At 71.7% G+C, this 113,420-nt stretch carries 99 protein-coding genes and 1 pseudogene (2 of these 100 cut by a window edge); 43 read left to right on the plus strand and 57 right to left on the minus strand.

Annotated features, from left to right (window positions below; translation table 11 throughout):
• A protein-coding gene (locus H5965_RS18560; RefSeq protein WP_310971260.1) for a pentapeptide repeat-containing protein crosses the window boundary here: on the minus strand, positions 1-391 show its 5' portion. The gene continues 584 nt to the left of window position 1, outside the view; 391 of the gene's 975 nt are visible here — the first part of the coding sequence; it begins with the start codon at positions 389-391; its stop codon lies beyond the left edge, outside the window.
• A 201-nt stretch (positions 392-592) separates the two neighbouring features.
• Here H5965_RS18560 and H5965_RS18565 point away from each other — a divergent pair, with 201 nt between their 5' ends.
• Positions 593-793 carry a hypothetical protein gene (locus tag H5965_RS18565; protein ID WP_310971261.1) on the plus strand — a complete coding sequence of 67 codons (201 nt, stop codon included), beginning with the start codon at positions 593-595 and terminating at the stop codon, positions 791-793.
• Here the strand turns inward: H5965_RS18565 and H5965_RS18570 are convergent.
• Both H5965_RS18570 and H5965_RS18575 read right to left on the minus strand, forming a co-directional pair.
• Complete coding sequence (locus tag H5965_RS18570; RefSeq protein WP_310971262.1) at positions 756-1,502, minus strand: phosphatase PAP2 family protein; 747 nt, start codon at positions 1,500-1,502, stop codon at positions 756-758. The genes H5965_RS18565 and H5965_RS18570 overlap by 38 nt on opposite strands.
• Positions 1,499-2,164, minus strand: a complete 666-nt coding sequence (locus tag H5965_RS18575) for a dienelactone hydrolase family protein (RefSeq protein WP_396136916.1) — start codon at positions 2,162-2,164, stop codon at positions 1,499-1,501. The genes H5965_RS18570 and H5965_RS18575 overlap by 4 nt, the downstream gene beginning before the upstream one ends.
• Before the next feature lie 77 nt (positions 2,165-2,241).
• Between H5965_RS18575 and H5965_RS18580 the strand changes: the two genes are divergently transcribed.
• Positions 2,242-3,594, plus strand: a complete 1,353-nt coding sequence (locus H5965_RS18580; protein ID WP_310971264.1) for a TrpB-like pyridoxal phosphate-dependent enzyme — start codon at positions 2,242-2,244, stop codon at positions 3,592-3,594.
• Here the strand turns inward: H5965_RS18580 and H5965_RS18585 are convergent.
• Positions 3,591-4,865: a diguanylate cyclase gene (locus H5965_RS18585; protein WP_310971265.1), complete on the minus strand. Its 1,275-nt coding sequence runs from the start codon at positions 4,863-4,865 to the stop codon at positions 3,591-3,593. The genes H5965_RS18580 and H5965_RS18585 overlap by 4 nt on opposite strands.
• A gap of 210 nt (positions 4,866-5,075) precedes the next feature.
• On the opposite strand from H5965_RS18585, the gene H5965_RS18590 reads away from it, so the two are divergent.
• Entirely contained in the window at positions 5,076-5,354 is a 279-nt protein-coding gene (locus H5965_RS18590) for a hypothetical protein (RefSeq protein WP_310971266.1), read from the plus strand.
• Between the two features lie 238 nt (positions 5,355-5,592).
• Here the strand turns inward: H5965_RS18590 and H5965_RS18595 are convergent, their stop codons facing one another.
• The 3 genes from H5965_RS18595 to araD form a co-directional block, all read right to left on the minus strand.
• Positions 5,593-6,783 (minus strand): MFS transporter, encoded by a 1,191-nt coding sequence (locus tag H5965_RS18595; protein ID WP_310971267.1) that lies wholly within the window; start codon positions 6,781-6,783, stop codon positions 5,593-5,595.
• Between the two features lie 51 nt (positions 6,784-6,834).
• The gene (locus H5965_RS18600) at positions 6,835-8,619 is read right to left on the minus strand and encodes a VanW family protein (protein ID WP_310971268.1); all 1,785 of its coding nucleotides are present in this window, start codon (positions 8,617-8,619) and stop codon (positions 6,835-6,837) included.
• Between the two features lie 119 nt (positions 8,620-8,738).
• Positions 8,739-10,451 (minus strand): L-arabinonate dehydratase, encoded by a 1,713-nt coding sequence (gene araD / locus H5965_RS18605; protein ID WP_310971269.1) that lies wholly within the window; start codon positions 10,449-10,451, stop codon positions 8,739-8,741.
• 75 nt (positions 10,452-10,526) lie between these two features.
• Here araD and H5965_RS18610 point away from each other — a divergent pair, with 75 nt between their 5' ends.
• The 3 genes from H5965_RS18610 to H5965_RS18620 are packed head-to-tail and all read left to right on the plus strand — an operon-like array spanning position 10,527 to position 12,676.
• Positions 10,527-11,180: a GntR family transcriptional regulator gene (locus H5965_RS18610; RefSeq protein WP_310971270.1), complete on the plus strand. Its 654-nt coding sequence runs from the start codon at positions 10,527-10,529 to the stop codon at positions 11,178-11,180.
• Positions 11,177-11,680, plus strand: a complete 504-nt coding sequence (locus tag H5965_RS18615; protein ID WP_310971271.1) for a YfcE family phosphodiesterase — start codon at positions 11,177-11,179, stop codon at positions 11,678-11,680. Before H5965_RS18610 ends, H5965_RS18615 begins: the two co-directional genes overlap by 4 nt.
• Positions 11,681-11,689: 9 nt before the next feature.
• Positions 11,690-12,676, plus strand: coding sequence for a PHP domain-containing protein (locus tag H5965_RS18620; RefSeq protein ID WP_310971272.1), 987 nt, complete (start codon positions 11,690-11,692; stop codon positions 12,674-12,676).
• A gap of 51 nt (positions 12,677-12,727) precedes the next feature.
• Here the strand turns inward: H5965_RS18620 and H5965_RS18625 are convergent, their stop codons facing one another.
• Both H5965_RS18625 and H5965_RS18630 read right to left on the minus strand, forming a co-directional pair.
• Positions 12,728-13,564, minus strand: a complete 837-nt coding sequence (locus H5965_RS18625) for a chitosanase (protein WP_310971273.1) — start codon at positions 13,562-13,564, stop codon at positions 12,728-12,730.
• Between the two features lie 173 nt (positions 13,565-13,737).
• On the minus strand, positions 13,738-14,328 hold the full coding sequence (locus H5965_RS18630; RefSeq protein WP_310971274.1) for a TetR family transcriptional regulator: 591 nt from the start codon (positions 14,326-14,328) through the stop codon (positions 13,738-13,740).
• Positions 14,329-14,394: 66 nt separating this feature from the next.
• On the opposite strand from H5965_RS18630, the gene H5965_RS18635 reads away from it, so the two are divergent.
• A complete protein-coding gene (locus H5965_RS18635) occupies positions 14,395-15,873 on the plus strand; it encodes an NAD(P)/FAD-dependent oxidoreductase (RefSeq protein ID WP_310971275.1) in 1,479 nt (492 codons plus the stop codon).
• Here H5965_RS18635 and H5965_RS18640 read toward each other — a convergent pair.
• The 3 genes from H5965_RS18640 to H5965_RS18650 form a co-directional block, all read right to left on the minus strand.
• On the minus strand, positions 15,846-16,754 hold the full coding sequence (locus H5965_RS18640; protein ID WP_310971276.1) for a hypothetical protein: 909 nt from the start codon (positions 16,752-16,754) through the stop codon (positions 15,846-15,848). The genes H5965_RS18635 and H5965_RS18640 overlap by 28 nt on opposite strands.
• Positions 16,755-16,830: 76 nt before the next feature.
• Positions 16,831-18,918 (minus strand): M4 family metallopeptidase, encoded by a 2,088-nt coding sequence (locus tag H5965_RS18645; RefSeq protein ID WP_310971277.1) that lies wholly within the window; start codon positions 18,916-18,918, stop codon positions 16,831-16,833.
• A gap of 127 nt (positions 18,919-19,045) precedes the next feature.
• On the minus strand, positions 19,046-20,206 hold the full coding sequence (locus H5965_RS18650; RefSeq protein ID WP_310971278.1) for a saccharopine dehydrogenase NADP-binding domain-containing protein: 1,161 nt from the start codon (positions 20,204-20,206) through the stop codon (positions 19,046-19,048).
• 111 nt (positions 20,207-20,317) lie between these two features.
• Here H5965_RS18650 and H5965_RS18655 point away from each other — a divergent pair, with 111 nt between their 5' ends.
• From H5965_RS18655 to H5965_RS18670, 4 genes are all read left to right on the plus strand, one after another.
• The gene (locus H5965_RS18655; RefSeq protein WP_310971279.1) at positions 20,318-21,481 is read left to right on the plus strand and encodes a lactate 2-monooxygenase; all 1,164 of its coding nucleotides are present in this window, start codon (positions 20,318-20,320) and stop codon (positions 21,479-21,481) included.
• A gap of 118 nt (positions 21,482-21,599) precedes the next feature.
• Positions 21,600-21,845, plus strand: a complete 246-nt coding sequence (locus tag H5965_RS18660; protein ID WP_310971280.1) for a hypothetical protein — start codon at positions 21,600-21,602, stop codon at positions 21,843-21,845.
• A gap of 117 nt (positions 21,846-21,962) precedes the next feature.
• A complete protein-coding gene (gene hrpA / locus H5965_RS18665) occupies positions 21,963-25,847 on the plus strand; it encodes an ATP-dependent RNA helicase HrpA (RefSeq protein ID WP_310971281.1) in 3,885 nt (1,294 codons plus the stop codon).
• A gap of 123 nt (positions 25,848-25,970) precedes the next feature.
• The gene (locus tag H5965_RS18670; RefSeq protein WP_310971282.1) at positions 25,971-27,680 is read left to right on the plus strand and encodes a sialidase family protein; all 1,710 of its coding nucleotides are present in this window, start codon (positions 25,971-25,973) and stop codon (positions 27,678-27,680) included.
• A 48-nt stretch (positions 27,681-27,728) separates the two neighbouring features.
• Here the strand turns inward: H5965_RS18670 and H5965_RS18675 are convergent, their stop codons facing one another.
• Positions 27,729-29,417: a bifunctional 3'-5' exonuclease/DNA polymerase gene (locus H5965_RS18675; RefSeq protein ID WP_310971283.1), complete on the minus strand. Its 1,689-nt coding sequence runs from the start codon at positions 29,415-29,417 to the stop codon at positions 27,729-27,731.
• 205 nt (positions 29,418-29,622) lie between these two features.
• Between H5965_RS18675 and H5965_RS18680 the strand changes: the two genes are divergently transcribed.
• Positions 29,623-31,257 carry an acyl-CoA synthetase gene (locus H5965_RS18680; RefSeq protein WP_310971284.1) on the plus strand — a complete coding sequence of 545 codons (1,635 nt, stop codon included), beginning with the start codon at positions 29,623-29,625 and terminating at the stop codon, positions 31,255-31,257.
• A gap of 56 nt (positions 31,258-31,313) precedes the next feature.
• On the opposite strand, the gene H5965_RS18685 is transcribed toward H5965_RS18680, so the two are convergent.
• Positions 31,314-31,610, minus strand: coding sequence for a nuclear transport factor 2 family protein (locus tag H5965_RS18685; protein WP_310971285.1), 297 nt, complete (start codon positions 31,608-31,610; stop codon positions 31,314-31,316).
• 75 nt (positions 31,611-31,685) lie between these two features.
• Between H5965_RS18685 and H5965_RS18690 the strand changes: the two genes are divergently transcribed.
• A complete protein-coding gene (locus H5965_RS18690) occupies positions 31,686-34,619 on the plus strand; it encodes a LuxR C-terminal-related transcriptional regulator (protein ID WP_310971286.1) in 2,934 nt (977 codons plus the stop codon).
• A 2-nt stretch (positions 34,620-34,621) separates the two neighbouring features.
• Here the strand turns inward: H5965_RS18690 and H5965_RS18695 are convergent, their stop codons facing one another.
• The gene (locus tag H5965_RS18695; RefSeq protein WP_310971287.1) at positions 34,622-35,551 is read right to left on the minus strand and encodes a hypothetical protein; all 930 of its coding nucleotides are present in this window, start codon (positions 35,549-35,551) and stop codon (positions 34,622-34,624) included.
• 381 nt (positions 35,552-35,932) lie between these two features.
• Between H5965_RS18695 and H5965_RS18700 the strand changes: the two genes are divergently transcribed.
• From H5965_RS18700 to H5965_RS18715, 4 genes are read left to right on the plus strand one after another with little or no spacing between them, the layout of a single operon-like run.
• Positions 35,933-36,685, plus strand: a complete 753-nt coding sequence (locus tag H5965_RS18700; RefSeq protein ID WP_310971288.1) for an SDR family oxidoreductase — start codon at positions 35,933-35,935, stop codon at positions 36,683-36,685.
• The gene (locus tag H5965_RS18705; RefSeq protein ID WP_310971289.1) at positions 36,682-37,740 is read left to right on the plus strand and encodes a phosphotransferase family protein; all 1,059 of its coding nucleotides are present in this window, start codon (positions 36,682-36,684) and stop codon (positions 37,738-37,740) included. The genes H5965_RS18700 and H5965_RS18705 overlap by 4 nt, the downstream gene beginning before the upstream one ends.
• A complete protein-coding gene (locus H5965_RS18710; protein ID WP_310971290.1) occupies positions 37,740-38,396 on the plus strand; it encodes a histidine phosphatase family protein in 657 nt (218 codons plus the stop codon). Before H5965_RS18705 ends, H5965_RS18710 begins: the two co-directional genes overlap by 1 nt.
• Before the next feature lie 9 nt (positions 38,397-38,405).
• Positions 38,406-39,323, plus strand: a complete 918-nt coding sequence (locus H5965_RS18715; RefSeq protein ID WP_310971291.1) for an SMP-30/gluconolactonase/LRE family protein — start codon at positions 38,406-38,408, stop codon at positions 39,321-39,323.
• 24 nt (positions 39,324-39,347) lie between these two features.
• Here H5965_RS18715 and H5965_RS18720 read toward each other — a convergent pair whose 3' ends face one another.
• Genes H5965_RS18720 through H5965_RS18740 form a run of 5 tightly spaced genes read right to left on the minus strand, consistent with a single transcriptional unit; the run spans position 39,348 to position 43,378 of the window.
• Entirely contained in the window at positions 39,348-39,575 is a 228-nt protein-coding gene (locus H5965_RS18720) for a hypothetical protein (RefSeq protein ID WP_396136913.1), read from the minus strand.
• 30 nt (positions 39,576-39,605) lie between these two features.
• Entirely contained in the window at positions 39,606-40,433 is an 828-nt protein-coding gene (locus H5965_RS18725; protein WP_310971292.1) for an enoyl-CoA hydratase family protein, read from the minus strand.
• Positions 40,430-41,122 (minus strand): SDR family NAD(P)-dependent oxidoreductase, encoded by a 693-nt coding sequence (locus H5965_RS18730; RefSeq protein WP_310971293.1) that lies wholly within the window; start codon positions 41,120-41,122, stop codon positions 40,430-40,432. The genes H5965_RS18725 and H5965_RS18730 overlap by 4 nt, the downstream gene beginning before the upstream one ends.
• Positions 41,119-42,633 carry a benzoate-CoA ligase family protein gene (locus H5965_RS18735; protein ID WP_310971294.1) on the minus strand — a complete coding sequence of 505 codons (1,515 nt, stop codon included), beginning with the start codon at positions 42,631-42,633 and terminating at the stop codon, positions 41,119-41,121. The genes H5965_RS18730 and H5965_RS18735 overlap by 4 nt, the downstream gene beginning before the upstream one ends.
• A complete protein-coding gene (locus tag H5965_RS18740; protein ID WP_310971295.1) occupies positions 42,626-43,378 on the minus strand; it encodes a creatininase family protein in 753 nt (250 codons plus the stop codon). The genes H5965_RS18735 and H5965_RS18740 overlap by 8 nt, the downstream gene beginning before the upstream one ends.
• Positions 43,379-43,426: 48 nt before the next feature.
• Between H5965_RS18740 and H5965_RS18745 the strand changes: the two genes are divergently transcribed.
• The 5 genes from H5965_RS18745 to H5965_RS18765 all read left to right on the plus strand — a co-directional run bounded on the left by H5965_RS18745 (position 43,427) and on the right by H5965_RS18765 (position 48,297).
• Positions 43,427-44,242 (plus strand): PaaX family transcriptional regulator C-terminal domain-containing protein, encoded by an 816-nt coding sequence (locus H5965_RS18745; RefSeq protein WP_310971296.1) that lies wholly within the window; start codon positions 43,427-43,429, stop codon positions 44,240-44,242.
• Entirely contained in the window at positions 44,239-45,033 is a 795-nt protein-coding gene (locus H5965_RS18750) for a tryptophan 2,3-dioxygenase family protein (protein WP_310971297.1), read from the plus strand. Before H5965_RS18745 ends, H5965_RS18750 begins: the two co-directional genes overlap by 4 nt.
• A complete protein-coding gene (locus H5965_RS18755; protein ID WP_310971298.1) occupies positions 45,030-46,223 on the plus strand; it encodes a kynureninase in 1,194 nt (397 codons plus the stop codon). Before H5965_RS18750 ends, H5965_RS18755 begins: the two co-directional genes overlap by 4 nt.
• A gap of 194 nt (positions 46,224-46,417) precedes the next feature.
• Positions 46,418-47,491 carry a Glu/Leu/Phe/Val dehydrogenase dimerization domain-containing protein gene (locus tag H5965_RS18760; RefSeq protein ID WP_310971299.1) on the plus strand — a complete coding sequence of 358 codons (1,074 nt, stop codon included), beginning with the start codon at positions 46,418-46,420 and terminating at the stop codon, positions 47,489-47,491.
• On the plus strand, positions 47,488-48,297 hold the full coding sequence (locus H5965_RS18765; RefSeq protein ID WP_310971300.1) for a serine hydrolase: 810 nt from the start codon (positions 47,488-47,490) through the stop codon (positions 48,295-48,297). Before H5965_RS18760 ends, H5965_RS18765 begins: the two co-directional genes overlap by 4 nt.
• A gap of 188 nt (positions 48,298-48,485) precedes the next feature.
• On the opposite strand, the gene H5965_RS18770 is transcribed toward H5965_RS18765, so the two are convergent.
• Positions 48,486-49,430 carry a LysR substrate-binding domain-containing protein gene (locus H5965_RS18770; RefSeq protein WP_310971301.1) on the minus strand — a complete coding sequence of 315 codons (945 nt, stop codon included), beginning with the start codon at positions 49,428-49,430 and terminating at the stop codon, positions 48,486-48,488.
• A gap of 84 nt (positions 49,431-49,514) precedes the next feature.
• Between H5965_RS18770 and H5965_RS18775 the strand changes: the two genes are divergently transcribed.
• Positions 49,515-50,447 carry an MBL fold metallo-hydrolase gene (locus H5965_RS18775; RefSeq protein WP_310971302.1) on the plus strand — a complete coding sequence of 311 codons (933 nt, stop codon included), beginning with the start codon at positions 49,515-49,517 and terminating at the stop codon, positions 50,445-50,447.
• Here H5965_RS18775 and H5965_RS18780 read toward each other — a convergent pair.
• The 5 genes from H5965_RS18780 to H5965_RS18800 form a co-directional block, all read right to left on the minus strand.
• Entirely contained in the window at positions 50,437-51,546 is a 1,110-nt protein-coding gene (locus H5965_RS18780; protein ID WP_310971303.1) for a glycosyltransferase 87 family protein, read from the minus strand. The genes H5965_RS18775 and H5965_RS18780 overlap by 11 nt on opposite strands.
• A gap of 101 nt (positions 51,547-51,647) precedes the next feature.
• Positions 51,648-52,313 carry a response regulator transcription factor gene (locus tag H5965_RS18785; RefSeq protein WP_310971304.1) on the minus strand — a complete coding sequence of 222 codons (666 nt, stop codon included), beginning with the start codon at positions 52,311-52,313 and terminating at the stop codon, positions 51,648-51,650.
• Positions 52,310-53,521 carry a histidine kinase gene (locus H5965_RS18790; protein ID WP_310971305.1) on the minus strand — a complete coding sequence of 404 codons (1,212 nt, stop codon included), beginning with the start codon at positions 53,519-53,521 and terminating at the stop codon, positions 52,310-52,312. The genes H5965_RS18785 and H5965_RS18790 overlap by 4 nt, the downstream gene beginning before the upstream one ends.
• Positions 53,522-53,623: 102 nt before the next feature.
• The gene (locus H5965_RS18795) at positions 53,624-53,809 is read right to left on the minus strand and encodes a DUF5302 domain-containing protein (protein ID WP_310971306.1); all 186 of its coding nucleotides are present in this window, start codon (positions 53,807-53,809) and stop codon (positions 53,624-53,626) included.
• Positions 53,810-53,891: 82 nt separating this feature from the next.
• Positions 53,892-54,848: a winged helix-turn-helix transcriptional regulator gene (locus tag H5965_RS18800; protein ID WP_310971307.1), complete on the minus strand. Its 957-nt coding sequence runs from the start codon at positions 54,846-54,848 to the stop codon at positions 53,892-53,894.
• 126 nt (positions 54,849-54,974) lie between these two features.
• Between H5965_RS18800 and H5965_RS18805 the strand changes: the two genes are divergently transcribed.
• The 5 genes from H5965_RS18805 to H5965_RS18825 are packed head-to-tail and all read left to right on the plus strand — an operon-like array spanning position 54,975 to position 60,828.
• Positions 54,975-56,447 (plus strand): carotenoid oxygenase family protein, encoded by a 1,473-nt coding sequence (locus tag H5965_RS18805; protein ID WP_310971308.1) that lies wholly within the window; start codon positions 54,975-54,977, stop codon positions 56,445-56,447.
• On the plus strand, positions 56,444-58,132 hold the full coding sequence (locus H5965_RS18810) for a class I adenylate-forming enzyme family protein (protein WP_310971309.1): 1,689 nt from the start codon (positions 56,444-56,446) through the stop codon (positions 58,130-58,132). Before H5965_RS18805 ends, H5965_RS18810 begins: the two co-directional genes overlap by 4 nt.
• Before the next feature lie 4 nt (positions 58,133-58,136).
• Positions 58,137-59,324, plus strand: a complete 1,188-nt coding sequence (locus tag H5965_RS18815) for an acetyl-CoA acetyltransferase (protein WP_310971310.1) — start codon at positions 58,137-58,139, stop codon at positions 59,322-59,324.
• A complete protein-coding gene (locus tag H5965_RS18820) occupies positions 59,321-60,304 on the plus strand; it encodes an LLM class F420-dependent oxidoreductase (RefSeq protein WP_310971311.1) in 984 nt (327 codons plus the stop codon). The genes H5965_RS18815 and H5965_RS18820 overlap by 4 nt, the downstream gene beginning before the upstream one ends.
• Before the next feature lie 2 nt (positions 60,305-60,306).
• Entirely contained in the window at positions 60,307-60,828 is a 522-nt protein-coding gene (locus tag H5965_RS18825; protein WP_310971312.1) for a pyridoxamine 5'-phosphate oxidase family protein, read from the plus strand.
• Here the strand turns inward: H5965_RS18825 and H5965_RS18830 are convergent.
• A complete protein-coding gene (locus tag H5965_RS18830) occupies positions 60,818-61,663 on the minus strand; it encodes an SGNH/GDSL hydrolase family protein (protein WP_310971378.1) in 846 nt (281 codons plus the stop codon). The two genes, H5965_RS18825 and H5965_RS18830, sit on opposite strands and share 11 nt — an antisense overlap.
• A 102-nt stretch (positions 61,664-61,765) precedes the next feature.
• Between H5965_RS18830 and H5965_RS18835 the strand changes: the two genes are divergently transcribed.
• Positions 61,766-62,989: a helix-turn-helix domain-containing protein gene (locus tag H5965_RS18835; protein WP_310971313.1), complete on the plus strand. Its 1,224-nt coding sequence runs from the start codon at positions 61,766-61,768 to the stop codon at positions 62,987-62,989.
• A gap of 227 nt (positions 62,990-63,216) precedes the next feature.
• Here the strand turns inward: H5965_RS18835 and H5965_RS18840 are convergent, their stop codons facing one another.
• Positions 63,217-63,651, minus strand: coding sequence for a hypothetical protein (locus H5965_RS18840; protein ID WP_310971314.1), 435 nt, complete (start codon positions 63,649-63,651; stop codon positions 63,217-63,219).
• 73 nt (positions 63,652-63,724) lie between these two features.
• Entirely contained in the window at positions 63,725-64,594 is an 870-nt protein-coding gene (locus tag H5965_RS18845) for an alpha/beta hydrolase (RefSeq protein ID WP_310971315.1), read from the minus strand.
• A gap of 67 nt (positions 64,595-64,661) precedes the next feature.
• Here H5965_RS18845 and H5965_RS18850 point away from each other — a divergent pair, with 67 nt between their 5' ends.
• Positions 64,662-65,393, plus strand: coding sequence for a TetR family transcriptional regulator (locus H5965_RS18850; RefSeq protein ID WP_310971316.1), 732 nt, complete (start codon positions 64,662-64,664; stop codon positions 65,391-65,393).
• Positions 65,394-65,501: 108 nt separating this feature from the next.
• Here the strand turns inward: H5965_RS18850 and H5965_RS18855 are convergent, their stop codons facing one another.
• The 4 genes from H5965_RS18855 to H5965_RS18870 all read right to left on the minus strand — a co-directional run bounded on the left by H5965_RS18855 (position 65,502) and on the right by H5965_RS18870 (position 70,067).
• Positions 65,502-66,167: a TetR/AcrR family transcriptional regulator gene (locus H5965_RS18855; protein WP_310971317.1), complete on the minus strand. Its 666-nt coding sequence runs from the start codon at positions 66,165-66,167 to the stop codon at positions 65,502-65,504.
• Between the two features lie 80 nt (positions 66,168-66,247).
• The gene (locus tag H5965_RS18860) at positions 66,248-67,939 is read right to left on the minus strand and encodes an NAD(P)/FAD-dependent oxidoreductase (protein WP_310971318.1); all 1,692 of its coding nucleotides are present in this window, start codon (positions 67,937-67,939) and stop codon (positions 66,248-66,250) included.
• Positions 67,936-68,679: a carbon-nitrogen hydrolase family protein gene (locus tag H5965_RS18865; protein WP_310971319.1), complete on the minus strand. Its 744-nt coding sequence runs from the start codon at positions 68,677-68,679 to the stop codon at positions 67,936-67,938. The genes H5965_RS18860 and H5965_RS18865 overlap by 4 nt, the downstream gene beginning before the upstream one ends.
• A complete protein-coding gene (locus tag H5965_RS18870) occupies positions 68,676-70,067 on the minus strand; it encodes an amino acid permease (RefSeq protein ID WP_310971320.1) in 1,392 nt (463 codons plus the stop codon). Before H5965_RS18870 ends, H5965_RS18865 begins: the two co-directional genes overlap by 4 nt.
• A 224-nt stretch (positions 70,068-70,291) precedes the next feature.
• Between H5965_RS18870 and H5965_RS18875 the strand changes: the two genes are divergently transcribed.
• Positions 70,292-71,095, plus strand: a complete 804-nt coding sequence (locus H5965_RS18875; RefSeq protein ID WP_310971379.1) for an SCO6745 family protein — start codon at positions 70,292-70,294, stop codon at positions 71,093-71,095.
• Positions 71,096-71,226: 131 nt separating this feature from the next.
• Here H5965_RS18875 and H5965_RS18880 read toward each other — a convergent pair whose 3' ends face one another.
• The 6 genes from H5965_RS18880 to H5965_RS18905 form a co-directional block, all read right to left on the minus strand.
• Positions 71,227-72,510: a HAMP domain-containing sensor histidine kinase gene (locus tag H5965_RS18880; RefSeq protein WP_310971321.1), complete on the minus strand. Its 1,284-nt coding sequence runs from the start codon at positions 72,508-72,510 to the stop codon at positions 71,227-71,229.
• 2 nt (positions 72,511-72,512) lie between these two features.
• Positions 72,513-73,223, minus strand: a complete 711-nt coding sequence (locus H5965_RS18885; protein WP_310971322.1) for a response regulator transcription factor — start codon at positions 73,221-73,223, stop codon at positions 72,513-72,515.
• A 47-nt stretch (positions 73,224-73,270) separates the two neighbouring features.
• Positions 73,271-73,933, minus strand: coding sequence for a helix-turn-helix domain-containing protein (locus H5965_RS18890; RefSeq protein ID WP_310971323.1), 663 nt, complete (start codon positions 73,931-73,933; stop codon positions 73,271-73,273).
• A gap of 262 nt (positions 73,934-74,195) precedes the next feature.
• Positions 74,196-75,008, minus strand: coding sequence for a sugar phosphate isomerase/epimerase family protein (locus H5965_RS18895; protein WP_310971324.1), 813 nt, complete (start codon positions 75,006-75,008; stop codon positions 74,196-74,198).
• The gene (locus H5965_RS18900) at positions 75,008-76,141 is read right to left on the minus strand and encodes a DUF993 family protein (RefSeq protein WP_310971325.1); all 1,134 of its coding nucleotides are present in this window, start codon (positions 76,139-76,141) and stop codon (positions 75,008-75,010) included. The genes H5965_RS18895 and H5965_RS18900 overlap by 1 nt, the downstream gene beginning before the upstream one ends.
• Before the next feature lie 82 nt (positions 76,142-76,223).
• The gene (locus H5965_RS18905) at positions 76,224-77,264 is read right to left on the minus strand and encodes a LacI family DNA-binding transcriptional regulator (protein ID WP_310971326.1); all 1,041 of its coding nucleotides are present in this window, start codon (positions 77,262-77,264) and stop codon (positions 76,224-76,226) included.
• Positions 77,265-77,481: 217 nt separating this feature from the next.
• Here H5965_RS18905 and H5965_RS18910 point away from each other — a divergent pair, with 217 nt between their 5' ends.
• From H5965_RS18910 to lpdA, 4 genes are all read left to right on the plus strand, one after another.
• Positions 77,482-77,886 (plus strand): nitroreductase family deazaflavin-dependent oxidoreductase, encoded by a 405-nt coding sequence (locus H5965_RS18910; RefSeq protein ID WP_310971327.1) that lies wholly within the window; start codon positions 77,482-77,484, stop codon positions 77,884-77,886.
• Positions 77,887-77,965: 79 nt separating this feature from the next.
• Entirely contained in the window at positions 77,966-78,727 is a 762-nt protein-coding gene (locus tag H5965_RS18915) for a lysophospholipid acyltransferase family protein (RefSeq protein WP_396136914.1), read from the plus strand.
• A gap of 31 nt (positions 78,728-78,758) precedes the next feature.
• On the plus strand, positions 78,759-79,622 hold the full coding sequence (locus H5965_RS18920) for an alpha/beta hydrolase (RefSeq protein WP_310971329.1): 864 nt from the start codon (positions 78,759-78,761) through the stop codon (positions 79,620-79,622).
• A 72-nt stretch (positions 79,623-79,694) separates the two neighbouring features.
• Positions 79,695-81,086, plus strand: a complete 1,392-nt coding sequence (lpdA, locus tag H5965_RS18925; protein WP_310971330.1) for a dihydrolipoyl dehydrogenase — start codon at positions 79,695-79,697, stop codon at positions 81,084-81,086.
• Here lpdA and H5965_RS18930 read toward each other — a convergent pair.
• The gene (locus tag H5965_RS18930; protein ID WP_310971331.1) at positions 81,076-81,522 is read right to left on the minus strand and encodes a GNAT family N-acetyltransferase; all 447 of its coding nucleotides are present in this window, start codon (positions 81,520-81,522) and stop codon (positions 81,076-81,078) included. The genes lpdA and H5965_RS18930 overlap by 11 nt on opposite strands.
• Positions 81,523-81,731: 209 nt before the next feature.
• On the opposite strand from H5965_RS18930, the gene H5965_RS18935 reads away from it, so the two are divergent.
• From H5965_RS18935 to H5965_RS18945, 3 genes are all read left to right on the plus strand, one after another.
• The gene (locus H5965_RS18935; RefSeq protein ID WP_310971332.1) at positions 81,732-82,628 is read left to right on the plus strand and encodes an NADP-dependent oxidoreductase; all 897 of its coding nucleotides are present in this window, start codon (positions 81,732-81,734) and stop codon (positions 82,626-82,628) included.
• Between the two features lie 136 nt (positions 82,629-82,764).
• Positions 82,765-84,672, plus strand: a complete 1,908-nt coding sequence (locus H5965_RS18940) for a S8 family serine peptidase (RefSeq protein ID WP_310971333.1) — start codon at positions 82,765-82,767, stop codon at positions 84,670-84,672.
• 56 nt (positions 84,673-84,728) lie between these two features.
• Positions 84,729-85,463 (plus strand): SDR family oxidoreductase, encoded by a 735-nt coding sequence (locus tag H5965_RS18945; protein WP_310971334.1) that lies wholly within the window; start codon positions 84,729-84,731, stop codon positions 85,461-85,463.
• On the opposite strand, the gene H5965_RS18950 is transcribed toward H5965_RS18945, so the two are convergent.
• The gene (locus H5965_RS18950; RefSeq protein ID WP_310971335.1) at positions 85,460-86,467 is read right to left on the minus strand and encodes an SDR family oxidoreductase; all 1,008 of its coding nucleotides are present in this window, start codon (positions 86,465-86,467) and stop codon (positions 85,460-85,462) included. The genes H5965_RS18945 and H5965_RS18950 overlap by 4 nt on opposite strands.
• Before the next feature lie 70 nt (positions 86,468-86,537).
• Between H5965_RS18950 and H5965_RS18955 the strand changes: the two genes are divergently transcribed.
• Positions 86,538-87,416 (plus strand): LysR family transcriptional regulator, encoded by an 879-nt coding sequence (locus H5965_RS18955; RefSeq protein WP_310971336.1) that lies wholly within the window; start codon positions 86,538-86,540, stop codon positions 87,414-87,416.
• 133 nt (positions 87,417-87,549) lie between these two features.
• Positions 87,550-88,428, plus strand: a complete 879-nt coding sequence (locus H5965_RS18960) for a bile acid:sodium symporter family protein (protein WP_310971337.1) — start codon at positions 87,550-87,552, stop codon at positions 88,426-88,428.
• A gap of 111 nt (positions 88,429-88,539) precedes the next feature.
• On the opposite strand, the gene H5965_RS18965 is transcribed toward H5965_RS18960, so the two are convergent.
• A complete protein-coding gene (locus H5965_RS18965) occupies positions 88,540-89,985 on the minus strand; it encodes an ABC transporter substrate-binding protein (RefSeq protein ID WP_310971338.1) in 1,446 nt (481 codons plus the stop codon).
• A gap of 104 nt (positions 89,986-90,089) precedes the next feature.
• Between H5965_RS18965 and H5965_RS18970 the strand changes: the two genes are divergently transcribed.
• The gene (locus H5965_RS18970; RefSeq protein ID WP_310971339.1) at positions 90,090-91,424 is read left to right on the plus strand and encodes a hypothetical protein; all 1,335 of its coding nucleotides are present in this window, start codon (positions 90,090-90,092) and stop codon (positions 91,422-91,424) included.
• A gap of 66 nt (positions 91,425-91,490) precedes the next feature.
• Here the strand turns inward: H5965_RS18970 and H5965_RS46160 are convergent.
• The 8 genes and pseudogenes from H5965_RS46160 to H5965_RS19010 form a co-directional block, all read right to left on the minus strand.
• A pseudogene (locus tag H5965_RS46160) lies at positions 91,491-91,685 on the minus strand (hypothetical protein); the annotation flags it as partial.
• 205 nt (positions 91,686-91,890) lie between these two features.
• Complete coding sequence (locus tag H5965_RS18980; RefSeq protein WP_310971341.1) at positions 91,891-93,462, minus strand: glycoside hydrolase family 13 protein; 1,572 nt, start codon at positions 93,460-93,462, stop codon at positions 91,891-91,893.
• Between the two features lie 34 nt (positions 93,463-93,496).
• Positions 93,497-94,366: a carbohydrate ABC transporter permease gene (locus tag H5965_RS18985; protein ID WP_310971342.1), complete on the minus strand. Its 870-nt coding sequence runs from the start codon at positions 94,364-94,366 to the stop codon at positions 93,497-93,499.
• Positions 94,363-95,331: a sugar ABC transporter permease gene (locus tag H5965_RS18990; RefSeq protein WP_310971343.1), complete on the minus strand. Its 969-nt coding sequence runs from the start codon at positions 95,329-95,331 to the stop codon at positions 94,363-94,365. Before H5965_RS18990 ends, H5965_RS18985 begins: the two co-directional genes overlap by 4 nt.
• On the minus strand, positions 95,309-96,685 hold the full coding sequence (locus H5965_RS18995) for an extracellular solute-binding protein (protein WP_310971344.1): 1,377 nt from the start codon (positions 96,683-96,685) through the stop codon (positions 95,309-95,311). Before H5965_RS18995 ends, H5965_RS18990 begins: the two co-directional genes overlap by 23 nt.
• 315 nt (positions 96,686-97,000) lie before the next feature.
• Positions 97,001-98,008 carry a LacI family DNA-binding transcriptional regulator gene (locus tag H5965_RS19000; RefSeq protein ID WP_310971345.1) on the minus strand — a complete coding sequence of 336 codons (1,008 nt, stop codon included), beginning with the start codon at positions 98,006-98,008 and terminating at the stop codon, positions 97,001-97,003.
• 77 nt (positions 98,009-98,085) lie between these two features.
• Positions 98,086-100,266: a discoidin domain-containing protein gene (locus tag H5965_RS19005; RefSeq protein WP_310971346.1), complete on the minus strand. Its 2,181-nt coding sequence runs from the start codon at positions 100,264-100,266 to the stop codon at positions 98,086-98,088.
• A 6-nt stretch (positions 100,267-100,272) separates the two neighbouring features.
• A complete protein-coding gene (locus tag H5965_RS19010) occupies positions 100,273-102,516 on the minus strand; it encodes a discoidin domain-containing protein (RefSeq protein WP_310971347.1) in 2,244 nt (747 codons plus the stop codon).
• 198 nt (positions 102,517-102,714) lie between these two features.
• Between H5965_RS19010 and H5965_RS19015 the strand changes: the two genes are divergently transcribed.
• Positions 102,715-103,497, plus strand: coding sequence for a methyltransferase domain-containing protein (locus H5965_RS19015; protein WP_310971348.1), 783 nt, complete (start codon positions 102,715-102,717; stop codon positions 103,495-103,497).
• Between the two features lie 31 nt (positions 103,498-103,528).
• Here the strand turns inward: H5965_RS19015 and H5965_RS19020 are convergent, their stop codons facing one another.
• The 5 genes from H5965_RS19020 to H5965_RS19040 all read right to left on the minus strand — a co-directional run bounded on the left by H5965_RS19020 (position 103,529) and on the right by H5965_RS19040 (position 110,226).
• Positions 103,529-105,265, minus strand: coding sequence for a choline/carnitine O-acyltransferase (locus H5965_RS19020; RefSeq protein ID WP_310971349.1), 1,737 nt, complete (start codon positions 105,263-105,265; stop codon positions 103,529-103,531).
• Positions 105,262-106,071, minus strand: coding sequence for a class I SAM-dependent methyltransferase (locus tag H5965_RS19025; protein ID WP_310971350.1), 810 nt, complete (start codon positions 106,069-106,071; stop codon positions 105,262-105,264). The genes H5965_RS19020 and H5965_RS19025 overlap by 4 nt, the downstream gene beginning before the upstream one ends.
• Before the next feature lie 11 nt (positions 106,072-106,082).
• Positions 106,083-106,937, minus strand: a complete 855-nt coding sequence (locus tag H5965_RS19030; RefSeq protein WP_310971351.1) for an arpA protein — start codon at positions 106,935-106,937, stop codon at positions 106,083-106,085.
• A 90-nt stretch (positions 106,938-107,027) separates the two neighbouring features.
• On the minus strand, positions 107,028-107,552 hold the full coding sequence (locus tag H5965_RS19035) for a DUF4232 domain-containing protein (protein ID WP_310971352.1): 525 nt from the start codon (positions 107,550-107,552) through the stop codon (positions 107,028-107,030).
• 76 nt (positions 107,553-107,628) lie between these two features.
• A complete protein-coding gene (locus H5965_RS19040; protein WP_310971353.1) occupies positions 107,629-110,226 on the minus strand; it encodes a bifunctional FO biosynthesis protein CofGH in 2,598 nt (865 codons plus the stop codon).
• Between the two features lie 153 nt (positions 110,227-110,379).
• Here H5965_RS19040 and H5965_RS19045 point away from each other — a divergent pair, with 153 nt between their 5' ends.
• Positions 110,380-111,921: a transposase gene (locus H5965_RS19045; RefSeq protein WP_310971354.1), complete on the plus strand. Its 1,542-nt coding sequence runs from the start codon at positions 110,380-110,382 to the stop codon at positions 111,919-111,921.
• Here H5965_RS19045 and H5965_RS19050 read toward each other — a convergent pair.
• On the minus strand, positions 111,906-112,664 hold the full coding sequence (locus tag H5965_RS19050) for an SDR family oxidoreductase (protein ID WP_310971355.1): 759 nt from the start codon (positions 112,662-112,664) through the stop codon (positions 111,906-111,908). The genes H5965_RS19045 and H5965_RS19050 overlap by 16 nt on opposite strands.
• Positions 112,661-113,420, minus strand: the 3' portion of a protein-coding gene (locus tag H5965_RS19055; RefSeq protein WP_310971356.1) for an alpha/beta fold hydrolase. It continues 23 nt past the right edge of the window; the window shows 760 of its 783 coding nt (coding positions 24-783); its start codon lies off the right edge, out of view — the gene reads right to left on this strand; its stop codon occupies positions 112,661-112,663. Before H5965_RS19055 ends, H5965_RS19050 begins: the two co-directional genes overlap by 4 nt.

Consider the following 113,420-nt stretch of genomic DNA (forward strand, 5'->3'; position numbering starts at 1 on the left):
GGCGCTGCTCGAGCCATTCGTCGGCCAGGCTGGCCATGGCGTAGATCCCGGCGAGCCGGACGGTCGGCTTCTCGTGGCCGATCTGCGCGCACGCACTGGCGAAGCGCTCGTTGAGCACCTTGACGCGCTCACGAGCCTCGGCGATCTCCCCGATTCGCTGCTTGCGGTAGGCGACGACCAGCGCCACCACCCCGCCGACCCCGGCCACCACCGACAAGGCGATCTTGACGACGTTCAGCCGCGTGTCCGCACTCGGCGCGGCGGGCAATCCCAGCGCCAGCCACAGGAGCCCGGCCGCGACGGCGAACACGCCGAGCCCGATGCAGACCACCGCGACGAGGTGCCGTTTGATGGACCACAGTCCGGTGGTCGGTGCGTTCGTCGAAGCCACGGCGAGATCCTAGAGCGCGTCCGGAGCCGGCGTGGGTGTTTCCGGGCGGCGGGGCAGGGTCAGCGTGAACACCGCGCCCCCGTTGTTGTGCGCGCCCGGGCCCGCGACGCCGGACTGGATGCTGTTCACCAGGAACGCCCCTGAGCAACCTCGCCACGATGATCGGGGCAGTGCCGTGGCGGGCGGCGTTGACGAGCAGCGGTGAACTTCGCCGTGCGCGGCCCCGTCACCCCGGAACAGGTGGCCGCCGCCCGGCACGCGCTCGGCTGCGGCGACCTGGCCGAAATCCGGCGTCCGACCCGGGAACCCCTGACGTTCAGACGCTTCTGGGACAACCTCACCGGCGCGTGGCACCGCACCACGGTCACGGTTCCCGTTGCCACCGAACGGAAGTTCTGCTGAGGCGCCCCCACAGCTTCGCGGCCAGAACGGCGACAGTCAGCAGCGCGATGCTGCCGGCGACGTCCAGGACGTAGTGGTTCCCGGTGGCGAAGACGTCCGCCACCATGAGCGCCGGGAACAGCCACGCCAGCAGCGCCAGGCGGGGATGCGTGCCCCGCAGCGCGATCCACACGGCATACGCGCACCACAGCGACCAGCCGACGTGCATGCTCGGCATCGCCGTGTGGTGGGTGGGCCTCGTCCAGCTCTCCACGGCCAGGAAGTCGTACCTGGCCACGACGTCGACCGCCCCGGGCAGGGCGAACCGCGGTGGCGACATCGGCACTGCCCAGTAGACCGGCAGCACGAGCGCCATCATCGCGACCATCGTCCGGCGGACGTGGCGGTAGACGCCGGCGTGCCGGACGAACACCCACAGCAGCACACCGGCGACCACCAGGTAGTACAGCCGGTACAGGTACACCGCCAGGTGCGCGAGGACCGGCTGCCCGGCGAGCCAGCTGTTCACGCTCAGTTCGATGTCGAGGTGCGCCGAGTGTTCGATGGCCTGCAGCGCCTGCGCGTTGGCTTCGGCGGCCGCGAAATCCTTGCCCACGGCGGCGTCGAGACGCGCGAAGAGCAGGAAACACAGCACCAGGAAGGTCAGCTCGACGAGTACTCCGGGGCGCTCGCCGGTGCCCCGGAGGAGCGCCGCGGACCCTGCCTTCACGCCGGCAGGGTCCGCCGCAGGAATTCGGTGGTCAGCTCCCAGGCCCGGGCCGCCGCTTCGGGGTGGTGGAACATCGGCGCCACGTTGTTGTGGAAGGCGTGCCCGGCGTCCTCCTGCACGTGGATTTCCGCCCCCGGGTGCGCGGCGACGGCCGCCTCCACCACGGCCACATCGGACCGCGGGATGTACGGGTCCTGCCCGCCGAAGTGGAACTGGATCGGGCACTCGACCCGGGACAGCCCGTCGATCTGGGCCGCGACCGTGGAGCCGTAGAACGAGACCGCCACGTCCGGATCGCCCTCGACCGCCGCCGCAAACGCCAGCGAACCGCCCAGGCAGAAGCCCAGGACGCCGACGCCGCCGGCCACCGACGGCAGCGAACGGAGGTGGGCGACCGTGGCCAGGACGTCCGCCACCGCGAGCGCCGGGTCGAGGGAGCTTGCAACCTTCATCGAGGCCGCGACCCCGGCTTCGTCGTGCGTCGAGGACCAGCCCGGCGCCGTCCGCCAGAACAGTTCCGGGACCGCCACCACGTATCCCGCGGCGGCCAGGTCCGCCGCGACCGAACGCAGGTAGTCGTCGAGGCCGAAGATCTCCTGGACCAGCACCAGGCCGGGCCCGCGGCCGGACGGGGGGTGCCAGATCGGGAGGTCGGCGAGCATCGGGTTCGTCACCCGATCACCGTACTGGTTCCGCGGCCGGGAGCGTCCTAAGTTGGGGTGCCGACCAAGGAGGCGTGATGGCTGAGCAGACCAAATACGTCCTGGACGAAGCCGATCTCCCGACCCAGTGGTACAACGTCATCCCCGACCTGCCCGAGCCGCCGCCACCGCCGCTGCACCCCGGCACGCGCGAGCCCGTCGGCCCGGACGACCTCGCGCCGCTGTTCCCGCAGGCGCTCATCGCCCAGGAAGTGACGACGGATCGCTATGTCGACATCCCTGAGGAGGTCCGGGAGGTCTACCGGCTCTGGCGCCCGTCGCCGCTGTTCCGGGCGCGCCGGCTGGAGAAGGCGCTGGGCACGCCCGCGCGGATCTACTACAAGTACGAGGGGGTCAGCCCGGTCGGGTCGCACAAGCCGAACACCGCGGTGCCGCAGGCGTTCTACAACGCGGCCGAGGGCGTCACGCGGCTGACCACCGAGACCGGCGCCGGCCAGTGGGGGAGCGCGCTCGCCTTCGCGTGCGCCCAGTACGGGCTGGAGTGCGAGGTCTGGCAGGTCCGCGCGTCCTACGACCAGAAGCCCTACCGCAAGCTGATGATGGAGACGTTCGGCGCGACCGTCCACCCGAGCCCGTCCGAGCTGACCGAGTCCGGCCGCGCGATCCTCAAGCAGCACCCAGATTCCACGGGCAGTCTCGGGATCGCGATCAGCGAAGCCGTCGAGCAGGCGGCGCAGGACCCGAACGCGCGGTACGCGCTGGGCAGCGTGCTCAACCACGTGCTGCTGCACCAGACGGTGATCGGCGAGGAGGCCCTCAAGCAGTTCGAGCTGGCCGGCGACACCCCGGACGTCCTGGTCGGCTGCACCGGCGGCGGGTCCAACTTCGGCGGGCTCGCTTTCCCGTTCCTGCGCGAGAAACTGGCGGGCCGGATGAACCCGGTGATCCGCGCGGTCGAGCCGGCCGCGTGCCCCTCGCTGACGCGCGGGAAGTACGCCTACGACTTCGGCGACACGGCCGGGCTCACGCCGTTGCTCAAAATGCACACGCTCGGCCACGAGTTCATCCCGGACCCGATCCACGCGGGCGGGCTGAGGTACCACGGGATGTCCCCGCTGATCTCGCACATCTACGAGCTCGGCCTGATCGAGGCGATCGCCATCGGCCAGCAGGAGTGCTTCGCGGCGGGGGTCCGGTTCGCTCGCTCGGAGGGCATCATCCCGGCACCGGAGCCGACGCACGCGCTGGCGGCGTGCATCCAGGAAGCATTGCGCTGCAAGGAAAGCGGTGAAGAGAAGGTGATCCTGACGGCGTTGTGCGGTCACGCCCACCTGGATTTGCCGGCGTATGGGGCGTACCTCGCCGGAAACATGGTGGACGACGAGCTGTCCGACGCGGTCCTCGAGGAATCCCTGGCGACGCTGCCTTAGCGGGCGTCCGGGATCTCCGGGCGGGTGAGCTCGGTGCGGGCGGTCGCCAGGACCACGCGGTCGCGGCCGCCCGCCTTCGCCTCGAACACCGCGTCGTCGGCGGCCTGGAGGAGGATCGTGTACTCCGTGGCCGTTTCCGGGTACACCGCCGCGCCGATCGAAGCCGTCAGGCCGCTGATCACCTCGGGCTTGCCCGGGCGGATCACCGGGACCGGGACCTCGATCCGGGCGATCGCCCGGCGGATGCGGTCCGCGACCGACGCGATCTCCGCACTGGTCGTGCCCGGCAGGAGGACCACGAACTCGTCGCCGCCGAAGCGGCCCACGTAGTCGCCGCCGCGGACCGAACCCTGGATGGCTGCCGCGACGGCGCGCAGGACCTCGTCGCCCGCCAGATGACCGTTGCCGTCGTCGATGGCCTTGAAGTGGTCGATGTCGATCATCAGCACGCCGGCCGTCGAGGACAGCTCCGCCGCGCGGGCGAGTTCGTTGCGGGCCAGCTGCACCCAGAACTCCGGCGCGAGCAGCGCCGTCTTGGAGTCGGTGCGCGCGGCCGCCTGGAACTGGGGGAGCAACAGGCCGATGTGGAGCGCCACCGGTGTCACCATGAGCACCGGCAGCAGCCACGGCCGGACCGTCATCACCAGCGCGATCCCGCAGCCGACCCCCACCGCGGCCAGCACGATCAGCACGTCGGACGGGTTGCCGAACGCCTGCCGCGGCGGCTTGCCCGGGTTGCTCATCAGGATCGCGAGGATCACGAGCACGTAGTTCAGGCCGAAGTAGACGATCCCGGACGTCAGCAGCGCGAGCATCCCGCCGAAGCCGTCCAGGTAGGGGACGTAGGGCGCCACGTGCCCGGTGCCGGCCCACAACACCGCCCCCGCGGCGGCGCAAGCGAGGATCACGGTCGCGCCGGAGAACACTTTCCGGTGAATCACGCCGCGCCGTTTGTAGACCCGGAACCAGGAATGGGCATAGCTCACGACGATGACCAAGGTGGCCAACGGCGGCGGCAGCAGGAGCAGCCCGGCGAAGATCCAGATCGACTGCAGGTGCATGTGCGGCCGGCCGTCGGCGGCCAGCTCCCGGATGCGCTCGATGCGTTGCGCCGCTTCGAGGTGCACGACTTCACCGGCGAGGATCAGTCCACACCAGAGCAACGATTGGGTGGTGATCGGCACCAGTGCGGCCGTCGAGACGACCGCGATCAGCGCCAGGGCGTCGACGATGAGGACGTAGCCGAACACCGGAGTGGCCAGCTTCCACATCGCCCACGTTCGGAAACCTGATCGTGGACGTTCTGAGCTGGGCTTTCGCCCTGGGGACCCGGACAATCCCACGAAACGCCCTTCTGCTCAGGATGAAACTCTTCGCAGAATTCGTCACTGTAATCGAATGAACGCGGTGTGTCACTAGGCTGGTCGGGCTACCGTCCGGTCACTCACCGTGCAAGATCCCTCACGGAACTGGAGAAAATCATGTCGCACTTCCTGCCCAACGCCAACATCGTCCCGTCCCGCCGCCGCGCGCAGCGGCCGACCGACTGGACGCGACAGCTCCCCACCGACTGGACCCGCGCGATCCCCACGGACTGGACCCCGCGGCAGCTGCCGACCGACTGGACCGCCCGCGAACTGCCCACCGACTGGACGGTCCGCGAGCTCCCGACGGATTGGACCCGGCCCGGCGTCTCGCCAGCCGAGTGCCCCACCGACTGGACCCCGCGCCGCATCCCCACGGACTGGACGCGGGCCTGACCAGTACCCGGTGGCCGGCCGGCCTCCGCGCCGGTCACCGGGGGTCCGGTTGTGCACGCCGCTCGGTCGGGCCGCGCCTGCTCGGGCCTTGCCGCGGGGGCGCTGAAGGTCTGCCCGGTCGAGTCGCGCCATTCGCGCCTGCCCCGGTCTTGCGGCGGCGTCACCGGGAATCCGATTGCGCCCGCCGCCGCAGCTGGGCCGTGCCGCCATCGCGCCTGCCCAGCCCTTGCAACCCCCGTCACCGGGGATCCGCCCGCCGCCACAGTCGGGCCGCGCCCAGTGCCGCCAGCACTCCTACCGCGCCCGCCCCCGCCACCACCCCGTGCGGGGCCCACCGCTCGGCCGCCAGCCCCGCGAGCACCACACCGAGCCCCTGCGACACCCGCAACGCCGTCAACGCGAACCCGAACGCCTGGGCGCGCTGCCCCTCCGGCGTGAGCTGCACGAACGTCGTGTTCGCGATCAAGTTGTACGAACTGGCCACTCCGCACAGCGTGAACAGCGCCAACGTGGCCAACAGGTCCGGCCGCAGCGCGCACCCCACCAAAGCCGCGCACGCCAGGACCGCGAGCGGCCCCAGCAGTGGCCCCCGGCGCGCCTGCGGGATGCGGGACAACGCCGCCATCCCCAGCACGTTCCCCAGCGCGAACGCCCCCAGCAGCAGGCCGACCACCACCGCGCCGCCGCCGAGCTCGGCGGCGTACGGTGCCGCGATCGCCTCGCCCGCTATGTAGATCCCCGACACGCAGCCCAGCGCCACCAGGGCGAGGCGCCGGCGGTCGCCCGCCACCACCGTCCAGCCCGTGCGGATGTGGCGCCACCAGCGCGCGCCCGTCGAGCCCGGGGGCCTCGGGGCCACGCCGGCGACCAGGAACAGGGCCGACACCGCGAAGGTCGCCGCGTCCGTCAGGAGGGCGCCGCTCGTGCCCAGGCCCGCCACGAGGAGGCCGCCGAGGGCGAAGCCGGCGACCTGGCCCGCCTGGACCAGCATCATCAGCAGGCCCATCCCCGGCACGAACGTCTCGCCCGGCAGCACCTGCGGCAGCAGCGCCGCCCGCGCGGAGCTCCAGACCGGGTTGAACAGCTGGACGCCGACCAGCAGCGCCGCCACCGCCGGGAGCGGGAGGCCGGGCACCGCCATCACGGCCACCGCGAGCGCCCGCAGGAGGTCCGCCAGGACCATCACCGTGCGCGGCGGGTAGCGGTCGGCGAGCCCGGACAGCAGCGGCCCGCCGACCAGGTCCGGCAGGAACGTCAGCGCGTAAGTCAGCGCCGCCCAGCCCGGCGAGTTCGTCCGGTCGTACACCAGGATCGACAGCGCGACCCGGGCCAGCTGGTCACCGGTGACCGACACCAGCTGGGCGGAGAACAGCGCCCGGAACTCGGTCACGGCGAGGACGTCCCGGAACCCGACCGCGCGCCCGCTCATGGGCACTCAGGGTACCGCCGCGAACGCCCAGCGTGAACGTCCGTTAGGAGGTCACTGCCCCTCGCCGCAGACGATTTTCGGTTGCGGGTTGTAGTGGACGGTCCGGGTCGAGCGGCTGACCTCGCGGCCGGTGGCGGCGTCCTTGAGCACGCGGGTGTTGCTGGTGGTGAACCCCGGCGCGCCGTTCGAGGCGTGGCAGTTCTCGGCCGGCCCCGGCTTGGTCGGCGGGTCGCTCTGGTTGGTCTGGGCGCCTTCGATCGACTCGACGGTGTAGCGCTTGGTGCCCCACAGCTTCACGGTGATCGACGACGGCGTCCAGATCGTCTGGATCGCGATGCCGGTCGGCGCGTCGTTGGTGAACTTGAGGTCGATGACGCTGGAGCCGTTGGGGTTCTGGAACACCGTCGCCTCGCGCGCGGCGGGGTAGCGGCTGATGTAGTAGCTGTGTTCCTTGTGCCCCGCGTCCTTCAGGCCCGCGAAGTAGGACGCGTTGTACAGCGTGGTCGCGAACTGGGAGATGCCGCCGCCGACCTCGCGGCCGGGCGCGCCGTCCTTGATCACGCCCGCCTCGACGTACCCCTGGGCCGTGCCGCGCGGGCCGGTGAACCCGTTGAGGCTGAACGTTTCCCCGGGCTTGACGATCGCGCCGTTCACCTTCTGGGCGACGGTCCGGATGTTGACCCCGGAGTCGGCCGCGAACTTCTGGGTGGTGAACTCGCCGACGACCTCCTTGATGCCGAGCTGGTTCGCCTGCTCGGTGGTCACCTTCGCCGGGCTGTCCTTGTAGACGGCGGCCACCTCGCGGCCGTCGGTCTTCTTCAGCACGTCGGGCAGCGGCTTGAGGCTGGGGTCCCAGTCGACGGTCCGGCCGTCGGTGGAGGGGTCGACCGTGGGCTTGCCGCCCTCGAAGACGACGGTCGCGTCCTTGCCCTCCTTCTCGGTGGACTTCAGCTGCGGCCCGGCGGCTTCGGCGATCTTCGCGTTGTCGATCTTCGGCGTCAGGCCGCCGCCCTCGGCGGGCTCGAAGCCGATCGCCGCGGCGATCGCCTCCGGCTTCACGGTCGCGTTCTTGCCTTCGCCCTTGACCACCAGCGGGCCGGAGACGGCCGGCCGCGCGAACCCGTCGAGCGCCGCCTGGACGCCTTCGGGCGTGGTGCGCACCGGCGTGCTGGTCACCGGCAGCGCCAGGGTCTCCCCGCTCGCCCACTCTTCGACGACGGCGGCGGTCGCGGCCGGGACGTCGAGCTTCTGCCCGGCCTTCGGCGGGACGGCGACCGGTTCGGCACCCTCGAACTTCACGGTGCCCTCGACCGGGTCGCGGTCGACCTGACCGCGCAGCGCCTCCAGCGCGGCGGTGAGCTTCGCCTGGTCGGAGTGGCTCACCACGCCGACCTCGCGGCTGGAGAACAGCGACGCCAGGCGCGTGAAGGGGTTCAGCGGCTGCTCACCGGCCTGGTCGAGGGTCTGCGGCCAGTCGAGCTTCAGCCCGGCGAGCGTCGGCGACAGCGTGCCCTGGTATTCGCCCGCGGTGACGGCGAGCGGGCGCGTCAGCCGCGGCTCGATCTTCCCGCGCAGTTCCTGTTCGGCCGCTTCCCGGCCCATGCCGCCGACGTCGACGCCGGCCACGGTCACCCCGCGCGGGACGCTGCCCTGGCTGATCAGGATGTCGATCCCGTAGATCGCGACCAGCACGCCGAAGACGCCGCCCGCGATCAGGCCGGCCTTGCGAAACGAGCGCTTCGCGGTGGCGGGACCCGGTTCCGGCTCGGGCCGGACGACGGGCAGGACGTCGGTCTGCTCGCCGTGCGAGTCGGGCCAGTGCGGTTCGTGCGGCAACTCTCCACCCCTTCGACGCGGCACCGGGTTGCGACGGTGACGGGACCAGCGTACGGGGCACCCGGACAAGCCGTACGACTCGCCCTTATGGGGGATGAATCGGTCACGGATCAGTGAATTCACCGGGCGTCGGGTTCGGGATTGCGGCCCGCCCGCGCGAGGAAATCGAAGTCGCAGCCTTCGTCGGCCTGCGTGATGTGTTCGGAGTAGAGCGCGCCGTAGCCGCGTTCGAACCGCGGGGCCGGGGCGGTCCATTCGGCACGCCGCCGCTCCAGTTCCGCATCGGACACCTCGAGCCGCAGCGTCCGTGAGGGAACGTCCAAGGTGATCAGGTCGCCGTCGCGGACCAGGGCGAGCGGGCCGCCGACGTGCGATTCGGGCGCCACGTGCAGCACGCAGGCGCCGTAGCTCGTCCCGCTCATCCGCGCGTCGGAGATCCGGACCATGTCCCGGACGCCCTGTTCGAGCAGGTGGGCGGGGATCGGCAGCATCCCGTACTCGGGCATGCCGGGGCCGCCGAGCGGGCCGGAACCGCGCAGCACCAGCACCGAGTCCGCGGTGATCGCCGGGTCGTCGATCCGCTTCTTGAGGTCGGGATAGTTCTCGAAGACGACGGCCGGGCCGGTGTGCGTCAGCAGGTGCTTCCCGGCCGCGATGTGCTTGATGACCGCGCCCGAGGGCGCCAGGTTGCCGTGCAGCACCGCGACCCCGCCCTCGGCGGCGACCGGGTTGTCCCGCGTCCGGATGACGTCGTCGTCGTGGACGCGCGCGCTCGCGAGGTTCTCGCCGAGCGTCCGGCCGGTGACGGTGAGCCGGTCCGGGTGCAGCAGATCGGTGAGCCGCGACAACAGCCCGGGCAGGCCGCCGGCGTAGTAGAAATCCTCCATCAGCCAGTCGCCGCCGGGCCGGATGTTCGCCAGCACCGGCACGCGCCGGGCGATCGCGTCGAAGTCGGCCAGCGAGACCCCGATCCCGCTGCGGCCGGCCATCGCGATCAGGTGAATCACGGCGTTGGTCGAGCCGCCGAGCGCGAGCACGGTGGTGATCGCGTCGGCGTACGCGCGCTTGTCGAGCACCTGGGTGATGGTCAGGTCCTCCCAGACCATGCCGACGATCCGCGCGCCGCTGGCCGCGGCCATCCGGTGGTGCGCCGAGTCGACGGCGGGGATCGACGCCGCGCCCGGCAGCGTCACGCCGAGCACTTCGGCGGCCGAGGTCATGGTGGACGCCGTCCCCATCGTCATGCAGTGGCCCGGCGAGCGGGCCAGCCCGCGCTCCAGTTCGGACATTTCGGCGTCGCCGATCAGCCCGGCGCGCTTGTCGTCCCAGTACTTCCACATGTCGGTGCCGCTGCCGAGGACCTCGTTGCGCCAGTGCCCGCGCAGCATCGGCCCGGCCGGGACGAAGATGGCCGGCAGCCCGGCGCTGGCCGCGCCCATCAGCAGCGCCGGCGTGGTCTTGTCGCAGCCGCCCATCAGGACGGCGCCGTCGATCGGGTAGGACCGGAGGATTTCCTCGGTCTCCATGGCCAGCAGGTTGCGGTAGAGCATGGGGGTCGGCTTCTGGTAGGTCTCCGACAGCGTGGCGACCGGGAACTCCAGCGGGAAGCCGCCGGCCTGCCAGACACCGCGTTTGACCTGCTCGGCGCGTTCGCGCAGGTGCATGTGACACGGGTTGATGTCCGACCAGGTGTTGAGGATGCCGATGACGGGTTTGCCGAGGTGCTCTTCCGGGTTGTAGCCGAGCTGGCGGCTGCGGGCGCGGTGGCTGAAGTTGCGCAGTTCGTCGCCGCCGAACCACCGGTGGCTGCGGAGTTCCTCGGGTTTCTTCATGCGATCCAGTATGGCATCTGATATACGATCGAGGCGCCTGGTTGAATTGGGGTTCACAGATCGAGGGAGCGCGCCATGACCGGGACGTTCAGCCTGCCCGCCTCCCGGACCGAAGTGGTCCTGGAGGAGATCCGCCGCGGCATCCTGACCCGGGAACTCGTCCCCGGGCAACCGCTCGTCGAGGCGGAGCTGGCCGCGCGGCTCGGCGTGTCGAAGACCCCGGTGCGCGAGGCGCTCAAGGTGCTGTCCAACTCCGGGCTGGTGACGTTCAGCCCGTACAAGGGCGCGTCGGTGATCACGGTCGACGCCGAGCTCGCGAAGTCCGTCTACGACGTGCGGATGGTGCTCGAACCGGAGGCCGTCCGGCGGACCGTCGAGCGGCACGACCCCGAGCTGCTGGAAGACGCGGCCGAGGCGCTGAAGGAGGCGTCGACGGCCATCGCGGACAAGGACCAGGCCGCGCTGAGCCTGCTGAACCGCCGCTTCCACCGCGCCCTCTACTCCGGCTGCGGCAACCCGCTGCTGGTCAGCATCCTGGATGACCTCAAGGACCGCGCGGCGCTGATCAGCGTCGTCGGCTGGGAGGCCAACCCGAGCTGGAAGAAGGAGTGGACCGAGCACAAGGCGGTCCTCGCGGCGGCGAAGAAGGGCGACGCCGAGGGTGCGGCCGCGCTGCTGCGCGACCACATCGGCGGGTTCCTGGACCGGGTGCTCAAGGCCATCGGATGAAACTGCTGCTGATCTCGGACACCCACCTGCCGGCCCGGGCCCGCGAGCTGCCGCCGCAGGTGTGGGCCGAGGTCGCGGCCGCCGACGTCGTCGTGCACGCGGGCGACTGGGTCGAAGTCGCCCTGCTGGACGAGCTGGCGGAGCGCAGCAAGCGGCTGATCGGCGTGTACGGCAACAACGACGGCCCGGCGCTGCGGGCCCGGCTGCCGGAGATCGCGCGGGCGGAGCTGGCCGGCGTCCGCCTGGCGGTGATCCACGAGACGGGCGCGAAGCAGGGCCGTGAGCAGCGGTGCGACGCGCAGTTCCCGGACACCGACGTGCTGGTCTTCGGCCACAGCCACATCCCGTGGGACACGGTGACGCCCTCCGGGATGCGCCTGCTCAACCCGGGTTCGCCGACCGATCGCCGTCGCCAGCCGTACTGCACGTACCAGACCGCCGTGGTGCGCGAGGGTGCTTTGGCGGACGTCGAGCTGCATCAACTGCCCCGGAGGGGGTAGACAGGTCCCATGGATCCGGCATGGGCGTTGCGGGAGATCGCGTTCCAGCTCGAACGCGCGGGTGAGCCGACCTACCGCGTCCGGGCGTTCCGCAACGCGGCGGCGACGGTCGACAAGACCGGCGCCGAGAAGCTGGCGCAGCTGGCGGAGAACGGCACGCTGACGTCGTTGCCGGGGATCGGCAAGGCCACGGCGGGGGTCATCGAGGACGCGCTGGCCGGCCGTGATCCGGCGTACCGGGGGAAGATCGTCGAGAAGGAACTGCCGAGCGGAGAACCCCTGCGGTCGGCGTTGCGCGGCGACTGCCACACCCATTCCGACTGGTCGGACGGCGGCAGTTCGATCGGCGAGATGGCGGTGGCGGGCCGCGACCTCGGCCACGAGTACATGGTGCTGACGGATCATTCGCCGCGCCTGGCGGTGGCGAACGGGCTGTCCCCGGACCGGCTGCGGACGCAGATGCAGATCGTCGCGAAGGCCAACGAGCTGATGGCCCCGTTCCGCCTGCTGCACGGGATCGAGGTCGACATCCTCGACGACGGCTCGCTGGACCAGGAAGAAGAACTGCTGGGGCAGCTGGACTTCGTGGTGGCGAGCGTCCATTCGAAGCTGCGGATGCCGGCGCGGGACATGACGCGCCGGATGGTGGCGGCGGTCCGCAACCCGCACGTCCGGGTGCTGGGGCACTGCACGGGCCGGCTGGTGGTGGGGCGCGGGCGCCCGGAGTCGGAGTTCGACGCGGAGAAGGTGTTCACGGCGTGCCGCGAGAACGGGGTCGCGGTGGAGATCAATTCCCGCCCGGAGCGGCTGGACCCGCCGATGCGGCTGCTGCGGCTGGCCGCGGAGCTCGGCTGTGAATTCACGATCGACAGCGACGCCCACGCGCCGGGGCAGCTGGACTGGCTGGGGTACGGGTGCGAGCGCGCGATCAAGGCGGGGATCGGGCCGGAGCGCATCCTGAACACCCGCACGGCGGAGGAACTTCTGGTCCGGTAGCCCGGCTTGCCTCGAGCGCTTCCGGTGCGCCCGAGGCAAGCCGGACCCGGCTCAGTTGATCGTGTACGAGTCGCCGTACACCTTCCACTTCAGGGGCGTGTGCAGGTCGAAGTTGCCCTCGTTCAGGAACTTCAGCTGCTCGGTGTCCACCCGGGACGTGTCCGCGTGCGCCTCTTCCTGCTTCATGATCACCTTGCGGGCGTCGAAGAACGCCTTGAGGTACGTCGTTTCGTTGCCGCCCTGGGCCGGGGTCTTCGCCTTCTTCATCGCGGCCTTGCGGATGCCGCCGAAACTGTCGGAACTGTCGCCGGGGCCGTGCATCACGATCGCGTCGTAGTACGCGAACTGGCCGAGGTTGCTCAAGCCGTCGGCCTTGCCCTGGTTCACCGACGGGTTGAAGTAGACGCGGTCGCGCTCGTTGTTCTGGGCCGTCTGGAACGCCGTGGTCGCCGCGGCCTGCTTCCAGGCGCTCTCGAACGCCGAACCCAGACCCGCGTGGGAGTCCGTTCCGTTCACCTTGCGCAGCGCCGGAAGGTACTTCGCGAGGGGGTTGTCCGGCACCGAATTCGTGTACGCCTCGACGAGTTCGAGCATGTCACCGGTGCCGGAACAGAAGCCGATGATGCCCGCGGTGTACCCACGGCCGTCGCCGATGTCTTCGATGTACTTGTACTGCGCCTTCCAGTCCAGCGACGAGTTTTCCGCACTGGAGACCAGCTTCATCGCGATCTCCTTCTTCGCCGGCGCCGAAAGGTCGCCGGCGGCGAGCACCGACGCGCTCACCGGCGCCGGAGCGGCCGAGGAGAACGCGGGCGTGGTGATCACGAGGGCCGCGACGGACGCGGCGCCGAGCGTGCCGATGAGGACCGGCCGCAACTTCTTGCTCATGGGGAGGGGACCCTTTCCGCGGGGTGCGCCGTCGGATCACGGCGGTACGGGTGAGGCGGGTGGAGCTGCGGCGTAGCGACACGGTAGCGAAGAGTCAGCGAGCTCCACAAGAGGTGGAATCCGTTCATGTTCGTGAACGGTCCAGACCATCGCGCAGGGTCCGCAAAGGACGGTCAGCGCGCCCCGGCGAACAGGCGGATGACGTCCGGCAGCACGGACACCGGGATCGTGGGGTCGATCGCCCGCTGGACGCCGAGGCCGATGCCCAGGCTGAGCAACGCCGTCGCGGCATCGTCGGCCGACATCGGGAGCGTGATCCCGAACCGCTCGGCGTACCCGGTGAGCAGGCCGGCGATGGTGTCGCGGATGGCCTTGTCGCGCGCGGCCAGCTCGGCGCGCACGTGCGGGTCCCGCCGCGCGTTCGTCGCGAACTCGACTTCCAGGGCGGTCCAGGCCTCGTCGCCGATGCTGCGCTCGGCCCACGTCTGGAACGCCGCGAGCAGCCCCTCGACGCCCTCGGCGCCGGCCAGCGCTTCGGCGACCAGGGCGACCTGCTCGTCGTGGATCCGGTCGAGCACCGTCAGGCAGAGCTCGTCCTTGTTGCGGAAGTTCGAGTACACCGCGCCCTTCGAGTACCCGGCCTCGTCGGCGACCTTCTCCAGCGACGTCACCGAGTAGCCGTCGCGCAGGAAGAGCAGCTTGGCGGTCTCGATCAGCTGCTCGCGGGTGCGCGCCTGGCTTTCCGCGCGGGTGAGTCGGGCCATGCCGCAACTCTAGCCAACCTCGGAATCGGGGTACCGATGGTTTTCAGATACTGTTAGTCTCCGAAAATGGAACAACGTCACTTCGCGGTCCTCGTCGTCGGTGCCGGGGCGTCGGGGCTGGGGGCCGCCATCCGTCTCGCCCAGGCCGGCGTCGGCGACCTCGCCGTGCTGGAGAAGGCGGACGCGCTCGGCGGGACCTGGCGCGACAACACCTACCCCGGCTGTGCCTGCGACGTCCCGTCCGCGCTGTACTCGTACTCCTTCGCGCCCAATCCCGAGTGGACGCGCGCGTTCGCCGGCCAGGCGGAAATCCGCGCCTACCTGCAGGACACGGCGGCGCGCTTCGGCGTCACCGGGAAGATCCGCTACGGCGTCGAGGTGACGCGCGCCCAGTGGAACGCCCGGGAGTCCCGTTGGGAGCTGGAGACGTCGAAGGGGCCCTACACCGCCCGGATCCTGGTCGCCGGCACCGGTCCCTGGCACGAACCGCTGGTCCCGGACCTGCCCGGGCTGGCCGGGTTTCCGGGCGAGGTCTTCCACTCGGCGCGCTGGAACCACGGCTACGACCTGACCGGCAAGCGGGTCGCGGTGATCGGCACCGGCGCGTCGGCGGTCCAGTTCGTCCCGCAGATCGTGCCCCGGGTGGGCCGGCTGCACCTGTTCCAGCGCACCGCGCAGTGGGTGCTGCCGAAGCCGGACCACGCGGTCCCGGGCGTCGAGCGGTTCCTCCTGCGGCGGTTCCCGGCCCTGCAGCGGGCCCTGCGCGGCGCCGAATACGGCCTGATGGAGACGCTCGGGTTCGGTTTCCGGCACCCGTGGCTGCTGCGGCAGGTGCAGAAGATCGGGCTCGCCCACCTGCGGCTCGCCGTGCGGGATCCGGCGCTGCGCCGGGCGTTGACGCCGGACTACACGCTCGGCTGCAAGCGCCTGCTGATGTCGAACACGTACTACCGGTCGCTGAGCCAGTCCCATGTGGACGTCCATCCGACGGCGGTGCGCTCGGTTTCCGGCAGCACGGTCACCGGCGCGGACGGCTCGGCGGCGGAGGTCGACGCGATCATCTTCGGCACCGGCTTCCACATCCTCGACATGCCGATCTCGGCACGGGTGTTCGACGCCGACGGCCGCAGCCTCGACGACCACTGGAAAGGCAGCCCGCAGGCGTACGCGGGGACGTCCGTGGCCGGGTTCCCCAACCTGTACCTGCTGCTGGGCCCGAGCCTCGGCACCGGGCACTCATCGGCGTTCACGATCGTCGAGGCCCAGTTGCGGCACACGGTCGCGGCGGTGACCCGGACGCTGCGTGCGGAGGGGACGTCGCTGGCGGTCCGCCCGGAGGCGCAGGCGGCGTTCAACGCGCAGGTCCAGGCGGCCTTGCCGGGCACGGTGTACCAGTCCGGCGGCTGTTCGAGCTACTACACGGATGTGAACGGCCGCAATAGTTTCAGCTGGCCGTTCTCCACCGGGCGGCTGCGGGCGCAGGTGGGAGAGTTCCGGGAAGCCGACTACGAGCTCGGTCAGTCCCACTCCCAGCACATCCCGTAGACGCCCGGCTGCGCGTCCAGCACCGCGATGTGGCTGGTCCCGCTCGGGCCGACCGGCAGTTCCGGCCCGGAAGCCGCCTCCCCGGCGTAGCGGTAGCACCGGACCGGCACCGCCGCCGGGTCGAAGCACGCCTGCAGGACGAGCTGGCGGGCCGGGGCGCGCACGCCGAACTGCAGGTAGTTCGTCTCCGGTGGCTCCCCGTCGTAGGCGAACTCGAAGTCGAACACGTACGTCTCGCCCGCCCGCAGCGGGTAGTCGAAGCGCAGTTCGCACGCCACCAGTTCGGACGCCGCGTCCCGGCGGACGCGGCCCGGGCGGCAGCAGTGCGCCGAGCGCAGCACCGGCCGGCGGCCCCCGCCGGTCTGCGGCCGGAAGAACGACACCCAGCGGTCGACGCCGTCCGCGCGGCTGGTCACCACCAGCTCCGTGCGCACCGACCGCTCGGTGCGGTCCGCACCCAGCGTCGCCCGCTGGTGCACCGAGACGAGCGCGAGCCGGGCGTTGCCGTCGAGGTCGATGCCGTCGCAGGCCGCCAGGTCGGTCGGCGCGGAGCCGAGCGCGCTGGCCAGGCTGACCCCGCCGGGCCACGGCTGCGCACGGCGCTCCCGCGGCCGCGTCACCAGGCTGGTCAGCGCGTCCGCGGGCAGGCCGAGGCAGCTTTCGGCGACGGTCACCGCGTGCAGCGAACGCCGGCCCTCCGGGTGACGGCGCCCCCGCCGCCAGTAGCTGAGCGTGGCCAGGCTGACCTGGGCGCCGCGGATCGCCATCCGCCGCTGCAGGGCCTCCAGGCTCAGGCCGCGCTGCCGGATCGCCTGGTCGAAGGCCGCGGCGAACGGTCCTTCCCGGACCGTCGCGGCGACCTCCGCGGGAATCGCCTCCATCCGGGTAAGCATGAGTACCGGATGCCCGCGGCGCAACGAGGGCCTGCCACCAAAGTAGGTGGCAGGCCCCGCGGGGTCAGCTCAGGGTGACCCCGGTGTCGTCCACGGCGAACGACGTCTGCAGCGACTGGTCTTCCGTCCCGGCGAACTTCAGCGTGACCGTCTGGCCGGCGTACGAAGACAGGTCGAGCGTCTTCTGGACGTACGCCGAGTTGCGGTCGAGGTTCGAGTACGTCGCCAGCGTCGCCGAGCCCGCGGACACGACGAGCTTGTCGTAGACGACGTTCTCGGTCTCCGCCGTCCACACGCGCAGCCAGAACGTCAGGCTCGCCTTGCAGCCGGCCGGGATGGTGACGGCCTGCGTGAGCGTGTCCGTGTGAGCCGAGCCCCGGCCACCGAGCCAGGAGTCGTAGCTGCCCGAGCGCGCCGGCGCCTGGCTGCCCCACTGGCCGATGGTCGTGTCCGGGTCCGTCCAGGACGCCTTGCCGGACTCGAAGCCCGGGTTCTGCACCAGCTGCCCGCTGCACCCGCCCGGAGGAGTGGTGGTGGTCGGCGGCGTGGTCGGGGTCGTCGACGTGGTCGGCGGGGTGCCGGTGCACGTCGGGTCGCCGGACTGCGCCGGGACGCTCACCGCGTTCCAGGCCGCCTTGACCGCGTCGAACTCGGCGCAGCTGTTCGGGTACAGGTTCTTCGCGGCCTGCAGCGTCCACGTCCGGTAGCGCAGGTACGAACTGCCGGACGTCTTCAGCTGCACCGCGCCGTGCATGATGTTGATCGCCTTGCGGATGCCGATGCCCGCCACCGTGCTGTTGTTGCATGTGGAGCTCGTCGGCTGCCCGTTCGTCGGGTTGCTGCCCTCGGCGAGCAGGTAGAACCAGTGGTCGCCGGGGCCTGCCGCCTTGTGCACCTCCGCGTTCGGCGTCGAGCTGGAGTAGCAGTTCGGGTCGCCGACCTTCGACGGGTCGTACATGTACCGGATCGCGCCGGTGCCGACCAGGTTGACCTCCTCACCGATCGCGTAGTCCGGCGGGTCGTACTGGGACGGCTCGTTCGCGTAGAACTCCGTCGCGGTGCCGAAGGTGTCGGCGATGAACTCCTGGGTGCCGCCGCCGGAGAAGCCGCCGGACCCGGAGTAGTCGTCGATGCCGTGGCCCATCTCGTGGCCGAGGATGTCCAGCGAGCCGACCCACTCACCGCTCGGGTTGTGGCCGAGGTTCACGTACGCCGGCCGGGAGTTGTAGTAGTACGCGTTCTCGTCGTCGAGGCCGACGCGGATCTTCCAGGCGCCGCCGTTGCCGGTGAAGCCGTTGCGGCCCACCCACTCCGAAAGCATCTTCTTCTCGGTCTGCGCGACGAACAACGCGTCCGCGCAGCCGGTTTCGATGTTCGTGCCGCTGCCGTTGCCCCAGCTGTCGTCCGGTCCGGTGAGGACCGAGTCGCTGCTGTAGTTGCGGCAATCCAGGTTCGGCGTGTTCGGGTCGGCCATCGAATACGTGCTGCCGGACTTCGTCGTGTTCAACGGCAGCGACGGGCCGTTCCACTTGCCGGTACCGGTGCCCGCGGCCAGGTGCTGGACCGTCCGCAGGACGCGCCCGTCCGCGGCGTCGACGTAGACGCTCAGGCTGCTCGGTTCGCCGTGCTCGTCGGTGCCTTCGACGTTGCTTTCGTAGGCGAGCCGTCCGGTGCCCTCGGCGACCACGACGAGCTTCCCGCCCGGCAGGCTCTTGGGCCCCCGGACCTGCCGGCGCGCCACGGCTTCGGCCTGCGCGGCGGTCAGTTTCGCGCCGTGCACGTCGAGGTCGCCGAGAGCCTGCTGCTGCGCGACGGAGGTGGTCTTCACCGTGCCGGCGGCGTCGGTGGCGATGACCAGGTCACCGCCGATCACGGGCAGGCCGTCGTAGGTGCGGTCGTAGACGACGTACGACAGCCCGGCCGCCGACCGGACGTCCCGCTGGACGAACCGGTCGTGCTTTCCCGCGTGCAGTGCGGCGGGGCGGGCGGCGACCAGGCCGGCGGCGGCGCCGGTCGCGTTGGCCTGGGCCTGCGCGGCGGACGGCGGAGGAACGGGGGCGGGCTGCGCGGGCGCGGCGACGGCGATGCCGACCACCACCATGCCCGCCGCCGTCGCGCCGCCGAGCGCGGCGAACCGTTGGGGCAATCTCATGACGCTCCTTGGAAAACGCGAAGGGGAAAGGGGAGAACCCGATCGACGCTAACCGCGGAACAGGACCGTCAGAAGATTCATCACAGCGCCGGAATTTCACGCTGCCGCACTGTGAAAAGCGTGAAAGTCAGAGAACCGTGAAGCCGATGCCCGCCTTGGTGAGCCGGTCCACCAGCGCGCCGCCCATCGCGGTCGCCGTGGTCACCTGGCCCGCGGTCTCCGGGAGGTCGTCGGTCGCCAGGCAGAGGGCCGACTCCGCCAGCATCTTCGCCGTCTCGTCGTAGCCCGGGTCGCCGCCCGACACCTCCGTCACCACCCGCGAACCGCCGCCCTCGCCGAAGAACCGCACCGAGAACCACGACCGCGCGCGCCGCTCGGGGCTCGGGCCGTGGCCCGGGGCCAGCAGCCGGGACAGCGCCCGGCGGGCCGGCGGGAGCTGCGCCGCGGCGAGCAGGGCGCCGGCCCCGGCCACGCCGCCCGCCAGGACCGGCAGGTGCTTCACCGCGGCGAAGTGCCGGTACGTGAAGTCCGGGCCGTAGCGCTCGGACGCGGCCGCGGAGCGCCGGACGACTTCGGCGTCGATCGTCGGCAGCGGGACCGCCCACCAGCCCGGGTCGGGGACCCGGTGCGGGCGGCCGAGCGGGGCGCGGGCGAACCGGCCGGCCGGCCGCGGTTCGGCCGCCGCCCGCTCGCGGGCCACCCGGGCGCCGGCCGGCAGGCGGGACATGATGGTCAGCGCGCTCAGGAACGTGCCGCCCGAGGGCATCCCGCCCGCCCGGACGTAACCGGCGAGCTGCAGCGGCACGCTTTCGGGAAGCTGCTGCACGGTGAACCACGCGCCGAGGTCGTGCGGGATCGAGTCGAACCCGCACGCGTGCACCAGCCGTGCCCCGGTCTCACGGGCGCGCCGGTCGTGCGCCAGGTACATCCGGTCGACGAACTCGGGCTCGCCGGTCAGGTCGACGTAGTCGGTGCCCGCCTCGGCGCACGCCGCCACCAGCGGCTCGCCGTGCGTCAGGTACGGGCCGACGGTCGTGATCACCACCTTCGCCGAGGAGGCGACCTCCGTCAGCGACGCCCGGTCGCCGGAGTCGGCGACGAGCAGGTCGAGGGCGGCGAACCGGTCGTCGATCTCGCTGAGCAGCGCCCGGACGGCTTCGAGCTTGCCGCGGTTGCGCCCGGCCAGGGCCCAGCGCAGGTCCGCGGGCGCGTGCCGGGCCAGGTACTCGGCGGTCAGCCCGCCGGTGAACCCGGTGGCGCCGAACAGGACCACGTCGTACGCGCGCATGTCTGCTCCTTCGCTGGGACGTCGGCGCGCTCAGGTTACCCGCCGGTCACATCCCGGCGCCGGGTGAACTACCGGCGGGTACAGTGCCCCCTCGAACGCGAGGAGGCAACCGTGACCGAACGCTTCGGCAGCTATCAGAACGAGATCTACCTGCAGGGACTCGGTGGTCAGCTGCCGCCGTGCTCGACCGACGCGACGAAGCTCGAAGCGTCGGCGCGCGAGCTCATGGCGCCCGGGCCGTTCTCCTACGTCGCGGGCGCGGCCGGCTCCGGCGCCACCGCCCGCGCCAACCGCGAGGCCTTCGACCGCTGGCGCGTCGTGCCCCGGATGCTGACCGGCGCCACCGACCGCGACCTGGCCACGACCGTGCTCGGCACCCGGCTGCCCGCCCCGGTGGCCGTCGCGCCGGTCGGCGTCCAGTCGATCGTCCACCCGGACGCCGAGCGCGCGACCGCGCGCGCCGCCGCGTCGGTCGGGCTGCCGTTCACCCTCTCGACGGCCTCGTCGACCGGCATCGAGGACGTCGCCGCGGCCAACGGCGACGGCCCGCGCTGGTTCCAGCTGTACTGGCCCGGCGACAACGACGTCTGCGCGAGCCTGCTGACCCGGGCGAAGAACGCCGGCTACACGGCGCTGGTCGTCACCCTCGACACGTGGACGCTGGCCTGGCGACCGTCCGATCTGGACCAGGCGTACCTGCCGTTCCTCAAGGGGGAGGGCTGCGCCGTCCCGTTCACCGACCCGGTGTTCCGCGGCCTGCTGGAGAAGACGCCGGAAGAGGACCTGAACATGGCGATCCTGCGCTGGATCGGCATGCTCACCGGCACCGACCGGACGTGGGACCAGCTGCCGTTCCTGCGCGAGCACTGGGACGGCCCGATCGTCCTCAAGGGCATCCAGCACGTCGCCGACGCCCGCCGCGCGGCCGAAGCGGGCATGGACGGCATCGTGGTCTCGAACCACGGCGGCCGCCAGGTCGACGGCGCGATCGGCGCGCTGGAGGCGCTCCCGGGCATCGTCGCGGCGGTCGGCGACCGGCTGGAGGTGCTGTTCGACTCGGGCGTCCGCACCGGCGCCGACGTCCTCAAGGCGATCGCGCTGGGCGCCCGGGCGGTGCTGGTCGGCCGCCCGTGGGTGTACGGGCTGGCCCACGCGGGTGAGGACGGTGTCCGGCACGTCCTGCGCAGCCTCCTGGCGGACTTCGACCTGACCATGGGGCTGTCCGGCCACCGCACCCTCGCCGACCTGGGCCCGGACTCGCTGCAGCGGACATGAGGTAACGAATCGGGAATTCCGGAGACAGCCGGGACCGGGGCCGCTACATTTCTGCCTCACCACGGCCGCTCGGGGACGGACCGGTGGTTCCATCAGTCCTTTCACGAGGGGGTTTCCCATGTCTTCGATCATGATGCGGATCGGCGTGCTGTGCGCGGTGCTCGGGTTCGGCACCATCGTCCTCGAGCAGTTCGACTACGAGTTCCGGATCCTGTCCTGGGCCAGCGACATGCAGCCGTTCTTCGGCATCATCCTCGGCCTGGTCGGTCTCGCGCTGATCGGCGGCTCGGTGGCGCTGAGCCGGGCCAAGGCCGCGCCGCAGGCGCCGGTCCAGCCGCCGCAGCAGCCCGGCCAGCCCGGCTGACGCATCGCCCGTGAGGCCCCCTCGCCGCCGGTGAGGGGGCCTTTCGCGTGCGCCCCGTCACGCGGCGGGGATATTCGGGAGCCCGGTTCGTCACGCACGGCTATCCTTGGACCAAGAATGTCCGAGCCATCCCCCTTCGCCGCGCTGCGTGCGCGCCTGCCCGAGCTCATGCCGCGTGACGAGCAACGGCTGCGCCGCCGGCTCGAAGGCGCCCGCAAAGCCCGCAACCGCGACTCCGTCCTCGCCCAGATCGCCGCCGACGTCGAGAAGGCCGAGCTGCGCGTCCAGTCGCGGCGCGAGAGCGTGCCCAAGATCGAATATCCCGAAGAGCTGCCGGTCAGCAAGCTCAAGGACGAGATCGCCGCCGCCATCGACAAGCACCAGGTCGTGATCGTCGCGGGCGAGACCGGCTCGGGCAAGACCACCCAGCTGCCGAAGATCTGCCTGGAGCTCGGCCGCGGCATCCGCGGCCAGATCGGGCACACCCAGCCGCGGCGGCTGGCCGCGCGCACGGTCGCCGACCGGATCGCGAGCGAGCTCCACACCGAGCTCGGCGACGCCGTCGGCTACAAGGTCCGGTTCACCGACCAGTCCGGGCAGGACACGCTGGTCAAGCTGATGACCGACGGCATCCTGCTCGCCGAGATCCAGACCGACCGCTCGCTGCGCCAGTACGACACGCTGATCATCGACGAGGCCCACGAGCGCAGCCTCAACATCGACTTCATCCTCGGCTACCTCAAGCAGCTGCTGCCGCGCCGCCCGGACCTCAAGGTCATCATCACCTCGGCGACGATCGACCCGGAGCGCTTCTCGAAGCACTTCGACGACGCGCCGATCGTCGAGGTCTCCGGCCGGACGTACCCGGTCGAGGTGCGCTACCGGCCGCTCGTCGACCCGGACGACCCCGAGGGCGACGACGAGCGCGACCAGACGCAGGGCATCCTCGACGCCGTCGAGGAGCTGTGCGCCGAAGGCCCCGGCGACATCCTGGTGTTCCTCTCCGGCGAACGCGAGATCCGCGACACCGCGGACGTCCTCAACCGGGCCAACCTTCGCAACACCGAGGTCCTCCCGCTGTACGCGCGGCTGTCGTCGGCCGAGCAGCAGCGCATCTTCCAGTCCCACACCGGGCGCCGGGTGGTGCTCGCGACGAACGTCGCCGAGACGTCGCTGACCGTGCCGGGCATCAAGTACGTCGTCGACCCGGGCACCGCGCGGATCTCCCGCTACAGCCACCGCACCAAGGTGCAGCGGCTGCCGATCGAACCGGTGTCGCAGGCGTCGGCGAACCAGCGCAAGGGCCGCTGCGGCCGCACGTCGGACGGCATCTGCATCCGGCTCTACTCCGAAGAGGACTTCGAGAGCCGGCCCGAGTTCACCGATCCCGAGATCCTGCGGACCAACCTCGCGTCGGTCATCCTGCAGATGACGTCGCTGGGGCTCGGGGACATCGCCGCGTTCCCGTTCGTCGAACCGCCGGACCGCCGCCAGGTCAGCGACGGCATCGGCCTGCTGCAGGAGCTGGGCGCGTTTTCGAGCACCGGGTCCGACCGCAGCCTGACCGACATCGGCCGCAAGCTCGCGCAGCTGCCGGTCGACCCGCGGATGGGCCGGATGGTCCTGGAGGCGGCGAAGAACGGCTGCGTCCGCGAGGTGATGATCATCGCCGCCGCGCTGTCCATTCAGGACCCCCGCGAGCGGCCGGCCGAGAAGCAGCAGGCGGCCGACGCCCAGCACGCCCGGTTCGCCGACCCGACGTCGGACTTCCTGGCCTACCTGAACCTCTGGGAGTACGTCGCCGAGCAGCAGAAGGCGTTGTCCGGCAACCAGTTCCGCCGGATGTGCCGCACTGAGTACCTGAACTACCTGCGGCTGCGCGAGTGGCAGGACATCTTCAGCCAGCTGCGCCAGCTGGCCAAGCCGCTCGGGATCTCGCTGAACACGAACACGGCCCCGGCCGACCCGCAGCGCGTGCACACGTCGCTGATCGCCGGGCTGCTGTCGCACATCGGGCTCAAGGACCCGGCCAAGGGCGACTACCTGGGCGCGCGCGGCGCCCGCTTCGGCGTCTTCCCGGGTTCGGCGTTGTTCAAGAAGCAGCCGCGCTGGGTGATGTCGGCGGAGCTGGTCGAGACGTCCCGGCTGTGGGCGCGGGTCAACGCGCGCATCGAACCCGAGTGGGTCGAGCCGCTGGCGCAGCACGTCGTGAAGCGGTCCTATTCCGAGCCGCACTGGGAACGCAAGCAGGGTGCCGTGATCGCGACGGAGAAGGTGACTCTGTACGGCGTCCCGCTGATCGCCGACCGCCGCGTCAACTACGGCCGGATCGACCCCGAGATGTCACGGGCGCTGTTCATCCGGCACGCGCTGGTGGAGGGGGACTGGCAGACGCGCCACCACTTCTTCGCCGAGAACCGCGCGCTGCTGGAAGAGGTCGAGGACCTCGAAAACCGGGCGCGGCGGCGGGACATCCTGGTCGACGACCAGACGCTCTACGAGTTCTACGACGCCCGCGTCCCGGCGGACGTCGTCTCGGTGCGCCACTTCGACAGCTGGTGGAAGAAGGCGCGCCACGAGCAGCCGGACCTGCTTTCGTTCGAGAAGTCCATGCTCATCAACGAGACGGCGGGCGGCGTCCGCGAGGGCGACTACCCGGACTCGTGGACGCAGGGCACGCAGGTCTTCAAGCTGACCTACCAGTTCGAGCCGGGCGCGGACGCCGACGGCGTCACCGTGCACGTCCCGCTGCCGGTGCTCAACCAGGTGACGCCGGACGGGTTCGACTGGCAGGTGCCGGGCCTGCGGGCGGAACTGGTCACGCAGCTGATCAAGTCGCTGCCGAAGGCGTTGCGCCGCAACTTCGTCCCCGCGCCGGACACGGCTCGGGACGTCCTTTCGCGAGTGTCCCCTTCGGACGGTCCGCTGCTGGAGGTGCTCGGCCGCGAACTGCGTTCTCTGCGGGGCATCACGGTGCCGTATGCGGACTGGGACCTGGCTTCGGTGCCGGAGCACCTGAAGATGACGTTCCGGGTGGTGGACGAGCGGGGCAAGCGCGTCGCCGAGGGCAAGGACGTCGCGGAACTGCAGCGGCGGCTGGCGCCGAAGGTGCGTGAGACGATCTCCAAGGCGGCCAACACGCTGGAGAAGGCCGGGCTGACGAAGCCGTCGTTCGGGGCGCTGCCGCACGTGTTCGAGTCGAAGCAGCGCGGCCACGACGTCAAGGCGTACCCGGCGCTGGTGGACGAGGGTGCTTCGGTGGCCGTGCGGCTGCTGGACACCCCGGCCGAGCAGGAACACGCGATGTGGGCGGGCACCCGGCGGATGCTGCGGCTGAACCTGAGCTCGCCGATGAAGTTCATCACGCGGTCGCTGTCCAATTCGTCGAAGCTGGTGCTGAACCGGAACCCGCACGGCAGTGTCGCGGCGTTGCTCGAGGACTGCGTCGACTGCGCGGTGGACGCCCTGATGGCCGCGGGCGGCGGCCCGGTGTTCGACGAGACCGGCTTCAAGGTCCTGCTGGAGAAGGTCCGCGCGGGCCTGCACCCGCAGGTGCTCGGCGTGCTGACGGACGTGGAGAAGATCCTCCGCGCGGCGAACGACGTCGAGGTGGCCCTGCCGTCGGCGCGGGGTCCCGCCGAGTCGCTGGCCGACATCCGCGCCCAGCTGGCCGGCCTGGTGTACCCGGGGTTCGTGACGGCGACCGGCGCCGGGCGGCTCCGGCACGTCGTCCGGTACCTGCAGGGGATTTCGCGACGGCTGGAGAAACTCCCGACCGAGCCGACGCGCGACCTGCAGCGGACCGCGGACATCGCCTGGATCCAGGGCGAGTACGCCGACGCGGTGGCATCGCTGCCGCCGGGGACGTCGTCACCGGCGCTGAACGAGGTGCGGTGGATGATCGAAGAGCTGCGGGTGTCGTTCTTCGCCCAGACGTTGGGCACGGCGCACCCGGTGTCGCTCAAGCGGATCACGAAAGCGATCGACGACGCTCTGGCCTAGTCGATCTTCGTTCCGGGCCAACGAAACCCGGAATGTCCGGCTTCGAACTTCCGTCGGTTGACCGCGTTCCCCGGCGGGACAAGCCTGAAGCGGCCGGAGACCCTCCTGGGAAAGGACTTTCCGATGTCCTCGGGTGTTTCGTCCGTCAAGCGAAGAATCGTCGTCGCCTGCCTCGCGCTCCTTGCGCCGGTCGTCTTCGCGCCGGCCGCGCACGCTGCCGCCGAGCCACCGCACAACGTCCCGAATCCGCTGCTCAAGGAGCAGTTCGCCGAAGGGGAAGAGGACGAGGGCGGCGACGACCCCGCGCTGTCCGCCCTCTGCCAGACCTACCTCGGCAAGCCGAACCCGTACCGGCCGCTCGCGCCGAACACCGACGTCATCGACGGGGACACGATCGTGCCGACCGGCAGCCAGACCGGCTGCAGCACGGCGCAGAACGAGACCACCGTCGCCGTCAACCCGGAGAACCCGCGCAACATCGTCGCCGGGTCGAACGACTACCGGCTGTACAACACCCGCGAGGCCCGCAACGACTCGGGCGGCTTCGCCTACACGTCGTTCGACGGCGGCCGGACCTGGGCGAACGTCCAGCTGCCGCACCTGGACTACCCGACCGGGGCGCCCGCCCCACTGTCCTACATGGACGCCGCCGGTGACCCGGCCATCGCGTTCGGGCCGCACAACACGGTGTACTACGCGACGCTGGTGTTCAGCCGGGCCGAGGTGCCGGACGACCAGCAGCTCGCCAGCGGCATCGCGGTGTCGGTGTCCCACGACGGCGGCCGCAGCTTCGGCGACCCGGCGATCCTGCACCTCGACGGCGTCACCCCGGCGGGCACGCCGACGCCGGCGCGGATCTTCAACGACAAGGAGTGGATCGCCGCGGACCCGGTGTCCGGCGACGTCTACGTGACGTGGACGCAGTTCACCTACGACGCGTCCGGCGCGTTCGTCGAATCGCCGATCGTGCTGTCGAAGTCCCGCGACTTCGGCCGGACCTGGTCGCCGCTCCGCCGGATTTCGCCGTCGCTGACCGGGTTCCGCGGCGGGATCACGCCGTTCGGCAGCGGCTCGAACCCGGTGGTGACCCGCGACGGGACGCTCCAGGTGGCGTACGAGACGTCGGTCTGCGCGACGGCGGCGTGCGACCAGCCGGCCGACCACGACGCGGTGGTGGTGGCGACCTCCCGCGACGGCGGCCGGACGTTCCGGCACACCGAAGTGGGGCTCGACTTCGACTTCCCGGTGGACGAAGACGTCGCCAACAACGCGCTGACCGGCGAGAACTTCCGCGTCAACAGCTTCCCGCAGCTGACGTACGACCGCGTGACGGACCACCTGTGGGTGACGTGGGCCGACGACCGCAACGGAACGTACCGAGACGGCGAGTCGGTGAAGACGAACGGAGACGCGTTCCTGAGCGGGTCCGACGGCCGGCACGGCTGGTCGAAGCCGGTGAAGATCGGCTCGGCAGCCGACGAGGTGTTCCCGGCGGTGGCGGCGTTCGGCGGCCGCGTCGCGGTGACGACGTACACGCGCGCGTACGACCCGAACGGCATCGGCCTGGACTACGCGTACGCGACCGGCTGGGGCGACGGCTTGTCCCCGCTGCGCAGGATCACGACGCAGACGGCGAACCCGCAGGTCCAGTTCGTGTCGACGGGAGCGGAGACGGGCAAGGAGCTGCAGGGCGTGTTCATCGGCGACTACACGGCGGTGGCGGTCGGCGCGGACTTCCGGCTGCACCCGGTGTGGACCGACTTCCGCGGCAACCCGGGCCGGACACTGCCGAACCAGGACGTCGTGACGCAAACGCTGCCCATGCTCCCGTAGCCCGCGTACCCCAGCGGACGACACGCGTACCTGTACGGACGACACGCGTCACTTTGCGTCGGCGTAGGTGTCTACCGCGGCCGTCTGCATGGGGAAGCGGACCGGGCAAGCCGGGCCGAACAGCATTGTCGCCGCCTCCGTCACCGAGTCCTCGATGGAGCGGGCGACGGAGGCGGCCAGCTCGGCCGGGGTGTGGACGATCACCTCGTCGTGCTGGAAGAAGACCAGGTGGGCGGGCTCCGGGAGGCGGGTGCGGAGGGTCGCCAGCATCACCGCCGTCATGTCCGCCGCGCTCGCCTGGACCACGAAGTTGCGCGTGAACCGGCCCCAGCCCCTCGAAGCCCGCCGGGCCTTCAGTTCCCCGGCTTCGTCCGAAGCCAGGCCGCCCGTCAACGCGCGCCACGCCGCCGAGGGCGCCGGCGAAGTGCGCCCCAACCGGGACCGGACCCGCTCGCCGCGTTCGCCCGCCTGTGCCGCACGCTCCACATAGGACACCGCGTCCGGGAACCGCTGCCGCAGCAAACCCAGCAAGGGGCCCGCCTCGCCGGACGTGCCGCCGTACATCGCCGACAGCATCGCGATCTTCGCCCGCGCCCGGTCGTCGCGGTCGTCGTTCGCGGCCGGGACCCAGCGCGCGCCCGAGAACAGCGCCTCGCCCAGGCGCGCGTACAGGTCCGTCGCCGCCGCGACGTCGGCCAGCCGGCGGTCGCCCGACAGCGCCGTGAGGACCCGGGGCTCCAGCTGGGCCGCGTCCGCCACCACCAGCTTCCAGCCCGGGTCCGCGCGCACGCACGTCCGCAGCACCTTCGGGATCTGCAGCGCCCCGCCGCCGCGGCTGGCCCAGCGCCCGGACACCACGCCGCCGACGACGTAGTGCGGCCGGAACCGGCCATCCGTGACCCACTCTTCGAGCCACGCCCACCCGTTCGCCGCGAACAGCCGCGACAGCTCCTTGTACTCCAGCAACGGCCCGACCGCGGGGTGGTCGATCCCCTTCAGCAGGTACTTCCGCGCCGCCGGCACCTCGATGCCCTCGCGGGCCAGCGCGCGGACCACGCTCGGCGGCGAATCCGGGTTCACCGGCCGCCCGCCGAACGCCTCGCTGATCTTCGCCGCCAGCTCGACCAGCGCCTTCGGCCGCTGCCCGGCGGGCACCCGCGGCCCCAGCCGCGCCGCCAGCAGCTCCTCGTGCACGTCGGCGCGCCACGGCAGGCCGTCGGCCGACATCTCCGCCGCGGCCAGCGCGCTCGCCGACTCCGCGGCCAGCAGCAGCCGCATCCGGTCCGGGTGCTCGACCGCCGCCACCCGCCGCTCCTGCTCGGCGAGCACGCGCCGGACCGCCGTGACGACCGTCACGCCCTCGGGCAACGTCGGCACGCGCGTCTCGAACAGCGTCGGCTGCGCCAGCTCGACGGCGGACTGCTCGGACGGCGGCTCCTCACCGTTCGCCCTGGCCCAGGCCGCGCGCAGGCTCCGCGACTGCGTCTCCGCGCCCTCGTACGCCAGCAGCAGCCCCTCGGCCAGCTCGAGGTCGTAGCAGCGGCGCACCCGCAGCCCGGCCGCCATCAGCCCCGGGTACGTCCGCTCCACCGAGGGGAACACCCACCGCGGCGCCAGGGACGCCTCCAGCTCCCGCGCCAGCGCCACGAAACCGGCCTCGTCCAGGCCATCCTTCGTCGATGACGGCGTGTGCACGCTGAAGCTCCCGTCCTCCTCTCGTCCCGCAATGACCTGCACCCGGACATCATGCCGATCACCACCGACATTTTTCGGGGGTGCGGGTGGCGGAGCCCCCGCCTCGGGGCGAAGCCCCGGATGCCATTGACAGTTTCCGCTCGCTCGCGGGCTGGTGCGTTCGGCCTACCCTTGGTTTACTCTCCGGTAGCTCCCATACCGCCGGTACGGCGTTAGCTCTCTTCCCCGCAGCAACGGAGGTGCCTGGATGAGCCTGGTCGCGCTCGCCACCACGGTGGCGGACAAGGTGACCGAGACGGTGCGCAGCGTCGACGTGATGCGGCGGGCGGGCCTGGTCCCCTTCCCCAGGGTCGACGAAGGCGTCCGTTCGCTGGTCGCGTTGCGGAAGTTCGGCCCGTTCGCCGGCGCCAACCACATCTCCGCCCGCCGCGACCCGGCCGCCGTCGGCATCGTCGACGAACTCGGCCCGCTCACCTACAAGCAGCTCGACGACCAATCGAACGCCCTGGCCAGGGCCTGGTCCGAGCGTGGCATCCGGCCCGGCCAGGTCGTCGCCGCCCTCTGCCGGGACCACCGCGGCCTGGTCATCACGATGGCCGCGTCGGGCAAGCTCGGCGTCCGCCTGCTGCTGATGAACACCGGGTTCGCGAAGCCGCAGCTGGCCGACGTCGCCCAGCGCGAAGGCGTCACCGCGCTCGTCTACGACCAGGAGTTCACCGGCCTGCTCGACGCGATCCCCGACGGGGTCGACCGCTACCTCGCCTGGGTCGACCCGGGCTCGGACCTGACCGACCGGACCGTCCCGGTGCTCGACGAGATCATCGCCAGCACCGACGACCGGCCGTGGCCCGCGCCGGCCAAGCCGGGCGGGTTCGTGCTGCTGACCAGCGGCACCACCGGCACGCCGAAGGGCGCGCCGCGGCCGCACACCTCCGCGCTGGCCTCGGCGCAGTTCCTCGACCGGATCCCGCTGCGGGCCAACGAGGCCACCTACATGGGCGCGCCGCTGTTCCACGGCACCGGCCTCTCGCAGTTCATCCTGTCCTTCGCGCTCGGCTCGAAGGTCGTCATGCGCCGCAAGTTCAACCCCGAAGAGGCGTTGCGCGGCGTCGCCGAGCACAAGTGCACCGCGCTCGTGCTGGTGCCGACCATGCTGCAGCGCATCGTCGACCTGCCGAAGGACGTCCGGCAGAAGTACGACACGTCCGCGCTGCGGATCATCTTCGTCGCCGGCTCGGCGCTCTCGCCGGACCTGGGCAACCGGGCCAACGAGGCGTTCGGCCCGGTCGTGCACAACCTCTACGGCTCGACCGAGGTCGCGGTGGCCACGGTCGCGACGCCGGAGGACTGGGCGAAGGCCCCGGGCACGGTCGGCCGCGCGCCGGTCGGCTGCAAGGTGGCGCTGTACGACGAAAAGGGCGTCCGGATCACCGAGCCGCACGTGACCGGCCGCGTGTTCGTCGGCAGCGGGCTCAGCTTCGGCGGCTACACCGACGGCCGCCACAAGGAGATCATCGACGGCCTGCTCTCCAGCGGCGACGTCGGCCACTTCGACGAGGACGGCCTGCTGTTCATCGACGGCCGCGACGACGAAATGATCGTCTCCGGCGGCGAGAACGTGTTCCCGATCGAGGTGGAGAACCTGCTGGTCGAGCGCGAGGACGTGATCGAGGCGGCGGTGATCGGCGTCGAGGACCCGGAGTTCGGGCAGCGGCTGAAGGCGTTCGTCGTGCGAGCCGAAGGCGCGTCGCTGGACGCCGACGAGATCCGCGACTACGTCAAGGCGAACCTGGCCCGCTACAAGGTGCCGCGGGACGTCGAGTTCCTGGACGAGCTGCCGCGCAACGCGACCGGAAAGGTCCTCCGCACCAAGCTGCAGTGACAACCGAGGCTTCGCCTCGGGCCGGGGGCTTCGCCACCCGGACCCCCGCAAAGCGGTCATGACCCGCGTTGCACGTTGACGATCCGCCAGCGCCCGTCCCGGCGCTCGGCGACCACCGTGCAGGCGACGCCGTCGCGGTGCCCGGTCGCGACGCCGACCGACGGCGTCACCTGCAGGCGCGTCCAGCGGAACGCGCCCGCGGGGACGCGGCCGGGCCAGCCGGCCTTGCCGAGCACGCGCCCGGCCGGGCCGTCGCCGCGGAAGCCGTCGGCGAGCAGCGGCGCCAAGGCCTCGGTGTCGCCGTCCGCGTCGGCGTCCCGCCAGCGGGCCAGCAGTTCCTCGAACGTCTCCACGATCCGAAGGTCGCAGGCGCGCCCGTGCGCAACATCGGCCACCTGGCCGAGATCCGCTGGCAGACTGGCCGGGTCATGACTGCGACGAAACTCCTCCCGGCGGGCACGGTCACGATCCTCTGCGCCGGCGACGCCGCCCCGGCCGTCTTCACGACCCCGGCCGAGGCGCTCGCGGCGCTGACCGGCGGCCCGGCGGCGGTGCACACCGGCGACGTGCTGATCCGCGACGACGGCACGCCCACCGGCCCGGCCGTGCGCCGCTGCGAACAGCTGCGCGCGCTGGCGGACGAGGGCCGGATCCTGGTGTCGGCCCGCGCCGCGGCGGGTCTCGGGGACGCCGTGCCGCTGCACGACCTCGGCGTCCACCGCCTGCCGGACCTCACCGCGCCCGAGCGCGTCTTCGAGCTCGGCGGGACACCCGGGCCGCTGCGCTCGCTCGACGCCGTCCCGAACAACCTCCCGGTGCAGCTGACCGGGTTCGTCGGCCGCGACACCGAGGTCGCCGAAGTCCAGCGGCTGCTCGCCGGGACGCGCCTGGTGACCCTCTCCGGCCCCGGCGGCAGCGGCAAGACGCGGCTGGCCGCGCAGGTCGCGGCCGGTGGCGAGTGGCCCGACGGCGTCTGGTGGGTGGAGCTCGACGCCGTCACCGACGTCGCCGAGCGGGTCGCCGCGACGCTCGGCGTCCCGGTGGAACCCCAGGTCGGGGCGGCCCGCTCGGTCTCGACGGACCTGCGCGACCGGCGGGTGCTGCTCTGCCTCGACAACTGCGAGCACGTCCTCGACGGCGCCGCCGAGGTCGCGGTCGAGCTGCTGCAGTCCTGCCCCGAGGTCGCGGTGCTGACGACCAGCCGGGAGCCGCTGGACGTGCCGGGGGAGACGGTGTGGCGGGTGCCGCCGCTGGCCGTCGAGGACGCCGTCGCGCTGTTCGTCGAGCGCGCGGGCGCGGTCCGGCCGCTGTTCACCTTGGACGCCTCCAGCGCGGCCGCCGTCCGCTCGATCTGCACCCGGCTCGACGGCATCCCCCTGGCCGTCGAACTGGCCGCGGCGTGGCTGGGAACGCTGACCCCGCACCAGATCGACGCCGGCCTCGACAACCGGTTCGCTTTGCTGACGCGTGGCCCGCGCGGGGTGCCGGCGCGGCAGCGGACCCTCGAAGGCTCGATCGCGTGGAGCCACGACCAGCTCGACGCGCAAGACCGGGCGGTGTTCCGGCGGCTCGCGGTGTTCGCCGGTGGGTTCACCTTGGCCGCGGCGGGCGGCCCGGCGGTGCTGCCCGCGCTCGGCCGGCTCGTCGACAAGTCCTTGGTCCTGGCCGAAGACGGCCGCTACCGGCTGCTGGAAACGCTTCGCGAGTACGCGGCCGCCCGGCTGGCCGAGGCGGGGGAGACCGACGCCGTCCGCGACCGCCACCTCGACCACTACCTGGCCCTGGCCGAAGCCGCCGAGCCCGACCTCGACCGCGACAAGGACGCCTGGCGGGCCCGGGTGGAGCCCGAGCGCGACAACCTGCGCGCGGCGCTGGAATGGGGTCTGGCCCAGGAAGATCCCGCGCGGGGCCGCCGGCTCGCGGCCGCCGTCGCGTGGTTGTGGAACCTGCACGGCCGCGGCCACGAGGGCCTGGCGTACCTCAGGCGCGCGGTGGCGCGCTGCCCGGACGCCCGGACGCCGGTGCAGGCCCGGCTGCTGACCGGGATGGGCCTGGTGGCGGACACGACCGCCCCGTTCGACCTCGAAGCGGCGCGGCAGGGCCTGGACCTGGCCACCGAACTCGGCGAAGCGGACCTGCGCGCGCGGTGCCTCGCCCTGACGGCGCTCGGTCACCTGTACACGGATTTGGACACCGCCTGGGACCTCGCCGTCGAAGCCGGGCGGGAGACCGACGGGTTCGCGCGGGACAGTGCGTTGATGCTGCGCGGAATTATCCGGACCATCCGCGACCGCCACGACGAAGCGGCGCCTCTGCTCGCCGAGGCGGCTCAGGGGCTCCTCCGGCGCGGCGACCGCGGGCTCGCCTCGACCGTCCTCAGTGTGCAGTCGGCGAGCGCGCTGGCGGCGGCGGACCTACCGCGGGCGCGTTCGCTTGCGCTGCAAGCCGTCGACGTCGCCGCACCGCTGCGGGACTTCCACCGCGTCAACACGACGTTGTGCTGCTTGGCAAGGGTGCACTGCGCGGCGGGGGACGTCGACGCGGGCTTCCGGGTGATGGAGCCGTTCCTGCGGCTGCTCGAGACGGCGGGCGACGTCTTCGTGCCGGGGATGGCGAATGTGCTGGGGCAGCTGCATTGGCGGCAGGGCGGGTTCGAGGAGGCGTTGCGCTGGTTCGAGCGCGAAGCCGTGCCCGGGACGTACATGGCGGCGCAAGGGCTGCCGGAACGCGGGGCGCTTCTGCGTCGGCTCGGCCGGCTCGACGAGGCCGCGGAGGTCCTGGACACGGCCGTCGAGCTCGCTCGGCGCTGGTCGCTGCCGTCGCCGTTGGCGGACGCCCTGGACGAGCAGGGGCACCTGGCAGAGCCGGCGCAGGCAGCCGAGCTGCACTACGAAGCGCTGAGCCTCCGCCTCGACCACGGCCTCCGGCTGGGTGTCCTGGCCAGCCTGGACGCGCTGACCGAGTTGTTCGCGCGCAGTGGCCGGGAGGCCGACGCCGCGCGGGTGTTCGTGTCGGCTTCGCAGGCCCGGGCCGAGCTGGGCGTCCCGCGGCGTCCGTTCGAGCAGGCGGAGCTGGACGTGTTCGGGACGGCTTCGTCGCCGATGGGCCTCGACGACGTGGTGGCGTTCGTCCGCCGGACCCGGGGCTCGCGCGGCCGCCCGTCGAGCGGCTGGGGAAGTCTGACGCCGACGGAGCTCGAGGTGGTGAAGCTGGCGGCGGAGGGGTGCACCAACCCGGAGATCGGAGCGCGGCTGTTCATGAGCCGCGGCACGGTGAAGACCCATCTGGCGCATGTGTACGCGAAGCTGGGCATCGCGAACCGCACGGAATTGGCCACCCTCGCGGCGGCCCGCCTGGGCTGAAGTCAGTCCCAGTCGATGCCGAAGACCCCCGGCCCGAAGTCGAACGTCACCGCGTGCACGCCGTCCGCCCCGTCCAGCTTCAACGCCCGCCGTGCCAACGTCCCGTCCGCTCCGTTGCGCGAGTACTGCCAGCAACGCTCCGGCGCCGTTCCCCGCGCGAAGCGGACCTCCAGCAAGTACTCGCGCACCGGGCGGCGGAACTCGCGGTAGTGCGTGTTGCGGCACTCCGGGTACGGCGGGCCGCTGTTGGTCAGCGTGTACTCGATCAGGTGGGTCTCGCCGCGGTTGATCGGCTGGTCGAAGAGGAGTTCCGTGACGAGGAGGCCGTGGGCCTCGTCGATCTCCGCGCGGCCGATCCGGCAGTTGCGCACCGCGTGCAGCTCCGGGACGCCCGCGGCCGGGTCGTCCTGGGTGTACACCAGCAGCCAGCGGTCCTGGCCGTCCGCGGCCGACTGGAACACCGCGCGGGCCGTCACCGCGCGCTGGCCGCCGTCCTCGGCGATCTCGCACAGGTCGTGCAGGCCGACCATCTTCAGCGGCTGCTGGCGGTCGAGCGCGTGCGGCGCGCCCACCTTCTCCAGCAACGGCTGCAACACCTCGCGCGGGAACGACAACGGCTCGCCGCCGGCCTGGCGCTTGCCGGCGCCGCCGCGGGGGCGGGGCGGGGGCAGCAGCCCGAGCAGGGAACCGGCGGGGACGTCGAGGATTTCTTCCAGCGTGCGCACCGCCGAAAGCGAACTCTGCCGCTCCGGCTGTCTCTTGCCCGATTGCCAATAACTGAGGGCCGTCACGCTGACGACGACACCGCGGGCTCGCAGCCGCGCCTGGATCCGGTCGAGCGAGAGCCCGCTGGTGGCGATGGCCGCGCGCAGCCGGATGGCGAATTCGGTGCGCCCGTTCTCCTGGCCGTCACCCACCGTGCTGCCCGCCATCGCTGAAATCCCGACCCGCCCCATGCCGTCCCCCGACGATCCCCGACACGGAGCACGTTAGCAGTTTTCCACGCGGTCTCCGCCCCCCTCTTCGGCCGTGCCGCCGGGGCCGCCACTCGGGCGAACGGGCTAGTACTGGCAACTGTGAACCATTGCCCCGGCCTGGGCCGACGCGCTTGTATGACTTGCCTGCGCCGGTGGCACCGCCTCCCCCTCACGGCCCACCCGGGCGCAGGTGTGACCGGCCGCGCGAGCGGTTCCGGCTCCGGTTCACCCGGCCGAGTTGTGCGACCGGCCGAGGTGACCGCGCGATGACCGGTGGCCCGGCGACGCCCCCAGCGCCGGGCCACCGGTCTTGTTACCAGCGGGTAGGCTCCCCTCATGGTCCTCCGGCAGAACATCCTCATCACCGGCGCGAGCAGCGGGCTGGGCGAAGGCATGGCCCGCCAGTTCGCGGCGAAGGGGCGCAACCTCGCGCTGTGCGCCCGGCGCACCGAACGGCTCGAGAAGCTGGCCGCCGAGCTGACCGCGGCGCACCCGGGGATCACGGTCGTCACGCGCACCCTCGACGTCACCGACCACGAACGCGTGTTCGCCGTCTTCGAGGAGTTCCGCGCCGACCTCGGGTCCCTCGACCGGGTGATTGTGAACGCCGGGCTCGGGAAGGGGCAGCGGGTCGGCACCGGGCGGTTCGACGCCAACCGCCAGACCCTCGAGGTCAACTTCGTCGCGGCTGCCGCCCAGATCGAGGCCGCCGCGGGGATCTTCCGTGAGCAGGGCGCCGGCCACCTCGCCGTCATCTCCTCGTTCAGCGCCCTTCGCCCGTTCCCGGGCAAGCTGACCGCGTACGCCGCGTCGAAGGCCGGGATCTCGGCGTTCGTCGACGGCACCCGGATCGAGCTGAAGCGCCAGGGCATCGCCGTCACCGACGTGCGGCCCGGCTACATCGAATCGGAGATGAACGACCGGATCGGCCGGAACCCGTTGCTGGCCAAGGCCGACACCGGCGCCCGAGCGCTGGCCAAGGCGATCGAGGCCGAGCGCGCCCGGGCCTACGTCCCGGCGTGGCCGTGGGTGCCGCTGAGCGTCGTCATGCGCGTGGTGCCGGCCGCGCTGCTGCGGAAGTTCTCGTGAACGCCCCGGTCGAGGTCCGCGCGGAGGACGCCTTCGACGCGGGCGCGGTGCACGCCTGGCTGAGCGCGAAGGTCGAGGGCCTCGGCGACGAGCCGCCGCACGTCCGGCAGTTCCCCGGCGGCGCGTCCAACCTGACGTACCTGCTGACGTACCCGGACCGGGAGCTGATCCTGCGCCGCCCGCCCGCCGGGCACAAAGCGGCCTCGGCGCACGACATGCGGCGTGAGTACCGCGTCCAGCACGCGCTGAAGCCGGTGTTCCCGTACGTGCCGCGGATGGTGGCGTTCGGCGACGACCCGGCCGTGCTCGGCGGCGACTTCTACGTCATGGAGAAGCTGGACGGCCTGATCCTGCGCGGCGACCTGCCGCCGGGGATGACGCTGACGCCGGAGCAGGCGCGCGAGCTGTCCGGCAAGGTCGTCGACCGGCTGGTCGACCTGCACGCCGTCGACGTGGGGAAGGCCGGTCTCGCCGACCTCGGCAAGGGCGCCGGGTACGTCGAGCGGCAGATCCGCGGCTGGTCGGAGCGGTACGTCGCGGCGCGCACGGACAACGTCGGCGACTTCGCCGAAGTGCGCGCGTGGCTGGCCGCGAACCAGCCCGGTGAGGTCAAGATCTGCTTGATCCACAACGACTACCGGCTCGACAACCTGGTCTTGGACGGCCCGGCGACGCTGAACATCACCGGCGTCCTCGACTGGGAGATGGCCACCCTCGGCGACCCGCTGATGGAGCTGGGCAGCATGCTGGCCTACTGGGTCCAGGCCGGCGACGACGGCGTCATGCACACGAGCCGCCGCCAGCCGACCCACCTGCCCGGCATGTTCACCCGCGAGGAGTTCGTCGCGCGCTACGCCGAGAAGACCGGGCTGGCGGTCGGCGACTGGCGGTTCTACGAGGTCTACGGCCTGTTCCGGCTCGCCGCGGTGCTGCAGCAGCTGTACCGCCGGTATCACGACGGCGCCACCCGCAACCCGGCGTTCAAGGACTTCTGGCAGTTCGTCAACTACCTCGACTGGCGCTGCCGCGAGATCATCGCGAAGGGGAGCGTGTAGTGGGCGCGATCTACCTGGTCCGGCACGGGCAGGCGTCCTTCGGTGCGGCGGACTACGACGCGCTGTCCCCGCGCGGCTTCGAACAGTCCACTGTGGTCGGTGCGGAACTGCTGCGGCGCGGGGTGGTCTTCAGCCAGGTCCGGTCCGGCTCGCTGGCCCGGCAGCGCGACACCGCGGCGACGGCGCTGAAGGTGCTCGGCAGCGACGTCCCGGTGGTCGAGGACCCGCGCTGGAACGAGTACGACCACGTCGACATCGCGCTGCACCACGCCGGCGGGGCGCCGCAGGAGGATTCGCGGGCCTACCAGGGCGTCCTGGACGCGGCCCTGACGGCGTGGACGTCGGCGGGTGCCGACGGCCCGTGCGCCGAGACCTGGCCCGCGTTCCTCGCCCGGTGCCGGGAAGCGCTGGCCGACCTGGTGGCGTCGCTGGGCAAGGGCGAGCACGCGGTCGTGTTCACCTCCGGCGGCGTGATCGCGACGATCTGCGGTGCCCTGCTGGGGACGCCCGAAGCCGGGCTGCTCAAGCTCAACCGCGTGACGGTCAACGGCGGGATCACCAAGCTGGTGTCCGGCCGCGGCGGTGTCACGATGCTGTCCTTCAACGAGCACCCGCACTTCGAGGCGGACGCGGCCTCGTTGCTCACCTATCGCTAGGAGGCACCGATGCGGTTCGGCGAGGTCACGCTGCACCCGGTGAACGGCCACGGCCCGGAGGACGTCGTCGTCGACGCCGAGGGCCGGATCTACACCGGCGTCGACGACGGCCGGATCCTGCGCCTGTCGCCGGACGGCCGGCGCATCGACGTCGTCGCCGACACCGGCGGCCGCCCGCTCGGGCTGGAGCTGTACGGCGAAGACGAGCTGCTGGTCTGCGACGCGCGGGCCGGCCTGCTGGTGGTCCCGCTGGCGGGCGGTTCGCCCTCGGTGCTGGCCACTTCGGCGCTGGGCCTGGACTTCGTGTTCTGCAACAACGCGGCGGTGGCGTCCGACGGGACGATCTACTTCACGGATTCCTCCCGCCGCTTCGGCATCGACAACTGGCGCGACGACCTGATCGAGCAGACGGCGGGCGGCCGCCTGCTGCGCCGCGCCCCGGACGGCGCGATCGACCTGCTGCTCGACGGCCTCCAGTTCGCGAACGGCGTCGCGCTGGCCCCGGACGAGTCGTTCGTGGCGGTGGCGGAGACCGGCGCGTTCCGCGTGTCCCGGGTGTGGCTGGACGACGGCCGGTCCGACGTCCTCGTCGACGGCCTGTGGGGCTTCCCGGACAACATCTCGACGGGCACGGACGGGCTGATCTGGATCACCCAGGCGTCCCCGAAGGTGGCGGCGCTGGACGTGGTGCGCCGGCTGCCGGCGTTCCTGCGGGCGGGGGTCCGCCGGTTGCCGACGTCGCTGCAGCCCAGCCCGGGGCGGGAGGTGGGTGTCCTGGGGGTCGCACCGGACGGGAAGGTCGTGCGGGAGCTGCGCGGCGAGATCGACGGGTTCCACATGCTGGTGGGCGTCCGCGAGTGGCAGGGGCAGCTCTACTTCGGGTCGTTGGAGGAGTCGGCGATCGCGGTGACGCCGGCCGTCGGGTGACGCTGGGCAACGTTCGGATCGGGGTCACCACGGGACGGTTTCGCCGTGCCGGTCCAGGAACCGCAGCCCGGGCCCCTTCGCGGACTCGAGGACGTCGACGACCGCCGGGACGCTTTCCGCGGGGTCCAGCGGGGCGTCCGGGCCGCCGAAGCGGGTCCGGTTGTGGCCGGGATCGATGAGCAGCTTGGTGTGCGAGCACGGGTTCGCCGCACTGACGGCCGAGGCGATCGCGCGGCGGGCCGGCGTCGCCAAGCAGACGAGCTGCTCAGGCCTTGAGCGGGCTCAGCGGCCCGTCCAGCGCGGCTCCCGCCCCGCGGTCCAGGCCGCGTAGAACTCCTTGTGGTCCTTCGCCGTCATCAGCAACGCCTGGGTGATCGCCTCCAGCTCGATCGCAGAACCCAGGTCCATGTCCAGCTCGCGGGTCAGCAGCACCTTCGTCGTCGCGTAAGCGAGCGCCGGGCCGTCGGCCAGCCGCCGCGCCAACGCCGAAGCCTCCGAAGCCAGCGACGCGTCGGGGACCACCTGCGAAGCCAACCCGATCTCCGAAGCCCGCGATGCCGTCACCTTGTCGCCCAGCATCAGCAGCTCCGTCGCGCGGCCCAGGCCGACCAGGCGTGGCAAGAGGTACGCCGACCCCATGTCCGCCCCGGCCAAGCCCACCTTCGTGAACAGGAACGCGAACTTCGCCGACTCCGCCAGCAGCCGGAAGTCGCTCGCCAGCGCGATCACCGAGCCCGCGCCCGCCGCCACTCCGTTCACCGCCGCGATCACCGGGATCGGGCATTCGCGCAGGGCCTTCACCACCGCGCCCGTCATGCGGGTGAACTCCAGCAGCTCCGCCGTCTCGAATTTCTGCAGCTCGCCGATGATCTCCTCGACGTCACCGCCCGAACAGAACCCGCGGCCTTCGCCCGTGATCACCAGCACCCGGACGTCCTCGTGCTGCGGGAGCTCGATGACCAGGTCCCGCAGGTCCGCGTACACGTCGAACGTCAGCGCGTTGAGCTTCGAAGGACGCGTGAACGTCACCGTGGCCACCCCGTCGGACACGGCGAAGGCGAAGTGCTCCCACTCACGGGTCAGCGGGGCAGTGGCACGGAACGGGCTCATGACTGGATTCCTCCGCCGTCGAGTACGAGGGTCTGGCCGTTGATCGCGGCGGCTTCCGGGGCCGCCAGGAAGGACACCGCGAACGCCACTTCGGCCGGCTCCAGCAGCCGGCCCAGCGGGGACGCCGCCGCCAGTGCCGCTTCCGCGTCCGAAGTGGACCGTCCAGAGCGGGCGACGATCCGCTCCACCGAGGTCGCCGTCATGTCGGTGCGGACGAACGCCGGGCACACCGCGTTCGCCGTGACGCCGGTGCCGGTCAGCTCCGCCGCCACCGCGCGCATGAGGCCCACCGCCGCGTGCTTCGACGCCGTGTACCCCGCCGTGTAGCGGTAGCCGACGTGCGAAGCCGTCGACGCCACCGTGACGATCCGGCCGCGGTCGCGCGACCGCATCCCGGCCAGCACCGCGCGCGTGCAAAGGAACGCTCCTGTTGCGTTCACCTCGAACTGCGACTGCCAGTCGGCCAGCGAAGTCCGGGCAACCGGCGCGCTGGAGGAAATGCCGGCGTTGTTGACCAGCACGTCCACCGGGCCTGCCGAAGCGAAGTACTCGGCCACGGCTTCCTCGGAGGTGACGTCGCAGTCCGCGCGGCCGGGCGCCAGCACGGTGTCCCCGGCCGCCCGGAACCGGTCGGCGATCGCCGCACCGATGCCGCGGGTGCCGCCGGTGACCACGACCAGGCGGCTCACGGGCGGGCCGCCAGCGCGCGCCGGTCGAGCTTCCCGTTGGCGGTGCGGGGGAGTTCCGGCATGAAGACCACCTCGCGGGGGTACTTGTGCTTGGCCAGGTGGGCTTTCGCGTGGTTCTTGAGCTCGTCGGCCGACACCGGGGACCGCACCACGACGTACGCGCGCGGGACGACCAGGCCGTCGGCCTCGTGCCCGACCACCGCGCAGTCGACCACGGCGGCGTGCCCGAGCAGGCAGTCCTCGATTTCGCCGGGCGCGACGAACACGCCACCGACCTTGAGCAGCGCGTCGGCCCGGCCGTGGTGGCGGAAGTACCCGTCCGGATCGCGGCTGAAGAGGTCGCCGGAGGTGAGCGCGTCGCCGTCGAACGTCCGCGCCGACTTCTCCGGATCGCCATAGTACTCCAAGGCGATCGTCGGTCCGGTCACCCGCAGCGGCCCGATTTCCCCGTCCGGCAACGGTTCCCCGAGTTCGTCGACGACCTGCGCGGTGTACCCCGGCACCTCAGTGCCCAGCGTGCCGGCGCGAGCTCGTCCGGGCCGGTTCGACAGGTAGATGTGGTACGCCTCGGACGAGCCGATCCCGTCCACCACCGGCACGCCGAAGGCCGCGTCCCACCTGCGGTGCAGCTCCGGCGGCAGCGCCTCGCCCGCCGACGTCGCCATCCGCAGGCAGCTCAGGTCCTGCTCCGAAGCCGCCGGGTGGGCGACCATCGCGCTCATCATCGTCGGCACGTTGACCAGGACCGTCGGCCGATGGCGGGCGATCAGCTCGAACACCAGGTCCGCGGTGCTGCGCTCGGGAAACGCGATACCGGCGGCGCCGACGCCGAACGGGAACAGCGCCACCAGATCACGCGCGTAGCCGAAGAACAGCTTCGGCACGGCCAGGACCTTGTCGTCCTCCCGCAGGCCGAGCACCTGGACGGCGTACCGTTCGAAGCTCTCCAGCGGGCTGCGCAGGGGGTGCACGCACGCCTTGGGCGCGCCGGTGCTGCCGGTGGTGAACTTCCAGATCCCGACGTCGTCCACAGTGGTCGGTGCCGCTTCGAGGGTGTCCGGCGCCGCGTCGACGAGTGTCCGGAAAGGACGTTCGCCGGGGCGCAGCTCCGCCGAGGGGACGCCGGTCACCAGGAGGTTCCGGGCCCCCGCTTCGCGCAGTGCGGGCAGCGTGACGGCGTCCGCGAGCACCACCACGGCCTCGGTGTAGCCGAGGTGGTACGCGTAGTCCTTGGGTTGCAGGAACGGGTAGACCTCGGCGGTCACCGCGCCGATCTTCTGCGCGCCGTACCAGGCCGCGACGAACTCGTCGCCGTCGCTCAGCGCCAACAGCACCCGCTGTCCACGGCGGACACCGGCGTCGAGCAGCACGTTCCCGACGCGGTTCGCCAATGCCGCCAGCGCCGCGTAGCTGATCGAACGGTCCCCGACGTACAGCGCGGTCCGGTCACCCCGGCCGGAAGCCACATGCCGGTCGAGGAAGTGCGTGGCGAGGTTGAACGGCTCACTCACGGGCCAGCTCCCGGATCGCTTCCACCAGCAGGTCGGTCAACGTCGAAAAGGTCTCCGCGCCCTCTTCCGCGGTCGCCTCGGCGGGCCGGCCGCAGTAGGCGTCCGACATCCCCATGGCGAGGAAGCCCCCGTCTTCGGGCGCCGAAGCAAGGCTCACGGGTACGTGCGGCAGCGTCCGCATCAGCGCCTGGTCCACCAGCTCGGGCCGGTCGGCGAGCACCAGCGACGTCTCGTACCGCCCGGCGTGGCACTCGCCGGACCGGAACTCGTCGGTCAGCCGCTCCGCGTGCCGCCGCCGGACCAGGTCGAGCAGGGCGGCACGTCCGTCGTAGGCGAAGTTCAGCGTCTCCACCGCGCGCCGCAGGGTGACCAGGTGCGCGGGCTCGAAGTGGTTGTTGACCAGCAGGATCCGCCGCAGGCGCCGGCCGATCAGCGAAGCCCCGATGTCCACGAGCAGCGAGTGCAGCGTCTCCTCGCCGATGTGGATGCCGCCGGCGAACCCGGCCGCGAACCGCGTCACGCCGTAGGGGATTTCGGGCAGGACCAGGACGTGCACTTCGGAATCGGCGGCCAGGCGGGAAGCCGCGCGCTCGCACATCCCGCGCGAGATCAGCGGGTCCGTGCCCAGCGGCGCGTGCGGGCCGTGCGGCTCGATCGCGCCCAGCGGAAGCAGCAGCACCGGGACGCGGTCGTCGTCCGGCAGCGCCGCCACCTGCGGCGAGGTGAGGTCCGCGAAGTACGTCACGCAAATCAAGCTACACCGCAGCGACCTGGGGTGTATAGAGTTGCGCCCGTGACTGCCGATGCCTTCGAAACCGGCCCTCAGGAGCTGGTCGTGACGTTGCTGGGCAGCTACGTCCACCCGCGCGAGACCCGCCGGGTGTGGTCGGGCGGCCTGGTCGCGGTGCTCGCCGAGCTGGGCTTCTCCGACGGCGCCGCCCGGATCGCGCTCACCCGCCTGGTGCGCCGCGGCCTGCTGCGGCGTCACCGCGAAGGCCGCACCGTGCACTACTCGCTGACCCGGCGCACCATCGCGCTGCTCGCCGACGGTGACCAGCGGATCTTCTCCCTCGGCCGCCGCGAGCGCGCCGCGGGCGAGTGGACCGTGCTGTGGCAGAGCATCCCGGAGAGCCGCCGCCAGGCCAGGGAACGCCTGGTCCGGCGGCTGCGGTTCCTCGGGTTCGGGCCGTACTCCGACGGCACCTGGATCGCCCCGCACGACCGCGAGGCCGAGGTCGTCGCCCTGCTCGGCGAACTCGACGTCACCGAGCACGCCGGGCTGCTGCTCGGCCGCCCGTCGGCCGCCCTCGACGTCCGCCGGTTCGCCGGCCGGGCCTGGGACCTCGACGACCTGGCCGCGCGGTACGCCGCGTTCGTCGGCCAGTTCGGCGGGTACGCGGGGAAGGAGATCTCCGACGCCGAGGCCTTCGAGGTGCGCACCCGCCTGGTGCACACCTTCCGCATGTTCCCGTCGCTCGACCCGGAACTGCCCGCCGGCCTGGTGCCGGCCCCGGACCGCCGGGCCGCGGCGGTCGAGCTGTTCCACGATCTGTACACCGCGCTCGCGCAGCCCGCGCAGCGCCATTTCGACGAGGTGACCAAGGGATGACCGAACCCAGCCAAGCGACCCAGGAAGCCCTGAGCTACACCTCGTACCTCGGGCTCGACGAAGTGCTGAACGCGCAGCGCCTGCGTTCCGACGAGCACGACGAGCTGTTGTTCATCGTGATCCACCAGGTGTACGAGCTGTGGTTCAAGCAGATCCTGCACGAAGCCGCCTTCCTCCAGGCGAACCTGGAAAAGGGCAACACCGCGCACGCCATCCGGACCCTGCGCCGGATCCTCACCATCCTCAAGGTCGCCGTCGCGCAGATCGACGTGCTGGAAACCATGACGCCCAGCCAGTTCACCAGTTTCCGCGCCCGTTTGGACGCTTCGAGCGGCTTCCAGTCGGCCCAGTTCCGCGAGCTGGAGGCGGTGCTCGGCCGTCGCGACGAGCGTGTGTTCGCGCACTACCCCGAGGACGGCGAGCAGCGGAAACGCATTGCCGAAGCGATGGCGCGACCGTCCTTGTTCGACTCTTTTCTCGCGTACCTCAAGGTTTCTGGCTATGCGGTCGAGTGTGACCGAGACGTCACTCGACCGGTGGAGCCGTCCCCGGCCCTGCAGGCGATATTGCTGGACGTGTACAGCGACGACGGGGGACCCTCGGTCGTCGCCGAATGTCTGGTGGATCTCGACGAAGGGATGCAGGAGTGGCGCTACCGGCACGTGAAGATGGTCGAACGCACCATCGGCGACAAGACCGGGACGGGAGGATCATCCGGCGCGACTTACCTGCGTACCACGCTTTTCCAGCCGATGTTCCCGGATCTCTGGGCCGTACGGAGCCGACTGTGACCACTTTGGACGACCTGCGCGCGGACGCCAACAGCCTCGCCGCGCACTACACCCGGTTCGCGGTGGCCGACCGCCTCCTGCTCTCCGGGCACTCGCACCAGGCCTGGCCGGACGTCGCCGAGGAGGGGCTCCTGGAGTCCTTCGCGGACGCCGCCTGGGACGCCGACGGCAAATGGGAGCGTGCCTTCGCGAAGGCGGACCAGCTGCGCGCGGGCTTCCGCCTGCTGCTCGGCGACCCGCACGGCGAGTACGCGCTCGGCGCGAGCACCCACGACCTGGTGCTGCGCTTCCTCTCGGCGATGGAGCTGCCGCGGCGGCCGCGCCTGGTCACCACCGACGGCGAGTTCCACACCCTCCGCCGTCAGCTCGCCCGCCTCGAAGAGGAGGGCGTCGAGGTGGTGCGGGTGCCGCTCGAGCCGGTGGCGACGCTCGCCGAGCGGGTCGCCGGCGAGGTCGACGGCAACACCGCCGCCGTGCTCGTCTCGGCCGTGCTGTTCGAGACGTCGAGGCTGGTCCCCGGCCTGGCGCACCTCGCCGACGTCTGCCGCGGCCGGTCGATCGAGCTCGTCGTCGACGCCTACCACGCGCTCGGCGTCGTCCCGTTCGCGCTGCACGACCTCGGGCTCACCAACGCCTGGGTGCTCGGCGGCGGCTACAAGTACCTGCAGCTGGGCGAGGGCAACTGCTTCCTGCGGCTGCCCGCGCACGCCCAGGAGCTGCGGCCGGTGATCACCGGCTGGTACGCCGAGTTCGGAGCCCTCGCCGACGAGCGCCACCCCGGCCGGGTGCCCTACGCCACCGGCGGCGACCGGTTCGCCGGCGCCACCTACGACCCGGCCAGCCACTACCGCGGCGTCCGGGTCCAGCGGTTCTTCGCCGAGCACGGGCTCACCCCGGAGTTCCTGCGGGAGGTGTCCCAGCACCAGGTGGGCCTGCTCGCGGAGGTGTTCGACAAGCTCGGGTTGCCGGAGGACGTCGTCACCCGCGACCGCGAGACGCCGCTCGGGATGCTCGGCGGGTTCCTCGCGCTGCGCTGCGCCGACGCCGCCGGGCTGCAGACGGCACTGGCCGCGCACGGCGTGCGCACCGACAGCCGCGGCTCCCACCTGCGCTTCGGCCCGGCGCCGTACCTCTCCGACACCCAGCTGGAGACGGCGATGGGCACGCTCGCCACGGTGGTGCGCGGCTGAGCCAGGGGCCCCTGTTTTCCGTGCTACCGGTCCGTATGGCGGGACCTGCACTGGTCCGGCGGACGGTGAAGATCTAGGTTGGTGCCGGGACCCGGCCGAGTGGCGGACGACCTCCGCCCGGCGCCGGTTCCCGGCCACCCTCACGCGCGTCCCGGCCACGAAACCGGGCGCGGATGACAAAGGAGTCACCACCCGTGACCGAAGGAGTGTTCGCCCGGGGCACCGGGCACGAACAGGTCGTGTACTGCCACGACCAGGCCAGCGGCCTCCAGGCCATCATCGGCATCTACTCCACCGCGCTCGGCCCCGCCTTGGGCGGGACGCGCTTCCACCCCTACGCCACCGAAGCCGACGCGCTCGACGACGTCCTCGCGCTGTCCAAGGGCATGGCGTACAAGAACGCGCTGGCCGGGCTCGACCTCGGCGGCGGCAAGGCCGTCATCATCGGCGACCCGAAGACGCTCAAGTCCGAAGCGCTGCTGCGCGCGTACGGGCGTTTCGTGCAGTCACTGGGCGGCCGCTACATCACGGCGTGCGACGTGGGCACGTACGTGCAGGACATGGACGTCGTGGCCCGCGAGTGCCGGTACGTCACCGGCCGCTCGCCCGAGGACGGCGGCGCGGGCGACTCGTCCGTGCTCACCGCGTTCGGCGTCTTCCAGGGCATGCGGGCCTCGGCCGAGCACGTCTGGGGCAGCCCGGACCTGGCCGGCAAGCGCGTCGGCGTCGCGGGGGTCGGCAAGGTCGGCCACATCCTCGTCGGGCACCTCGTCGAGGCGGGCGCGCAGGTGACGATCACCGACGTCTACGCCCCGGCGATTTCCCGCACGCTCGAGATCTACCCGTCCGTGCAGGTGGCGTCCGATGTGGACACCCTGCTGCGCGCCGAGCTGGACGTCTTCGCGCCGTGTGCGCTGGGCGGTGTCCTGAACGACGAAACGGTGCCGATGCTCGGCGCCCGCATCGTCTGCGGCGCGGCGAACAACCAGCTCGCGCACGCGGGCATCGACAAGCAGCTCGCCGACCGCGGCGTCCTGTACGCTCCGGACTACCTGGTGAACGCGGGCGGCGTGATCCAGGTCGACGACGAGCGCCACGGCTTCGACTTCGAGCGCGCCAAGCGCAAGACGACGGCCATCTTCGACACGACGAAGGCGGTGTTCGCACTGGCCGAGACGGACGGCGTGCCCCCGGCCACGGCGGCCGACCGCCTCGCCGAGCGCCGGATGGCCGAAGTCGGGCGGCTGCGGTCCATCCTGACCGTGTGAGTCTTTCCGGGTTCTTCGAGGCGGCGGGCGTGCGGGGCTTCCTGCACGCCCGCCGCCTCGGTTCGTCCGAATCGGTGGGCGTGGACGCCGACTCGCCGGTGGTGCTGGCATCGGTGGTGAAGGTGCCCCTGGCGTACGAATTCGCCCGGCAGGTCGCGGCCGGGCTGCTGGATCCGGCCGACCGGGTGCAGGCGTCGGCGGCGGACCGCCTGGGCGGCACGGGATCGGCGGGGTTCGCCGACGACGTTTCCTACAGCCTGCGGGACGCGGCGCTGCTGGCGCTGACGGTGTCCGACAACACGGCCGCGGACCTGCTGTTCGACCGCGTCGGGGTGGAGAACGTCCGGTCGCTGCTGACGGAGCTGGGCTTGACGCGCACGAAGGTGATCGGCGCGCCACGGGACGTGCTGCGCACGATCATCGAAGACACTTCGGCGGGCCGCCCGCTGCGGGCGCTGGATCCACTGCGGACGTCCGCGACCACGCCGCGCGAGATGACGGCGCTGCTGGCGGCGATCTGGGCGGACGAGGTGGGTGCGCCGGTCCGCGAGTGGATGTCCGCGCAGGTCAGCTGGCACCGGCTGACCGCGGGGTTCCCGCCGGAGGTCGCGGTGGCGGGCAAGACGGGCACGATGCCGGGAATCCGCAACGAAATCGGCGTCGCAACCTATCCGGACGGCGCCGCGTACGCGGTCGCGGTGTTCACGACGGGCGGCGCGGAGACACTGCGGCGCCCGGACATCGACCGCGCGATCGGCGACGCGGCCCGGGCGGCGGTCGATCAGCTGCGTTCGAGGTTCGCCTGAAAAGGTTCTTTCAGGGGCATGTTCCGCCATTTTACTTCGAGTGTGTCGGCGGACGTCCTTTTCATGCAATCTCCTCGCTCGGTGTGCACCTGTTCGGCTGCAGGCAATCCCAGAGGTAATTGCGAACGAGGGTTTGTTCAGGGAGGCGTCGCAAACCGGCGTGGCCGTGGAACCTGGGCCGCGGTCGATCAGCTGCGCTCGTAGAACACGTCCCACGGCCGGGCGGCCTGCGGCTCCGGCGCCGGCCGCGAGACGCCGTCGTGCTGGAGGACTTCGGCCGCGACCTCGGCCAGCTTCGCCGCCTGCGGGTGCGGGGTGGTCGAGGGCCACGCGAAGGCCATCCGGGTCCGCAGCACCTCGCCTTCGAGCGGCCGCCACACCACTCGCGGCTCCTTGCGGGCGCCGGGTTCGAACGCCACGCCGTGCCCGGCCAGGACCAGGCCGAGCACGAATTCAGGGTTGCGGGCGTGCCGGATCGCGGCCGGGCGGAAGCCGTGGTCCCAGCACGTGCGCAGCAGCGTGTCGTAGCTTCCCGGCGCGGCCGCGCGCGGGGCGTGGACCAGGCCTTCCCCGGCCAGGTCGGCGAGGGTCAGCCGGGCGCGGAGGGCGAGCGGCGAGTCGCGGGGGAGCAGCACGCCCAGCGGGGTGTCGACGACCGGGCCGAGCTCGAGCCCGGCCGCGTCCACCGGCAGCTGCAGGAGGCCGGCGTCGAGTGCGCGGTCGGCGAGCAGCCGGGCCTGTTCGGCGGTGGTGAGTTCCTGCAGGTCCAGCCGGACGGCCGGACACTGCTCGGCGAACTTCGTCAGGATCGCGGCCAGCACCCGGCCGGGCAGGTCCGGGGGTACGCCCGCGCGCAGGCTGTCCAGCTCCCCGCGTTCGGCCTTCGCGACGAGCGCCGTCATGCGGTCCCACCGGGAGAGCAGGTCCCGGGCTTCGGCACGCAGCACCTCGCCGGCTTCGGTGAGGGTGACGCGGCGGCCGCGCTCGAACAGCCTCGCGCCCAGCTCCGTTTCGAGCCGCCTGATGCGCTGGCTCAACGGCGGCTGCGCCATCCCGAGCCGTTCGGCGGCCCGTCCGAAGTGGAGTTCTTCGGCGACGACGAGGAAGTACCGCAGCGAGCGAAGGTGGTCCACGCTGCGACGATAGCCGTTCGCGTATCAACAGGGCGGTGTCGTGATCTTGGACAGCGCCGGGTGCTTCGTGGTCGGGTGTCCGTCATGGACACAGGAATCAGCAGGCGCGGGCTGTTCGGCGCGGGCGCCGCGGCGGCGGCCGTCCTCGCGGGCGCTCCGGCGGCCGCCCGCGCGGCATCGGCTGCCACGATGACGTTGCGCTGGTGGGGGAACAACGGCTGGGAGATCCGCATCGGCCCGAAGACGGTCCTCATCGACCCGTGGCTGACCAGGTTCAAGACGGGCACGTACACCACGGCGGGCGCGGATCCTCGGACGCCGCTCTCGGTGAACCGGGCCCTGATCGACGGCTACCTCGACCGCGGTTTCCTTCGGGCCGACCACATCCTGGTGACGCACGGCCACTACGACCACCTGACGGACGTCCCGTACCTGGCAAAACGCACCGGAGCGACGGTCATCGGCACCGAGACGCATTTGAGTCTCATGGCCGCGTTGGGCGCTCCGGAGGACCAGCTGTCGATCGCGACGGGCGGCGAGGACCTGACGTTCGACGGCTACTCGATCCGGGTGCTGCGGTCCCTGCATTCGGCCACGGGAACCCGCGCCCAGGTGGCGTTCCCGGGCACCCGGCCCCTGTCCCGCCGTGATCGGCCGCGGGTGATCTCCGACCTGCTGGAGGGCGGCACGCTGGCGTACCTGGTGTCCGGCGGTGGGGCGAGCGTGCTGGACTTCGGCGGTTCGAACTACGTGGAGTCCGAGCTGGCGGGGCTGCGTCCGGACGTGGTCCTGCTCCCGCCGGGCGGGGCGAAGGTCCGGGAGTACGTCCCGAGGCTGCTGCGGACGGTGGGTCATCCGCGCTGGGTGGCGGCAACGCACTGGGACGACTTCGACCTGCCGCTGGGCCAGGCTCACGATCCGAACGGCGGGCTCGAGACGCTGCGGAAGGCGGTAGCGGCGGCGAGCCCGCGCAGCGAGTTCGTGGTCCTGGACCACCTCGGCGAGTTCACACCGTAGTCGGGGCCCGGCGGAGGGCGCGCACGACGAGCGCCACGCCCGCGACGACGGCGACCAGCAGGTAGGCGTTGCCGATGATCGCCTGCCCGGTGGTCCAGGCCCGTTCCCGGCCTTGGCCGCCGGGCACCACCGCCACGGTCCAGCCGGTGAACACCACCGCGACGAGCAGCGCGGACCACCGGCGGCCGGCGGCGAGCAGGTACCCGAGCGCGGGCGCGATCCACACCCAGTGGTGCGTCCAGGAAATCGGGCTCACCAGCAGCCCGCACCCGGCGGTGACCAGCAACGCCCCGCCGTCGTCGCCCACCCGGTGCCGCCATCGGACGACGATCGCCGCACCCACCACGAGCAGGACCGTGACCGCGAGCGGCCACGCCTGCCCGGGAAGCGTCCGCGCCGCGAAGCCGGCCCACGACTGGTTACCCACCCAGCCCTTCATCTGCGCGAAGTGGTCGTTGAACAGGGCGGACGTCCAATACCGTGCCGAATCGCCGGGCAGCAGCACGGCGCCGAGCGCGGTGGCCCCGCCGAAGGTGCCGAGAGCGCGGAGCGCGTCCGCCCGGCGGCCGGTCAGCAGCAGGTGCCCGACGAAGATCAGCGGGACCAGCTTGACCGCGGCCGCGAGACCGATGAGGACGCCGCCCGCCGAGCCACGCCGGCGCAGCACATCGGTGACCACGAGCGCCATCAGCACCAGGTTGAGCTGGCCCAGCCCGACGGTCTGCCACACCGGCTGGAGGGCGAACGCGGCGGCCGGTGCCGCCGCCCCCGGTGCGTACGGGCGCAGGGCCAGCACCAGTGCGGGTGCCGCGGTCATCGCGACCAGGCCCCAGCAGCACGGCACGGGCAGCGCCGCGAACGGCGTGAACAGCAGCGCCGCGAACGGCGGGTAGGTGAACGGCAGCTCCGGCGCCCAGCCGGGCAGCGCCGACAGGTGCCCGTAGAGGGGTTCCCCGCGCAGCACGGCGATCCCGCCGGCGCGGTACACCGCGGAATCCACGCCGAGCGGGCGGCCGAGCACCCACCACAACACCGCGACGAGCGCAAAGGCCGCCGTCACCGTCAACGCCACGATCACCGTGCGCCGCTCGATCCCCATGGCGCCACGATGATCGGTCTCGCGCGCCCGGTCGTCGTGCCGGGGTGCCGTCTTCCGGTGGTACCCGGGTAGGGCCGCCGCGCCCGGGTGCTACCCCGGTACTACCGGCCGGGCACCACGATGCCCGCTTCGTAGGCGGCCACGACCGCCTGCGCCCGGTCGCGCGCGCCGAGCTTGCCGAACACCCGGCTGACGTGGGTCTTCGCGGTCTGCTCGGCGATCACCAGCGCGTCGGCGATCTCCGTGTTGGACAGTCCTTTCGCGACCAGGCGGAGGACTTCGGTCTCCCGCTCGGTCAGGCCCGCGATCCCGGAGCCGCCCCGGGAGCCGGTCTCGGCGGACCGGCCGCGGGCGGCGAACTCGCCGATGAGCCTGCGCGTGACCGAAGGCGCGAACAGGGCATTGCCCGCCGCGACCACCCGCACCGCGACGACCAGGTCGTCCAGCGGCGCGTCCTTGAGCAGGAACCCGCTGGCGCCCGCGCGAAGGGCACCGTAGACGTACTCGTCGATGTCGAAGGTCGTCAGCATCAGCACGCGGACGTCACCGCTCGAACCGAGGATGCGGCGGGCCGCTTCCAGACCGTCCATGCCGGGCATCCGGACGTCCATCAGCACGACGTCCGGGGAGAGCTCCGCGCAGCGCGTCACGGCTTCGACCCCGTCCGCGGCCTCGCCCGCCACCCGGATGTCGTCCTGGGCGTCGAGGACGGCGCGGAAACTCTGCCGGACCATGGTCTGGTCATCGGCGACGAGCACGGAAATCACACGTCCTCCTGGTGGTCCAGCGGCAGGTCCGCGACGACCTCGAACCCGCCGTCGGCCGTGGGTCCGGCCACCAGCGTGCCACCGAGCATCGCGGTCCGCTCCCGCATGCCGAGCAGCCCGTGCCCGGTGGTCCCCGCCGCCCGGGCGGGACCACCCGGGGTGTTGCGCACCGCCGCGTGCACGGAACCGGCGCCGACCCGCAGTTCCAGCTCGATCGCCGCCCCCGGCGCGTGCCGGACCGCGTTGCTCAACGCCTCCTGCACGATCCGGTAGGCGGACAACGCGACGCCCGCCGGGAGCGCGTCGAAGTCACCGTGCACCCGCACGGTGCAGACGGCCCCGAGCGCACGCACCCGCTCCACCAGCTCGGCCACCCGGCTGGCACCGGGCTGCGGCGCCACCGGCCCGGCGGTGCTTTCGGTCCGCAGCACGCCGAGCAGCCGGCGCATCTCGACCATGCCTTCCCGCGCGGTCCCGGTCAGCTCGGCGAACTCGGTGCGCAGGTCGTCCGGCAGGCCGGGGAAGCGGTAGCGCGCGGAATCGGCGCGCAGCGCGAGCACGGACATGTGGTGGGCGACCACGTCGTGGAGCTCCCGGGCGATGCGCGCGCGTTCCTCGAGGACGGCGGCCCTCGTCTCCTCCGCCGCCCGCCGCCGCTGCTGCTCGGCGCTTTCCCGTTCGGCGACCCGCCGCTGCCGCACCGCGTTGCCGCCGAGCAGCAGCGCGGTCATCAAGGCCACCAGCAACGCCAGGTCCCGCCAGTCGCCGACCCAGACGGCCATCGCGGCGGCCGACACCACGCCGACCACGACCAGGACGGCCTGCGCGTGGGCCGCCGCGACCAGGAACCAGACCAGCGCGGCCGTCAGCGCCAGACCCGGTGACCACGGCCAGCCCCACACCCGCGGCAAAGCCGGGTACGCCACCGGCGTGGCCAGGATCAGGACGAAGAGAAGCCGCCACGCCCACAACGGCGAACGGACGGCGACGAGCGCGGGCACCACCGTCGCCGCCACCAGCCCGAACGCGAGCGGGGTGGCCGTTCCCCCCGGCGTCGTCTGGCTCGCCAGGAACCCGCCCCAGAGGCCGATGCCCACCACGGCGACGGCCCGCAGCCGGGCCAGGCCGGCCGACCGCGCCCGGACATCGGGCCGGACCCCGGCGTAGCCGGCGTGCCGGACGACCCGCCACGCCTCGTCCCACCGCACCCGGCCCACCCTAGGACGCCCGCCGTGTCCGCGTACGCCGAAGGCCACCACGAACCCGCGTCCGTGGTGGCCTTCTGAGGCTTGCCGTCGGTTCCCGGAAGCTCAGCCGCTCTTGCGGCGGAACTGGCGCTTGTTCGCCGCCGGGCCGTGGGCGTGCTGGTTCTTGCCGCCGCCGTTCTCGTGGGCCGCGCCCGCTCGGGCGTGCGCCTGCTTGCGCTCCAGGGCCTCGCGGAACTTGCGCTTGACGTCGTCCTCCTCGCCGCTGGGCGACGGGTCCGGTTCACTCATGCTTACCTCCGAAAACGACGACGTGTGACCGCTCCAGCCTGGCACCACTCCCTGCGGTTGGCGAGCCGATTTCCGTCACCCTTCAGCGTTTGGGCGAGGGCACGCCGCCGAACTGCACCGACTTGCGGGTCAGCGGGCGGCCGCAGTGGTCGCACAGCAGCATCGGGCGCAGGCGCTCGCCGCATTCGACGTGGTGCAGCGTGATGTCCGGCTCCTGGCCCGTCACCTCGAACCCGCGTGACCACTCCGCGATGAACGCCAGCGCCGGGAAGAACGCCAGGCCCTTCGCCGTCAGGCGGTAGTCGCGCGCGTCCGTCCGGGTGGCCGCCGCTCCGGTGCGCAGGACGCCGACCTCGACCAGCTTGCTCAGCCGGGCCGACAGCACGCTCGGCCCGATGCCCAGCTCGCGCTCGAACTCCGAGAAGTGCCGGCAGCCGAGCAGCGCGGACACCAGCAGCCCGGTCGACCAGCGGTCGCCGAGCAGCTCCATCGTGTCCGGGAAGAACATCAGCGGGTCGCCGGCCAGCGAGTCCGCGTCCTTGCGGCGGAAGCGCTTGGACGCCGTCGCGGCGGCGACCCCGGTGCTGTCCAGCCGTTCCGCGCGGACGTCGCGCGCGTCGACCCGGCGGCCGCAAGCGGCGCAGCCGAGTGGCGCTGATGTAGCCAGCTCGCAGTCGAGGTGGATCAGCGTCGGCAGCACTTCGCGGCGGCCTTCGACCCACTCGCGCTCCCACGCCCAGATCGAGATCAGCAGCGGCCACAGCTCCAGGCCGCGCTCGGTGAGCCGGTACTCGTGCCGCGTGCGGCGGGCGTCCCGGTACGGCACGCGCGTCAGCATGCCCGCGTCGACCATGTCCCGCAGGCGCCCGGACAACGCCGTCGGCGAAATGCCCAGGCGCAGGCGCAGCTCTTCGTACCGCCGGAAGCGCAGGAACAGGCTCTGCAGGATCAGCAGCGTCCACTGGTCACCGACCAGCTCGAGCGCCCGGCGGAGCGGGTCTCCCGCCGGCCTGATGCGCTGTGCAGTCGCCTCCACCACTCGGTCCCCCTCGTTACATCGCCTCCCGAGGGTAGCACCTGACTACACCAAAAGAAGCCTATTGACAGCTGGGTACACAAATCATAGTCTCGTCTCCATCAGCCCGCGCAGCCAGGGAGCAGCCCGATGACCAGCACCTCCGAACAGCCGCTGATGGTGGCCCGGACGGCGGACGCGGCCGAGGCGAACCCCTACCTGCTCGGCGTCTACGCCCCGGTCGGCACCGAGATCGACGCCGAAGACCTGCAGGTCATCGGCGAGATCCCGAAGGATCTCAACGGCGTCTACCTACGCAACGGCCCGAACCCGCGGTTCGCTCCGGAAGGCCGCTACCACTGGTTCGACGGCGACGGCATGATCCACGCCGTCCACCTGGAGAACGGCAAGGCCCGCTACCGCAACCGCTGGGTCCGCACGAAGGCCTTCGAGGCCGAGTCCGCCGCCGGCAAGGCGCTCTGGACCGGCGTCATGGAGAACCCGCAGGACAACCCCTTCGGCAACAGTCACGGCCTGGGCCTCAAGGACAACGCCAACACCGACGTCGTCTTCCACCGCGGCCGGATCCTCGCCACCTGGTACCTGTGCGGCTCGCCGTACGCGGTCGACCCGCTGTCGCTGGAGACCCTCGGCGCCGACGACTTCCTCGGCACGCTGGCCGGCGACATGATGGCCCATCCCAAGGTAGACGAGACCACCGGCGAGCTGTTCTGGTTCGACTACGGCCCGCGCCCGCCGTACCTGCGCTACGGCGTGATCAGCGCGGACGGCCGGGTCGTCAAGACCACCGACGTCGAGCTGCCCGGCCCGCGCCTGCCGCACGACATGGCCATCACCGAGCGCTACGCGGTGCTGATGGACCTGCCGCTGGTCCAGGACCTCGCGGCGGCGAAGCAGGGCCGCCACAAGCTGCACTTCGACCGCTCGATGCCGAGCCGCTTCGGTGTCCTGCCACGCTACGGAGACGGTAGCCAGATCCGGTGGTTCGAAGCGAGTCCCTGCTACATCTACCACGTCGTCAACGCCTGGGACCAGGGCGACGAGGTCGTCCTCGACGTCTGCCGCGTGCAGCGCCCGCAGCCGCGGGCCGACGCGCACACGCCGCTCGCGAAGATGCTGTCCTACCTGCGGCTGGACGCCCAGCTGCACCGCTACCGCTTCGACCTGCGGACCGGCGCCTGCCACGAGGCGCCGCTCGACGACGACAACACCGAGTTCCCGACCGTCGACGCCCGCGGCGTCGGACGGCGGAACCGGTACTCCTACGCGGTGCACATCTCGCCCGAGTCGACGCTGAAGTTCGACGGGCTGGTGCGCCACGACAATCTTGCCGGCACGAAGACCGAATACCGGTTCGGTCCCGGCCGGTGGGGCAGTGAGGCTCCGTTCGCACCCCGCGAAGGAGCGGCCGCCGATTCGGCGGACGGTTATCTGGTGACGTTCGTGCAGGACGAGCGCGAGGGGCGCTCGGAACTGGACATCTTCGACGCCGCCGAGCTCGCTGCCGGACCCGTGGCCAGGGTCCTGCTTCCCCAGCGTGTCCCGCTCGGTTTTCACGCGACCTGGGTCCGGGCGGACCAGCTGGAAAACCTCCGTTCATGAGATGCCATCGAGAGGGTCGCGCCCGGGACTTCCGGGCGTGGGGATGGTGGAGTGCGGAGACGATCGACCGGCTCGTGAAGGAGCGGGTAGGTGCCGACCCGGAGGGTCTCGCGCTGGTCGATCCACCGAACACCACCGCACTGGTCGGACGCGACCCGGTGCGGTGGACCTGGAACCGGCTCGACGAACGCATCGACGTCCTGGCCGCGTTCCTGCTCGCCGGAGGGGTGCGAGCAGGTGACGTCGTGGCCGTGCAGCTGCCGAACTGCTCGGCCCTGGTGCAGGCGTTCCTCGCGATCGTGCGGATCGGCGCGATCGTCACCCCGTTCCCGGTGTCCTACCGGGAACACGAACTCGGCCCGATGTGCCGGCGCACCGGTGCCGTCGGGGTGGTGACCGCATCCAGATACGGCGAGCACGAGCTCGCCGGGGCGGCCCTTGGGCTAGGCGCTGCGGCGCCGTCGGTCCGGTTCGTCGTCGCCTCGGGGGACGACGAACCGGCCGGCGCCCTGGCCTGGCCCGAAGCCCCACTGTCCGAAGCGGAAAAGTCTGCTTTGGACTCACAGCTGACCGAAGCCGACGTGAACGACTGCGTCACGATCTGCTGGACGTCCGGGACCGAAGCCGAACCGAAGGCCGTGCCGCGCTGCCACGGGGACTGGCTGGCCACGGCCGCCGGCTGCGTCCAGGCCGCCGGGATGACCCGCGACGACGTCCTGCTCTCCCCGTTCCCGATGACGAACATGGCCGGCATCGGCGGCATGTTCCTGCCGTGGCTGCTGACCGGCGCGGTGTTCGTCCCGCACCACCCGTTCGACCTGCCGGTGTTCCTGGGCCAGCTCGCGGCCGAGCGGGTGACGTACACGCTCGCGCCACCGGCGTTGCTGACCATGTTGCTGCACAACGAAAAGATCCTGTCCGGAGTGGACATCTCGGCGCTGCGCAAGATCGGCTCCGGTTCGGCGCCGCTGTCACCGTGGCTCGTGCGCACCTGGGCCGAGCGGTACGGCATCGACATCATCAACTTCTTCGGCTCGAACGAGGGCACCGCGCTGCTGTCCGGTCCGGTGGACATCCCGGACCCGGACCAGCGCGCGACCTACTTCCCGAACTACGCCTCGGACGTCTCGTGGTCGACCCCGGTGGCCGACCGGACATCGGTGCGGCTGCACGACCCGGTCACCGGCGAGCAGGTGACCGAACCCGGACACCCCGGCGAGCTGCACATCGCCGGGCCGACCGTGTTCGCCGGGTACCTCACGGAGCTGGGGGAGCCGCTGGACACCTCGTCGTTCGACGAAGACGGGCACTTCCGCACCGGCGACGTCTTCGAGATCGACGGCGAGCGCGGCGAATTCCTGCGGTACGTCGACCGGATGAAGGACCTCGTGATCCGCGGCGGCATGAACATCTCTCCCGCCGAGGTCGAGGGCCTGCTGGCCGGGCACCCGGACGTCGCCGACGTGGGGGTCGTCGGCGTGCCCGACGACGTCATGGGGGAGCGGGTGTGCGCGGTCGTCGTGCCGGGTTCGCGCAAGCCGACCCTGGACGAGCTGGTCGCCTACCTGCGCGAGAAGAAGATCGCCGCGTTCAAGCTGCCGGAACGGCTCGAGTACGCCGACGCCTTGCCCCGGAACCCGGTGGGGAAGATCCTGAAGCGGCAGCTGCGGGAGAGCCTGGGGTGAGGTCATGACGGTGTTCGTGCTGGGCGGGGCGCAAACCGACTTCGCGCGCAACTTCACCAAGGAAGGGCGCGGGATCCTCGAGCTGTTCGCCGAGGTCGTGCCCGCCGCGCTGGCCGACGCCGGGGTTTCGGCCGAAGACGTCGAAGTCGCCCACGTCGGGAACCTCGCGGCGGAGCTGTTCACCGGCCAGGCCCAGCTCGGCGGGCTCCTGGTGGCGGCCGTCCCGGAGCTGGACGGCGTGCCGTCGACCCGGCACGAAGCCGCGTGCGCGTCCGGCAGCACCGCGGTCCTCGCCGCCTGCGCGGACCTCGAAGCGGGCCGCTACGACGTGGCGCTGGTCGTCGGCGTCGAGCTGATGCGCAACGTCGACGGGCAGCGCGCGGCCGAGCACCTCGGGTCCGCCGCCTGGGCCGCGCACGAAGCCGTCGCCGCGAAGTTCCCGTGGCCCGCGTTGTTCGCCGACGTCGCTGCCGCCTACGACGCACGTTATGGCCTCGATCCCGAGCACCTCGGGCAGTTCGCTTCGCATGCTTTCGACCGGGCGGCGCTGAACCCTGTGGCCCAGGCCCGCGACTGGCGGTTCCCGGCCGGCGCGTTCGGGCCCGACGACGAGCTCAATCCCGTCATCGAGGGAAGCCTGCGCAAGCAGGACTGCGGCCGGATCACCGACGGGGCCGCGGCGGTCCTGCTGGCCTCGCCCGTGTTCGCCGAACGGCTCGGCGGCGGTTTCCCGCGCATCGCGGGCTTCGGGCACCGCACCGCGCACATCGGCCTGGCGCCGAAGATCGCGTCCGACGGCGAGTACCTGTTCCCGCACCTGCGCGGCGCCGTCACCGACGCCTACCGGCGAGCGGGCGTACCCGGCCCCGACGCGCTCGACGTCGTCGAACTGCACGACTGCTTCACCATCACCGGCCTGGTCGCGCTGGAGCACCTCGGCGCGGCACCGCCCGGCGACGGCGGCCGGTTCATCGCCGACGGCGGTCTCGACGCGGCCGGGATCAACCCGGGCGGCGGCCTGATCGGCCTCGGCCACCCGGTCGGCGCGACCGGCGTCCGCATGCTGCGCGACGCGGCCCGGCAGGTCTCGGGCACCGCGGGAGAGACGCAGGTCGAGGGCGCGCGGACGGCGTTGACGCTGAACGTCGGCGGGTCGTTCACCACGGTGGTCACGATGGTGGTCACCGCATGAGGCTTTCGGTGTCGCTGGGGCTCTGGCAGGACCGGCCGCCGGAGGAGGCGCTGGAAACGGCCCGCGCGGCCGAGGACGCGGGCTACCCCGAGCTGTGGATCGGCGAGATGGCGACGTGGGACGCCTTCGCGCTCGGCACCGCGATCGGCGCGGCCACCTCGCGGATTTCCCTGACGTTCGGGCCGTTGGCGGTGACCGTGCGGGACCCGGCGACGATCGCCATGGGCGTCGCCTCGGTGGCGGCGCTGACCGGCCGGTCGACCGGGGTCGCGTTGGGGACGTCCAGCGACGTCGTCGTGCGCGGCTGGCACGGACGTTCGCGGGACCGGGCGGCCACGGCCTTGGCGGAGTCCGCGGTGGCGGTCCGGCAGCTGCTGTCCGGCGAGAAGTCCACTGTGGACGGATCGGTGGTCGGCTCGCAGGGGTACCGGCTGCGGCTGCCCGCGCCGAAGTCGCCGGTGACGATCGCCGCGTTCGGGCCGCGGGCGCTCGAGGCCGCCGCGCGGCACGCCGACCGGATGGTGATCAACCTGGTCAGCCCGGCGGCCGCGGCGACGCTGGTGCGTGGCCTGCGAGACGCCGCTTCGCGCATCGGCGTCACACCGCCGCCGGTGGCCGCGTGGGTGGTCGCCGCGGCCGACCCGGGGCCGGCCGAGCTGGAGCAGCTCCGCCGCGGTGTGGTCGGCTACCTCGCCGCGCCGGGCTACGCGGACATGTTCCGCGCGGCGGGCTTCGGCGACCTGATCGACTTCGCCCGCACCCGGCCGCACCCGCGGGCGCTGCTGGCCGCGGTGCCCGCCGAGGCGATCGCCGTGGTCGGGCTGCTCGGGTCCGGCGCCGAGATCGCCGCGAAGGCCGCCGAGTACGCGGAGGCGGGCGTCGACGAGCTCGCGATCGTGCCCGCGACCGGCGACGACGATCCCGGTGGCGGAAAAACTCTCGCCGCGTGTCGATCCGCCGTCGTCCCGTTCGACGCGTAGGCATGACCGAAGCGAGCGAAACCAAGAACCTCGACGGAACCGGGTCCGCGGCGGCGCTGCCGTGGAGCAGGGCGCGCGATCTCCTCGCCACCCAGACCCCCAAGGAGGACCTGACCTTCTTCGTCGGCACCGTCCGCCCCGACGGGCGGCCGCACGCCGCCGGCGTCGGGGCCATCTGGGTGGACGACGCCCTGTACTTCGTGAGCGGGCCGGGCACGCGCCGGGCCCGCAACCTGGCGGCGAACCCGGCGTGCAGCGTGTCGGTGCGGCTGCGCGGCCTCGACCTCACCATGGAGGGCGAGGCCCACCAGGTCAGCGACCCGGCGACGCTAGAGCGGGTGGCGGCCGTCTACCGCGAGGGCGGCTGGCCCGCGACCGTGCTGGACGAGGGCTTCACCGCCCCGTTCATGGCGGCGAGCGCCGGGCCGGCGCCGTGGCACCTGTACCGGCTGACGCTGGACCGGGCCATCGGCGTCGCGACCGCCGAGCCGCACGGCGCCACCCGCTGGGACTTCACCCGCTGACCGCCGCGGCGACCAGGCGGCCGATCGCGGCCATGCCGTCGGCGTTCGGGTGCATCGGCGCGGCGACCGACGTCGGGAGCACGCCCTCGAACCACTTCACGCCGGGCAGCTTGCAGACGTCGTGCCCGATCGAGGCGGTCCGGACGTCGACGTACTGCGCGTCGTGCGCGGCGGCCTGCCGGGCGAGGGCGGCGTTGGTCTTGTCGATGCTGCCCTGGATGTAGTTCGCGTCGCGCGGGGTCAGGGGCGCGAGCGGCCAGCAGCCGTTGTGCGGGAGGTAGGTGCCGTAGCCGGCGACGAAGACGTCGGCGTTCGGCGCCTTCGCGTGGATCGCGTCCAGCAGCGCGCCCCACACCGGCTCGAACGCGGCGATCTTCTCGGCCAGCTGGTCGTGGCCGCCGGCCGTGTACCGGTCGACGCAGTCGGGGTTGATGCCGGGCAGCAGGTTGATGCAGCTCGTCGCGGCGCCGACCAGGCCGATGTCGTTGCCGCCGATCGTCACGGTCACCGTGCGGGTCTGCTCGCTCAACGCGTCCAGCTGCGGCGGCACGGCGCCGGAGGACGTCTGCTGCGGGGCGGTCATGTCCGCCGTCGTCGCGCCGGAGCAGGTGACGTCCTTCAGCGGCACGCCGAGCTCCTTCGCGGCGAGGTGCGGGTAGTCGGCCAGCGACCGGAGGCAGCCGGGGGAGGAGAGGTCGGGCGGCAGGATCAGCGGCCCGGCCGCCGCCGAATCCCCCAGGGCCACGTACTCGCCGGCGGTGGCCGCGGCCGCCGGGCCCGCCGCCGCGCCCGTCAGCGCGGTGACCATGATCGCGATGAACGCCGTTGTTCTCACTCGCACGGTGTCCTCCTTGACACTGTTGGTCTCCGTGACACCATCGGCACGGGGCGTCACCGGATTGACTGGGAATCCGGGCAGAGAACGGGGGCATCGGTTGTGACCGAGCACAAGTGCGGCGGGGACCTCACCCTCGGCGGCCAGCGCGTGCACGAGCGGCTCACCCGGGAGGAGCCCGAGCTGATCGCCCGGGTGCTCGCGCGGATCCAGGCCGAGGTCGCCGACTACCGGCGGCTGCCGGTGGAGGAACTGGCCGGCGACATCGCCGGCATCACGCGGCAGGCGGTGCGGGCCTTCGCGCGCAGCCTGCGGGAGGACCGCGAGCTCAACGAGGCCGAGCTGCGCCAGGTCGGCGCGTCCGCGGTCCGGCGGGCGGAGGAAGGCTTCCCGCTGGAGGCCGTGCTGACCGCGTACCACGTCGGCGCGCGGGAGATCTTCGCCGTCGGCTCCGCTCCTTCGGGCAGCGGGGACGTCGCCGATCTGCTCGAGGTCGCGGACCGGGTGCTGGCGTTCGTCGGCACGGTCACCGGCGCCGTGACGCGCGGGTACCTGGAGGAGCTGCGGACGAAGGTCGGGCAGGAGCACACCGCGCGCCGGACGCTGCTGTCGGTGCTCGTCGACGGCGGGCCGGTCGACGTCGTCGCCCGCAGCGCCGGGATCACGCTGCCGGCGCGGTACGTGGTGCTGAGCGTCGAACTCGGGCCGCACGCGGACGAGGAGTCGCCGGGGGTGGACGCCGAGATCGCCGTCCGGCGGAAGCTGCGCCGGTTCCTCGCGGCGTTCGAGGGATCCTGCGGCGACGGGGTGCTCGCGTCACTGGACGGCCCCGGCGGGCTCGTCCTGCTCCCGGTGGCCGGGCGGGTCCCCGATTGGGACGCGGTGGTGGCCGCGGCCGGGCGCGCGGCGGGCGTGACGGTGCTGGCGGCGGCGGAAACGGCCGCGCCGTCGGAGGTCCGGGAGGTGGCGGCGCAGACGGGCGAGGTGCTCGACGTGCTGCGCTGGTTCGGCCGCCCGCCGGGCCTGTACCGCCTCGACGACGTCCTGGTCGAGTACCAGCTGACCCGCCCGGGAGCGGCCCGCGACCGCCTAGCGGCGGCCCTCGACCCGCTTCAGGCCCACCCGGAGCTGGTCGAGACCCTGGACGCGTACCTCACCTTGGAAACCAACCGCCGCCGCACGGCGGCCCAGCTCCACGTCCACCCCAACACGGTCGACTACCGCCTCCGCCGCATCCGCGACCTCACCGGCATCGACCCCCTCCACCCGGCCGGCCTGCCCCGCATCATCGCCGCCTCCGCAGCCCGCCGCGCCACCCACCCCTGACGTGTCGTCCCCCCAGGTACGCGTGTCGTCCACCCAGGTACGCGTGTCGTCCGTCCAGGTACGCGTGTCGTCCCTTCAATCACGCGTGTCGACCCTCCAATCACGCGAGTTGACCCTCCAATCACGCCGGCCGACCCGCCGAGTACGCGAGCCGACGTCCCGACCACCGCGTCAGGAGCATCCGACCCGGCCGCCGGAGGATCAGCCGGCGTACCCGGAGGGTCGGCTCACGGGACCCGGAGCACCCGGCCGGCGAACTCGCGTACCCGGACGGACGACTCGCGTACCCAGATGGACGACACGCGTACCGGAATGGACGACACGCGTGATTGGGGGGTCGACACGCGTGATTGGGAGGTCGACACGGCGGCGCGGGCGAGGAGGCCGGTGACCAGGGCCGAGGCGAGGACGAGCGCAGCGAGGCCGGAGGCGTGGCCGAAGGTGAGTTCGCCGAAGCGGCCGAGGACGAAGCCCGTGTGCAGGCCCCAGGCGACCACCGCCACGCCCGTCGCCGCGCGGAGGGGAGCGCGGTAGGCCGCGAACAGGACGACCGCGCCCGAGGTGACCAGGGAGTACCAGGGGTGACCCGTCGCGCCCGCGAGGTCGGCCACGATCACCGCGGCGACGGCGGCCACGCACCCGAACGGAAATTCGAAGCCCATCCGCCCAGCCCAGCCCAGCGGCCGGGAGAAAGCGTGAGACAGGACACGTTCCCTACGCCGCGCCCGCGGGTCTTTACGCTTTCTTGACGAAACCCTCGATCGTGTCGACGAGCGACGGCCACACCGGCCGCGGCAGGTTGTGCCCCATCCCCGGGACCACCACCAGCTCCGCGCCCGGGATCGCCTCCGCCGTCGCCTTGCCGCCGCTCACGTTGATCAGCGGGTCCGCGTCGCCGTGGACGACCAGCGCCGGCAGCCGCACCCCGCGCAAAAGCGCCGTGCGGTCGCCCGACGCCACCACCGCGGCCGCGTGGCGCAGGGTGCCCACCGGGTGGCGGGCGCGGTCGTAGTGCAACGCCGCCTTGGCCAGCAGGAACGCCTCGTCGTCCGGGTAGCCGGGGGAGCCGAGCTTCCGGTAGCCCTCGACGCTGTCCACCAGCGCCTGCTCGCGCGTCGACGCCGGCGGCCGGGTCAGCAGCGCGAGCGCCCACGGCTCGGCCTGCCCGACCGCCCGGTCGCCGGTGGTCGACATGATCGACGTGATCGACAGCAGCCGGTCCGGGTGGTCGATCGCCAGCTGCTGGACGATCATCCCGCCCATCGACGCGCCCACGACGTGCGCCCGGGAAATCCCCAGCGCGTCGAACAGCCCGACGGCGTCGTCCGCCATGTCCGACAGCGTGTACGGCGCACTCGACAGATCGCCGGCCGCCAGCGCGGCCAGGTCCGGCGGCGGCAGGTGGTCGAGCCACGTCGAGAGCCCGACGTCCCGGTTGTCGTACCGCACGACGAAGAACCCGCGGCCGGCCAGCAGTTCGCAGAAGCCGTCCTCCCAGGTGATCATCTGGGCGCCGAGGCCCATCACGAGGACCAGCGGCGGAGCCGCCGGATCGCCGAAGGTGTCGTACTCGAGCTCGAGACCGTTGGCCTGTGCGCGTGCCATACCCCGATCCTGCCGTACCCGCGCGGAGCTGGCACCGGGCCCGGCCGTGCGGTTACCGTTACGCCCCATGCCGACCTCTTCCTCGGGCACGGGACAGCGCCCTCGCTCGCGGGCCGCCGCGGGCCTGCCGGCGCTGACGGCCGACCGCATCGTCTCCGCGGCCACGGCCCTCACCGCCCAGCGCGGCCTGGACAACTGGACGCTGCGGGAGCTCGCCCGCTCGGTCGAGGCCTACCCGGCGGTGATCTACCACCACGTCGGCGACCGGGACGCGGTGGTGAACGCCGTCGTCGACCGGGTCGTCGGGCTGCTGGAGCTGCCGGACGAGCGGCTGCCGTGGCAGGAGTGGTTCACCGAGCTGCTCGCCGGCCTGCGCGCGGTGCTGCGGACCTACCCGGGCTGCGCGCGGCGGCTCGCCCTGTTCGGCCCGTCCGTCAAAGCGGCGACGCGCACCATCGACGCGGGCATCGGCGTGCTGCTCGGCGCCGGGTTCGGCCGCGAGAGCGTCATGGCCTACAACCTGCTGCTGATGACCGCGTGCCAGTTCGTCGCCATGGAGGACGACCGCGACGGCGCGCTCGCGCTGCGGATCGACAACACCGAGGAGTACGCGACCTACCGCGAGCGGGCCGACCTGCCGGGGATGGCCGAGCTGGGCGCGGCGATGCACGACCTGATGGGCGACCCGGACCTCGCCTCGGGCTACTACGCGCAGCTCTACGACTACGCGGTCCGGCGGTGCCTCGACGGCCTCGCGCACCGGCTGGACGAACTTCGCGAATCGGACAGCGAAGGTTGACAGCGACTTGACAGTGCTTCGGCGTACCGTGGGCGTGCGTCGGTGGTTCGCCCACTGACCCGGAGCCCCTGGCGCCCTCCTCCCCCTCGTGGCGCCGGGGGCTTCGGTCTACCCGGAGTCGCCCTGCCGCGGTGACGGCGGCCCGGGGCGCGACGGCGCCGCCTGGATGGCCGGGAAGACCTCGCCGACCAGGGTCACCAGGGATTTCGACAGCAGCAGGTGCACCTGGTCGCGGGTCAGCGACCCGCGCACGAGCCACTCCCGCCCCGCCGACTTCACCATCCCGCCGAACGCGCGCACCAGCGCGTTCAGCTCGGGCCCGTGCTCGCTCTCCCGCGACAGCCCGACGGCCTCCAGCACGCGGTCGGCGGATTCGCGGTCGGCCTCTTCGAGGATGCGCTCCACCTCGAGGTCGCGGCCGATGCCCTCCGGCGCGATCGCGGCCAGCCACATCCGCTCCTGGCTGGTGACCATGTCGAGGAACCACTCGATGGCGACGTCGGCGCGCAGTTCCAGCGGCCCGTCGGGGAGGATCTCGACGGCCAGCCGCGGCACGGTCAGCGCCCGGCGGATGATTTCCAGGTACAGCTCGCGTTTCGTGCCGAAGTAGTGGTTGATCAGGCCCCGCGCCACCCCGGCCGCCGCCGCGATGTCCGAAGTGGACACTGCGGAATAGGGACGCTCACCGAACAGCCGCGCCGCACAAGCGTAGATCTGTTCCTTCCGTTCGTCCGGTTCCAGTCTTCGCCATCTCGGCGCCGGCTCGGTGTTCATCCGCCCATCGTCGCACGGGCCGTTGCGCCGGGCAGGGTAGTGCGCACGATGTCGGACGCGCACCCACTATCGGGGCACGGTCAGTCCGGGAGCGTGATCGGAGCGAGGTCCGCGAAGCCGTCTCCGGGGCCCGGATTCGCCGGATCGGTTACTCCGCCGAAGTGGTGCAGCACGCCCCACACGGCGTTCAGCGCCGTCTGCACCGCGCCCTCGGCCCAGCCCGCCGTCCACGAGATGTCGTCGCCCGCCAGGAACAGGCCCCGGTAGCGCGCCGGCAGCTCGTCCTGCACGAAGTGCGTGAACAGCCGCTGCTGGTAGCGGTAGTGCCCGGGCAGGTTCGCCTTGAACGCGCCCATGAAGTGCGGCTCGGCCTCCCAGGACACCGTGACCGGGTCGCCGATGATGTGCCGCCGGACGTCGACACCCGGGTAGATCTCGCGCAGCGACTGGAGCATCACCTCGACGCGCTCGCCGACCGAGAGCGGCAGCCACTTCAGCGAGTCGTCGGCCCACGTGTAGGACAGGCAGATCACCGCGGGGGAGTCCGGGTCGTCGCCGAGCAGGTACGTGCCGCGGGGCATCCGGTCGGTGAGCGTCATGCTCATCGCGTCGCGGCCGGTGCCCGCGTCGCGGTCCAGCCAGAACGGCCGGTCGACCGGCACGAACACCTTCGACGACGCCATGTAGTGCGTGCGCTCGATCGCCGTCCAGTGGTCGATCGGGAACAGCGCCTCGTCGCACTCGATGTTCGACAGCAGCATCCAGCTCTGCGCGGTGAACACCGCCGCCGGGAACGTCCGGATGTGCCCTGCGGTGTCGGTCACGGTGATGTTGCCGGGTGCCGTGCGGTGCAGCCGCGCGACGCCGGGCTGCGGACGTCCGCCGTGCAACGTGCTCAGGCTGGTGCCCGCGGGCCAGAAAGCGATCTCTTCCGGGGCGTGCTCCCACAACCGCAGCGGGAGCTGCCTGCTGCCGCCGACGATGCTGCGGTGCTCGTCGTCGGCTCCGGTGTAGACCACCCGCAGGATCTCCAGGATGGAGTTGGGGAAGTCGGTGTCCCAGCCGCCGGTGCCGAAGCCGACCTGGCCGAAGATCTCGCGGTGGCGGAAGGAGGCGAACGCCGGGGAGTCGCACAGGAAGCCGTAGAAGGTCTGGTTGTCCAGCCGTGGGACGAGCTCGTTCCACAGCCGCTTGATCGTCTTCGCGTCGCGGTCGCGGATCGCCGTCTGCATCTCGGCGAAGGAGGCGTGCTCGGCCAGCGTCCGGTCCCAGGCCGCGGCGACCTCGCGGAAGACGACGGGCAGGTCCTCGGGCGTGCGCGCGTAGTGGCTCTCGCCCTTCAGGTCGACGACGGTGCTCGGCGTCCCCGGGGCCAGCGGGTTCGGGAACGGCGTCGTCTCCAGCCCGACCTTGTCGATGTAGTGGAACAGCGCGGTGGACGCGGGCGGGAAGCGCATCGCCCCCATCTCGGCGACGACGTCGTCCGGGCAGCCGGGGAACCGGACGGTCCGCAGCCGGCCGCCGATCTCGGCGATCTCGTACACCACCGGCCGCAGGCCCAGTTTCATCAGCTCGTACGCGGTCACGGTGCCGGAGAGGCCGCCACCGATCACGGCGACCTCGGTGCCGTGCCGCTCGGCGGGCAGCGTGCCCAGGCCGGCGGGGTGGGCGAGGTAGTCGTCGTAGGCGAACGGGAAGTCCGGGCCGAACATCGTGATCGGGCGGCCCGCCGGTTCGTCGTGGTGGATCGCGGTCGGGACGGCGGAGGTCATGCGGTGGTTCCTCGGTACAGTTCGGGCCGTCGGTCGGCCAGGTGGGTGTTCTCCAGGCGGGACGCGGCCAGCGCGTCCCGGGTGACGTCGGCGGTGACGACTTCGGGCCCGGCGCCGGCGCGGGCCAGCACGTCGCCGGTCGGGGCCACGACGCAGGACCGGCCGCAGTAGGTCAGCTCCCGCTCGGTGTCGCAGCGGTTCGCGTAGGCGACGAACAGCTGGCTTTCGTAGGCGCGGGCGGGCACGAGCGTGTCCGCGACCAGCTCGTACGGGCTCATCAGCGCGGTCGGCACGACCAGGAGCTCGGTGCCGGCGAGCGCGTGCGCCCGGACCAGTTCCGGGAACTCGACGTCGTAGCAGATCAGCAGGCCGATCCGGAGACCGCCGAGGTCGGCCTGGACGACGGGCTCGTCGCCGGGGGTGAACCAGGCCTTGTCGAGCTCGCCGAAGAGGTGGGTCTTGCGGTAGTTGGCGAGCCGGTTTCCGGTCGCGTCGATCAGCTGGACGCTGTTATAGACGTGCTCGCCGTCGGTTTCCGGGTAGCCGTAGGCCAGTGCGGTGCCGGTTCGCCGCGCCCACGCGGACATCCGCGCCGCGGTGGGGCCGTCGGCGGGTTCGGCGAGCTCGTGCGTGCGCGCGCCGATGTGGTAGCCCGTCGTGCTCATCTCCGCGGTGACGACCAGGTCGGCGTCGATTCCGGGCAGGTCGGCGAGCGGGCCCTGGTGAATCGCGACCCTCATGCCAGCCTCGACTTCCGGATCCCGTAGCCGAAGTAGATCAGCAGGCCCAGGACCATCCAGGCGCCGAAGACCAGCCAGGTGGCGCCGTCGAGGCTGAGCATCATGTAGCCGCAGCACAGCACGCCCAGGATCGGCGTCACCGGCGAGAGCGGGACGCGGAACGTCCGCGGGCGGTCGGGCTGGCGCTTCCTGAGCAGCAGGACGGCGACGTTGACCAGGCCGAACGCGAACAGCGTGCCGATGCTGGTGGCGTCGGCGAGCTTGCCGAGCGGGATGAAGGCGGCCAGGACCGCGACGAACGCCGAGACCACGAGGGTGTTGATCCGCGGGGTGCCGGTCTTCGCGTCTACTTTGGACAGCACGGACGGGACGAGGCCGTCGCGGGACATCGCGAACAGGATGCGCGTCTGTCCGTAGAGGACGGTCAGCACGACGCTGGAGATCGCCACGATCGCGCCGACGGCCAGCAGCCCGGCCCAGAACGGGTTGTCCGAGACGACGTCGAGCACGTGCGAAAGGGCGGCTTCCTGGCCGTCGAACCGCTGCCACGGCAGGGCGCCGACGGCGGCGACCGCGACCAGGCAGTACAGCACGGTGACGATGCCGAGGGAGAGCAGGATCGCGCGCGGCAGGTCGCGCTGCGGGTTCTTCGCCTCCTCGCCGGCGGTCGAAGCGGCGTCGAAACCGATGTAGGAGAAGAACAGCTTGGCGCCGCCGGCGCTCAGCCCGGCCAGCCCGAGCGGCAGGAACGGCGTGAAGTTCTTCGCCTGCACCGCGCTGAAGGCGATCGCGCAGAACAGCACCAGCGTCCCGATCTTGACCACGACCATGACGGCGTTGGCCCGCGCGCTCTCCTTGGCGCCGGAGAGCAGCAGCACCATCGCGAGGACGACCACGAGGATGGCGGGCACGTTGACGACCCCGCCGGAGCCGGGCGGCTGGCTCAGCGCGTCCGGGATGGCGAAGCCGAAGGCCAGGCGGAGCAGTTCGTTGAGGTACTGGCCCCAGCCGACGGCGACGGAGGCGACCGAGACGCCGTATTCGAGGACCAGGCACCACCCGCAGACCCAGGCGACGAGCTCGCCGAGCGTGGCGTAGGTGTAGGAGTAGGACGAACCGGACAGCGGGATCATCCCGGCGAGCTCGGCGTAGGACAGCGCCGAGAACAACGCCGTGACGCCGGCGAGCACGAAGGAGAGCACCACCGCCGGGCCGGCCACCGGGACGGCCTCGCCGAGCACGACGAAGATGCCGCTGCCCAGCGTCGCCCCGATGCTGAGCATGGTGAGCTGCCCGAGGCCGAGCGACCGCTTCAACGTGCCATGATCACCTTCGGCGACCAGGTCGGCGACCGGTTTCCGCCGCACCGTCGCGGCTCGCAAAGTCATGCCGACGACGGCAACGGTCGTTTCCGGAGCGCAAAACAGGGGAACATTGCGCGTACAGATGAATCACAGGTGATTCATTGCACATTGTCGTCAGATCATGGCGATTCGTTTTGATCCTCCTGGGGGTGTCGGATCGGCGGTCGGCCGTTCGTGGAGGGGGTGAGCGGCCGCCACGAGGGCGCCGCCACGAGCCCAAGGGGAAGAAAATGGCCGTCGCCCGTCGCATGTACGACCTGGTCGAGCCGATCGGCCTCGTGCCCTACTTCGCCGACGAGTCGGACGAGGCCCTCCTGGCGCTCGGCCTGCGCAACGTGTGGGACGCCTACTTCGCCGGACGGGCCGCGCCGCTGGGCCGGTCGGTGCCTGCCGAGGTGGTCCACGCGATCTTCTACAACTTCGCTCCCGGCGAGGTGGCCCGGCACATCCCGCGGGTCTGGGAGCTCACCACGCCCGAGGCGGCGCTGGCCGCGCGCGAGCGTGGCTGCGTCGCGGGGATGCGGCGGATCCTCGGTGACCTCGCGGACGACCCGCGTGTCGCCCGCGCCGCGGACCTCCTGCTCAAGGCGGCGACCAGCGCGCCGGTGGAAGGACGCGCGCTCTTCTCGGCCCTGCGCGCGCTGCCGGTCCCGGAGGAGCCGGTGGCCCGGCTCTGGCACGCGGCCACCCTGCTGCGTGAGCACCGCGGCGACGGTCACATCGTCGCGCTGGTGGCCGAGGGCATCGGCGGGACGGAGGCCCACGTGCTCCACGCGCTGTCGATCGACCTGCCCGCGGAGAAGTTCGGCCGGGTCTGGCACCTGCCCGCCGCCCAGCTGACGGCGGTCGTCGACGGCCTGCGCGCCCGCGGCCTCGTCGGCCCCGACGGCTGGCTCACCGCCGACGGCCGGGCCGCGAAGGAGCGCGTCGAGGCCCTGACCGACCGGCTCGCCGAGGCCCCGTACGACGCCCTTACCCCGGCCGAGCTCGACCGCCTCATCACCGACCTCGAACCGCTCTCGGCCCCCTTCCGGGCCACCTTCCCGATGTAGCCGTGATCAGCGAGCCATCACCCGTGATTGAAGGGTCGACACGCGTGATTGAAGGGTCGACACGGCTCGCCGTCGTGTCGACCTCCTAATCACGCGTGTCGACCTTCTAATCACGCGTGTCGACCTCCCAATCACGGTGGGGCGGCGGGCAGGAGGAGGGTGAACGTGGGTGGGTGGGGGCGGCTGAGGCGGAGGCGGCCGCCCTCGGCTTCGGCGAGGCTGCGGGCCAGGCGGAGGCCGATGCCGTGGCCGCTGGGCGCCGTCGCGAACGGGTCCCGTTCGCCGAGGTCCGGGCCTTCGTCGGTGACGTCGATCGCCAGCGCGTCCCCGGCGTCGCGGGCCAGGACCGTGACCGTCCCGCGGCCGTGCGTCACCGCGTTGTCCAGCAGGACGCCGAGCACCTGCCGGACCGCCGCGGCCGCCACGCGGGCCGCCGGCGGGTCCTGACGGCTGATCCGCAGCTCCCGCCCCTGCGGCCCGAGCAGCGCTTCGCCCGCCTGCCGGACCTCCTCGAGGAGCACACCGAGGTCCAGCTCGGCCCGCGGCGCCCGGCGTTCGCGGCCCAGCGCCAGGAGGTCCTCGATGGTGCGTTCCAGCCGGTCGGCGGACGCGATACCGGCGCGGATGGCCGCGTACGGGTCCGCCGCCGGTGTCTCCAGCGCGGCTTCGAGCTGCAGGCGCAGCCCGGTGAGCGGCGTGCGCAGCTGGTGGGACGCCTCCGCGGAGAACGCGCGCTCGCGCTCCAGGGTCTCGCCGATCCGGGCCGCGGTGGCGTCCAGCGTCTCGCCGACCTGGTCGATCTCGGGGATGCCCGCGCGCGGCGACCGGGCCGTGAAGTCGCCGTCGCCGAGCCGCTCGGCCGTGACGGCGAGCTCCTCCAGGGGCCGGACGAGCCGCCTCGTGAACCGCCGGGCCAGCAGCCAGCTGACCCCGGTCGTCACGACCGCGAGCCCGGTCATGCCGACCCAGGTCAGGATGATCTGCAGCCGCAGCTGGGACAGCGGCCGCGCGGCGCGGACCACGCCCGTCACCAGGGAGCCGCTGACCACCGGCACCGCCAACGCCATCTCGTCGCCCTCGCGGCCGATGACGACGTCCACCGTGGCCTTCGCGGCCTGCCGCTCGACCGCGCCGGCGACCGCGGGCCCGTGCCCGGCGAGGAGCCGCCCGTCCGGGCTGTAGACCGCGACGTCGGCTTCGGCTTCGTCCTCGTCCTCGGCTCGTGGCAGCACGGGCGGTAGGCCGGCGTTCAGCTCGTGGGACACGGAGAGTGCGGCGGCGTCCGCCGCCCGCTCCAGGTCACCCTTCGCGTCGTCGTGGTAGTACTGCCACACCGCGAAGCCCAGCGGCAACGCGAACAGCAGGGTGGCGACGAGTGCGGCCAGCACCGTCAGCGAGGTGATCCGGCGGCGCACGGCTACCCCTCGGCGGCGGTCCGGGCCGGGTCTTCCAGCCGGTAGCCGTGCCCGCGCAGGGTGGCGATCCGCGGCACCTCGTCCTCGGGCCCGGCGGCCGCCGACAGCTTGCGGCGCACCGCCGCGATGTGCACGTCCAGCGTCTTCGTCGAGCCGTACCAGTGCGCGTCCCAGACCTCGGACATCAGCGTCTCGCGGCTGACCGCGACGCCGGGCTGCTCGGCGAGCCGGGCCAGCAAGTCGAACTCCTTGGCGCGCAGCACCACCTCGCGCCCGCCCAGGGTGGCGCGGCGGCCGGCGATGTCGACGGTCAGCCCGCCGACGGTCACCGGCGGCCGGGCCCCGGCCGGCGCGCCGCGGCGCAGGTGCGCCCGCACCCTGGCCAGCAGCTCGCCCAGCCGGATCGGCTTGGTGAGGTAGTCGTCCGCCCCGGCGTCGAGGCCGACGACGACGTCCATCTCCTCCTGCCGCGCGGTGAGGATGACGAGCACCGCGGCCGGCAGCGCGGCCCGCAGCCGGCGGCAGACCTCGACGCCGTCGAGGTCGGGCAGGCCGAGGTCGAGCAGCACGAGGTCGAAGTCGCCGGACTCGGCGGCCTGCAGGGCGCTCCGTCCGTCGCGGCACCAGCACACCTGGTGACCGTGCAGCCGGAGCGTCGATTCGAGCACGCTGCCGATCGCGGCGTCGTCTTCCACCACCAGCAGGTTCGGCATGCCGGGAAGCCTAACCAACGAAGTGCCGGATTCCGGACGGCTGTGGCCTATTCCGCCCGCGTGGCGAGGCCGATCTGCGATATCCGCACCGAAGCGGCGGTCAGGGCTTCGGTGAACGCAGCGACTTCGCCGGGTCCGAACCGGCTGCTCGGCCCGGTGATTGCGAGCGCGGCCAGCAGCCGCCCGTCGCCGTCGTGCACCGGCGCGGCCACGCTCGAAGCGCCGGCCTCCGGCTCCCCGTGACTGACGGTGGCGCCTTCGACCCCGTCGAGGACCCGCCCGGCGGCCCCGAAGCCGAGCGGCAGCTCGTCCCCGACGCGGCCGACGTGCCGGATGGCCAGCGGCCCCTCCTGCTGGGCCACGCAGACCAGCACAGAGGTGCTGCGCACGTAGATGTTCACGGTCTCCCGGCATTCGCGAGCCAGGTCGCGCAGCACCTGGCGGACGGGCTCGGGCAGCTGCCACGCGGTGTTGGCCAGGTGCGCCCACCGCAGCATCCCGGGCCCGACGGTGATCCGCCCGTCCGGCCGGGTCCAGAGCAGGCCGCGCTGTTCGCAGGTGGCGACCAGCCGCAGCACGGTGGTCTTGGCCAGCCCGCTGGCCGCGGTGAGGTCCTTGACGGCCCAGAGCCGGCGTTGTTCGGTGAAGAGGGCGAGCAGGTCGAACGCGCGGAGCACGCTCCGGACCGATCCGTCTTCGACTGTCTTCATGAGCGACCCCCGTCCGCCTAGTGGACCCAGGGTACCGTCAGGTGGACCGGGTGGGGTGTCGTGTCGCTCGAACGCCGTAGCGGTTTCGGGACCGCCTGGGGGCGCGGTGCTGTTCGAACGTCGCGAATGACTCATTCGGGACCTCGGGCGTCTCGAATGAGTCATTCGCGACCCTGCAGGCTCCGCAGGCCTGGGCGGGGTGCCGGTCTGGGCGTCCGCGCGCCGATGCGTGTGGTGAGGCAGCTGCGAAAGGTGCTCCGGCTCAGGCGACGTACCTCTCGAACGCCGCAACGGTCTCCGCGAGCACCTCCGCCCCCGGCCGGGCCCACAGGTCCGCGTTGAACACCTCGACCTCGATCGGCCCTCCGTACCCCGCCGCCTCGACGGCCGTGCGCAGGTGGCGGTGGTCGATCGGGCCGTCGCCGGGGAGCGCCCGGCCGAGCAGCGGGTCCGGGAGCGGCACCAGGACGTCGCACACGTGGAACCCGGCGATGCGCCCGGTGGCCGCGGCGATCGACTCCTCGATCCGCGGGTCCCACCACACGTGGAACTCGTCCACGATCACCCCGACCTGCTCGGCCGGGTGCTCGAGCGCGATCGCCAGCGCCTGGTCCACAGTGGACAGCACCGACCGGTCCGCGCACTGCATCGGGTGCAGCGGCTCCAGGCCCAGCCGGACCCCGCGCTCACCGGCGTACGGCGCCAGCTCGCCCACCGCGTCGGCGACGCGCTGGCGGGACGCGGCCAGGTCGTTGCCCGCGATCCCGCCCACCACCAGCACCAGCACGTCGGCGCCGAGCGTCGCGGCTTCGTCGATCGCCTCCCGGGTCTGCGCCAGACCGTCCACAGGGGACCCCTCCGGTGTCACGCCGGTGAAGAACCCACCGCGGCACAGCGACGACACCCGCACACCGTGCTCCTTGAGCAACCGCGCGGCCTCGTCGACGCCGGTTTCGGCGACCTTGTCGCGCCACAGCCCGATCCAGCCGACGCCCGCCTCGGCGCAGCCGGTCACGGCCTCGGGCAGCGACCAGGACTTCGTGGTGATCTGGTTGAGGCTCAGCCGGGGGTCCATCACGCCACCCCCGCCACCTGCAGCAGCGGCCGCATCCGGGCCTCGGCCAGGTCGGGGTCGGCCAGCACGCCGGCCTCGTCGGCCAGCCGCAGCAGCGTCGCCAGGTGGGTGATCGTGCGCGCGGACTCACTCCCGGCGATCATCCGGAAGTGGTCCTGGTGGCCGTTGAGGTGGGCCAGGAACACGACGCCGGTCTTGTAGTGCCGGGTCGGCGCGCGGAAGATCTCGCGCGACAGCGGCACGGTCGGGTCGAGCAGGGCGCGGAACCCGCCCTCGTCGCCGGCGTCCAGGCGGGCCAGCGCCGCCGCGGCGACCGGGGCGAGCGGGTCGAAGATGCCGAGCAGGGCTTCGCTGTGGCCTTCGGCGTCCCCGGCGATCAGCGACGGGTAGTTGAAGTCGTCGCCGGTGTAGCAGGCGACGCCGTCCGGGAGCGCCCGGCGGAACTCGACCTCGACCTCGGCGTCGAGCACCGACACCTTGACCCCGGCGATCGCGCTCGCGTGCTCGGTGCAGAGCGCCGCCAGCTCGCGGGCGGCGGCGCGGACGTCGGCGTGACCCCAGTAGCCGGCCAGCGCCGGGTCGAACTGCTCGCCCAGCCAGTGCAGCAGCACCGGGCCGCCCGCCTCGGACAGCAGCTTCCCGTACGCCGCGTGGTAGTCGTCCGGACCCGTGGCCGCCGCGGCCAGCGCGCGGCTGGCCATCACGACCGGGACCGCGCCCGCGCCGGCGACCAGGGCGAGCTGCTCGCGCCAGGCGTCCACAATGGACGCGACGGTGGCCGGTCCCGGCGGCAGCTGGTCGGTGCCGACCCCGGCGCACCAGCGGCGCCCGGCCGCGACCGCGCCGGTGCGGGTCACCAGGTCCCGCGTCGTCGCCCAGTCGAGGCCCATGCCGCGCTGCGCGGTGTCCATCGCTTCCGCGACGCCGAGTCCGGACGACCAGAGGTGCTCGCGGAAGGCCAGCGTCGCGTCCCAATCCACGGCGTACGGCTCGTCGGCCCGCGCGTCCGCGACGACGTGCGCGGCGGCGTAGGCGATGCGCGAGGTCGGCGGCGTCTTCGGGGGCGCGGGGGGCCGTGGCCCGGACGGCGACCAGTTCAGCAGCTCGCCGCCGGGGGCCGGGAGCACGAGCATCGGAGACCTCCGGAAGGGGCAGAAAGCGCTTTCTGAACCCACGGTAGGGCCTGTGCCGCGCCCGCGGCAAGGCCCGGTGGGGTCACCGCTTGGGGCGGCCGGTGCTTTCGCGCAGGACGACTTCGCCGGACAGCCGGACCGTCCGCGGCCGGGCACCCGCGGAGCCCTTGATCGCCAGGTCCATCGCGCGTTCGCCGAGTTCCTCCAGCGGCAGCCGCACGGTGGTCAGCGCCGGGGCGAGGTCGCGGACCACCGGGATGTCGTCGAACCCGGCCACCGAGATGTCGCCGGGCACCGACAGGCCTTCCTCGCGCAACGCCGTCAGCGCGCCGATGGCCATCACGTCGGTGACGGCGAACAGGCAGGTCGGCAGCTTGCGCTTGCGGCCGGCGAGCAGCCGTTTCGTCGCCTCGTAGCCGCCGTCACGGCTGAACGGGGCCTCGACGACGTCTTCCTCGCGCAGCTCGATGCCGTGCGCGGCGAGTTCGCCGGAGAACCCGGCCAGCCGGTCGATCACGGTGCTCAGCCGCCGCGGCCCGGCCAGCACGGCGAACCGCTTGTGGCCGAGGCCGACCAGCTCCTTCGCCAGCGCCGCGGCGCCGCCCTTGTTGTCCGGCTGCACGGTGTCGATCTTGAGGCCGCGGTGCCTGCTGACCGCCGCGACCTGGCCGCCGCCGCGCCGGTAGGGCTCCAGCTCGGCGGCCATCGCGCGTTCCCACGCCCGGTCTTCGAACGCCGAGCCGATGAGCAGGATGGCCGCGGCCCGCTGCGCCCGCAGCGTCGAGACGTAGGCGACTTCGCGGTCCGGGTCGCGGAACGTGCCGGCCAGCATGACGAGCAGCCCGTTGTCGGTCGCCACCCGCATCACCCCGCCCGCGATGGCCGCGAAGTACGGGTCGCTGACGTCGTGGCAGATCACGCCGACCGTGCGGTGCGTGCCGCCGGCGAGGGCCTGGGCGTGCGCGTTGGGGGCGTAGGCCAGTTCGGCCGCGGCGGCGGACACCCGCTCCCGCAGGTCGGCGCGGACGGACGCGGTGCCGTTGAGCACCCGCGACGCCGTCGCGAGCGAGACGTTCGCGCTGCGTGCCACGTCTTCGAGTGTCACGTGCGGCCGGGCCTTCATGGCTGGCTCCTCCAAGATCGGTCTCGAGTGTCTCGGCGTGCTCGGTCGGTGCAATCTACTGGGAGGGGGGTGTGCCGGGAGAAGCCGCTGCTCGGGGGACCTCCCCCGAACGAGTGAAAACCGGCGGGAAGATCGCGCGCTTTGTGTGTGTTGCAAACAAGGAGAACCTTCAAGTGGTGAGCCCGCCACTGCCGACGTCCACGAAAGGAAGCACCGCATGTTGTTCGGTGACGAGCACGTCCGCCGCTACGAGGAGACCGACGGCGAGGTCGGCCACGAGTGGAAGGAAGGCGTCCCGACACTGGTCTTGACCACCACCGGCCGCAAGACCGGGCAGGAGCGCAAGTTCGCGCTGATCTACCAGGAAGTCGACGGGAACGCGGTGATCGTGGCCTCCAAGGGCGGCGCGCCGAACCACCCCGGCTGGTACTTCAACCTCGTCGAGCACCCCGAGGTCGGCGTCCAGATCAAGGCGGACAAGTTCAAGGCCCGCGCCCGCACGACGTCCGGCGAGGAGCGCGCGAAGCTGTGGGACAAGCTGGCCGCCGTCTGGCCGGACTACAACGAGTACGCCAAGAAGACCGACCGCGAGATCCCCGTCGTGGTGCTCGAGCGGCTCTGAAAGTTTTTCGCTGTGATCTGCGCCGCGTTCGGCGCGGGCGGGGGCCGATCCGGCCGGTCGTGGGCTACGAATGACAGTCATGGACCGCTGGACCGCCCTGGACCTCGAGGGTGAACTGCTCACCCGACGCCAGATGATCGCCTACGGCCGGCGCTTCGCCCGCGCCGGCCGTGGCGCCTGGTACAGCTTCGCCATCGAGGTGGTCTGGCAGTTCCTGGTCCAGTCCACCCGGTTCCGCGTGCGGGGCTCGCGCCACATCCCGAAGACCGGCGGCGTGCTGGTGGCGTCGAACCACCTGTCGTTCGCCGACCCGACGACGCTCACGGCGTTCTGCCTCGCCGCCGGCCGCGTGCCGCGCTACCTGGCGAAGGCGTCGCTGTGGAAGGTGCCGGTGGTCGGCCGCGTGATGCGCTCGGGCCGCCACATCCCGGTCTACCGCGGCGCGGCGACGGCCGCGGAGGCCTACCGCGACCTCGTGGCGTCGGTGCGGGCGGGCGAATGCGTCGCGATCTTCCCGGAAGGCACGTTCTCGAACGACCCGGAAGGCTGGCCGATGCGCGGCAAGACCGGCGTCGTGCGGGCGGCGCTGGAGACCGGGGCCCCGGTGATCCCGGTGGCCAACTGGGGAACCCACCACCTGCTGCCGTCGACGGCGAAGTTCCCGCGGGCGCTGCCGCGCAAGACCGTGGAGCTGCTCGCCGGGCCGCCGGTCGACCTTTCCGACCTCGTCGGGCGCGAACTGACGCGGGAGGTGCTCGAGGAGGCCACGGCCCGGATCATGGCCGCGATCACCGAGCTGCTGTCCTCCCTCCGGGGGAAGCGGCCGCCGCTGGCTGCCTGATTTTGTCGGTGGTGGGTGAGAGCCTGCCGGCATGACGATTTCCGGGTTCTCCTACGAGCGGATCCCCGTCGGGGATGTGCACCTCGGCGTCGCGCAGGGCGGCGCCGGGCCACCCGTGGTGCTGCTGCACGGCTTCCCGCAGACCCACCTCGCCTGGCGGGAGGTGGCGGTGCGGCTGGCGCGCGACCACCGGGTGATCTGCCCCGACCTGCGCGGCTACGGCGGCAGCGACAAGCCACCGGGCGACTACTCGAAGCGGCGGCTGGCGGCGGACGTCGTCGAGCTCGCCCGTGCCCTGGGGCACGAGCGGTTCGCGCTGGCCGGCCACGACCGGGGTGCGCTGGTGGCGTTCCGGGCGGCGCTCGACCACCCGTCGGCGGTCGGTCACCTGGCGGTGCTCGACGTGCTCCCGGCCGTCGACCTGTGGGAGTCGCTGACGGGCACCGGCGGCGTGTTCGCGTTCCACCTGTTCCTGCTCGCGCACCCGCCCCCGCTGCCGGAGCGGATGCTGGGCGCGGCGCCGTCGGTGTTCTTCGGGCACTTCCTCGACGCCTGGGTGCGCGATCCTGCGGCGATCCCGCCGGAGGTCCGGGCGGCGTACCTGGCGGCGGCCTCGACGCCGGAGGCGATCGCGGCGGTGTGCGCGGACTACCGGGCAAGCGCGACGGTGGACGCGGAGCACGATGCGGCCGATCGCGCCGCCGGGCGGCGGCTGGCGATGCCGGTGGCCGCGCTGTGGCAGCGGCCGGCGGGCGAGCTGCCGTTCGATCCCGCGGCGGTGTGGGGCTCGTGGGCGCCCGACCTGCGGACGCACGTGCTGGATTGCGGGCACTTCCTGCCCGAGGAACGGCCGGAGGAGGTGGTGGCCGCCCTGCGCGAGCTCATCGCCGCGTGAGGCCTGGGCCGCAGTGCCGCGTGAGGTCCGGGTCACCCCGCCCGACGGTGCTCGGAAGGGTAGTTTCGAGGCATGAGTGCACAACACTTTGATGTCGTCGTGCTGGGGGCCGGGGTGGGCGGCTACGTCGCGGCGATCCGCGCGTCCCAGCTGGGGCTGAGCGCCGCGGTGGTCGAGGAGAAGTACTGGGGTGGCGTCTGCCTGAACGTCGGGTGCATCCCGTCGAAGGCGCTGCTGCGCAACGCCGAGCTGGCGCACGTCGTCACGCAGGAGGCGAAGGCGTTCGGGATCTCCTCCGACAGCCCGATCAAGGTCGACTACACGGCCGCGTACGAGCGGAGCCGGAAGGTCGCCGAGGGGCGCGTCAAGGGCGTGCACTTCCTGATGAAGAAGAACAAGATCACCGAGTTCGACGGGCACGGCACGTTCGTCGACGACCACACCCTCGAGGTCGACGGCGAGCGGATCACGTTCGATCACTGCGTCATCGCGACCGGCGCGACCACCCGGCTGCTGCCGGGGACTTCGCGCAGTGAGCGCGTGGTGACCTACGAAGAGCAGATCCTGTCGAGTGAGCTGCCGTCGAGCATCGTCATCGCCGGCGCGGGCGCGATCGGTGTCGAGTTCGCCTACGTGCTGCACAACTACGGCGTCGACGTCACGATCGTCGAGTTCCTCGACCGGATGGTGCCCCTGGAAGACGCCGAGGTTTCGGCGGAGCTGGCGCGCCGGTACCGCAAGCTCGGCATCAAGGTGCTGACGTCGACCCGCGTGGAGTCGATCGACGACTCGGGCTCGTCCGTGCGCGTGACGGTGTCCTCGGAGAAGAACGGCGAGCAGGTCCTCGAGGCCGACAAGGTCCTGCAGGCGATCGGCTTCCAGCCGCGCGTCGAGGGCTACGGCCTGGAGAAGACGGGCGTCGCCCTCACCGACCGCGGCGCGATCGCGGTGGACGGCCGCGGCCGCACGAACGTCGAGCACATCTTCGCGATCGGCGACGTGACGGCGAAGCTGATGCTGGCGCACGCGTCGGAGTCGATGGGCGTGGTGGCGGCGGAGACGATCGCGGGCGCCGAGACGATGGAGCTCGACTTCCCGATGATCCCGCGCGCGACGTACTGCCAGCCCCAGATCGCCAGCTTCGGCTGGACGGAGGAGCAGGCCCGCGAGAAGGGCTTCGACGTCCAGGTGGCGAAGTTCCCGTTCACGGCCAACGGCAAGGCCCACGGCCTCGGCGACGCGGCCGGTTTCGTGAAGCTGATCAGCGACGCGAAGTACGGCGAGCTGATCGGCGGGCACCTGATCGGCCCGGACGTGACGGAGCTGCTGCCGGAGCTGACGCTGGCTCAGCAGTGGGACCTGACGGTGCACGAGGTTTCCCGCAACGTCCACGCCCACCCGACGCTGGGCGAAGCGGTCAAGGAAGCGATCCACGGCCTCGCGGGTCACATGATCAACATGTAGGGACGTCGAAGCGGAGCTCCGGCCGGTCCCAGCCGATCTTCGGTGGTCTGGCGGGGATCGTGCCGGTGCGCCGCGCGCCCATCCGCACGTAGAAGGCCAGCGCGGGCGGGTGCGAGACGACGCGCACCGACTCCAGCCCACGACTACGGGCCTCGGCGAGCATGTGCGTGATCAGGCGCGCGCCGATGCCGAGCCCCTGGGCCCGGTCCGCGACGAAGAGCAGGTCGAGTTCCGCGGCCACGAGTGCGTAGAAGCCGAGGATCTCGGTGCCGCTCGTGGCGATGAAGGTCGGGTTGGTCTCGACGTACCCGGGGGCGATTGCGTAACCGTCCAAAATGGATGCGTAGTCACCTTGATACGCCGAGGACGCGTGCATCAGTGCGGTCAGGGTGCCGGCCTGGTCCGGCGTTGCGCGGGCGATCTGGAGCTGACCCATGCCCGCCAGCCTACGATGACGGGATGACGGACCTCGACCGGCTCCGGGACACGCTGTCGCACAACGAAATACGGTGACCTCTTCGCCATGGTCGTCCGGCCGAACCCCGTGCTCGCGCCACGGGCGGTCTACGAGCGGAAGGCCGCCCGGTGGCCGGCCCGCACTGACGGTCTTGACCTCGAGTTGGCTCGAAGTTCCAGACTGGGGCCATGAAAGCCGTAGCGTTCACCGAATTCGGCGGGCCCGAAGTGCTCCGCGTCCTCGACCTGCCGGAACCCCACGCCGGGCCGGGGGAGGTGCGGGTGCGGGTCAAGGCCGCCGGGGTCCAGCCGTTCGATGCCGCCGTGCGGGCCGGGTGGGAGCCGCCGCACCTCGCGCTCGGCTGGCCTCGGGTGCCCGGGAACGAGTTCGCCGGCGTCGTCGACGAGGGCGAACTCGACGCCGGCACCGAAGTTCTCGGCTTCACCGCCGTGCAGGCCGCCGCCGAGTACATCGTCGTTCCCGCTGCCGATGTCACGCCGAAGCCGCCGGAAATGCCGTGGGAGGTCGCCGGCGGGTTCACCGCCGGGGCGCAGACCGCCTCCATCGCGCTGGAAGCGCTGGACCTGCGCGAAGGGGAGACGTTGCTGATCCACGGCGCCGCCGGCTCGGTCGGCACCGTCGCCGTGCAGCTCGCCAAGCTGCGGGGCGCCCGGGTGGTCGGCACCGCGAGCGAGGCCAACCAGGACTACCTGCGCGAGCTGGGCGCGACCCCCGTCGTCTACGGCGAAGGGCTGAAGGAGCGCGTGCTCTACGCCGCGCCGCAGGGTGTCGACGTCGTGCTCGACGGGGCCGGCGGAGCGGCGCTGGACGTCTCACTCGAACTGGTGAGGGCGCGGAACCGGATCCTCACCCTCGTCGACCACGACCGGGCCGCGGGGCTCGGGGTGCTCGTCTCGAAGTCCGGACGCTCGGCCGCGCGGCTCGCCGAGCTGGCCGCTCTCTACGCCAAGGGCGACTTGCGCTTCCTGGTGCGCCGGGCCTACCCGTACACCGAGGCCGTCGCCGCGCACCGGGAAATCGAAACCGGACACGGCCGGGGAAAAATAGTTCTCACATTCCCCTGATCGTTCCAGTATGTGGACGCGAAGGCGTTCCCGACTTTGGTCGCTGGAATCCGGCTCGGTCACTCCTTAGATTCTCCCCATTACACCCGGTCGGGTGTCATTCGGTCGGGTGGCCGAGTACCACAGGGAGACATCGATGGTGAGATTCAGCCGGGTCGCCGCGCACGCGGTTCCGCTGACGGTCGGCGCGCTGCTGCTGACGACGGGGGTCTCGGCGGCGCAGCCGTCCACCGTGGACGCTGCGGCCGCGCGCACCGAAGCGGGCATCAACGCGCTGCAGAGCATCAAGAAGAGCCTGAGCCCCGCCGAGCGCAAGCAATCGAGCCAACTCGTCGTCGAGAAGCGGTTGCGGGCCGACCGGTCGCTGGCCGCGAAGCTGCCCGAATACCGCTCCGGCGTCGGCGTCAGCAACGCCGGCACCGTCTCGGTCGACATCGCCGCGCAGGGCAAGGCCGTCGCGAACGCCGTCAAGGCGGCGGGCGGCACCGTCCGCTACGCCGCGCCGGACGGTGCCGTCCGCGCCGACCTGCCGCTGTCCGCCCTGGACGCGATCGCCGGCCGGGCCGACGTCACCGAGGTCAAGCCCGCCGCGCAGGCCACCACCTGGAGCGAGCAGGGCAACCGCGACTTCCGCAAGGCCGCGTCCGCGCAGGCGGCCGCCGCGGCGACGCAGGTGTCCGAAGGGGACAAGGCGCACGGCGCCGACACCGCCCGCACGACCTACGGCGTCAGCGGCTCCGGCGTGAAGGTCTGCGTGCTGTCCGACGGCGTCGACTCCCTGGCGAAGTCGCAGGCGGCCGGCGAGCTGCCCGCGGTGGACGTCCTGTCCGGCCAGAAGGGCAGCGGCGACGAGGGCACCGCGATGCTCGAGATCATCCACGACCTCGCGCCGAACGCGACCCTCGGCTTCGCGACCGCGTTCACCAGCGAAGCCAGCTTCGCCGCGAACATCCGCGCGCTGCGCACCACCGGCAACTGCAAGGTCATCGTCGACGACGTCTCCTACTTCGACGAATCGCCGTTCCAGGACACGCAGGTCGCGCAGGCGGTCAACGACGTGACCGCGGCGGGCGTCCTGTACTTCTCCTCGGCCGGCAACTCGGGCAACGCGACCGACGGCACCAGCGGCTACTACGAGGGTGACTTCCGCGCCTCGTCGTCGAAGATCAGCGGCGTCACCGGGACCCCGCACGACTTCGACCCGAGCAGCACCACGCAGAACTTCGACGCGCTTTCGGCGGGCTCGCTCGGCAAGCCGGTGACGCTGTTCTGGTCCGACCCGTGGGGCAAGTCCGCCAACGACTACGACCTGTTCATCCTGAACTCTTCCGGCCGCGTCGTCGCCTCCAGCGAGAACGCGCAGTCCGGTTCGCAGAACCCGTACGAGATCGCGAGCGTGCCCACCACCGGCTCCGGCTACAAGGTCGCGGTGGTCAAGTACAGCGGCGCCGACCGCTTCATCGCGCTGAACGTGATCCGCGGCCGGTTCGTGGCTTCGGGCTCGCTCAAGGCGTTCAGCACCAACGGTGTCACGAACGGCCACTCGGCCGCGGTCAACGCGTTCAGCGTGGCGGCGGCCCCGGCGGCGGGCGCGTTCACCCGGCCGCTGGAGACCGGCGACCCGGCCAACCCGGCGGGTCCGTACCCCGGCCTCTACACGGCGTCGAGCAAGTGGGAGCGCTTCTCCTCCGACGGCAAGCGCCGCCTGTTCTACAACGTCGACGGCACGGCGATCACCCCGGGCAACGTGTCTTCGACCGGCGGCACGGTCCGCAACAAGCCGGACATCACCGCGGCCGACGGCGTCGCCACCTCGGTGGCGGGCTTCCAGCCCTTCTTCGGGACCTCGGCGGCGGCCCCGCATGCGGCCGCCATCGCGGCCCTGCTGCTGTCGGGCAAGCCGGCGGCGACCCCAGCCCAGATCCGCACGGCCCTGGTGTCCTCGGCGATCGACCTGGGCACGCCGGGCTTCGACACGGTGACCGGCAACGGCGTGATCATGGCCGGCCCGGCCCTGGCCGCGCTGGGCGTGGCGGCGAAGTAACGGACGTTCCGCGAAAGGGCCCGGCACGCGCCGGGCCCTTTCGTTAGGGTCGGGGCATGGCGAAGACCGCGGTGGTGACCGGAGCCGGTTCGGGGATCGGGCGGGCGGTGGCGCGGGCGCTTCTCGAAGACGGCTACCGGGTCGCGCTGGCCGGACGGCGGGCCGACGCTCTCGCGAAGACCGCCGCGGGCTTCGAGAACGCCCTGGCCGTGCCCACCGACGTTTCCGACGAACACGAGGTCGAAGCCCTCTTCCACGCCGTGCGGGAGCGGTGGGGGCGGCTCGACCTGCTCTTCAACAACGCCGGGATCTCCGCGGGCGGGACCGTGGCCGACCTGTCCGTCGCGGACTGGAAGCGGACCGTCGACGTCAACCTCACCGGGATGTTCCTCTGCGCGCGGCAAGCCGTGCTGCTCATGAAGGACCAGGACCCCCGCGGCGGCCGGATCGTCAACAACGGCTCGATCTCCGCCCACGTGCCGCGGCCGGCGAGCGTCGCCTACACCGCGACCAAGCACGCCGTCACCGGGCTGACCCGGTCGATCTCGCTGGACGGCCGGGCCTGGGACGTCGCCTGCGGGCAACTCGACATCGGCAACGCCGCCACCGAGATGACCGAGCGGATGGCCGCCGGTATCCCGCAGGCCGACGGCCGGGTCGTCGCCGAGCCGACCTTCGACGTCCGGCACGTGGCCGACGCCGTGCGGTACATGGCCGGGCTGCCGCTCGACGCCAACGTCCAGTTCCTCACCGTCACCGCGACGACCATGCCGTTCATCGGCCGCGGCTAGGGGATCACCCGCGCCTTCCGGAACTCGTCGAACAGCCGGAAGAACATCTGCTCGGTCTCCACGTACTCGTGGAACCCCGCCCGGCGCGACTTCGACGTGTCGGCGAACATGTCGTAGTCCCAGCCGAACACGAAGTCGCCGAACGCCCACGACGCCGAAACGTCCGCGTAGGACGCCGAGAGCCCGTGTTCGGCCGCCATCCGGGTCCACAGTGGACCTTTGTCCGCCATGACGTCGGCGAGGGACATCCGCAGCGGTGGTGCGACGTCGAGGTCGAAGTACGCCGCCAGCTTCGGCCAGAGCTCGCGCCAGCGGAACAGGTCGCCGTTCGCGATGTTGAAGGCGCCCTGCTGCCCGGTCGCCCAGACCGTCGCCGAGGCCAGGAGGCCCGCGTCGGTCATCTCCAGCAGGCTGTCGTACGCGCCGGGTTTGCCGGGGAAGCGCAGCGGCAGCCCGAGTTCCTTCGAGATCGACGCGTACACCGCGATCACCAGCGCCAGGTTCATCGGGTTGCCCAGTGCCGTGCCGCCGACCACCGACGGCCGGATCGCCGACCACGTCCACGACCCCGCCCGCCGTTCGAGGAACTGCTGCTGGTCGACGTTGAACTCCGGCGGCATGTGCCCGGCGTCGGTCTCGCGCGCCGGCGTCTTGAACGGCCCGAGGTGCGCGCCGTAGACCTTGTAGCCCTGCATCAGGCTGACGTGCCGCAGGCCGGGCGGGGCCGCGTCGACGAGGTTCGTCAGCATCGCCAGGTTCGGCGGGACCAGCTCCGCCCACGTCGGTTTGTCCTGGTAGGCCGCGTAGAAGAGGTGCGTGGCCGAGGTCAGCGGGGCGAGCTTCGCGCGGGTGTCGGCCGGGTCGAGGAGGTCGACGGCGATCGTGCCCGGGCCGCCGCGCCGCGAAAGGCCGGTGACGTCCCAGCCGTTCGTGCGCAGGTGCTCGGTGAGCGTGCGGCCGATGATCCCGTTCGCTCCGGCGACCAGAGCTGTCTTGCGTTCCATGCCTTCAGGCTCGGCTCGCGGCTTCGATAAGTCCAAGGCTTAGTTGTCACCAAGTCGATAAACTGAGTTCATGACAAGTCTGCGGCAGCTCGAGTACCTGGTCACGGTGGTCGACACGGGTTCCTTCACCCGCGCCGCCGAACAGCTGCACGTGACGCAGCCGGCGTTGTCGCACCAGATGCGGGCCCTCGAACGCGGCCTCGGCGGGCCGCTACTGGAGCGGCTGCCGCGGGCCGTCCGGCTCACGCCGATGGGCCGGGCGATGCTGCCGCACGCGCGGGCGGCGCTCGCCGACGCCGAACGCGCGCGCTGCGCGGCCCGGCTCGCGTCCGGGACGACGGCGGGCGAGCTGCAGGTCGCGACCGTGTATTCGGTCAGCCTGGGCGTGCTGCCGCCCGCGCTGCGGGTGTGGCGGCGCGATCGGCCGGAGGTCGACGTCCGGCTGATCGAGTTCCGGCACGCCGACGAGCTGCGCGAAGCGATGGCCGCGGGCGAGGCCGACGTCGCGCTCGGCCCGCGCCCCGGCGACTGGGCGGGCCCGGTCCGGGAGCTGGGGGTGGAGGAGTTCGTGGTCGTGCTGCCCGCGGACGGCGCGACGGAAGGCGACGCCACCGGGGTCGTCGATCTGGCCACCCTCTCCGACTGCGCCTGGGTGCACTACGCGCCGGGCAACGGCCTGGCGGAGCTGGTCGACGCGGCCTGCGCGGCGGCGGGCTTCCGCCCCCGGGCCGCGGTCCGCACCGAGCAGACGGCGGCGGCCCCGATCCTGGCGGCGGCGGGCCTGGGGCCGGCGCTGGTGCCGGAGAACGTCCTGCCGGCCCGCTTCGACGGCCGGGTCCTGCGGCCGGCGGCGCCGGTGCGCCGGGTGCTGACGGCGTACACCCGGGCGGCGCCGGATCCGCTGACCGGCGCGTTCATCGAGACGCTGGTCGCGCACGCGACGGTCTGATACGCGGACGCACGACTCCGAACGGACCAGCGAAGGTTACAAATCGGGCATTCAACGCACAGCGGAAGAAAGATCGCACCCGGGTGGGAGCAGGATGGCAGCCGGTTCTCGCCTGGGACTCGCGGAGGTTCGGATGGGTGCGCAGATCGTCTCGATATTCCTGCCGGCGGCGCTCGCGCTGGTGATGTTCGGCCTCGGCATGTCGCTGGCCCCGGCAGATTTCGCCAGGGTGGTGAAGTACCCGAAGGCCGCGATCGTCGCACTGGTGTGCCAGATGGTCGTGCTGCCCGCCATTTGCTACGGGCTGGTCGTGCTGTTCGGGCTCAACGGCGTGCTGGCCGTCGGGATGATGCTGCTCGTCGCCTCGCCCGGTGGGACGTCGGCGAACCTGTTCAGCCATCTCGCGGGTGGTGACGTCGCGCTCAACATCACCCTGACCGCGATCAACTCCGTGCTCGCGGTGTTCACGCTGCCGGTGGTGGTCGCGTTGTCGATGGCGCGGTTCATGGCCGGCGACGCGTCGGTCGGGCTGCAGCCCGCGAAGCTGGTGCAGGTGTTCGTGTTCGTGCTGGTCCCGGTGGCGATCGGCATGTGGGTCCGGCACCGCTCCCTCGCCTGGACCGAGAAGATGCAGAAGCCGGTGAAGATCGCGTCGATCGTCGTGCTGGCGCTGGCGATCATGTTCTCCATCATCGGGAACTTCAAGCTGCTGCTGGAGAACGCCGACACGCTCGCGCCGGTGGCGCTGCTGCTTTCCGTGCTGAGCCTGGCGATCGGCTACGGCGTGCCGCGGCTGCTGCGGGTGGAGCGGCAGCAGGCGATCGCGTCCGCCATGGAGATCGGCATCCACAACGCCGCGCTGGCCATCACCGTCGCCATGTCGGTGCTCGGCAGCGAGGCGATGGCGGTCCCGGCCGGCGTCTACGGCTCGGTGATGTTCGTGCCCGCCGCGATCGCCGCCTACGCGTTGAGCCGCAAGCGTTCCAAGGTCCTGAGCGTCACGGGCGTCTGAAGTCGTCGGGATTCCCGAGCCGCCCGCGCACTTCGGTGACCTCCGTGGTGACCTCGCCGACCTTCCCGACCCGGATTTCACTCCGGCAACGCAGGGACGCCGGTTCCCAGCTCACGAGACGCCGATCCCCGCGAGGACCGGGCCGGTGAACGGCGTGGCCGTGACGTCGTGGACCCGCGAGCCCCAGACCGCGTGGCCGTGGCCGGTCCACAGGGGCGCCACCGGCAGGTCACGCAGGAGCTGGTTCTCCGCCAGGCGGTACAGCTCGCCCGCCTCCTCCGGGGTGGCCGCCGCGTCCGCGAGGGCCAGGTTCTGGCGGAAGACCTCGTCCGCGTAGCCCGACTCCGCCGCCAGGCGCGACAGCAGTTCGTACGGGCTGGCCGTGGCCGGCTTGACGTCCAGTGTGGACGGGCCGTCGAGCTGGCCCGTGCCGGGGGCGGCCTGTGCCGTCACGGAAACGTCCAGCGCCTTGTGCAACCCGACCACCAGGGTGCGCGTCCACGCCTCCGCGCCGGGTCCGAAGTAGACGGTCGCGCCGCCGGGGAAGGCCGCCTGCTTCAGCAGGGCCTTGCCGGCCGCCGCGTCGAAGCTGCAGGGGCGGCAGGTGCCCGTGCGCTCGCCCGGGGCGTCCGAGGGCGGCAGCATCGCCTTGGCCGGGTCGACCTGGTGCGCGAGCGGGCCCGCCTCCAGGGCCGCCCGGTCGACGCCGAGGGCGAAGCCGTGGCGGACCGTCGCGTCGGCGAAGCGGGGGTTGCTCACCGGGAACGCCAGGTAGCCCGCCTCGGGCAGGGCCCAGGACGCGTGGCGGTCGGCGAAGTCACCGTGCATGGCCTCGTGCCGTTCGCCCGGCACCTCGGTCGCCAGGTCGAGCGTGCCCGCCTTGACCGCGTCGTACTGGGCGGCCGGCTCGCCGACCCGCAGCTCGATCTCCTCGGCCTTCCCGGTGCCGACGCGCTTGAGCGTGCCGCCCGAGCCCGGGTGCCAGCCGCCGTCCAGGCGGTACGGGCCGTTGCCGACCGGTGCCATCGCGAAACCGTCCCAATCCCCGGAAGCGAGCACCGACGCCGGCAGCGGGACCAGGCCCGGCGCGGCGAGCAGCGCGGGCACCTGGCCGGACGGCCGGTCGAGGGTCAGCGCGATCGTGTCCGGAGCCGCCGCCTTGATCTCGCGGGCGCGCAGGAGCTTCGTCAGCACCGGGGAGGACACCCAGTGCGCCGCCGCGACCGCCCGCCAGGTGTCCACATAGGACTGAGCGGTGACCGGAGTGCCGTCGTGGAACGTCGCCGGTCGCAGTTTGACCGTCCAGTGGACCCGGTCGGTGCTCTCGATCGACGCCGCCGCGCGCGGGGTGACCTTCCCGGACGCCGCGTCGTAGTCGGCGAGCGGCGTCCACAATGCGCCGGTCACCAGCCGGCCCGCTTGGTCGGCGAGGTCGGCCGGCAGCAGGGTCGCGGGCTCCCGGATGCCGACGGTCAGCACCCCGGGCCGGGCGGGGTCGGACCCCGAGCAGCCCGTGACGGCGAGGACCACGACGGCGAGCAGGACGAACAGGCGCATGAGCAAGTCTTATCAGTCAGGAGGCAACGAAAGACGGTTGTGTCCGGTTGATCTCCGTCGTACCGTTCGGTGGGTCACGCTCGGAGCGTTCTGGGAGGTTTCGCGTGCGCACCTGGTTGCGGTCGTGCTTCGCCGCCGTCACCGTCAGCGCCACCCTGGTCGCGACCGGGCTGCCGGCCGCGGCCTGCGGGGAGGACGACAAGCCCGCGACCCCGGCCGCCCGCACGGCGGGTGACCCGGGCGCGATCAAGAACGTCAAGGCCGTCGGCAACGTGCCCGACGCCGCCGGCGCCATCTCGATCGGCTTCCTCGACTACGGCCGCCGGGACGTCATGGTCGTGTCCGGCGAGTTCGGGCTCAAGGTCTACGACCTGACGAAGAACCCGGCCGCGCCGAAACTGGTCGGGCAGGTCAGCTTGCCGGGCCTGTGGGAGACCGAGGACACCGAGGTCGACCAGGACCGCAAGCTGGTCTTCCTGTCCCGCGACCCGCGCGCCTACGGCGGCACCACCCACACCGGCGAGTCCGGCATCTACGTCGTCGACGTCTCGAAGCCCGAGGCCCCGGCGATCCTCAGCTACGTGAAGGTGCCGGCCGGCCACACCACCAGCTGCGTCGACGGCTGCCGCTACCTCTGGACCGGCGGCCCGGCGAAGGCCGACGACCAGCCGGCCGACTGGGGCGGGCGCCCGATCTGGGTCACCGACATCCGCGACCCGAAGCACCCGAAGGTGAACCCGCAGCCGATCGAGCTGGCCCGCAACGACGGCAAGACCGACTACGTGCACGACGTGCAGGTCGACGCCGACGGCGTGGCCTGGGTGTCCGGCCGCGGCGGTGTCCGCGGCTACTGGACGTCCGGAATCCACCGCGACCCGCTGTCCGGCAAGATCCGCCGCGCGACGGCGCACGAGCCGATCCCGTACGCGGGCGGCGGCATCGCCGAGACGGCGGCGCCCTCGCGGTTCATGCACAACAGCTTCCACCCGGCCGGCCACCGCATCGGTGACGGCGCGTGGCGCGGCCAGGACCTGATCTACGCGACGGAGGAGAACTTCGTCGACGGCTGCGCGGGCGACGGCGTCCTGACGATCTCGTCCCTGAAGGGCTCCTACCACGGTGAAGGCTGGCGCTCGACGCCTTCGCAGCCGTTCCGGCTGCAGAGCGTCGGAACGTGGAGCGTCAACGGCCAGGAGGGCAGCGACCCGGCCTCCGACGACTGCTCCGCCCACTACTTCGACGTCCGCGGCAAGATCCTGGTCCAGTCGTTCTACGCGCAGGGCACCCGGTTCCTCGACGTCAGCGACCCGACGAACCCGCGCCAGATCGCCTACTACCGCCCGGCCGACGCGAGCGCGTGGGCGCCGTACTGGCACGGGAAGTACGTCTACGTCGCGGACAACACCCGCGGCGTCGACGTCCTGCAGCTCACGAAGTAGCCGGGACCGGGGCCGCCGTCCAGCAGGCGGAGTCTGCCAATTGAGCGTCAACTCGCCCACGGCCTCGTGGAAGAACCGCTTGACGCCGTACTGCTGCTCGGCCACCCGGTCCTCCGCCCACAGCGCGGCGAACTCCGCCGACCGCGTGCACAGGCCCGCGCGTTCTGGGCCGACACGATGGGCTGGCGCGTCCTGCAGGTCTGGCCGTACGGCGACCTGACCCTGGCCTCCGTGCTGCCGCCCGCCCAGGACGACTTCCACCTGGAAATACCCGGCGGCCTGGGCGCCGCGGCCCAGCCGCAGTTCGGCGACGTCGACGCGAGCCTGGCCGAGCTGCGCAAGCGCGGCGTCGAAATCGTCGACCCCGCCGTTCGAGATCGCTGACAGCAGTTCGAGCTGTCCGAGCGCGTCGGGTGAGCCGCCGGAGGCCGCCGCGGTCCGGCTCGGCGGCGGCCTCCGGTGTGCTCTACTGCCGCAGCCAGACCGCGGTGTCCGTCGGCAGGGTGTCGGTGACTTCGCCGCTGGCCAGCAGGATCTCGCCCGGCGGCAGCGGCACCGGTTCCGGCGAGAAGTTCAGCGCGAACGTGAACCCCCGTCGGAACGCCAGCACCCCTTCGCCGAGCGACAGCCATTCGAGCGGGCCGCTCGGCAGGTCCCGCCGCAGCCGTAGCCCGGTGCGGTACAGCGACAGCATCGACGCCGGATCCGCTGCCTCCGCCTCGGCCGTGTAGTCCCGCCACGAAGCGGGCTGCGGCAGCCAGGCTTCGCCGCTGCCGAAGCCGAACGGCGGCTCGGACCCCGACCACGGGATCGGTACCCGGCAGCCGTCGCGGCCCGGGTCGGTGCCGTGGGTGCGGGCGAAGACCGGGTCCTGGCGCAGCTCGTCCGGGATGTCCAGGACCTCCCACAGCCCCAGCTCCTCGCCCTGGTAGACGTACAGTCCGCCGGGCAGCGCCAGCGTCAGCAGCGCCGCCGCCCGGGCTCGGCGGGTGCCCAGGTCGAGGTCCACCGGGGCCGAGTGCAGCCGGTTCGCGAACGAGAAACCCGTGTCGCCCTCGCGGCCGTAGCGGGTGACGTGGCGGGTGACGTCGTGGTTCGACAGCACCCAGGCCGCCGGGGCGCCGACCTCGTCGTGCGCCTTCAGCGTCCGGTCGATCACGTCCCGGAAGCGCTTGCTGTCCCACGGGCAGACCAGGAAGTCGAAGTTGAACGCCGAATGCAGCTCGTCGCGGCGCAGGTAGCGCGCGGCCCGGGACATGTCCGGCAGCCACATCTCGCCGACCAGCACGCGCTCGCCGCCGTAGCTGTCGGCGATCTTGCGCCACGAGCGGTAGATCTCGTGCAGGCCTTCCTGGTCGGAGAACGGCGTCTCGTCGCCGTCGTCGACGTCGGGCAGGTGGGGATCCTTGACCAGGCCGTCGGCGACGTCGATGCGGAAGCCGTCGACGCCGCGGTCGAACCAGAAGCGCAGCACGTCCTCGAACTCCGTGCGGATCTCCGGGTTGTCCCAGTTGAAGTCGGGCTGGCGTGAGCTGTAGAGGTGCAGGTACCACTCGCCGTCCGGGACGCGCGTCCACGCCGACCCGCCGAAGCGCGACTTCCAGTTGTTCGGCGGTTCGCTGCCGTCCGGGCCGCGGCCGGGCCGGAACCAGAACCGTTGCCGTTCCGGTGATCCCGGGCCCGCGGCCAGCGCGGCCTGGAACCAGTGGTGCTCGTCGGAGCAGTGGTTGGGCACGATGTCGATGATCACCCGGATGCCCCGGGTGTGGGCTTCGGCGATCAGGTCCTCCGCCTCGGCGAGGGTGCCGAAGAGCGGCTCGATGTCGCGGAAGTCGGCGACGTCGTAGCCGCCGTCGTCCATCGGCGACGGGTACCACGGGGTGAACCAGATCGCGTCGATCCCCAGGTCGGCCAGGTGGTCCAGCCGGGCGCGGACGCCGGCGAGGTCGCCGACGCCGTCGCCGTTGCCGTCCGCGAAGCTGCGGATGTACACCTGGTAGATCGCCGCGCTCCGCCACCAGCCGGTCTTGTCGATCACTAAAGTGCCCCTCCCAGTCGGTTCGGAAAAGCCCTCAGCCCTTGAGGCTGCCGGCGGTCAGCCCGGCGAGGATCTGCCGCTGGAACGCCAGGAACAGCGCGACCATCGGCAGGCTGGCCAGCACCATCCCGGCGACGAGCACGTTGAGCGGCATGTCGATCGCCACCCGCTGCAGCATCACCGAGAGCGTCTGCTTTTCGGTGTCCGGGAACACCAGCAGCGGCCAGATGAAGTCCTTCCACGCGGCGACCACCGCGAGGATCGACACCACGGCCAGGATCGGCCGCGAAATCGGCAGGATGATCCGCCAAAGCGTGCGCACCGGCCCGGCGCCGTCGAGGCGCGCCGCTTCGAGCAGCTCGTCGGGGATCTGGTCGAAGAACCGCTTCAGCAGGTAGATGTTGAACGCGTTCGCCGCCGCGGGCAGCCAGACCGCGGCCGGCGAGTTGATCAGGTTGAGGTGCAGGAGCGGCAGGTCCGTCACCGTCACGTACGTCGGGACGAGCAACGCCGTGGCCGGCAGCATCAGCGTGGCCAGCATCAGCCCGAGCACGACGTTGCCGAACTTCGGCCGCAGCTTCGACAGCGCGAACGCGGCCGGGACGTCGATGGCCAGCTGCGCCAGCCACGCGCCACCGGCGACGATCAGCGTGTTGAGGAAGTACTTGCCCAGGCTGAGCTGGTCCCAGGCGTCGGCGAAGGTTTCCGGGTGCCACTCGCGCGGGACGAGCGTCGCCGGGGTCTGCGCCAGTTCCTGCGGTGACTTCATCGCGCCCGTCACGACCCAGTAGAGCGGGAACATGAAGGCGAGGACGAAAATGGCGAGCGTGCCGGCGAAGACGACGGCGTACAGGAGCTTGCCGCGCGGGCTGCGCAGCGCGCCGGGGGAGACGAGGGTCCTCATGCCTGGTCCGCCTTCCGCGTCAGCCGGACGTACCACGCCGAGAACACGCCCAGCGCCACGAACAGCAGCAGGCTCATCGCGCTCGCCGAGCCGAAGTCGTTGTAGACGAAGGCGTAGCGGTACAAGAGCAGGAGCACGGTGACCGTGGAGTCGTCCGGGCCGCCGCCGGTCATCACGTACGGCTCGGTGAACACCTGCATGGTCGCGACCACCTGCAGCAGCAGGAGCACCAGCAGGACGAACCGGGTCTGCGGGAACGTCACGTGCCGCAGGCGTTTCCACAACCCGGCGCCGTCGAGCTCCGCGGCTTCGTAGAGTTCGCCGGGGATGGTGCCGAGCGCGGCCAGGTAGATGAGCGTGGTGCTGCCCATGTTGGCCCACGTCGAGACGAACACCAGGCTGAGCATCGCGGTCCCGCTCGAATCCAGCCACTGGCCGCCGGGGAGGCCGACCGCGCCGAGCGCGGAGTTGAACAGGCCGGGACCGGGGTCGTAGAACCACTTCCACATCAGCGCCGTCACGACGGGCGGCAGCATCACCGGCAGGTAGACGGCGAGCCGGAAGAACGCCTTGGCGTGGCGGAGTTCGTTCAGCAGCACCGCGGTGAAGAACGGGACGGCGAAGCCGAAGACCAGCGCGAGCCCGGTGAACAGCAGCGTGTTGCGCCAGGCGACGCCGAACAGCGGGTCTTCGAACAGCCGCGTGAAGTTGTCGAAGCCGACCCACGTGGGCGCGTTGACGAAGTCGACCTGCTGGAAGCTCAGCAGGACGCCGCGGACGATCGGGTACCAGGAGAACAGCGCGAACACCACGAGTGCGGCGCTGAGCAGGCCGTACGCGGTGACGTTCTCCTTGAGCTTGCGCTTCAGCCGGGTCCGGTTCGCCGTCGTTGCGGCCGGGCGCCCGGCCCGCGACGGTTTCGCCGCGGGCCAGGCGAGCAGGCTACTTGACCTGGGCGAGGACACTGTTGACCTTCGACGACGCCGACGACAGCTGCTGGTCGAGGTTGGCGTTCTGGTCGGTCAGGACGGCCTGCATGACGCTGTCGAGCGCGGCGTAGATCTGCTGCGCGTTCGGCGGCTCGATGCTGCCCTTGATCTTGCTCGTGGTGTCTACATAGGACTGGAAGTTCTTGGCGGGCACGTTGGCGTACTTGGTCTTCAGGGCCAGCTGCTGCTCGCGGACCGAGCCGGTCCAGACGTCCGGGGTCGGCTCGGCGGGCAGGCCGACCGGCTGCTTGCCGTCGACGTACTGCTGGATGTGCTTCTCGAAGCGGTCCGGGTTGAGGTACTTCCACTGGATCCACTCGAGGCCGGCCTTGACCTTCTCCGGCGAGGCCTTCGGGTTGATCATGTAGCCCTCGCCGCCGAGCAGGGTGCCCTGGCCGCCGGGCATGCCCGCGATGCCGTAGTCCTCGTACTTGCCGTTGAACTGCTTGACCAGCACGGGAACGTTGTCCGGGGCGGCCATGTACATGCCGAGCTGGCCGGCGCCCATCATCCGCTGGACGTCCTGCGCTTCGAGCAGCTGCTTGGCGCCCATCGAGTTGTCGGTCCAGCGCATGTCGTGCAGGTACTGGAGGGCTTGCTTGCCCTTCTCGTTGGCGAAGTCGGCGACCCACTTGTCGCCGTCCTTGCGGGCGATGTCGCCGCCCATCGAGTACAGCCAGCCGGTGAGGTGCCAGCCGCCCTGGTTGTTCTTGCTGTAGTCGGCGTACCCGACGACGCCGTTGCCGAGCGCGGAGATCTTCTTCGCGGCTTCGCGCACTTCGTCCCAGGTCTGCGGCGGCTTGTCCGGGTCGAGCCCGGCCTTCTGGAACAGCGGGCGGTTGTAGAGCAGGCCCATCGTGTAGTTCATGGTGGGCAGGCCATAGAGCTTTCCGTTGGCGTCGCGGAAGTTGTCGAGCAGTTCCGGCTTGAGGTCGCCGATGTGCGGGACGCTCTTCACGGCTTCGGTGATGTCGGCGGCCTGGTGGCGGGCGATGATCTGCGCGGGGTCGGTGAAGTAGACGTAGTAGACGTCTTCGAGCTGCCCGCCGGCGAGCTTCGCGGAGAACGTCTTCGGGTCCATGAAGCCTTCGTGCGGATCGATGTCGATGTTCGGGTGCGACGCCTCGAACTCCTTGACGTCGGCGTCGAACACGCTGCGCTCGAACGGCTGACTGGTCGGCGGCTGCCCGGTGACGGTGATCTTGACCTTGCCGCCGCTCTGGGCCGCGGTATCGCCGTCCCCGCAGGCGGCGGCGGCGAGGGCGAGCCCGCCCGCGGCGAGCAGGCAGAACATCCGTCGGGTGGCGGTTCTGGACCAGGGACTGCTCATCTCAAGCCTCTTCTCGGGGTCGCGACGGCTGTCACGTGATTGCGGTCACTCTAAAGTGGGAGACCGGATCGGCGCAATAAGCCGACGAGACTTTGCAAGTTACGAACAGGCCGCAGCTGTCCACAGGAGGACGGCGATGTGGACTGGCGGCTCCCGAAGAGGCTCTTTCCCGGCTTTGTATCGGGGGCTGCCGATAAGCTGGACTTGGGCACGCCCCCCTGGGAGGGCGGGGGAGTTTCCGGGGCGGGTGTGGGCCCTGCGGACACAAAAGAGCGCGACGGCTCGGGAGCCGTCGCGCCTCTCGGGAGTCGGACGTCAGGCGGTGCGGCGCGCGGTGGAGCCGCGGACCACCAGCTCCGGCGCGAAGAGCAGCTCCTCGGCTGCCACTTCGCCGCCGTTGATGCGCTTGACCAGCAGCTCGACCACCGCGCGGCCCATGGCCTCGATCGGCTGCCGCGTGGTCGTCAGGGGCGGGTCGGTGCAGTTCATCAGGGCCGAGTCGTCGTAGCCGACCACCGAGATGTCCTCCGGCACCGACAGCCCCTGGCGGCGGGCTGCCCGGACCGCGCCCAACGCCAAGAGGTCGCTCGCGCACAGCACCGCCGTCGCCCCGCGCGGGTACAGCCGGGCCGCCGCCGCGTGGCCGCCCTCGATCGAGAACATCCCGTGCTCGACCAGCTCGTCCAGGACCGGCAACCCCAGCTTCGCCGCATACGAACGGAACGCCTCGAGCTTGCGCTGCGACGGCACGTGGTCCGACGGCCCGAGGACCAGGCCGATCTTCTCGTGCCCGAGCGAGCTCAGGTGCCCCACCACCTGCTCGACGGCCACCGCGTCGTCGCACGAGACCTGGGGCAGGCCGAGGTGGTCGACCGCCGCGTTGATCAGCACCGTCGGGAGCCGGCGCTCGACCAGGTGGTGGTAGTGCGTGTGGACCGCGTCCGCCTGCGCGTACAGGCCGCCGGCGAACACCACGCCCGACACCTGCTGCTGCAGCAGCAGCTCGACGTACTCCGCCTCGGACACCCCGCCCGCCGTGCGCGTGCAGAGCACCGGCGTGAACCCCTGCTGGGCCAGTGCGTTGCCCATGATCTCGGCCAGCGCCGGGAAGATCGGGTTCTGCAGCTCCGGCAGCACCAGCCCGACCAGGCGGGCGCGCTCGCCGCGCAGCTGGGTGGGCCGCTCGTAGCCCATCACGTCCAACGCGGTGAGCACGGCGGCCCGGGTGCTCGCGGACACCCCGGACCGGCCGTTGAGCACCCGGCTGACCGTGGCTTCGCTGACCCCGACCTGGCGGGCGACTTCGGCAAGACGACGCGTCATAGTCGAAACTTTACAGCAACTCGGCGCAAAAGTAAGACAAGCCCGGACCGGTGGCGAGACCGGTCCGGGCTCGGAGACTACGCGGCCGCGACCTCGAACTCCGACACCTGACCGGCGGGCCAGCCCGTGTTGCCGATGAACGTCAGCCGCACGAACCGCTGGGACGTCGTCGCGAAGGACACCGACGCCGTGTTCCCGGACGCCGGGTCGAAGGTGTACCCACGTGAACCCACCAGCGTCGTGTACGAGCCGCCGTCGGTGCTGCCTGAGATCGTCACCGTCTGGGTGCGCGCGCCCCACGCCGAGGACGGCGGCAGTTTCAGCGTCACCTTGTTGATCGACGCCGCCGTGCCCAGGTCCACCGTCAGCGTCTGCGGGAACGCGTTGTTCGCGCTCTCCCAGTAGGAGCCGGCGTCACCGTCGTTCGCGTTCGACGGCGGGAAGCCGCCCTGGGACCCGGACGCGCTGATCGCCTTGCCGCGCGCCAGGTTGGTGCCGGACTGCGGGGGCTGCGGCGGGCCCGAGTTCGGCGCGGGCCACGTCGAGCAGTCGCTCCAGGTGCCGGTCCAGCCGCTGTTGCCCGACCCGCCGAAGGTCATGCGCGGGATCGACGTCGGGTACGGGCAGTTGTACGTCCCGGTGACGCCGACGCCGGACGCCGTCAGGTTGCTGATCGACACCGCACCCTGCGTCTGGGACTGCGCGACGAACGTGCCGACGCCCTGCACCGTGACGCCGTCGATGGTGATGCCCTGGATCGGCTTCCCCGCGCCGTTGCCGTCGATGAACTGGATGGCCTCGTACGGGCTCTGGATCGCGGTGAAGCCGGTGACGCGGATGGTCACGCCGGTGATCGCCTGGTCGCGGGCGTCGAACCAAAGCGCGCCGACGCCGAACTGCCAGTTCGGGTCGAGCGCGCCGGCCCGCAGCGCGGTGTTGTTCGACAGCGTCACCGTGCCCGACAGCGGCACCGAGTTGAACCGGTTCGCGACCAGGTAGCCGCCGCCGAGGGCGTTGGTGTCCTGGACGAGATTGCCGCTCACCGTGTTGTTCGAACCGCCGTACAGCGCGATGCCGTTGGCCAGGTTCGGCTGCACGACCGTGTTGTTCACCAGCGAGTTGCCCGAGTCGGCCTGGCCGTTGGACCACAGCGCGAGGCCGTCGTCGCCGTTGTTGCGCAGGTAGTTGTTGCGCAATGTGGAATTCGTGACGGCGCCGTCGAAGTTGACGCCGTCGGCCTGCGTGTCGAGGATGCGGTTGTTCTCGATGGTCAGGTTCGACGACGCGCCGTTCATCAGCCACAGCCCGCACTTGGTGTCCTGGATCCACAGCCCGGACACGACCGAGCCGGTGCCGAGGACGCCGTGGAAGGCGTTGTCCGGGCTGCCGTCGTTGCGCTCGGTCACGTCGCCGAAGACGGCGAAGTCGTACAGCTTGATGTTGCCGGACGCGCTGCCGTTGTTGAAGATGTTGTTGCCGTGCAGCACGGTGTACCACTGGCCCGCGCCCCGGACCGTGGTCTGGTCGATCTGCAGCGCCGACCCGATTTCGAACCGCCCGGACGGCACCCACACCTCACGCCCTTGCGAGCGCGCGGCCGAAAGGGCGTTGCGGAACGCCTGTGAGTCGTCCGACGAGTCGTTCGCCGTGGCGCCGTAGTCGGTGACCGACAGCGCGTTCGCCGGTTTCGTGCCCGCGCCGCCGACCTGCTCGAAGTCGGCGAGGTCGATGGTCGCCTGACCGACGTCACCGGAGTCGGCCTGCACGCGGACCTTCGCGCCCGCCGCCAGGTTCTGGCCCAGCAGCAGCCGGGCGTCGTCGAAGAAGTGGTGCGTCTTCGCGCCGGGGATCCAGCCGGTGTCCACATAGGAATAGCGGGAGGTGACCGGCAACGCCAGCCTGGTCCCGTTGACCGACACCGTGAGGCGGCCGGACGAGCCATCCGGGACGTTGTAGTGGACGTTGATCGAGTTCGCCGCCGCGGGCAGCGTGAACTCGACGTACTGGCCGGTCGTGATCCGGACCGCCTGCCGCCCGGACGCTTCCGAGGCGATCGACGCCTGGGTGTAGTCGGGGCCGACAGCCGAGCCGTTGGTCGCCGAGCACTCGGCCTCGACGGTCCGGAACGGCACGCTCGCGCCGCCGGACGCCGTCGTCGGGCAGGTCGCCGCGGCGGCCGGGGTCGCACCGGACAGGAGGGTCAGGCCGGACGCGGCGAGCGCGGCGGCCAGCAATGCCGGAATGCGGGACATCGTCATCACCTCTCAGGAGGAATAGGCTTCGAGTTCGGACAGCTGCCCGGCGGGCCAGCCGGTGTTTCCGGTGAAGGTGAGCCGCAGCGTGCGCACCGACGTCGCCGGGAAGGTCACGGTCGCGGAGTTGCCGGACGCGGGGTTGAACGTGTAGCCCGCCGCGGCCTTGACGCCGTCGACCGAGATCGTCTGCGTGCGGGTGCCCCACGCCGAGGACGGCGGCAGCTTCAGCACCAGCCGAGAGACGGTGACCGTGCTGCCGAAGTCGACGGTCAGCGACTGCGGGAACGAGTTGTTCGTGCTCTCCCAGTAGGAGTTCGCGTCGCCGTCGACCGCGTTGCCCGGCGGGAAACCACCCTGCGACCCGGACGCGCTGATGGCCTTGTGCAGCGCCAGGTTGCCCGACGGCTGGGTCGGCGTGGTGGTCGGCGGCGGGGTCGTCGTGGTGCCGCCGTTGTCCGAGCCGTACACCGGCGTCGGCCACGAGCCGCAGTACGTCGTCGTCCAGCCGGAGTTGCCGCCCTGGTCGGCCAGGCCGCTCATCGCGTCCGGGCCCAGGCAGTTGTAGACACCCGCGCGGCCGACCCCGGTCGCGACGACGTTCTTCACCGACCCCGTCGGCTTCGCCTGCAGCTGCCAGGCGAACGTGCCGGCGCCGGCGATCCGGACGCCGTCGAAGTGGACGTCCGTGGTGGCGCCGTCGATGAACTGGATCGCCTCGTAGTTGTTGTCCAGCAGGTCGTTGTCGGTGACGTCGATCCGGCCGGTGATGGCGGAGTCGCGGCCGTCGAACCACAGCGCGCCCACGCCGAACTGCCAGTTCGAGTCGAGCACGCCGGTGCGGATGGCGGTGTTGCGCGCGACCGTCGTGGTGCCCGACAGCGGCACCGCGCTGAACCGGTTCGCGATGTGCAGGCCGCCGCCCTGGTCCTGGTTGTCGGCCACGACGTTGTCGGACACGGTGTTGTCGTGCCCGCCGTAGACCGCGATGTTGTTGGCGAGGATCGGCAGCAGCACGGTGTTGAAGGAGAACGTGTTGTGGTGGTCGGCGTCGTGCTCGGACCACATCGCTAGGCCGTCGTCGCCGGTGTTGCGCAGGAAGTTGTTCGTCACCAGCGTGTTGCTGATGCCCTGGTGCAGGTTCAGGCCGTCGGCGGTCTGGTCGAGGATCCGGTTGCCGGACACGGTGAGCCCGTCGAACGGCCCGTCGAGCCACAGCCCGACCTTCGTGTGCTGCAGCCACAGGTTCTGCACGACCGAGCCGCCGCCGAGCGCGCCGCCGATGGCGTTGGACTGGTCGCAGTCGACGCGGGCGTCGACCTGGCCGATGATCGCGAAGTCGAACAGCTTGACCGCGCGGCTGGTGCCGGGGACGGCAGGGTTTCCGGGATACGTCGGCGTTCCGCAGCTCGCCGGCTCGCCCTTGCCGAAGATCCCGGCACGCGGCCCGGTCAGCACCGAGTACCACGGTCCGGCACCGCGGATCGTCACCTGGTCGACGGTGATGTGGTGGCCGAGGGTGAAGGTCCCGGCCGGGATCCAGACCTCCTTGCCCTGGCTGCGCGCCGCGGCCACGGCGGCGTCGAACGCGCCCGCGTCGTCGCCGGCGTCGTTCGCGGTGGCGCCGTAGTCGGTGACGGACACCGAGTTCGCGGGCCGGGCGGCGGCCGCGCCGACCTGCTCGAAGTCGGCGAGGTCGACGGTGACCGGGGTGACGTCGCCCGCGTCGACCTGCAGCCTGATCTTGGTGCCGGCCGGGTAGGACGTGCCGAGCAACGCGCGGGTCTCGTCGTAGAAGTGGTGCGCGTGGCCGTCGCCCGGGTTGTTGGTGAACGGGTACGAGCCGTAGTACCAGGCCCACTTCGACGTCAGGGCGATGTCCCGGTTGTGCGAACCGCCGACGTACAGCGAGACCGTGCCGTTGACCGAGTCCGGGACGCTGTAGCGGACGTCGATCGAGTTCGCCGGTGCGGTGAGGGTGAATTCGACGTACTGGCCCTGGCCGGAGAGCGTCACCGCCTTCCGGCCGGAGGCTTCGCCGGCGAGGGTGCCGGCGGCGCGGTTCGGGCCGATGACCGACCCGTTCGTCGCCGCGGTTTCCGCTTCCTGTTCGAGGAAGGGGACCGAGGCGCCGCGGGCGGCCGCGAGCGCGCCGGCCGGAACCGCGGCGATGGTGACGCCCGCCGCCGTGACGACGGCGAGGGCGAGAGCGCCGAATCTGAATTTGGGCGCACTGAAGACAGAGCTGGGAGACATGGGCAGCACTGGCCTTTCCGCAGCTGGTGGGGACCTCTGTGATCGGGATCATACGAATCTCGGACAAGAAATCGCAATAGTCGAACGAACTTACGCAAGTTTGCGACAGGAATTGACGACTGGGCCGCATGTCCGACGGCTGCTTACGCCCGGCGGAGCAACGCCTCCGCCGCCGCCCCGCGCTGATAGTTTTCCGGCATGAGCCAGCGACGTGCGGACGGGAGCGCCGGGGACGCCGACTACGGCGCCATCGGCGGGGTCTACACCGACTACCGCAAGCCGGATCCGCGGATCGGCCGGTACATCCTCGACGCGCTGGGCGAGGCCCGGACGGTGCTGAACGTCGGCGCGGGCGCCGGTGCGTACGAACCCGAAGACCGCGAAGTGACCGCGGTCGAACCGTCGGCGTCGATGCGCGCGCAGCGGCCGGCGGGCCTGCCGCCGGCGGTGGACGCGGTCGCCGAGAAGCTGCCGTTCGGCGACCGGGCGTTCGAGGGCGCGATGAGCACGTTCAGCGTGCACCAGTGGAACGACCTGTGGACCGGCCTCAAGGAGCTGCGCCGCGTCACCCGCGGCCCGATCGCGATCCTGACCTGCGACCCGGACCTGCTGCGCCGCTTCTGGCTGCTCGACTACGCGCCCGAGGTGATCGAGACCGAAGCCCGGCGCTACCCGTCGGTCGACGACATCGCCGACGGCCTCGGCGGCCACACCTCGATCGTCCCGGTGCCGATCCCGATCGACTGCACCGACGGCTTCAACGAGGCCTACTACGCCCGCCCGGAACGCTTGCTGGACCCGGGCGCCCGGCTGTCGTGCTCGGCGTGGAGCTTCGTCGACGACCGCGTGCACCACCGCTTCGCCGCGGAGCTGCAACACGACCTCGACGACGGGAGGTGGGAGCGCCGCTACGGCCGGCTGCGCGAGCAGCCGACCTTCGAGGGCTCCCTGGTGCTCGTCGTCTCGAACCCCACGGCCTGAGTACCTCGGGTTCGCCCGCCGGCTGCGTCGCCTACTCGGCCAGGAGCTCCTGCAGCTCCCGCACCGCGACAGCGAGTTCGTCGGCGAAGCGGTACATCTCCGCCGAGACGTGCTTCGGCGTGCTCAGGTAGATGTTCCAGCGGTCCGGCAGCAGCACGTACGCGATGCCGATGCACTGCGGGCTGGTCGACCCGAAGCCGAAGTACTGGATGTTGACCGACGGCGCCGAGCTCGTGCTCAGGTAGTCGTCGCGCGACTTCAGCCAGCCCGGCGAGGAGAACAGCGCCGGGTCCGGGTCTCCGCGGCGCTTGCCGATCAGCTGCAGCTCCCAGAGGTGCTGTTCCGGCGCGTCCCCGGCCTGGCACTCCTTGGCCCGCGCCACGTGCTTCGCCGCGGCCGCACGGAACGCTTCGCGCTTTTCGACGTCCGAAGCATCCGGCGAAGTCAGCACGTCGGCGAAGCGCACCACCTCCGGCGTGACGACCCGCATGGCCTCGGTCCGGCCGTTCTGGAACTGCCTCGTCGCGATCGACTCGTACGTCGCCCCCGTCAGGCCCTTCGCGCGGCGGTGGGCCAGCTGGTACGACATCTGCGCGAAGGCGTCCGGAGACATCCCGAGCTCCTTCGCGCGGTTCGCCCCGAAGTCGAACGACACCGTCTGCGTCGCCGTCGCGTCCGCGTAAGCCTTGAAAGCTTCCCAGGCGGCCCGCGCGTCTTCGCGAAGCGCGTCGGTCAGCGTGAACTCGACGACTTCGTAGCCGGGGACGCCGTCAGCCGGTTCGCGCTCCTCGCGCGAACCGCTCAGCAGCGCGTCGGTGAAGCCGAGGATCGTGGTGCCGTCGAGTTCGCAGTGCTCGACGTTGATGCCCGCCGTGCCGTCCTCGAACACGATCAGCGAGACGGCCTTGTCGTACCAGCGGTTGTCGCCGTACAGCAGCCGGTCACCCGCCTCCAGCGCGTCCGACGGCGCGAAATCGTCCAGGCACAGGCAGAACAACGCCGTCTCGATGGTCTCCAGGGCTTCCGCGTTGCCCGCTTCGAGCAGCGCGGCCCGCGAAGCCGCCCACTCGGCGCGCGCTTTCGTCGTGAAGGCGCCGGCCGGGACGTCGGTGACGTGGTCGTCCTTGAGGATCGCGCGCAGCGCGTCGGCCAGCTGGGCCGGCGAGTGCGGGCGGCCGTCTTCGGCGAGGACGTCCAGCCGGAACGGCGTGCCCTTCGAAAACACCACGATGTGCCGTTCGGGCGACGGGAACCGGGTGCGCGCGGTGTCCAGCAGCGGGCCGGGAATCCGCGTCGCCGAGAAGAGGTACTTGTGCTGCACCATCGACTGCGGTGTGCCGCGCAGCAGCACCGGCGGCACCAGCTCGTCGTCGAGCTTCAGCTTGTAGTCCACGGCGGCCGCGGCCAGCTCGGCCGCACGTTCGACCTGGCCCAGCGGGGAATCCTGGAACAGGAAGAAGAAGTTGGCGTTGAGCGCGATCCGGTCCCGGCGGCCGAGGTAGCGGTACGGCCAGAACGTGTCGAGCCAGCTGCGCACGCCGGGCGAGCGGTCGTACTCCTCGAGCCGCGCCTGCAGCTCCAGGCCCGGGCCCGCCACGAACTCGGCGATCGCCGCTTCGGTCTCCGCCAGCTCCTCCGGCGTCAGCAGCGGGGCGCACCATTCGAGGAACCGGCGGCGGCTGTCCTCCAGCGTGGGGACGGGGACGCGGGGGAGCCGGTCCTCGTTGCCGAAGGTGCGGGTGGACCATTCCGGACTGCTCACGGTCATCCTTCTGAGTCGGGGAGGTCGAGCTCGGCCAAGCCTGCAGGACGGGAAACATACAGCCGGGCGTAGAGCCACCCGTCGGACTCCAGTCCGGTGGGGTCGACGCCGGCCGCGCTCAGGGTGTCCAGGATCTGTTCCTGCTCCTCGGCGGACGCGAACTGCCGCTGCCGGAAGACGCCGTCGACGCTCATGGTCTCGTACCCCAGCTCGGCGAGGCTCTCGGCGATCGGCTCGTAGGAGAACATCCGCAGCACGAAGTGCGCCATCCACGGCCGCGCGCCGCGCGCGACGCGGGTGAGGGTCTTCTCGGTGACGTATCCGACGCAGCCGGTGGAGATGACGAGGTCGACGTCGTCCAGGAGCTTCTGCTGCGTGCTGTCCGGGTCGTCGCGTTCGAGGTCCGCGTGGAGCGCCTCGTCCAGGAAGCCGGCGGAAAGCGCGTACTCGAGGGCCGGGGCCGAACTGTCGAGGCCGTAGAACCGCGGGTTGCCGGTGCGGACGCGCTTCCGGTCCGTCTCCACCAGTGCCGCGTGGTCCAGCGCGCGCATAGCCGGGGACGTGTAGTGGGCGTAGAGGTCGTCCATCGTCGCGTCGCACCGCTGCAGGGCCGCGTTGACGCCGTACGAGCAGCCGACGTCGAGCACGGTCGGCCGCTCGGCGGGGTGCTCGGCGATCAGCTTCGCGAAGTACGGCTTCGCCAGCTGCGGGATGCCGTAGCCGACGCGCTTGAGCGTGCCGAAGAACGGACGCGGGTCGGGCGCGGTGTAGATGTGGTCGAACGAGATCTTGCCGGTCGAGTCGAAAGGCACGGGCCAGGCTCCTAGTCGAGCAGTTCGTCGCCGCGGGCGGTCCGCTCCGCGAGGTGGGCGGGCAGGACGCGGCCGAACAGCTGCCGCGTCCGCTCCACGCTGCCGATCACACCGGGACGCTCGCTGTAGGCGAAGATCGCGGAGTGCCGCGCGATCGCGCCCTCCACGGTACTGACCCGGTGCAACGCGAAGCGACCTTTGAACAGCTGGAGATCACCGGGCCGCAGGTTCAGGCGCCGGACCAGCCGGGTGTCGCCGGCCAGCACCGAGCGCACGGCGGCGAAGTTCTCGTCCGCGGCGGACCGGATGTTCGGGCAGTACTCGAAGATCCCGCCGGCGTCCGCGGCCTGCGTCAGCATGCTGACGGTGTGGGTGTTCGTGTCGAAGTGCCACGGGTGCGCGCGGCCGGGCGCGATCACGTTGAGCGTCAGCCCCGACAGCGGGTCGGCGAGTTCGTGCAGCTCCGGCAGCCCGAAGCAGTCCGCGACGAACCGGCGGAACACCGGGCTGGTGTAGAGCCGGCTGATGATCGCCGAGGCCGGGATGCGGTCACGCGCGACGAAGGCGTTGCCGCGTTCCATAATCGTCCGGCCGGGGTGGTCTTCGGGCAGCGGCTCGTCGATCGCGGTGTTGTAGGCGTTGACCTTTTCGATCTTGGTGTACGCGTGCGGTTCGAGCGCGGCGCACTCCGCGCGCAGCACGTCGTGCAACTCGGCACGGATGAAGTCGGGGAGCACGCTGCAGCCGGCGTCGGCCAGCTCCGCGCGGGTGCGGCCGACGACCTCGCGCCAGGCAGGACTGTCCGGTTCGGTGAGCGGGTAGCGGTCGGTGTCGACCATTTCCAGTGGCGCTACGGAGGTGCTCATCGTCGAGGTCCCTTCCGGCGGGTGAAGGAACAGAGGTAGCACAGAAGCCCGCCGGCCAACCGTCGGTTTGTGAGCGGTGACACAAAGTGGTCAGTTGCCGATTTTGGTGGCCCACGCGCTGAGCTTGACGGTGTCGGTGGTGCCGAGGTCGGTCTCCAGCGGCTGCTTCTGCTCGGGCTCCCCGGGGATCGGGACCACCGCGATCGCGGCACCGGTGTGCTTGTCGCCGCTGGTGACGGTGGCCGACCAGGCGAGCACCGACAACGCCTTCTCGCCCGGCTGGAGAGTCAGGTCCTGCGGGCCCGGATCGGGGGCGAAGTAGGACGTTTCGTGCAGCACCCGGACGTCGAGCGGCACGCCGTCACCGGCGAGGATCTTCAGGTCCGGGTAGCCGGTCACCTGGCGCGGCACGGTGTCCCGGTTGGTCAGCGTCAGCACACTGGCTCGGTGCCCGAGGCCCGCTTCGACCTGACCGACCGAAAGGGACAGCCCCTTCGACGGCGGCGGCCCGTACGTCGGGCTCGGTGCCGGCGTCGGTGTCTGCGCGGGCGGCGGCGTGCTGCAACCCGCGAGAAGCGCTACGGCAAGGAACGGCGCGAAGCGGGAAACCCCCATGCCGCGGAAGGGTAGCGGAGGTCGCGAATGACTCATTCGGGACGCCAGGCGTCCCGAATGAGTCATTCGCGACGGTTCACGGAGTCAGCAGGGGCAGCAGCGGCTTGCGCACGGCGGTCGCGACGCCGTCCGACGCCTCCGCGGCGGCGATCCGCTCCGGCGACGGCCGTCCGTAGCCGGTCGTGCGCTGGACCAGCGGGCGGCCGAGCGGCTCGACCATCGCGCGCATGTCGCTGATCGTCTTGTACGACCCGTGCGACGCGCCGGCCATCCGGCTGATCGTCTCCTCCATCAGCGTGCCGCCGATGTCGTTGACGCCGCCCTGCAGCACCGCGCGGCTGCCCTCTTCGCCGAGCTTCACCCAGGAGCTCTGGATGTTGTCGATCATGCCGTGTAGCAGCAGCCGGGCCAGCGCGTGCACCGCGCGGTTTTCGCGCAGCGTCGTGCCCGGGCGGGCGAGGCCGGCCAGGTAGATCGGCGCGCTCTGGTGGATGAACGGCAGCAGGACGAACTCGGTGAACCCGCGCCGCCCGTGCTTCTCCAGGCCTTCGCGCTGCAGCCGGGCGAGCAGCTTCAGGTGCGCGACCCAGTGCGCGGGCGTGTCGACGTGGCCGTACATCATCGTGGACGTCGTCGGCAGCCCGACCTCGTGCGCGGTCGTGACCACCTTGATCCACTCCGACGTCGGCAGCTTGCCCTTGGTGAGCACCCAGCGGACGTCGTCGTCCAGGATCTCCGCCGCCGTCCCCGGCAGCGAGTCCACGCCGGACTCCTTGGCCGTGATGAGCCAGTCCTTCAGCGAGAGGTTGGTGCGCGAAGCGCCGTTCACGACCTCCATCGGGCTGTAGGAGTGCAGGTGGATCTCCGGCTGACGGCGCTTGACCTCGGCCGCGAGGTCGAAGTACGCGGTGCCCGGCAGGTCCGGGTGGATGCCGCCCTGCATGCAGATCTCGGTCGCGCCCGCGGCCCACGCCTCGTCGACGCGGTCGCCGACCTGCTCCAGCGAGAGCGTGTACGCGTCGGCGTCGGTGCGACGCTGGGCGAAGGCGCAGAAGCGGCAACCCGTGTAGCAGACGTTCGTGAAGTTGATGTTCCGCGTGACGACGAAGGTGACGTCGTCGCCGACCGTCTCGCGCCGCAGGTCGTCGGCGATCCGGGTGAACGCGTCCAGTTCCTTGCCGTCGGCGTGCAGCAGCGCCAGCGCGGCGTCGTCGGAAAGCCCGGCCGGGTCCTTTTCGGCGCTGCGCAAGGCTTCCAGGATGTCCGTGTCGAACTTGGCCGGCCCGGTCTTGATCCGGTCGCCGATCTCCTTCCAGTCCCCGTACACCGAGTCGAAGTCGCTGCGGCGGTCCTCGGTGCGGCCGCTGGTGTCGATCTCGGTGTGCAGGTCGGTGCGGCCGGACTCCTGCCAGCCGCCGTCCGGCTCCTGCCACGGGAGGCCGACCGGCATCGCGCCCTCGCGGGCCATGCCGGTGTCGTAGTCGACGAGCGCGGCGACGTGCCGCGTGATCCGCGGGTCCAGCCACGGCTCGCCCGCCTTGACGTACTCGGGGTAGATGGTGAGCCGTTCCTTCAGCTCGAAGCCGGCCTTCTCGGTGCGGCGGGCGAGTTCGTCGATCTGCGGCCACGCGCGTTCCGGGTTGACGTGGTCCGGGGTCAGCGGCGAGACGCCACCCCAGTCGTCGATGCCGGCGCGGATCATCAGGTCGTACTGGTTGCCGATCAGGTTCGGCGGCGCCTGGATGCGCATCTTCGGGCCGAGCACCAGCCGCGCGACGGCGATGTTCGCGGCGAGCTCCTCGAGGTCGGCGTCCGGGGTCGCGCGCATCTTCGTGTCCGGCTTGGCCCGGAAGTTCTGCACGATGACTTCTTGGATGCCGCCATAGGTCCTGGCGACCTTGCGGATCTCGAACAGCGCGTCCGCGCGCTCCTCGAACGTCTCGCCGATGCCGATGAGGACGCCGGTGGTGAACGGGACGCTGCTGCGCCCGGCGTCCTCGAGCACCCGGAGCCGCACCGCCGGGTCCTTGTCCGGCGAGCCGTAGTGCGGGCCGCCCTTCTCGCTCCACAGCCGGGTCGCGGTGGTCTCCAGCATCATGCCCATCGACGGCGCGACCGGCTTGAGCCGCTGGAAGTCCTGCCAGGTCAGCACGCCCGGGTTGAGGTGCGGCAGCAGGCCGGTCTCCTCCAGCACCCGGATCGCCATCGCGCGGACATACGAGAGCGTGTCGTCGTAGCCGTGGGCGTCCAGCCACTCGCGGGCGGCCTTCCAGCGGTCCTCGGGCCGGTCGCCGAGCGTGAACAGGGCTTCCTTGCAGCCCATCTCCGCACCCTTGCGGGCGATGTCGAGAACCTCGTCGGGCGAGAGGAACGGCGATTCGAGCCGGCCGGGCACGGTGACGAAGGTGCAGTAACCGCAGCGGTCCCGGCACAGGCGCGTCAGCGGGATGAACACCTTGCGGCTGTAGGTGATGACGCCGGCGCGGCCGGCCTCGGCCAGGCCCGCGTCGCGGATGCGCGAGGCGTACTCGGACAGCTGGGTGAGGTCGTCACCGCGGGCGTGCAGCAGGACGCTCGCTTCGGCTACGTCGAGTGTCTTCCCGTCACGCGCCCGGGCGAGCGCGCGGCGCATCGCGGAGGCGGTCGGGGCGGTGGCGTCGGGTTCGGGTCCCATTCCGCCAACGCTAGGACCGCCCTCGCGCGACCAGCCAGTGTGTGTTCCGCACCCGGCTCACCCGATCGGTTCGCGTGATCGTCGCCGCAGGTCAACGGGTCCGCGTAGTTGTCGATCAGCACGCCGGCGTGTATTACCTAAAGGGTGGCATCGGTGGTCGGGAAGAAGATCGGCGGACGGACGTACTACTACCTGGCGGAGTCCGCCCGGGTCGACGGCAAGCCGCGGGTGGTGACCCAGCGTTACCTCGGTACCGCCGACGAGATCGCCCGCGCCGTCCCGGGCGGCGAGCCCGCCTCGGCGTCGTACCGGACGTACGGCGACGTCGCCGCGGTGTGGGCGACGCTGTCCCGGCTGGACTTCGTCGCTCGCGTCGACGACGTCGTGCGCGCGAAGCCGTCGTTGGGGCTGACCCTCGCCGTGGCGGTGCTGCACCGCGCGACCGCCCCCGAGACGCCGATCGCTGCCTGGTGGAAGACGAGTGCGGCCGCGGACCTCGTCCGGCTGTCCACAGTGGATGGGCTGTGGCGGGCGCTGGAACGGCTGACCCCGGAACGCATCGCGGGCATCGAGGAGACCGTCGCCGCCGCGGTCCTGGCCACAGTGGACGACCACGCGGCGCTCGCCGTCGACGTCCCGCAGTTCGCCGCCTTCGCCCCGGCGGACTGCACGCTGCCGTCGGCCTGCCAGGGCGTGCTCGCCGGCGCCGGCCTGCGGGTGACCCGGGACGGCGCCATCCCGCTGGCGTCGCGGCTGTACCGGCGGGACGACGGCAGCGCGCCCACGTTTGCCTCCCTCATGGCGGGGCTGGGGCCGGCGACCCTCGTCTTCCACGCCGGCCAGGCCGCCCAGCTGGACCTGGGCTCACGCAGCGGCTTCGTCGGGTCGTTGCCGTTGACCGACCACCCCGAGCTGCTGACCCAGCCGGCGTCCGCGCGCAAGCGCGTCGACCCCGAACGGTTCGCCGGCCTCACCGCGCTGGACACCCACGCGGTCGTCGACGGCGTCCGGCGACGGGTGGTCCTCACGCATTCGGCGACGCTGCACGCGGCGCAGTCCCGCGCGTTCGCCGACGAGCTGGCCACCGCGACCCGGGAGCTGGACGGCCTGGCCGAGGCGCTGGCCGCGGGCACCCACCGCGGCGACCGCGCCCAGGTGCACGCCGAGATCGGCCGGGTGACGCGGGGACGGCGCGTCGAGCGCGTGCTCACCGCCGTCCTGAGCGGGAACCGGCCCGGCGAGATCCGGCTCGAACGGCGGATCGACACCGCCGCGGTGGCGCGGCTCGACGAGGAGTTCTTCGGCAAGCAGGTGCTGGTCACCGACCGGGACTGGCCGGTCGCCGAGGTCGTGACGGCCTACCGCGCCCGCACCCACCTCGAATCGACGTTCCGCTGGCTCACCGGCCCCGCCGTCACCGGCCCGACCCCGCGCTGGGAGTGGACGCGGCAGCGGATCGCCGCGCACGGCCTCGTCTCGGTGCTCGCCGCGACCGTGACGCACCTGATGCGGCGCGAGGCGGACCGGGCGGGGATGAACCTGTCGGTGCGCGAGCTGCTCGACCAGCTGGCCGGCATCGGCGAGCTGGTGCTGCGCTACCCGTCGACCGGCGGCCGGCCGCGGACCAAGCGCCTGCTGACCGAGCTGGACCCGGGTCAGCAGGCGCTGGCCGACCTGTTTCAGCTCTCGCGGTAGATCTGCAGCGCCGAGAAGCTCTGGACCACCGGCATCAGCTCGATGACGTTGATGTTCACGTGCTTCGGCTGGGACGCGGCCCAGTGCACCGACTCGGCGACGTCGTCCGCCGTGAGCGGCGTCGTGCCTTCGTAGACCTTGTCCGCCTTGGCCTGGTCGCCGTCGAAGCGGACCTTCGAGAAGTCCGTGCCGCCGACCATGCCGGGCTCGACGTTGGTGACGCGCACGCCGGTGCCGTGCAGGTCGCTGCGCAGGTTGAGGCTGAACTGGTGGACGAACGCCTTGGTCGCGCCGTAGACGTTGCCGCCGGGGTAGGGATAGGTGCCGGCGATCGAGCCGATGTTGATCACGTGGCCGCGGCCGCGCTCGACCATGCCCGGCAGCAGCGCGCGCGTGACGTGCGCGAGGCCGCGGACGTTGGTCGCGATCATCTCGTCCCAGTCCCGCAGGTCGGCCTTGTGCGCGGGCTCGAGCCCCTTCGCCAGGCCGGCGTTGTTGACCAGGACGTCGACCTCTCGCCAATTTTCGGCGAGACCGTCGACCACGGTCTTGACCGCTTCGGGGTCGCTGACGTCGAGGACCACCGGGAGGACGGCGTCGCCGAGCTCGGCGGCCAGCTTCTGGAGCTTGTCCGCACTGCGGGCGACGGCGATCACGCGGGCGCCCTCGGCGACGAACCGGCGCGCGATGGCGTCACCGAAGCCGGCGCTCGCGCCGGTCACGAACACGGTCTGCTGGGTCATCTGGTGGCTCCGCTGTTGGTCAGGAAGGTGCTGAGTGCCTCGTCGAACTCGGTTTCGCGCTCCAGGTTAGGCAGGTGACCCGCGCCCTCGATCACCACCAGGGTGGAACCCCGGACCTTCCGGTGGATCAGCTCGGCGTCGGCGACCGGGGTGAACTCGTCCTCACTGCCCACCACGACCAGGGTGGGAACGTCGATCCCGCTCAGCGCCGGCGTGTAGTCGGGGCGCTCGGCGCGTCCTCGGAGCGCGGCCGCGGCGCCCTGCTCCGGCGCGTTGCGCATCATCGTGCGGACGTGCGCCTCGACGTCCGGCCTGGTCGCGCGGGTCTGCTTCGAGATCATCTTGGGGAGGAGCTCCTCGGCGTAACGCTCCATGCCCTCCTCGATGATCCTCGCGGCGGTGTCGATGCGCGCCTGCTTGGCCTCCGGGGTGTCGAGGCCGGCGAACGTGTCGGCGAGGAGGAGGGCTTCGACGCGGCCGGGGTGGTCCGCCACCAGCTGCATGGCGATCTGTCCGCCCATGGAGAGGCCGCCGAGGACGAACCGGTCCAGGCCCAGGTGGTCGGCCAGGGCGACGAGGTCGGCGGCGAAGACGTCGAGCCCGGTCTTCGCGTCCTGGGCGGGGGACTCGCCGTAGCCGCGGAGGTCGGGGACGACGACGCGGTGGCCGCGCTCGGCGAGGTGCCTGGCTTGGGGCCGCCACATGGAGCGGTCGAAGGGGTGGCCGTGGACCAGCAGGACCGGACGGCCGGTCCCG

Origin of the sequence: Amycolatopsis sp. 505 (assembly GCF_031625235.1) — a bacterium.
Taxonomy (GTDB): Bacteria; Actinomycetota; Actinomycetes; order Mycobacteriales; family Pseudonocardiaceae; genus Amycolatopsis.

What these genes read in the sequence shown, in the direction of transcription:
- H5965_RS18950 (WP_310971335.1), bottom strand. Translation starts at nt 86,467, where the DNA reads ATGGAACGCAAGACAGCTCTGGTCGCCGGAGCGAACGGGATCATCGGC.
- H5965_RS18920 (WP_310971329.1), top strand. Translation starts at nt 78,759, where the DNA reads ATGACGATTTCCGGGTTCTCCTACGAGCGGATCCCCGTCGGGGATGTG.
- H5965_RS18875 (WP_310971379.1), top strand. Translation starts at nt 70,292, where the DNA reads ATGTACGACCTGGTCGAGCCGATCGGCCTCGTGCCCTACTTCGCCGAC.
- H5965_RS18910 (WP_310971327.1), top strand. Translation starts at nt 77,482, where the DNA reads ATGTTGTTCGGTGACGAGCACGTCCGCCGCTACGAGGAGACCGACGGC.
- H5965_RS18775 (WP_310971302.1), top strand. Translation starts at nt 49,515, where the DNA reads ATGGACACAGGAATCAGCAGGCGCGGGCTGTTCGGCGCGGGCGCCGCG.
- araD (WP_310971269.1), bottom strand. Translation starts at nt 10,451, where the DNA reads ATGAAGAAACCCGAGGAACTCCGCAGCCACCGGTGGTTCGGCGGCGAC.
- H5965_RS18640 (WP_310971276.1), bottom strand. Translation starts at nt 16,754, where the DNA reads ATGGAGGCGATTCCCGCGGAGGTCGCCGCGACGGTCCGGGAAGGACCG.
- H5965_RS18865 (WP_310971319.1), bottom strand. Translation starts at nt 68,679, where the DNA reads ATGAGGGTCGCGATTCACCAGGGCCCGCTCGCCGACCTGCCCGGAATC.
- H5965_RS18660 (WP_310971280.1), top strand. Translation starts at nt 21,600, where the DNA reads ATGTCTTCGATCATGATGCGGATCGGCGTGCTGTGCGCGGTGCTCGGG.
- H5965_RS18860 (WP_310971318.1), bottom strand. Translation starts at nt 67,939, where the DNA reads ATGACCTCCGCCGTCCCGACCGCGATCCACCACGACGAACCGGCGGGC.
- H5965_RS18630 (WP_310971274.1), bottom strand. Translation starts at nt 14,328, where the DNA reads ATGGCCCGACTCACCCGCGCGGAAAGCCAGGCGCGCACCCGCGAGCAG.
- H5965_RS18955 (WP_310971336.1), top strand. Translation starts at nt 86,538, where the DNA reads ATGACAAGTCTGCGGCAGCTCGAGTACCTGGTCACGGTGGTCGACACG.
- H5965_RS18795 (WP_310971306.1), bottom strand. Translation starts at nt 53,809, where the DNA reads ATGAGTGAACCGGACCCGTCGCCCAGCGGCGAGGAGGACGACGTCAAG.
- H5965_RS18620 (WP_310971272.1), top strand. Translation starts at nt 11,690, where the DNA reads ATGGATCCGGCATGGGCGTTGCGGGAGATCGCGTTCCAGCTCGAACGC.
- H5965_RS19050 (WP_310971355.1), bottom strand. Translation starts at nt 112,664, where the DNA reads ATGACCCAGCAGACCGTGTTCGTGACCGGCGCGAGCGCCGGCTTCGGT.
- H5965_RS18750 (WP_310971297.1), top strand. Translation starts at nt 44,239, where the DNA reads ATGACCGAACCCAGCCAAGCGACCCAGGAAGCCCTGAGCTACACCTCG.
- H5965_RS18680 (WP_310971284.1), top strand. Translation starts at nt 29,623, where the DNA reads ATGAGCCTGGTCGCGCTCGCCACCACGGTGGCGGACAAGGTGACCGAG.
- H5965_RS18855 (WP_310971317.1), bottom strand. Translation starts at nt 66,167, where the DNA reads ATGAACACCGAGCCGGCGCCGAGATGGCGAAGACTGGAACCGGACGAA.
- H5965_RS18580 (WP_310971264.1), top strand. Translation starts at nt 2,242, where the DNA reads ATGGCTGAGCAGACCAAATACGTCCTGGACGAAGCCGATCTCCCGACC.
- H5965_RS18985 (WP_310971342.1), bottom strand. Translation starts at nt 94,366, where the DNA reads ATGAGGACCCTCGTCTCCCCCGGCGCGCTGCGCAGCCCGCGCGGCAAG.
- H5965_RS19030 (WP_310971351.1), bottom strand. Translation starts at nt 106,937, where the DNA reads ATGAGCACCTCCGTAGCGCCACTGGAAATGGTCGACACCGACCGCTAC.
- H5965_RS18590 (WP_310971266.1), top strand. Translation starts at nt 5,076, where the DNA reads ATGTCGCACTTCCTGCCCAACGCCAACATCGTCCCGTCCCGCCGCCGC.
- H5965_RS18825 (WP_310971312.1), top strand. Translation starts at nt 60,307, where the DNA reads ATGACCGAAGCGAGCGAAACCAAGAACCTCGACGGAACCGGGTCCGCG.
- H5965_RS18585 (WP_310971265.1), bottom strand. Translation starts at nt 4,865, where the DNA reads ATGTGGAAGCTGGCCACTCCGGTGTTCGGCTACGTCCTCATCGTCGAC.
- H5965_RS19035 (WP_310971352.1), bottom strand. Translation starts at nt 107,552, where the DNA reads ATGGGGGTTTCCCGCTTCGCGCCGTTCCTTGCCGTAGCGCTTCTCGCG.
- H5965_RS19020 (WP_310971349.1), bottom strand. Translation starts at nt 105,265, where the DNA reads ATGACCGTGAGCAGTCCGGAATGGTCCACCCGCACCTTCGGCAACGAG.
- hrpA (WP_310971281.1), top strand. Translation starts at nt 21,963, where the DNA reads ATGTCCGAGCCATCCCCCTTCGCCGCGCTGCGTGCGCGCCTGCCCGAG.
- H5965_RS18650 (WP_310971278.1), bottom strand. Translation starts at nt 20,206, where the DNA reads ATGCGCGCGTACGACGTGGTCCTGTTCGGCGCCACCGGGTTCACCGGC.
- H5965_RS18995 (WP_310971344.1), bottom strand. Translation starts at nt 96,685, where the DNA reads ATGAGCAGTCCCTGGTCCAGAACCGCCACCCGACGGATGTTCTGCCTG.
- H5965_RS18815 (WP_310971310.1), top strand. Translation starts at nt 58,137, where the DNA reads ATGACGGTGTTCGTGCTGGGCGGGGCGCAAACCGACTTCGCGCGCAAC.
- H5965_RS18935 (WP_310971332.1), top strand. Translation starts at nt 81,732, where the DNA reads ATGAAAGCCGTAGCGTTCACCGAATTCGGCGGGCCCGAAGTGCTCCGC.
- H5965_RS18850 (WP_310971316.1), top strand. Translation starts at nt 64,662, where the DNA reads ATGCCGACCTCTTCCTCGGGCACGGGACAGCGCCCTCGCTCGCGGGCC.
- H5965_RS18610 (WP_310971270.1), top strand. Translation starts at nt 10,527, where the DNA reads ATGACCGGGACGTTCAGCCTGCCCGCCTCCCGGACCGAAGTGGTCCTG.
- H5965_RS18945 (WP_310971334.1), top strand. Translation starts at nt 84,729, where the DNA reads ATGGCGAAGACCGCGGTGGTGACCGGAGCCGGTTCGGGGATCGGGCGG.
- H5965_RS18940 (WP_310971333.1), top strand. Translation starts at nt 82,765, where the DNA reads ATGGTGAGATTCAGCCGGGTCGCCGCGCACGCGGTTCCGCTGACGGTC.
- H5965_RS18780 (WP_310971303.1), bottom strand. Translation starts at nt 51,546, where the DNA reads ATGGGGATCGAGCGGCGCACGGTGATCGTGGCGTTGACGGTGACGGCG.
- H5965_RS19000 (WP_310971345.1), bottom strand. Translation starts at nt 98,008, where the DNA reads ATGACGCGTCGTCTTGCCGAAGTCGCCCGCCAGGTCGGGGTCAGCGAA.
- H5965_RS18895 (WP_310971324.1), bottom strand. Translation starts at nt 75,008, where the DNA reads ATGGACCCCCGGCTGAGCCTCAACCAGATCACCACGAAGTCCTGGTCG.
- H5965_RS18820 (WP_310971311.1), top strand. Translation starts at nt 59,321, where the DNA reads ATGAGGCTTTCGGTGTCGCTGGGGCTCTGGCAGGACCGGCCGCCGGAG.
- H5965_RS19040 (WP_310971353.1), bottom strand. Translation starts at nt 110,226, where the DNA reads ATGGGACCCGAACCCGACGCCACCGCCCCGACCGCCTCCGCGATGCGC.
- H5965_RS18625 (WP_310971273.1), bottom strand. Translation starts at nt 13,564, where the DNA reads ATGAGCAAGAAGTTGCGGCCGGTCCTCATCGGCACGCTCGGCGCCGCG.
- H5965_RS18900 (WP_310971325.1), bottom strand. Translation starts at nt 76,141, where the DNA reads ATGCTCGTGCTCCCGGCCCCCGGCGGCGAGCTGCTGAACTGGTCGCCG.
- H5965_RS18915 (WP_396136914.1), top strand. Translation starts at nt 77,966, where the DNA reads ATGGACCGCTGGACCGCCCTGGACCTCGAGGGTGAACTGCTCACCCGA.
- H5965_RS18700 (WP_310971288.1), top strand. Translation starts at nt 35,933, where the DNA reads ATGGTCCTCCGGCAGAACATCCTCATCACCGGCGCGAGCAGCGGGCTG.
- H5965_RS18890 (WP_310971323.1), bottom strand. Translation starts at nt 73,933, where the DNA reads ATGAAGACAGTCGAAGACGGATCGGTCCGGAGCGTGCTCCGCGCGTTC.
- H5965_RS18885 (WP_310971322.1), bottom strand. Translation starts at nt 73,223, where the DNA reads ATGCCGAACCTGCTGGTGGTGGAAGACGACGCCGCGATCGGCAGCGTG.
- lpdA (WP_310971330.1), top strand. Translation starts at nt 79,695, where the DNA reads ATGAGTGCACAACACTTTGATGTCGTCGTGCTGGGGGCCGGGGTGGGC.
- H5965_RS18930 (WP_310971331.1), bottom strand. Translation starts at nt 81,522, where the DNA reads ATGGGTCAGCTCCAGATCGCCCGCGCAACGCCGGACCAGGCCGGCACC.
- H5965_RS19010 (WP_310971347.1), bottom strand. Translation starts at nt 102,516, where the DNA reads ATGTCTCCCAGCTCTGTCTTCAGTGCGCCCAAATTCAGATTCGGCGCT.
- H5965_RS18575 (WP_396136916.1), bottom strand. Translation starts at nt 2,164, where the DNA reads ATGCTCGCCGACCTCCCGATCTGGCACCCCCCGTCCGGCCGCGGGCCC.
- H5965_RS18905 (WP_310971326.1), bottom strand. Translation starts at nt 77,264, where the DNA reads ATGAAGGCCCGGCCGCACGTGACACTCGAAGACGTGGCACGCAGCGCG.
- H5965_RS18960 (WP_310971337.1), top strand. Translation starts at nt 87,550, where the DNA reads ATGGGTGCGCAGATCGTCTCGATATTCCTGCCGGCGGCGCTCGCGCTG.
- H5965_RS18595 (WP_310971267.1), bottom strand. Translation starts at nt 6,783, where the DNA reads ATGAGCGGGCGCGCGGTCGGGTTCCGGGACGTCCTCGCCGTGACCGAG.
- H5965_RS18810 (WP_310971309.1), top strand. Translation starts at nt 56,444, where the DNA reads ATGAGATGCCATCGAGAGGGTCGCGCCCGGGACTTCCGGGCGTGGGGA.
- H5965_RS18635 (WP_310971275.1), top strand. Translation starts at nt 14,395, where the DNA reads ATGGAACAACGTCACTTCGCGGTCCTCGTCGTCGGTGCCGGGGCGTCG.
- H5965_RS18695 (WP_310971287.1), bottom strand. Translation starts at nt 35,551, where the DNA reads ATGGCGGGCAGCACGGTGGGTGACGGCCAGGAGAACGGGCGCACCGAA.
- H5965_RS18805 (WP_310971308.1), top strand. Translation starts at nt 54,975, where the DNA reads ATGACCAGCACCTCCGAACAGCCGCTGATGGTGGCCCGGACGGCGGAC.
- H5965_RS18965 (WP_310971338.1), bottom strand. Translation starts at nt 89,985, where the DNA reads ATGCGCCTGTTCGTCCTGCTCGCCGTCGTGGTCCTCGCCGTCACGGGC.
- H5965_RS18840 (WP_310971314.1), bottom strand. Translation starts at nt 63,651, where the DNA reads ATGGGCTTCGAATTTCCGTTCGGGTGCGTGGCCGCCGTCGCCGCGGTG.
- H5965_RS19015 (WP_310971348.1), top strand. Translation starts at nt 102,715, where the DNA reads ATGAGCCAGCGACGTGCGGACGGGAGCGCCGGGGACGCCGACTACGGC.
- H5965_RS18645 (WP_310971277.1), bottom strand. Translation starts at nt 18,918, where the DNA reads ATGAGATTGCCCCAACGGTTCGCCGCGCTCGGCGGCGCGACGGCGGCG.
- H5965_RS18670 (WP_310971282.1), top strand. Translation starts at nt 25,971, where the DNA reads ATGTCCTCGGGTGTTTCGTCCGTCAAGCGAAGAATCGTCGTCGCCTGC.
- H5965_RS19005 (WP_310971346.1), bottom strand. Translation starts at nt 100,266, where the DNA reads ATGACGATGTCCCGCATTCCGGCATTGCTGGCCGCCGCGCTCGCCGCG.
- H5965_RS18845 (WP_310971315.1), bottom strand. Translation starts at nt 64,594, where the DNA reads ATGGCACGCGCACAGGCCAACGGTCTCGAGCTCGAGTACGACACCTTC.
- H5965_RS18870 (WP_310971320.1), bottom strand. Translation starts at nt 70,067, where the DNA reads ATGACTTTGCGAGCCGCGACGGTGCGGCGGAAACCGGTCGCCGACCTG.
- H5965_RS18615 (WP_310971271.1), top strand. Translation starts at nt 11,177, where the DNA reads ATGAAACTGCTGCTGATCTCGGACACCCACCTGCCGGCCCGGGCCCGC.
- H5965_RS18715 (WP_310971291.1), top strand. Translation starts at nt 38,406, where the DNA reads ATGCGGTTCGGCGAGGTCACGCTGCACCCGGTGAACGGCCACGGCCCG.
- H5965_RS18690 (WP_310971286.1), top strand. Translation starts at nt 31,686, where the DNA reads ATGACTGCGACGAAACTCCTCCCGGCGGGCACGGTCACGATCCTCTGC.
- H5965_RS18725 (WP_310971292.1), bottom strand. Translation starts at nt 40,433, where the DNA reads ATGAGCCCGTTCCGTGCCACTGCCCCGCTGACCCGTGAGTGGGAGCAC.